Source organism: Pseudoalteromonas sp. PAR1, from assembly GCF_947311895.1.
Lineage (GTDB): Bacteria > Pseudomonadota > Gammaproteobacteria > Enterobacterales > Alteromonadaceae > Pseudoalteromonas > Pseudoalteromonas lipolytica_C.
Genome location: NZ_CAMZMY010000001.1, coordinates 57,672 through 173,014, shown reverse-complemented (window position 1 = coordinate 173,014; position 115,343 = coordinate 57,672). Strand labels below are relative to the sequence as shown.

General features: G+C 42.1%; 100 protein-coding genes, 1 tRNA gene and 1 pseudogene (2 of these 102 cut by a window edge). 60 read left to right on the top strand and 42 right to left on the bottom strand.

Annotation, left to right across the window (positions count from 1 at the left end; all coding sequences use genetic code 11):
• The 6 genes in view from QL229_RS00770 to rpoS are tightly spaced (at most 60 nt apart) and all read left to right on the top strand, a layout consistent with a single transcriptional unit that may run on beyond the window.
• On the top strand, positions 1–733 hold the 3' portion of the coding sequence (locus tag QL229_RS00770) for a tRNA pseudouridine(13) synthase TruD (RefSeq protein ID WP_135926016.1). Its footprint begins 296 nt before the window's first position; only the last 733 of its 1,029 coding nucleotides appear in the window; the start codon falls outside the window, past its left edge; the stop codon is at positions 731–733.
• On the top strand, positions 734–1,498 hold the full coding sequence (surE, locus tag QL229_RS00765) for a 5'/3'-nucleotidase SurE (RefSeq protein WP_199526305.1): 765 nt from the start codon (positions 734–736) through the stop codon (positions 1,496–1,498).
• The gene (locus QL229_RS00760) at positions 1,488–2,126 is read left to right on the top strand and encodes a protein-L-isoaspartate(D-aspartate) O-methyltransferase (RefSeq protein WP_135926014.1); all 639 of its coding nucleotides are present in this window, start codon (positions 1,488–1,490) and stop codon (positions 2,124–2,126) included. The genes surE and QL229_RS00760 overlap by 11 nt, the downstream gene beginning before the upstream one ends.
• 11 nt (positions 2,127–2,137) lie before the next feature.
• Positions 2,138–2,716, top strand: a complete 579-nt coding sequence (locus QL229_RS00755) for a YqaA family protein (RefSeq protein WP_281546403.1) — start codon at positions 2,138–2,140, stop codon at positions 2,714–2,716.
• A 41-nt stretch (positions 2,717–2,757) separates the two neighbouring features.
• Entirely contained in the window at positions 2,758–3,582 is an 825-nt protein-coding gene (locus tag QL229_RS00750) for a peptidoglycan DD-metalloendopeptidase family protein (protein WP_138558393.1), read from the top strand.
• 60 nt (positions 3,583–3,642) lie between these two features.
• Complete coding sequence (gene rpoS, locus QL229_RS00745; protein ID WP_281546402.1) at positions 3,643–4,626, top strand: RNA polymerase sigma factor RpoS; 984 nt, start codon at positions 3,643–3,645, stop codon at positions 4,624–4,626.
• Between the two features lie 95 nt (positions 4,627–4,721).
• Here the strand turns inward: rpoS and mutS are convergent, their stop codons facing one another.
• A complete protein-coding gene (mutS, locus tag QL229_RS00740) occupies positions 4,722–7,295 on the bottom strand; it encodes a DNA mismatch repair protein MutS (protein WP_135926010.1) in 2,574 nt (857 codons plus the stop codon).
• 21 nt (positions 7,296–7,316) lie between these two features.
• Between mutS and QL229_RS00735 the strand changes: the two genes are divergently transcribed.
• Together QL229_RS00735 and recA are read left to right on the top strand one after the other, a co-directional pair.
• Positions 7,317–7,814 (top strand): nicotinamide-nucleotide amidohydrolase family protein, encoded by a 498-nt coding sequence (locus QL229_RS00735; RefSeq protein ID WP_138558391.1) that lies wholly within the window; start codon positions 7,317–7,319, stop codon positions 7,812–7,814.
• Positions 7,815–7,872: 58 nt separating this feature from the next.
• The gene (gene recA / locus QL229_RS00730; protein ID WP_135926008.1) at positions 7,873–8,919 is read left to right on the top strand and encodes a recombinase RecA; all 1,047 of its coding nucleotides are present in this window, start codon (positions 7,873–7,875) and stop codon (positions 8,917–8,919) included.
• Positions 8,920–9,201: 282 nt separating this feature from the next.
• Here the strand turns inward: recA and QL229_RS00725 are convergent, their stop codons facing one another.
• Complete coding sequence (locus QL229_RS00725) at positions 9,202–11,325, bottom strand: TonB-dependent siderophore receptor (RefSeq protein WP_281546401.1); 2,124 nt, start codon at positions 11,323–11,325, stop codon at positions 9,202–9,204.
• Positions 11,326–11,506: 181 nt separating this feature from the next.
• On the bottom strand, positions 11,507–12,673 hold the full coding sequence (locus QL229_RS00720) for a DcaP family trimeric outer membrane transporter (protein ID WP_135926006.1): 1,167 nt from the start codon (positions 12,671–12,673) through the stop codon (positions 11,507–11,509).
• Positions 12,674–12,955: 282 nt separating this feature from the next.
• On the opposite strand from QL229_RS00720, the gene acs reads away from it, so the two are divergent.
• Both acs and QL229_RS00710 read left to right on the top strand, forming a co-directional pair.
• Positions 12,956–14,896, top strand: a complete 1,941-nt coding sequence (gene acs, locus QL229_RS00715; RefSeq protein ID WP_253038308.1) for an acetate--CoA ligase — start codon at positions 12,956–12,958, stop codon at positions 14,894–14,896.
• A 96-nt stretch (positions 14,897–14,992) separates the two neighbouring features.
• Entirely contained in the window at positions 14,993–15,643 is a 651-nt protein-coding gene (locus tag QL229_RS00710) for a response regulator transcription factor (RefSeq protein ID WP_135926004.1), read from the top strand.
• Between the two features lie 52 nt (positions 15,644–15,695).
• Here QL229_RS00710 and purU read toward each other — a convergent pair whose 3' ends face one another.
• Positions 15,696–16,526 carry a formyltetrahydrofolate deformylase gene (gene purU / locus QL229_RS00705; RefSeq protein WP_055021009.1) on the bottom strand — a complete coding sequence of 277 codons (831 nt, stop codon included), beginning with the start codon at positions 16,524–16,526 and terminating at the stop codon, positions 15,696–15,698.
• 339 nt (positions 16,527–16,865) lie between these two features.
• On the opposite strand from purU, the gene QL229_RS00700 reads away from it, so the two are divergent.
• Both QL229_RS00700 and QL229_RS00695 read left to right on the top strand, forming a co-directional pair.
• A complete protein-coding gene (locus tag QL229_RS00700) occupies positions 16,866–18,227 on the top strand; it encodes a hypothetical protein (protein WP_138558388.1) in 1,362 nt (453 codons plus the stop codon).
• A 105-nt stretch (positions 18,228–18,332) separates the two neighbouring features.
• The gene (locus QL229_RS00695) at positions 18,333–20,936 is read left to right on the top strand and encodes a DUF2339 domain-containing protein (RefSeq protein ID WP_281546400.1); all 2,604 of its coding nucleotides are present in this window, start codon (positions 18,333–18,335) and stop codon (positions 20,934–20,936) included.
• A gap of 19 nt (positions 20,937–20,955) precedes the next feature.
• On the opposite strand, the gene QL229_RS00690 is transcribed toward QL229_RS00695, so the two are convergent.
• On the bottom strand, positions 20,956–24,396 hold the full coding sequence (locus tag QL229_RS00690; protein WP_235383254.1) for a PAS-domain containing protein: 3,441 nt from the start codon (positions 24,394–24,396) through the stop codon (positions 20,956–20,958).
• A 386-nt stretch (positions 24,397–24,782) separates the two neighbouring features.
• On the opposite strand from QL229_RS00690, the gene QL229_RS00685 reads away from it, so the two are divergent.
• The 12 genes from QL229_RS00685 to QL229_RS00630 all read left to right on the top strand — a co-directional run bounded on the left by QL229_RS00685 (position 24,783) and on the right by QL229_RS00630 (position 38,335).
• Positions 24,783–25,046 carry a DUF4212 domain-containing protein gene (locus QL229_RS00685; protein ID WP_054551160.1) on the top strand — a complete coding sequence of 88 codons (264 nt, stop codon included), beginning with the start codon at positions 24,783–24,785 and terminating at the stop codon, positions 25,044–25,046.
• A 10-nt stretch (positions 25,047–25,056) separates the two neighbouring features.
• Entirely contained in the window at positions 25,057–26,781 is a 1,725-nt protein-coding gene (locus QL229_RS00680; RefSeq protein ID WP_235383255.1) for a sodium:solute symporter family protein, read from the top strand.
• A gap of 119 nt (positions 26,782–26,900) precedes the next feature.
• Positions 26,901–28,739, top strand: a complete 1,839-nt coding sequence (locus tag QL229_RS00675) for a DUF294 nucleotidyltransferase-like domain-containing protein (protein ID WP_281546399.1) — start codon at positions 26,901–26,903, stop codon at positions 28,737–28,739.
• A gap of 8 nt (positions 28,740–28,747) precedes the next feature.
• A complete protein-coding gene (locus tag QL229_RS00670; protein ID WP_235383257.1) occupies positions 28,748–29,371 on the top strand; it encodes a 3'-5' exonuclease in 624 nt (207 codons plus the stop codon).
• The gene (locus tag QL229_RS00665; protein WP_199526297.1) at positions 29,368–29,829 is read left to right on the top strand and encodes an isoprenylcysteine carboxylmethyltransferase family protein; all 462 of its coding nucleotides are present in this window, start codon (positions 29,368–29,370) and stop codon (positions 29,827–29,829) included. Before QL229_RS00670 ends, QL229_RS00665 begins: the two co-directional genes overlap by 4 nt.
• Positions 29,830–30,204: 375 nt before the next feature.
• Entirely contained in the window at positions 30,205–31,221 is a 1,017-nt protein-coding gene (epd, locus tag QL229_RS00660) for an erythrose-4-phosphate dehydrogenase (protein WP_235383258.1), read from the top strand.
• Positions 31,222–31,263: 42 nt separating this feature from the next.
• Positions 31,264–32,439, top strand: coding sequence for a phosphoglycerate kinase (locus QL229_RS00655; protein ID WP_199526296.1), 1,176 nt, complete (start codon positions 31,264–31,266; stop codon positions 32,437–32,439).
• A 198-nt stretch (positions 32,440–32,637) separates the two neighbouring features.
• Positions 32,638–33,702: a class II fructose-bisphosphate aldolase gene (fba, locus tag QL229_RS00650; protein ID WP_063703260.1), complete on the top strand. Its 1,065-nt coding sequence runs from the start codon at positions 32,638–32,640 to the stop codon at positions 33,700–33,702.
• 399 nt (positions 33,703–34,101) lie between these two features.
• Positions 34,102–35,052 (top strand): porin, encoded by a 951-nt coding sequence (locus QL229_RS00645; RefSeq protein WP_135925993.1) that lies wholly within the window; start codon positions 34,102–34,104, stop codon positions 35,050–35,052.
• A gap of 145 nt (positions 35,053–35,197) precedes the next feature.
• A complete protein-coding gene (gene phoB, locus QL229_RS00640; RefSeq protein ID WP_054551169.1) occupies positions 35,198–35,887 on the top strand; it encodes a phosphate regulon transcriptional regulator PhoB in 690 nt (229 codons plus the stop codon).
• Between the two features lie 56 nt (positions 35,888–35,943).
• Positions 35,944–37,275, top strand: coding sequence for a phosphate regulon sensor histidine kinase PhoR (phoR, locus tag QL229_RS00635; protein ID WP_135925992.1), 1,332 nt, complete (start codon positions 35,944–35,946; stop codon positions 37,273–37,275).
• A 91-nt stretch (positions 37,276–37,366) separates the two neighbouring features.
• On the top strand, positions 37,367–38,335 hold the full coding sequence (locus tag QL229_RS00630) for a phosphate ABC transporter substrate-binding protein PstS family protein (RefSeq protein ID WP_135925991.1): 969 nt from the start codon (positions 37,367–37,369) through the stop codon (positions 38,333–38,335).
• A gap of 52 nt (positions 38,336–38,387) precedes the next feature.
• Here QL229_RS00630 and mdoH read toward each other — a convergent pair whose 3' ends face one another.
• From mdoH to sfsA, 10 genes are all read right to left on the bottom strand, one after another.
• The gene (gene mdoH, locus QL229_RS00625; RefSeq protein WP_135925990.1) at positions 38,388–40,370 is read right to left on the bottom strand and encodes a glucans biosynthesis glucosyltransferase MdoH; all 1,983 of its coding nucleotides are present in this window, start codon (positions 40,368–40,370) and stop codon (positions 38,388–38,390) included.
• Positions 40,342–42,060, bottom strand: coding sequence for a glucan biosynthesis protein G (locus tag QL229_RS00620; RefSeq protein WP_235383260.1), 1,719 nt, complete (start codon positions 42,058–42,060; stop codon positions 40,342–40,344). Before QL229_RS00620 ends, mdoH begins: the two co-directional genes overlap by 29 nt.
• Before the next feature lie 341 nt (positions 42,061–42,401).
• Positions 42,402–42,641 (bottom strand): hypothetical protein, encoded by a 240-nt coding sequence (locus QL229_RS00615; RefSeq protein ID WP_062564854.1) that lies wholly within the window; start codon positions 42,639–42,641, stop codon positions 42,402–42,404.
• Positions 42,642–42,698: 57 nt separating this feature from the next.
• Entirely contained in the window at positions 42,699–43,550 is an 852-nt protein-coding gene (gene panC, locus QL229_RS00610; protein ID WP_135925988.1) for a pantoate--beta-alanine ligase, read from the bottom strand.
• Positions 43,551–44,345 (bottom strand): 3-methyl-2-oxobutanoate hydroxymethyltransferase, encoded by a 795-nt coding sequence (gene panB / locus QL229_RS00605; RefSeq protein WP_138558378.1) that lies wholly within the window; start codon positions 44,343–44,345, stop codon positions 43,551–43,553.
• Positions 44,346–44,374: 29 nt separating this feature from the next.
• Positions 44,375–44,863, bottom strand: a complete 489-nt coding sequence (folK, locus tag QL229_RS00600) for a 2-amino-4-hydroxy-6-hydroxymethyldihydropteridine diphosphokinase (RefSeq protein WP_135925986.1) — start codon at positions 44,861–44,863, stop codon at positions 44,375–44,377.
• 2 nt (positions 44,864–44,865) lie between these two features.
• A complete protein-coding gene (pcnB, locus tag QL229_RS00595; RefSeq protein WP_235383261.1) occupies positions 44,866–46,152 on the bottom strand; it encodes a polynucleotide adenylyltransferase PcnB in 1,287 nt (428 codons plus the stop codon).
• 292 nt (positions 46,153–46,444) lie between these two features.
• A complete protein-coding gene (gluQRS, locus tag QL229_RS00590) occupies positions 46,445–47,389 on the bottom strand; it encodes a tRNA glutamyl-Q(34) synthetase GluQRS (protein WP_235403586.1) in 945 nt (314 codons plus the stop codon).
• Positions 47,390–47,414: 25 nt separating this feature from the next.
• Entirely contained in the window at positions 47,415–47,858 is a 444-nt protein-coding gene (gene dksA, locus QL229_RS00585) for an RNA polymerase-binding protein DksA (RefSeq protein ID WP_135925983.1), read from the bottom strand.
• 240 nt (positions 47,859–48,098) lie between these two features.
• A complete protein-coding gene (gene sfsA / locus QL229_RS00580; RefSeq protein ID WP_235383263.1) occupies positions 48,099–48,818 on the bottom strand; it encodes a DNA/RNA nuclease SfsA in 720 nt (239 codons plus the stop codon).
• Between the two features lie 149 nt (positions 48,819–48,967).
• Between sfsA and pepB the strand changes: the two genes are divergently transcribed.
• Together pepB and QL229_RS00570 are read left to right on the top strand one after the other, a co-directional pair.
• Positions 48,968–50,263, top strand: coding sequence for an aminopeptidase PepB (gene pepB / locus QL229_RS00575; RefSeq protein WP_135925981.1), 1,296 nt, complete (start codon positions 48,968–48,970; stop codon positions 50,261–50,263).
• A gap of 202 nt (positions 50,264–50,465) precedes the next feature.
• Positions 50,466–51,032 (top strand): phosphoribosyltransferase family protein, encoded by a 567-nt coding sequence (locus QL229_RS00570; protein ID WP_138558375.1) that lies wholly within the window; start codon positions 50,466–50,468, stop codon positions 51,030–51,032.
• A gap of 27 nt (positions 51,033–51,059) precedes the next feature.
• Here QL229_RS00570 and QL229_RS00565 read toward each other — a convergent pair whose 3' ends face one another.
• A complete protein-coding gene (locus QL229_RS00565; protein WP_135925979.1) occupies positions 51,060–51,716 on the bottom strand; it encodes a Crp/Fnr family transcriptional regulator in 657 nt (218 codons plus the stop codon).
• 268 nt (positions 51,717–51,984) lie between these two features.
• Here QL229_RS00565 and QL229_RS00560 point away from each other — a divergent pair, with 268 nt between their 5' ends.
• Positions 51,985–52,221, top strand: coding sequence for a uroporphyrinogen decarboxylase (locus tag QL229_RS00560; protein ID WP_235383264.1), 237 nt, complete (start codon positions 51,985–51,987; stop codon positions 52,219–52,221).
• On the opposite strand, the gene QL229_RS00555 is transcribed toward QL229_RS00560, so the two are convergent.
• From QL229_RS00555 to QL229_RS00535, 5 genes are all read right to left on the bottom strand, one after another.
• A complete protein-coding gene (locus tag QL229_RS00555) occupies positions 52,218–53,858 on the bottom strand; it encodes an amidohydrolase (protein ID WP_199526291.1) in 1,641 nt (546 codons plus the stop codon). The two genes, QL229_RS00560 and QL229_RS00555, sit on opposite strands and share 4 nt — an antisense overlap.
• Before the next feature lie 92 nt (positions 53,859–53,950).
• Entirely contained in the window at positions 53,951–54,184 is a 234-nt protein-coding gene (locus tag QL229_RS00550; RefSeq protein ID WP_135925976.1) for an EF-hand domain-containing protein, read from the bottom strand.
• Positions 54,185–54,188: 4 nt separating this feature from the next.
• Positions 54,189–54,422, bottom strand: a complete 234-nt coding sequence (locus QL229_RS00545; RefSeq protein ID WP_138558372.1) for an EF-hand domain-containing protein — start codon at positions 54,420–54,422, stop codon at positions 54,189–54,191.
• A gap of 251 nt (positions 54,423–54,673) precedes the next feature.
• A complete protein-coding gene (locus tag QL229_RS00540) occupies positions 54,674–54,901 on the bottom strand; it encodes a hypothetical protein (protein ID WP_135925974.1) in 228 nt (75 codons plus the stop codon).
• A 9-nt stretch (positions 54,902–54,910) separates the two neighbouring features.
• A complete protein-coding gene (locus QL229_RS00535) occupies positions 54,911–55,090 on the bottom strand; it encodes an EF-hand domain-containing protein (protein WP_235383269.1) in 180 nt (59 codons plus the stop codon).
• Between the two features lie 359 nt (positions 55,091–55,449).
• Here QL229_RS00535 and QL229_RS00530 point away from each other — a divergent pair, with 359 nt between their 5' ends.
• The 4 genes from QL229_RS00530 to QL229_RS00515 are packed head-to-tail and all read left to right on the top strand — an operon-like array spanning position 55,450 to position 59,291.
• Positions 55,450–56,907, top strand: a complete 1,458-nt coding sequence (locus QL229_RS00530) for a HAMP domain-containing sensor histidine kinase (protein ID WP_235383265.1) — start codon at positions 55,450–55,452, stop codon at positions 56,905–56,907.
• Position 56,908: 1 nt separating this feature from the next.
• Positions 56,909–57,436, top strand: coding sequence for a hypothetical protein (locus QL229_RS00525; RefSeq protein WP_235383266.1), 528 nt, complete (start codon positions 56,909–56,911; stop codon positions 57,434–57,436).
• Positions 57,437–57,438: 2 nt separating this feature from the next.
• Positions 57,439–58,782, top strand: a complete 1,344-nt coding sequence (locus tag QL229_RS00520; protein ID WP_235383267.1) for a sigma 54-interacting transcriptional regulator — start codon at positions 57,439–57,441, stop codon at positions 58,780–58,782.
• Between the two features lie 8 nt (positions 58,783–58,790).
• Positions 58,791–59,291 carry a DUF1543 domain-containing protein gene (locus tag QL229_RS00515; protein WP_199526287.1) on the top strand — a complete coding sequence of 167 codons (501 nt, stop codon included), beginning with the start codon at positions 58,791–58,793 and terminating at the stop codon, positions 59,289–59,291.
• A gap of 1 nt (position 59,292) precedes the next feature.
• Here QL229_RS00515 and QL229_RS00510 read toward each other — a convergent pair whose 3' ends face one another.
• The 4 genes from QL229_RS00510 to pdsR all read right to left on the bottom strand — a co-directional run bounded on the left by QL229_RS00510 (position 59,293) and on the right by pdsR (position 62,651).
• A complete protein-coding gene (locus tag QL229_RS00510) occupies positions 59,293–59,502 on the bottom strand; it encodes a hypothetical protein (protein WP_054551195.1) in 210 nt (69 codons plus the stop codon).
• 50 nt (positions 59,503–59,552) lie between these two features.
• Entirely contained in the window at positions 59,553–59,723 is a 171-nt protein-coding gene (locus tag QL229_RS00505; protein WP_158685596.1) for a hypothetical protein, read from the bottom strand.
• A 112-nt stretch (positions 59,724–59,835) separates the two neighbouring features.
• On the bottom strand, positions 59,836–61,962 hold the full coding sequence (gene pdsS / locus QL229_RS00500) for a proteobacterial dedicated sortase system histidine kinase (RefSeq protein ID WP_281546398.1): 2,127 nt from the start codon (positions 61,960–61,962) through the stop codon (positions 59,836–59,838).
• Entirely contained in the window at positions 61,962–62,651 is a 690-nt protein-coding gene (gene pdsR / locus QL229_RS00495) for a proteobacterial dedicated sortase system response regulator (RefSeq protein WP_063527939.1), read from the bottom strand. The genes pdsS and pdsR overlap by 1 nt, the downstream gene beginning before the upstream one ends.
• 219 nt (positions 62,652–62,870) lie before the next feature.
• Between pdsR and pdsO the strand changes: the two genes are divergently transcribed.
• From pdsO to QL229_RS00480, 3 genes are read left to right on the top strand one after another with little or no spacing between them, the layout of a single operon-like run.
• Entirely contained in the window at positions 62,871–63,608 is a 738-nt protein-coding gene (gene pdsO, locus QL229_RS00490) for a sortase-associated OmpA-like protein PdsO (protein ID WP_063703305.1), read from the top strand.
• A gap of 26 nt (positions 63,609–63,634) precedes the next feature.
• Positions 63,635–65,635, top strand: coding sequence for a marine proteobacterial sortase target protein (locus QL229_RS00485; protein WP_281546397.1), 2,001 nt, complete (start codon positions 63,635–63,637; stop codon positions 65,633–65,635).
• On the top strand, positions 65,623–66,210 hold the full coding sequence (locus QL229_RS00480; protein WP_138558366.1) for a class GN sortase: 588 nt from the start codon (positions 65,623–65,625) through the stop codon (positions 66,208–66,210). The genes QL229_RS00485 and QL229_RS00480 overlap by 13 nt, the downstream gene beginning before the upstream one ends.
• Here QL229_RS00480 and QL229_RS00475 read toward each other — a convergent pair.
• A complete protein-coding gene (locus QL229_RS00475) occupies positions 66,117–67,064 on the bottom strand; it encodes a DMT family transporter (protein ID WP_138558365.1) in 948 nt (315 codons plus the stop codon). The two genes, QL229_RS00480 and QL229_RS00475, sit on opposite strands and share 94 nt — an antisense overlap.
• A 122-nt stretch (positions 67,065–67,186) precedes the next feature.
• Between QL229_RS00475 and proB the strand changes: the two genes are divergently transcribed.
• The 5 genes from proB (at position 67,187) to QL229_RS00450 (ending at position 72,563) form a co-directional block, all read left to right on the top strand.
• Positions 67,187–68,290: a glutamate 5-kinase gene (gene proB / locus QL229_RS00470; protein WP_281546396.1), complete on the top strand. Its 1,104-nt coding sequence runs from the start codon at positions 67,187–67,189 to the stop codon at positions 68,288–68,290.
• A 64-nt stretch (positions 68,291–68,354) separates the two neighbouring features.
• Entirely contained in the window at positions 68,355–69,326 is a 972-nt protein-coding gene (locus QL229_RS00465; RefSeq protein ID WP_281546395.1) for a GGDEF domain-containing protein, read from the top strand.
• 66 nt (positions 69,327–69,392) lie between these two features.
• Entirely contained in the window at positions 69,393–69,752 is a 360-nt protein-coding gene (locus tag QL229_RS00460; RefSeq protein ID WP_135925962.1) for a glutathione S-transferase N-terminal domain-containing protein, read from the top strand.
• 81 nt (positions 69,753–69,833) lie between these two features.
• Positions 69,834–71,318 (top strand): glutamate--tRNA ligase, encoded by a 1,485-nt coding sequence (gltX, locus tag QL229_RS00455; protein ID WP_138558364.1) that lies wholly within the window; start codon positions 69,834–69,836, stop codon positions 71,316–71,318.
• 402 nt (positions 71,319–71,720) lie between these two features.
• Positions 71,721–72,563, top strand: a complete 843-nt coding sequence (locus QL229_RS00450; protein ID WP_135925960.1) for a MipA/OmpV family protein — start codon at positions 71,721–71,723, stop codon at positions 72,561–72,563.
• On the opposite strand, the gene QL229_RS00445 is transcribed toward QL229_RS00450, so the two are convergent.
• The 4 genes and pseudogenes from QL229_RS00445 to QL229_RS00430 form a co-directional block, all read right to left on the bottom strand.
• Positions 72,547–73,737: an ATP-binding protein gene (locus tag QL229_RS00445; RefSeq protein WP_135925959.1), complete on the bottom strand. Its 1,191-nt coding sequence runs from the start codon at positions 73,735–73,737 to the stop codon at positions 72,547–72,549. The two genes, QL229_RS00450 and QL229_RS00445, sit on opposite strands and share 17 nt — an antisense overlap.
• Positions 73,737–74,102 carry a winged helix-turn-helix domain-containing protein gene (locus tag QL229_RS00440; RefSeq protein WP_281546431.1) on the bottom strand — a complete coding sequence of 122 codons (366 nt, stop codon included), beginning with the start codon at positions 74,100–74,102 and terminating at the stop codon, positions 73,737–73,739. The genes QL229_RS00445 and QL229_RS00440 overlap by 1 nt, the downstream gene beginning before the upstream one ends.
• Positions 74,097–74,357 (bottom strand): annotated as a pseudogene (locus QL229_RS00435) (response regulator); the annotation flags it as partial. The gene QL229_RS00440 and the pseudogene QL229_RS00435, both read right to left, overlap by 6 nt.
• 64 nt (positions 74,358–74,421) lie before the next feature.
• On the bottom strand, positions 74,422–74,823 hold the full coding sequence (locus QL229_RS00430; protein WP_135925957.1) for a DUF3019 domain-containing protein: 402 nt from the start codon (positions 74,821–74,823) through the stop codon (positions 74,422–74,424).
• A gap of 513 nt (positions 74,824–75,336) precedes the next feature.
• Here QL229_RS00430 and QL229_RS00425 point away from each other — a divergent pair.
• The 3 genes from QL229_RS00425 to QL229_RS00415 all read left to right on the top strand — a co-directional run bounded on the left by QL229_RS00425 (position 75,337) and on the right by QL229_RS00415 (position 78,385).
• A complete protein-coding gene (locus QL229_RS00425; protein ID WP_135925956.1) occupies positions 75,337–76,038 on the top strand; it encodes a DUF3581 domain-containing protein in 702 nt (233 codons plus the stop codon).
• Between the two features lie 94 nt (positions 76,039–76,132).
• The gene (locus QL229_RS00420; RefSeq protein ID WP_138558363.1) at positions 76,133–77,368 is read left to right on the top strand and encodes a DEAD/DEAH box helicase; all 1,236 of its coding nucleotides are present in this window, start codon (positions 76,133–76,135) and stop codon (positions 77,366–77,368) included.
• 48 nt (positions 77,369–77,416) lie between these two features.
• The gene (locus QL229_RS00415) at positions 77,417–78,385 is read left to right on the top strand and encodes a sensor domain-containing diguanylate cyclase (protein ID WP_138558362.1); all 969 of its coding nucleotides are present in this window, start codon (positions 77,417–77,419) and stop codon (positions 78,383–78,385) included.
• Here the strand turns inward: QL229_RS00415 and QL229_RS00410 are convergent.
• Positions 78,382–79,338: a hypothetical protein gene (locus tag QL229_RS00410; protein ID WP_138558361.1), complete on the bottom strand. Its 957-nt coding sequence runs from the start codon at positions 79,336–79,338 to the stop codon at positions 78,382–78,384. The two genes, QL229_RS00415 and QL229_RS00410, sit on opposite strands and share 4 nt — an antisense overlap.
• A gap of 247 nt (positions 79,339–79,585) precedes the next feature.
• Between QL229_RS00410 and QL229_RS00405 the strand changes: the two genes are divergently transcribed.
• Positions 79,586–82,471 carry a pitrilysin family protein gene (locus QL229_RS00405; protein ID WP_138558360.1) on the top strand — a complete coding sequence of 962 codons (2,886 nt, stop codon included), beginning with the start codon at positions 79,586–79,588 and terminating at the stop codon, positions 82,469–82,471.
• 3 nt (positions 82,472–82,474) lie between these two features.
• Here the strand turns inward: QL229_RS00405 and QL229_RS00400 are convergent, their stop codons facing one another.
• From QL229_RS00400 to QL229_RS00390, 3 genes are all read right to left on the bottom strand, one after another.
• The gene (locus tag QL229_RS00400) at positions 82,475–83,488 is read right to left on the bottom strand and encodes a sensor domain-containing diguanylate cyclase (RefSeq protein ID WP_235383280.1); all 1,014 of its coding nucleotides are present in this window, start codon (positions 83,486–83,488) and stop codon (positions 82,475–82,477) included.
• Positions 83,489–83,777: 289 nt separating this feature from the next.
• Positions 83,778–84,095 carry a helix-turn-helix transcriptional regulator gene (locus QL229_RS00395; RefSeq protein ID WP_135925951.1) on the bottom strand — a complete coding sequence of 106 codons (318 nt, stop codon included), beginning with the start codon at positions 84,093–84,095 and terminating at the stop codon, positions 83,778–83,780.
• A gap of 3 nt (positions 84,096–84,098) precedes the next feature.
• Positions 84,099–84,500 carry a hypothetical protein gene (locus tag QL229_RS00390; protein ID WP_235403601.1) on the bottom strand — a complete coding sequence of 134 codons (402 nt, stop codon included), beginning with the start codon at positions 84,498–84,500 and terminating at the stop codon, positions 84,099–84,101.
• A gap of 341 nt (positions 84,501–84,841) precedes the next feature.
• Here QL229_RS00390 and cysE point away from each other — a divergent pair, with 341 nt between their 5' ends.
• Both cysE and QL229_RS00380 read left to right on the top strand, forming a co-directional pair.
• Entirely contained in the window at positions 84,842–85,666 is an 825-nt protein-coding gene (gene cysE, locus QL229_RS00385) for a serine O-acetyltransferase (protein ID WP_135925949.1), read from the top strand.
• Positions 85,667–85,752: 86 nt separating this feature from the next.
• Positions 85,753–86,334, top strand: coding sequence for a hypothetical protein (locus QL229_RS00380; RefSeq protein ID WP_138558359.1), 582 nt, complete (start codon positions 85,753–85,755; stop codon positions 86,332–86,334).
• 2 nt (positions 86,335–86,336) lie between these two features.
• On the opposite strand, the gene xseA is transcribed toward QL229_RS00380, so the two are convergent.
• Positions 86,337–87,671, bottom strand: a complete 1,335-nt coding sequence (gene xseA / locus QL229_RS00375; protein ID WP_138558358.1) for an exodeoxyribonuclease VII large subunit — start codon at positions 87,669–87,671, stop codon at positions 86,337–86,339.
• A gap of 134 nt (positions 87,672–87,805) precedes the next feature.
• On the opposite strand from xseA, the gene guaB reads away from it, so the two are divergent.
• Complete coding sequence (gene guaB / locus QL229_RS00370) at positions 87,806–89,275, top strand: IMP dehydrogenase (RefSeq protein WP_135925946.1); 1,470 nt, start codon at positions 87,806–87,808, stop codon at positions 89,273–89,275.
• 100 nt (positions 89,276–89,375) lie between these two features.
• Positions 89,376–90,953: a glutamine-hydrolyzing GMP synthase gene (gene guaA, locus QL229_RS00365; RefSeq protein ID WP_135925945.1), complete on the top strand. Its 1,578-nt coding sequence runs from the start codon at positions 89,376–89,378 to the stop codon at positions 90,951–90,953.
• Between the two features lie 481 nt (positions 90,954–91,434).
• Here guaA and QL229_RS00360 read toward each other — a convergent pair whose 3' ends face one another.
• Positions 91,435–92,526 (bottom strand): NADH:flavin oxidoreductase/NADH oxidase, encoded by a 1,092-nt coding sequence (locus QL229_RS00360; RefSeq protein ID WP_138558357.1) that lies wholly within the window; start codon positions 92,524–92,526, stop codon positions 91,435–91,437.
• Positions 92,527–92,989: 463 nt separating this feature from the next.
• Between QL229_RS00360 and QL229_RS00355 the strand changes: the two genes are divergently transcribed.
• The 3 genes from QL229_RS00355 (at position 92,990) to rimI (ending at position 93,870) form a co-directional block, all read left to right on the top strand.
• Positions 92,990–93,066, top strand: a tRNA-Trp gene (locus QL229_RS00355).
• A gap of 68 nt (positions 93,067–93,134) precedes the next feature.
• A complete protein-coding gene (locus tag QL229_RS00350) occupies positions 93,135–93,437 on the top strand; it encodes a hypothetical protein (RefSeq protein ID WP_138558356.1) in 303 nt (100 codons plus the stop codon).
• A complete protein-coding gene (gene rimI / locus QL229_RS00345) occupies positions 93,424–93,870 on the top strand; it encodes a ribosomal protein S18-alanine N-acetyltransferase (protein WP_171040450.1) in 447 nt (148 codons plus the stop codon). The genes QL229_RS00350 and rimI overlap by 14 nt, the downstream gene beginning before the upstream one ends.
• On the opposite strand, the gene QL229_RS00340 is transcribed toward rimI, so the two are convergent.
• The gene (locus QL229_RS00340) at positions 93,871–96,525 is read right to left on the bottom strand and encodes a hybrid sensor histidine kinase/response regulator (RefSeq protein ID WP_281546394.1); all 2,655 of its coding nucleotides are present in this window, start codon (positions 96,523–96,525) and stop codon (positions 93,871–93,873) included.
• Positions 96,526–97,443: 918 nt separating this feature from the next.
• On the opposite strand from QL229_RS00340, the gene QL229_RS20515 reads away from it, so the two are divergent.
• Positions 97,444–97,638 carry a DNA-binding protein gene (locus tag QL229_RS20515; RefSeq protein WP_136249881.1) on the top strand — a complete coding sequence of 65 codons (195 nt, stop codon included), beginning with the start codon at positions 97,444–97,446 and terminating at the stop codon, positions 97,636–97,638.
• Positions 97,639–97,654: 16 nt separating this feature from the next.
• Here QL229_RS20515 and QL229_RS00335 read toward each other — a convergent pair whose 3' ends face one another.
• From QL229_RS00335 to QL229_RS00325, 3 genes are all read right to left on the bottom strand, one after another.
• Positions 97,655–98,896: an integrase family protein gene (locus QL229_RS00335; RefSeq protein ID WP_281546393.1), complete on the bottom strand. Its 1,242-nt coding sequence runs from the start codon at positions 98,894–98,896 to the stop codon at positions 97,655–97,657.
• Position 98,897: 1 nt separating this feature from the next.
• Complete coding sequence (locus QL229_RS00330; RefSeq protein ID WP_281546434.1) at positions 98,898–99,044, bottom strand: hypothetical protein; 147 nt, start codon at positions 99,042–99,044, stop codon at positions 98,898–98,900.
• 125 nt (positions 99,045–99,169) lie between these two features.
• On the bottom strand, positions 99,170–100,144 hold the full coding sequence (locus QL229_RS00325; RefSeq protein ID WP_008305551.1) for a ParM/StbA family protein: 975 nt from the start codon (positions 100,142–100,144) through the stop codon (positions 99,170–99,172).
• A gap of 464 nt (positions 100,145–100,608) precedes the next feature.
• Between QL229_RS00325 and mobI the strand changes: the two genes are divergently transcribed.
• Positions 100,609–101,052 carry a conjugative transfer protein MobI(A/C) gene (gene mobI / locus QL229_RS00320; protein ID WP_023584022.1) on the top strand — a complete coding sequence of 148 codons (444 nt, stop codon included), beginning with the start codon at positions 100,609–100,611 and terminating at the stop codon, positions 101,050–101,052.
• Between the two features lie 10 nt (positions 101,053–101,062).
• Here the strand turns inward: mobI and umuC are convergent, their stop codons facing one another.
• On the bottom strand, positions 101,063–102,331 hold the full coding sequence (umuC, locus tag QL229_RS00315; RefSeq protein ID WP_281546392.1) for a translesion error-prone DNA polymerase V subunit UmuC: 1,269 nt from the start codon (positions 102,329–102,331) through the stop codon (positions 101,063–101,065).
• A gap of 7 nt (positions 102,332–102,338) precedes the next feature.
• On the bottom strand, positions 102,339–102,788 hold the full coding sequence (gene umuD, locus QL229_RS00310) for a translesion error-prone DNA polymerase V autoproteolytic subunit (RefSeq protein WP_106651338.1): 450 nt from the start codon (positions 102,786–102,788) through the stop codon (positions 102,339–102,341).
• A gap of 635 nt (positions 102,789–103,423) precedes the next feature.
• Between umuD and QL229_RS00305 the strand changes: the two genes are divergently transcribed.
• The 8 genes from QL229_RS00305 to pglX form a co-directional block, all read left to right on the top strand.
• Positions 103,424–104,332 carry a 3'-5' exonuclease gene (locus QL229_RS00305; protein ID WP_281546391.1) on the top strand — a complete coding sequence of 303 codons (909 nt, stop codon included), beginning with the start codon at positions 103,424–103,426 and terminating at the stop codon, positions 104,330–104,332.
• Positions 104,333–104,405: 73 nt separating this feature from the next.
• Positions 104,406–104,720, top strand: a complete 315-nt coding sequence (locus QL229_RS00300) for a hypothetical protein (protein ID WP_281546390.1) — start codon at positions 104,406–104,408, stop codon at positions 104,718–104,720.
• Between the two features lie 68 nt (positions 104,721–104,788).
• Positions 104,789–105,715, top strand: coding sequence for a WYL domain-containing protein (locus QL229_RS00295; RefSeq protein WP_281546389.1), 927 nt, complete (start codon positions 104,789–104,791; stop codon positions 105,713–105,715).
• Between the two features lie 9 nt (positions 105,716–105,724).
• Complete coding sequence (locus QL229_RS00290; protein WP_001963840.1) at positions 105,725–106,324, top strand: DUF1819 family protein; 600 nt, start codon at positions 105,725–105,727, stop codon at positions 106,322–106,324.
• Complete coding sequence (locus QL229_RS00285; RefSeq protein ID WP_000645939.1) at positions 106,321–106,905, top strand: DUF1788 domain-containing protein; 585 nt, start codon at positions 106,321–106,323, stop codon at positions 106,903–106,905. The genes QL229_RS00290 and QL229_RS00285 overlap by 4 nt, the downstream gene beginning before the upstream one ends.
• Positions 106,906–106,923: 18 nt before the next feature.
• Positions 106,924–110,601: a BREX system P-loop protein BrxC gene (gene brxC, locus QL229_RS00280; RefSeq protein ID WP_281546388.1), complete on the top strand. Its 3,678-nt coding sequence runs from the start codon at positions 106,924–106,926 to the stop codon at positions 110,599–110,601.
• A 16-nt stretch (positions 110,602–110,617) separates the two neighbouring features.
• The gene (locus QL229_RS00275; protein ID WP_010129446.1) at positions 110,618–112,381 is read left to right on the top strand and encodes a DUF262 domain-containing protein; all 1,764 of its coding nucleotides are present in this window, start codon (positions 110,618–110,620) and stop codon (positions 112,379–112,381) included.
• A gap of 15 nt (positions 112,382–112,396) precedes the next feature.
• Positions 112,397–115,343, top strand: partial view of a BREX-1 system adenine-specific DNA-methyltransferase PglX gene (gene pglX / locus QL229_RS00270; RefSeq protein ID WP_281546387.1) — the 5' portion only. The gene runs 662 nt beyond the window's last position; the window shows 2,947 of its 3,609 coding nt (coding positions 1–2,947); its start codon is at positions 112,397–112,399; its stop codon lies off the right edge, out of view.

Sequence of the window (115,343 nt, the reverse complement as noted above, 5' to 3'; positions counted from 1 at the left end):
TGAACTGAATAACGAGCAGTTTTTTGTTATTTCGCAACAGCGCCACAATCGCAAACTCAGAACCGGCTGCCATAAAGGCAACCGCTTCACCATCACTTTACGTAATGTGACTGAACCACTGGATATTTTATGCCGTATTAACGCGGTGCGTGCCGGTGTGCCTAATTACTTTGGTGAACAACGCTTTGGTCATGGTGGGCACAACCTTGAAATGGCAAAACGCATGTTTGCCGGAGAGCGTATTCGCGACAAAAAATTACGAGGTTTAGTGATCTCTGCAGCGCGCTCTTATGTGTTTAATGAAATTGTGAGCTTGCGCGTTGCTGAACATGGCCTTGCGAAAACCATGCACCGCGAAGTATTTATGTTAAGTGGCAGCAATGCCTTTTTTGAAGATAACATTAGCGACGATAATATTGCCCGCTTAGCGTCTGGCGATATCGTGATGTCGGCCCCTATGGTTGGTAAAGGTGAAAAAGGCCTTACCGAGGCCGAAAAAACGTGGCTCGAACCTTATCAGTCTTGGATAGCTGGCCTTAGCGAACTTGGTCTTAAAAACGAGCGTAGAATGTTACGCTTGATCCCAGATTCATTAGCGGTTGAAACCCTAGACGAGACAACATTAAAGCTGAGCTTTGGGTTACCAAAAGGGTGTTTTGCCACAGCCTTGTTGCGTGAGCTGGTGGACTATCAAGATGCCAGCCCAAAAGAACAAAAACAAAAGGATGCGTAGATGAAAATTTTATTAAGTAATGATGATGGTGTAAATGCAAAAGGGATCGCAGTTTTATATCAAGCCCTGACCCAAATTGCTGATGTGACACTTGTTGCACCTGATCGTAATTGCAGTGGTGCAAGTAATTCATTGACCTTAATGAATCCACTGCGTGCAACAACCTTAGAAAATGGTTTTATTTCCATTAATGGCACGCCAACTGATTGTGTGCACCTTGGTGTCAATGAGTTAATGGATGAGCAGCCGGATCTTGTGGTTGCAGGCATTAATCATGGTGCCAACCTAGGTGATGATACTTTGTATTCAGGCACTGTTGCTGCTGCAACCGAGGGCCGCCATTTAGGGCTTCCGGCTATCGCCGTATCTTTGTGTTCTAAAGAAGGGGATCATTTTGAAACCGCCGCCGCTGTTGCTGTGAGTATCATTAAAGAATTAGCTTCGCACCCGTTACCAAAAGATCAAATTATCAATCTAAACGTACCTGACGTGCCACTTGTTGAATTAAAAGGCGTGAAAGTAACACGCTTAGGAGCACGCCATAAAGCCGAAACCATGACTAAACAGCAAGATCCATGGGGTCGCGATATATACTGGTATGGTACCTTGGGTGCTGAAAGTGATGCAGGGGAAGGCACTGATTTTTATGCCATTAATAATGGCTACGCATCAGTCACACCACTTAGTGTTGATATGACGGCTAAAGAAAGCCTACAAGCCGTTGATAGCTGGTTAGCAAATATGGAGATTAATGGTGCTGACTAATTATAATCGCAGTGCACTTGCATTAGCTGAATTATTAAAGCGCGAGGGTGTCGAAGACAGTGTCGTGCTAGAGGCAATTGCAACAACGCCTCGCCATATCTTTGTTGATGATGTTTTACAGCATAAAGCCTATCAAAATACCGCATTACCAATTGGTCAAGGGCAAACTATTTCGCAGCCTTACATTGTTGCACGTATGACAGAGTTACTTCGTTTAGCTGGGGTTCGCGATAAAGTGCTTGAGATAGGCACTGGGTCTGGCTACCAAACAGCGATTTTAGCTAAAACCTTCACCAAAGTGTGCTCAGTTGAGCGCATTAAAGCACTACAGTGGCAAGCGAAGCGCCGCTTACATAAGCTTGATTTATACAATGTCACCATGAAGCATGGCGATGGCTGGCAAGGATGGCAGTCACAAGCGCCCTTTGAGGGGATCATTGTCACTGCTGCGGCAGCAACAATGCCGCACGGATTACTTGAACAACTTGCTGATGGTGGCGTGATGATTGCACCCATTGGTGAGCAAGATCAGCAATTAATGATGGTTGTTAGAAATGGCGACACATTTACAGAACATAAAGTTGCACCAGTGAGATTTGTACCTTTGGTGCCTGGTGATATTGAATAGGACCTAATACTTTGAAGTTGTTTACTAAGTTATATGATATGGCGCTTGTATGGGCTAAACACCGACATGCTGAGCGTTATTTAGCAGGGATGAGTTTTGCTGAATCTGTTTTTTTTCCGGTGCCGCCTGATGTCATGCTAGCACCGATGTCGCTTGCACAGCCAGATAAAGCATGGCGCTTTGCCAGTTTTACCACCACTGCTTCTGTGGTTGGTGGTATTTTAGGTTATTTACTTGGCTTTTGGTTATTCGAACCAGTCGTTGAACCTCTTATTGCGCAAATGGGTTGGCAAGCTAAATTTGATACAGCCCTAAGCTGGTTTGAGAATTACGGTGTTTGGGTGGTTTTCTTAGCTGGATTTTCGCCTATCCCCTATAAGGTATTTACCATAGGCGCAGGTCTAATGCAGATGGCATTTTTGCCATTTTTACTTGCTTCTGCTGTTGGTCGTGGGGCACGTTTCTTTCTTGTTTCGGCACTAATGAAATGGGGTGGAGTTAAAATGGAGCAAAAATTACGTCAATATGTTGAAGCCCTTGGCTGGGGATTGGTTGTTTTAGTGGTGGTTGCGTACTTTTTACTACGATAAGCCATAAAACCATTAGTTAGTACGATAAGGAGCATTTTACGATGAGCAGGCAGATAACAGTCTATGTTACTTTGTTTACTAGTATTTTGCTCTTTGGCTGTACGTCTCGCGAAGCACCCGCTCCGGTCAGTAGTTTAGATAATCATGTAAAGCCGACGACGCGCAAAGTAAATATCACAGGCTCAAAATACACAGTGAAAAAGGGTGATACTTTATATTCAATTGCCTTTAGTTCTCAACGAGATTTTCGAACCCTCGCAAAAATAAACAATATTCCAGCACCTTACACTATCTTTCCCGGCCAACGTATCTTGATTACAAAGCAGGAACAAAAACACAAAAAGGCGAAAAAATATACGAATTCGAGTAAAAAGTCTACTTTTTCCACACAAAAAAATAACAAAAAATTAAAGAAAGAGCTTGATCAGCCAAAACAACGAGAGTATGTTCAGAAACAGGCCAACAAAATAATTAGTGACAAAAACGGTAATTCTAATTCTAAAGTTGTATGGAGCTGGCCGGCTAAGGGCAAGGTCACGCGACGCTTTTCTAATAAAGAAAACGGCTTTAAAGGGTTACAGATCACTAACAAAGAGGGGGCTTCTGTTTTAGCTGCTGCACACGGAACTGTGGTATACGCGGGTAACGCGTTGCGAGGTTACGGTAATTTAATTATTTTGAAACATAATGATGATTACCTAAGTGCTTACGCGCATAATTCAACGTTGCTTGTAAAGGAAAAACAGGAAGTAAAGGCAGGGCAGAAAATAGCAGAAATGGGCAGTTCAGACTCTTCGGTTACGGCTTTGAGATTTGAAATTCGTTATCGGGGTCAAGCAGTCAATCCTGCTAAGTATCTACCTTAGCCATTAGGGTATTGATAAAAGTGATTTAGCTCAATCACATATTTGCTCGGGAGGACGCTTATGGGTCACACAGCAAAACTAGAGAAAACAACTGACGCGATTGACGATAAATTTGATGACACGGTAGTCGAAGATGATGCTTCTGAACTATTAGAAGAAGTTGATAACGAAGAAGATATATTTGCAAAAGACGAAGTTGCTAAAAACTTAGATGCAACCCAGCTGTATTTAGGTGAAATTGGTTTTTCTCCACTATTAAGTGCAGAAGAAGAAGTATTTTTTGCTCGCAAAGCATTGAAAGGCTGTGAAGCCTCTCGCAAGCGAATGATTGAAAGTAATTTACGTCTAGTAGTGAAAATTGCCCGCCGTCATAACAATCGTGGCCTTGCACTACTTGACCTTATTGAAGAAGGTAATCTAGGCCTTATCCGAGCTGTTGAAAAATTTGACCCAGAACGTGGTTTTCGCTTTTCAACCTATGCAACATGGTGGATCCGTCAAACCATTGAACGCGCCATCATGAACCAAACACGTACAATTCGTTTACCAATTCACGTAGTTAAAGAACTAAATGTGTATTTAAGAACTGCACGTGAACTAACCCAGAAGTTAGACCACGAACCAACCGCAGAAGAAATTGCAGAGTGCTTAGATAAGCCGGTTGAAGACGTGACTAAAATGCTGCGTTTAAATGAAAAGATAACTTCAGTTGACACTCCTATTGGTGGTGAAAACGATAAAGCTCTGCTTGATATCATAGCCGATGAAAAAGGCTCTGGTCCTGAGGGAGAAGTACAAAATAACGACATTAACAAACACATTGTTGATTGGTTAGGTGAGTTAAACCCTAAACAACGCGAAGTACTCGCTCGACGTTTTGGTTTACTCGGTTATGAGCCATCAACTTTAGAAGATGTTGGTCGTGAAATTGGCTTAACACGTGAGCGTGTAAGACAAATTCAGGTGGAAGCACTACGTCGCTTAAAAGACATATTGCAACATGAAGGTTTAAGCACTGATAGCTTATTTGACCAATTCACCTGATATATAGCAAATTAGACAACAATACATAGGCTTTAGGGTCTAGAACACACAAAAAAGCTGACATTGCGTCAGCTTTTTTTATATCTATGTTATACCTACAGTAAATCTTTTAATTGATACAGTAGTTGGTGTGCTTGTCTTGGCGTTAGGCTGTCTGGATCAAGCTGTTTTAAGGTTAATTCAAGCTCAGACGGTTCATCATCAAAACTTAATGTTTGCTGTTGCTGCTCAATGGGGGCCGTGACAGGTTGGTGGTTTTCGAGCATTTTTAGCTTTTGTTTGGCTTGTTGGATCACCGCTTTTGGAACACCGGCCAAGGCAGCAACTTGTAGGCCAAAGCTTTTGCTTGCTGCGCCTTCAAGCACAGTATGCATAAAGGCAATGGTGTCGTTATGCTCAATGGCATCTAAATGCACATTTACCAACCCTGTTTTTTGTTCGGCCAGCTCTGTTAACTCAAAATAGTGAGTTGCAAATAAGGTTTTAGCGGCAATTTTTGAAGCTAAATAGTCAGCTGTTGCATAGGCTAGTGATAAACCATCATAGGTCGAAGTACCGCGACCAATTTCATCCATTAGCACCAGTGATTGTGCTGTGGCGTTATTTAAAATAGTTGCCGTTTCTGTCATCTCAACCATGAAAGTTGAACGCCCTGATGCTAAATCATCGCTTGCCCCAATACGTGTAAAGATACGGTCAATATTTCCGATTTCAGCACTATCTGCAGGCACATAAGAGCCAATGTGTGCCATTAGCACGATAAGTGCAGTTTGACGCATATAGGTTGATTTACCACCCATATTTGGACCTGTGATAATCAACATTTTACGGTCGTTATTAAGCTCCACTGGGTTGGCAATAAACGGGTCTTTCATTACCTGTTCAACCACCGGGTGGCGACCTTGTTTAATACTGATGTTATCGTTATCGCACAGTGTTGGCTTAGCATAATTAAGCGCTTGTGCTCGTTCTGCCAAATTGTTTAAAACATCTAAATCAGCCAGTACGGCAGCCATAGTTTGTAACTGTTCAATGTGCGGAGCAATAAATTCGAACAGTTGCTCGTAAAGCTGTTTTTCAAGCGCAAGTGCTTTTGATTGGCTACCAAGTACTTTATCTTCATGCTCTTTTAGCTCAGGGATAATATAACGCTCATTGTTTTTTAGCGTTTGGCGACGAATATAATCTGCAGGCACTAAATGAGAATTGGCGCGGCTTACTTCAATAAAAAAGCCATGCACTTTGTTGTAGCCAATTTTTAAAGTGCTAATGCCAGTGCGCTCTCGCTCACGCTCTTCAAGCTTTTCAAGAATATCGGTTGCACCTTGGCTTAGTGCACGCCATTCATCAAGCTCACTATTATAGCCCGGTGCAATAACGCCACCATCACGGATAAGTACTGGTGGGGTTTCGATTACAGCACGTTCGAGTAAATCTTGTAGTTCAGGTAACTGTTGCGACTGAGCAATGATTTGGCTAATACGTGGGTCATTAGCATCCATCAGTAATTCGTGTAGTGGTGCTAGTGCTTGCAGTGCACTACGCAGGCGCGTTAAATCACGTGGTCTTGCGGTACAAAGTGCTAAACGGGCGATGACACGTTCAATGTCACCAATTTGTTTTAACGACTCTTGCAGTTCACCACATAATTGCGCATCAATAATGGCGCTAATAGCGTTGAGTCGAGAGTTGAGCTCTGTTTTACTGCGCACCGGTGTATGAATACGGCGTTTTAATAAGCGAGAACCCATCGCTGTCGCCGTTTTATCAAGTACTTGCGCAAGGGTATTTTCATAACCACCCGATAAGTTAACGGTAAGTTCAAGATTTTTACGGGTGGCTGCATCTAAGATCACTGCATGTTCGTTTTGCTCAAGGGTAATGGCACGAATATGCGGCAGGGCAATGCGCTGCGTATCTTTTACGTATTGCATTAAACAGCCCGCAGCCACTAAAGCGGCATGTGCTTTGTCTACACCAAAACCAACCAGATCTTTAGTGCCAAATTGGTCGCACAGTAAATGCTGCGCAGTATCTAGATCGAATTCCCATTCAGGGCGACGACGTGCACCTTTAATGTGCTCAATTAAGTGCACATTCGCAAAGGTTTCACTATAAAGTAACTCTGCCGGTGCTAAACGCTGTAATGTTGAGCTAAATGCTTCATCAGTATTAACTTCTAATACATTGAATCGACCAGAGTTTATATCAAGATAGGCAACTCCATATAAGCCTTGCTTGTTTTGCCAAACACTGGTCAGAAGGTTGTCTTGGCGCTCTTGTAGTAACGCTTCGTCAGAAATTGTGCCAGGGGTAACAATACGCACAACTTTACGTTCCACAGGGCCTTTGCTGGTGGCGGGGTCGCCAATTTGCTCGCAAATAGCTACTGATTCACCCATTTGTACAAGGCGAGCTAGGTAGTTTTCAACGGCATGATAAGGCACACCTGCCATTGGTATTGGATCACCACCGGCTTTACCGCGATGAGTTTGAGAAATATCAAGAAGTTGCGCTGCACGTTTAGCGTCATCAAAGAAAAGTTCGTAAAAATCGCCCATACGATAAAACAATAGAATATCCCGATGCTCGGCTTTTATTTTTAGATACTGCTGCATCATAGGGGTTTGTTGTTTTATAGTGTGCGGTGCATAAAGATCAAACGACATGTATTTACCCAAAGGCTGAATATGGAATTACATCAAGAGATTAAAACACTTGCTGCGAAATTAGGAGCTATTTTAACGGATAAACGCTTATGGATCACTACCGCAGAATCATGCACTGGTGGTGGCGTTAGTTATGCGTTAACTGATACCCCCGGCAGTTCGAATTATATTGACCGTGCGTTTGTTACTTATAGCAATCAAGCAAAACAGCAATTAATAGGTGTTAGTGAGCAAACATTAAACAATTTTGGTGCTGTCAGTGAGCAAACCGTGCTTGAAATGGCATCGGGTGCTGCAAAAGCTGCAAACGCAGATATTGCAATTGCTATCTCAGGGATTGCAGGCCCCGGTGGTGGAACACTGGATAAACCTGTAGGGCTGGTATGGTTTTGTATTCATTTTGCCGGAAAAAACTACCCAAGCGAACAGGTTTTCTCAGGAGATAGAGCTGAAGTTAGACTGCAAGCTATTGTTTATTCATTAAAAACTGTAATTGAATTGATAAAATCAGAAAATTAGCTTGATACTGTGATTTCATACAGTATACTGTCTGCATTAGCCGGATTTGGAGAACAGAATGAACGATAACAAACAAAAAGCCTTAGATGCTGCTTTATCACAAATTGAGCGTCAATTTGGTAAAGGCTCAATTATGAAACTGGGCGACAACAAAGCCCTAGACATTGAAGCTATCTCAACAGGTTCACTAGGTATCGATATCGCATTAGGTATTGGTGGTTTACCTACGGGCCGTATTGTTGAAGTGTATGGTCCTGAATCATCAGGTAAAACAACGCTTACTTTACAAGTTATCGCTGAAGCTCAAAAGCAAGGTAAAACCTGTGCATTCGTAGATGCTGAGCACGCTCTGGATCCTGTATACGCTCAAAAACTGGGTGTAAACATTGACGAATTACTTGTTTCTCAACCAGATACTGGTGAGCAAGCATTAGAAATTTGTGACATGTTAGTTCGTTCAAGTGCTGTTGATGTTGTGATTGTCGACTCGGTAGCTGCTTTAACACCTAAAGCTGAAATCGAAGGCGACATGGGTGATTCACACATGGGCTTACAAGCTCGCTTAATGTCACAAGCACTACGTAAGCTTACAGGTAACATCAAGCGTTCAAATACGCTGTGTATTTTCATCAACCAAATCCGTATGAAAATTGGTGTTATGTTTGGTAACCCAGAAACAACAACCGGTGGTAACGCGCTTAAATTCTACGCTTCAGTACGTATTGATATTCGTCGTATTGGTTCAGTAAAAGAAGGCGACGAGGTTGTTGGTAACGAAACCCGCGTGAAAGTTGTTAAGAACAAGGTTGCGCCGCCGTTTAAACAAGCTGAATTTATCATCATGTATGGTGAAGGTATTTCTAAGCAAGGTGAGCTAATCGACTTAGGTGTTAAGCATAAGATTGTTGAAAAATCAGGTGCTTGGTACAGCTACAATGGCAATAAAGTTGGTCAAGGTAAGGCAAACTCAATTAAGTTCTTAAAAGATAACCCTGAGATCGCAGATGAGATCGAAGGTAAGTTACGTGAGATGCTATTACTACAGGCAACTGTACAACCAGAAGATGGTGAAGATGCAGGCCTAATAGCTGAAGACGAGCTATAAACACTACTAAAGAGTACAGTTAAGCGTGATTTGACCCGCACTTAACACAAAAAAGACCGCTACATTGTTAGCGGTTTTTTTATGGGTGCTTATATTTTATATCGCGTTTAATCACTAGATTGTTGGCGGTATTCTGTGGTTGCGTGTAGCTTTCAGCTGTCAGAACACGCGATAGTGACTGTAACTTTCCCTTTTCTAACTTTACTCTTGCAACTCTTTCATGAAAAAGCCGCAGATGATGCGGCTTTTCAGTACTTAAGCTTTAAACTTCTAGCTCAAAGCTTATAACTGCCAGTTGAAAGACACTGAGTAGTTACGTGGTGCGCCGTAATAGCCTTGTGCCCAGAACAGGCTATGAAGATATTTTTCATTAGTGACGTTGTTGATATTAAGGTTAACACTTACATTATCATTGATGTCATAAGTCGCCATTAGATTTAATAAGCCATAAGCATCTTGCGTTGTGGTAATGAGAGGGGCATTAGTATCAGCATCACGAATTTGTACACGCTTGGTGTCGTCTTGCCATTGATAATTTAAGCCAAAAGTTAAGCCATCAACTTCAGGTACTTTGTGTGTTACAGCAAGTTTGAATTGATTTTCTGGTGTGTAGTCTTTAACTAGGTCATCACCATCAATATTTAAATTACTGTAACTGAAACTCGCACTCAAGGTATCGTTAATTTGACCGCTTAATTCTACCTCAAAACCATCACTGTTTATGCCATCAGCACCATAATAACGTGTATCATCAGGAAGTGAACCTGGCACGGCAACAGCAAGACCTTCCTGTTTAGCATCAAAATAGGCAAGAGTAACAAATAAGTTATCATCAAGTAGCTGTGCTTTTACACCAATCTCGCTGCTTTTACCTGTGATTGGGTCTAAGTAATCGCCATTGATGTCACGTTCAGTTTGTGGCACAAAGGTTTCAGTGTAGCTTGCGTAAGTTGATAAGCTTTCGTTGATATCGTACACAGCACCGAAGTAAGGCACAGTTTGCTCACTGTCTTTATCTTTTGCTTTACCATATGACTCGCCCTCTGTTTCCCAGTTTACTTGGCTTACACCAGCTAAAATACTGAAAGCATCTGTGGCACGGATACGTGTTGAAATATACGCAGAACGTTGACGGCTGGTGATATCAGCACCTGTTAAACCATCAGTAAGTGTTGGCACTGGCGCAACACCATTCCACCCACCTAGCTCCGGCATTGCAGGGAAGCCATTACCAGTCGTGTAGTCATACAGTGATTTATCTTTGTAATCAATATCTGCTTGGTTTACGCCAAAAGATAGGTCATGTTCCATACCAAATAAATCAAATTTACCCGTTGCGTAAATATCTAAAATGTCGTGCTTATCTTTGTGGTCATATTCACTTGCGTAACCTGTTAAGCCAAGACCTGTTTCTCTGTCTGGGGTACCGTAAACATAGAAAAGTTCTGAGTCTTGCTCATTTTCTAAGTGTGCGTAGCTTGCTTTTAAGAACCAAGTATTGGTAATTGCTTGCTCAATTGATAAGAACAACTGCTCTGTTGTGTTATTCCAATATGACCAATCAGACGCTGTGCTAGTTGAGGTATCAAAGTTTGTTGCAGTACCATCGCTATAATAAAGCGGTAGCGCGCCCCAAAGTGGGCTGTCGGCATCTTTCTTTTGATTTACATAGTTAGCAGTTACAACTGTGCTATCAGTAAGCTGACCTTCGTAGGCTAGGTAATAAATTGTTTTATCTTGCTCGTAACGGTCAAGGTATGACTCTGTTTTGTGCTTGGTGAATACAGCACGCACTGCATGGTTTTCGTTGAGAGCAGTTGATGCATCAAGCTCTAGACGTTTGTTATCCCATGAACCATACGATACAGATGCATTTACTTGTGTTTGGTAAGTAGGGCGCTTTAGAACCATGTTGACGGTTGCAGATGGGTTACCAGCACCTGTCATTAAACCGTTGGCACCACGTACAATTTCAACACTATCAAAAATAGAGGTATCTAGAGTACCTTGTATTGAACCGTTATCTTGTGGCATACCCATGCCATTAACTTGGAAGTTGGTGATCTCAAAACCACGGGCTTTAAAATAAGTACGGTCAGTTTCGATTTGTTCAACAGTCACACCAGGAGTGCTTTCTAATACGGCATTTAGGTTATCGAGGGAGAAATCATCCATTAATGCACGTGAAACAACAGAGATTGACTGTGGTGTTTCTTTAATTGTTAGTCCTAACTTAGTTGCTGACTGTGCTTCTTCGGTGATGTAATTTTTATGATGCTGGCCATAAACAGCTATTTTTTCAATAGCTTGTTCTTCTTTTTGTTGTTCAGCTAAAGCGTGTCCACTAAGTAGTGCTGAGGTCACTAGGCTTAACTGCGATAAGCGCAAAAATTTTGTTGATGACATGCAAAGTTCCAATTAGTTCAATTAATAATGAAATTAACGCGTAATCTAAACTAAATGAGAACGATTTGCAATTAAGTTTTTGTAGGGCTTGAAATGTTTTTAAAAATGCAACGCAGGAGAATCCAAACGCTTGATAAAAAAAAAGCGGCCGAAGCCGCTTCAGGAAGTAAAACTTTTAACTTTAAAACACGTATTTTGCAGAAAATTGCAGACGATCCATATCGCCATCAGTACCACTTTCAAGCTCACGTTCTGCATGTTTGAATTCAACCCCAAAAGTCAATTTTTTAACTGGTGAATACAATAGGTTAGCGCTAAAGCTTTGGCTTGTCTTTGTTGGGTCTATAGACATAGCTAATAAGTCAGTATTGTTATCAGCAGAGAAGAATGAATACAGGAAGGTTGAGCGCCATTGGCTGCTCCAGTTTTGTTGATAAGCAATAAAGCCAGATGTTGAATCAATCGCATCAAGATCATCGCCATCAAGTACTGCACCATGAGCAACATTTAAACCAACATAGCGGCCTAAACCAGAACCTTGTGTAAGCATAAATTTAAGATTATTTTCACCAAAATTTACTTTACCTGATGCGCTGATACCAAACGATGATGTATCCGCATCAATGCCATTTTGTTTATAAGTAAGCTGGCGTGCCAGACCTGTTACAACAAGCTCACCCCAATCAGCCTTATGGGCATAACGTGCTGTAAAGTCAGGCATTGAGGCATCATCAGTCGCCACACGAGCACCACCTACAGTGACTGTGCTTTCAGGGTTTTCAACAGAGAATGACCAGTTACCTGTTGTGTAGCGAATTTGTGCTTGGCGAGCAAACACTGTACCTTCTGCTGGGCCAACAAAGTCTAAGGTTTCAGGAAGGGCGCCAACGTTTTGGAAGTTTGACCAAGCTTGACCAAATAACCATCCATCATAAGTTACAAATGCTTGGCGTATACGCGGTGCATATGAGTTTGTAACACGCTCATTTCCACCTGGTGCAGAAGCAAGGAAATCGATTTCTATTTTGGTTTTAATTGTTTTCCCATCATCTAATTTAGTTGCTGTGCCTAGGCTAAATCGAGACTGGCGAGCATGCATATCAAAGACAGCATCACTGTCGCTGTCTGCGCCCACGGGTGTTGTACTTGGGACATAGAAGTCACGGCCAATGCTGCCACCGGCTGGTACACCTGCAGAGTAATCACTCCACATCGCATCTAGTTTTACATAGCCACCATAAGAAACGTCGGTGTTACCAATGGTTGCAGCGTTAGCGGTACCTGCAAGTGCACATAAAACAGCCGAAGCTGTCAGTGTTTTTAATGCGGTTACTTTTGTTGTTGTCATAATGTGTATTCCTGTCGAAGCTACTTGTTGATTGCATTAATGTTGTTGTATCACTGTTGTTTAAGAAATGACTTCTCTCAATTATCTATTGGTCTATTAGACTAAGGTGGTAAGCGACTCAAAATCGCTTACCTGCGAACATTGAACTAGATTATAGAAGGCGATTTCGAAGTTTTTTGTGAAATGACAAGATATACAACTAAGGTCTAATACTTTCAGGGGCTTTGCTGAGTGATCCTTGAGGCAGGCCGAAGGCAAGTAATTAAAATGGAGACGACAACAATGTCAGAAAGTATCTATCCAGTACCAGCGCATATCAAGAATGCAGCATTAGTTGATAACGATAAATATAATACAATGTATAAGCAATCTATCGATGACCCTGAAGGATTTTGGCGAGAGCACGGTAAACGCCTTGATTGGTCAACTCCTTATAATAAAGTAAAAAACACCTCATTCGACAAAGGCCACATCAGCATCCGCTGGTATGAAGACGGCCAACTTAACGCTTCATATAACTGTATTGACCGCCACCTTGCTACTAAAGCAGATAAAACAGCCCTTATTTGGGAAGGTGACAACCCTGAACACAGCGAAAATATCAGCTACCAACAACTTCACGACGAAGTAGCAAAATTGGCAAATGGCCTTAAAAAGTTAGGCGTATCAAAAGGTGATCGCGTTGCTATTTACATGCCTATGACACCGCAAGCTATTTACGCTATGCAAGCATGTGCGCGTATTGGCGCGATTCATTCTGTGGTATTTGGTGGTTTCTCTCCATCAGCGATTGCTGACCGAATTAATGACTCAGGCGCTAAAGTGGTAATTACTTCAGACGAAGGTCGCCGTGCTGGCAACTGTGTACCACTTAAAGCAAATGTTGATGAAGCGGTATCACAAGACTCAGTAACTACGGTTGAACACGTTATTGTGCATCAGTTAACCGGTGGCGAAGTTGAGTGGAATAGCCACGATATTTGGTGGCATGAACTTGTCGCTGACCTACCTGCTGAGTGTGAACCAGAGCCAATGAATGCAGAAGATCCGCTTTTCATTCTTTATACCTCTGGCTCAACAGGTCAACCAAAAGGGGTGGTTCATACTACCGGTGGTTACCTCGTTTATGCATCAATGACACATGAATACGTGTTTGACCTAAAAGAAGACGATATCTTCTGGTGTAGCGCTGATGTGGGCTGGATCACAGGTCACAGCTATATTGCCTATGGGCCATTAGTAAACGGCTGTACGCAAGTGGTTTTTGAAGGTGTACCAACGTATCCAACGGCGGGTCGTATGGGTGAAGTGATTGATAAGCACAACGTGACTATCCTTTACACTGCACCAACAGCTATCCGTGCTTTAATGGCGAAAGGTGATGAGCCAACAGCTACCTCAACACGCAATAGTTTACGTATCATGGGTTCAGTGGGTGAGCCGATTAACCCTGAAGCGTGGGCTTGGTATTACGAGCACATTGGTAACGAAAACTGCCCAATTGTAGATACGTGGTGGCAAACAGAAACTGGTGGCATCATGATCACACCGTTACCAGGTGCGACAGATATGAAACCAGGCTCTGCAACTCGTCCTTTCTTTGGTATTGCACCGGCACTTTTTGATGCTGAAGGTAATACACTCGAAGGCGCGGTTGATGGCAACCTTGTTATTTTAGATAGCTGGCCGTCACAAGCTCGTACAGTTTATGGTGACCATGAACGCTTTGAACAAACTTATTTCTCAGCTTACCCTGGTGTGTATTTCACCGGTGATGGTTGTCGCCGTGATGAAGATGGTTACTACTGGATCACTGGCCGTGTGGACGATGTACTTAATGTATCAGGCCACCGCCTAGGTACGGCAGAAATTGAAAGTGCATTGGTTGCTCACGAAGCTGTAGCAGAAGCTGCTGTAGTTGGTTATCCGCATGACATTAAGGGTCAGGGCATTTATGTTTACATCACACCAAATGAGGGTGTTGTAGTGAGCGATGAACTAACAAAAGAAGTGCGTAACTGGGTTCGTAAAGAACTAAGCCCAATTGCTTCACCAGATATGATCCAATGGTCTCCGGGTCTACCGAAAACACGTTCTGGTAAGATCATGCGTCGAATTTTACGTAAAATTGCGGCAAATGAGCATCAACAGCTAGGTGATACATCAACTCTTGCCGATCCAAGTGTGGTAGATGAACTAATCGAAAACCGATTAAATCGTTAAAATCACGTTAAAAACTTGATTAGAAGTTGATTCTAAACGTAGTATATCGGCTGTCACTTAGAAATAGGTGTCAGCCGAATTTATTAGGAGTGAACCATGAGTCAGTTTTTAATAGCGGACGATCATCCGTTATTTCGTGAAGCGCTGAAAGGGGCATTAAGTGCTAAGTTCGCTGATTTAGAAGTGTTTGAATCGGAAAACTTTGAGACCACTTTACAGGTGTTAAACGAACAAGAAGATCTTGATATCTTACTACTAGACCTTCACATGCCAGGCAATGGCGATTTATACGGCCTTATTCGCATTCGCGAAGATTATCCTAGCTTACCAATTGCTGTTGTTTCTGGCAGCGAAGATATTAACGTTGTCTCTAAAGTAATGGCCTATGGTGCAATGGGATTCATTCCAAAATCATCATCGTCAGATGATATTGCCATGGCAATCAACCACATTCTTGAGGGTGATGTGTGGCTACCATCAGAATTAAAAGATAAAGTCTCTGATGTTGATGGCGAAGATAAAGAAATTGCCGCTCAAGTTGCATCGCTTACGCCACAGCAATATAAAGTTTTACAATACTTACACGAAGGCTTGTTAAACAAACAGATTGCTTACGAGTTACATATTTCTGAAGCGACAGTGAAAGCACACATTACTGCAATTTTTAGAAAGCTAGGTGTGTATAACCGTACTCAAGCGGTATTAATTGCCTCTAAATTACAACTAGAGCCTATTGAGTCGGCATAACAAAAGATAATAACAACAATAAAGAGGCCATACAGCCTCTTCATTTTATTGCTTAAGCGAACACCACGGTTCGATTTCCATTGATAAACAGTTTATGTTCAGACGCGAGTTGCAGCGCTTTGCAAAACACCGTTTTCTCAACATCTTTCCCCATTTTTGCCATCATCTCAGCGGTATCCGCATGGCTAACATGTGTCACATCTTGTAAAATAATCGGCCCTTCATCAAGCTCGTTATTAACAAAGTGAGCGGTCGCACCAATTATTTTTACACCGCGCTCAAATGCCTGATGGTAAGGCTTCGCACCAATAAAGGCAGGCAAAAACGAATGGTGAATATTAATAATCTTACCTTCAAAGCGCGCCACAAATTCAGGGCTTAAAATACGCATATATTTAGCAAGGCCGATAATGTCAGGCTGATAGCTGGCAATTAAATCACCCACTTGTTGATCATGCTCAGCACGGCTTAAACCTTCGTGCGATACTACATGAAACGGCACGCCAAAGCCTGCAGCCAGAGGAGCTAAGTCTGCATAGTTGGCAATCACAGCCAGTACTTCGATGTTTAATGCTTTTTCGAATTGCTTAAGTAATACACCACCTAAACAATGTGCTTCTTTGGTGGCAAGCAATACCACTTTGGTTTTTTCACTGCTATGCAGCGCAAGCTCTGCGCCATCAGGAAGTAGCTCAGCAAGGCTTGGTAAAAAATCATCTGAAATAACGCCGCTTAACTCTGTACGCATAAAAAAGCGTTTAGCGTCTTTATCTACAAATTCGTTATTACGTGTAATGTTTAAATTATGCTGATGACAAAGACCGGTGATCTTGGCAATTAGACCAACATCATCATCGCATTGTGTGGTTAAAATCGTGTTCATAGTCCTCATTCTAATCCCGTTTGTGTGAGCCTCATTATTTGCTAATTTTTTAGCGCTGCATAGCGCAAATTGAACTATCTAATAATTTATCTGACTTCATTGTCTAACCTTACAAAATGTAATCATTATTTACTTTTCGTGTAAAAGTAAGCTGCTTTCACTATAAATGTGATTTTCTGTCCATAATTATGATTAATGAGTGCCTTTCTATACCTTTTTCTACACTTTTTAACCTTAACGTAAGTAACTGTAAGTGAAGGTAATCGTTTGTAAAACATAGAATTTTATTGCTTTAGTTGAGTCAAAGTAGATTATTACAAACAATAAGGAATAAACTCCATGAAAAGTACTCTGCTTAAAACAATTGTTGCCACAAGTTTGCTTTCGTTGCTGGCTGCCTGTTCTAGTGACGACAGCAGCAATAGCAACAGCGGCTATGTGCAACTGTACAATGGCTCTTATAATAGCCCCTATACACGTTTATTTGTTGATGACACTGAACGTTCGGGCGCAGATTTTGGTGATGTATCAACCCGCCATAATTACAGCTCGGGTGAGTATGAGCTGAGTTTTCAGTATGTTGATGTCAACGATAGCTATATCACTATTGATGAAGAAACCATTAAAATTAAAGACGATCAAACCCAGTTGCTAGTAATGAATGGTGATTTTGCTGAGCCAACATTCACTGAGCTAAGTGTGCCATCTTCAAGCGATGAAGATGAGTTTAATGTTGGCTTTTTTAATATCGTCGGAGAAGACAATATTTACGATGTTTACATTGCCACTGATGACGGGTTATTTGATACCGCAGAGTTACTGATGACTTCGCAGTACCTGGTAGAGCCAGAACTATCTACGCTTGAGGAGGGTTATTACACTATTTATGTCACTGCCAGTGGTAGCACTGATGTGATTTTTGAATCACCAAAATTGTATTTTAATGATGAAGCAACTTACATGGCGATGATCCGCCCAAGTTATGCAACAGAAGAAGACGGCATTACCCTTGATGTAGTGACGGCAAGTAGCTCGGTGACTCAACTAAACCACCAAGACGCACAAGGCCAGTTGCGATTTATTAATACTATTGATGATTACACACAAACCCAATTTAAAGTAACCAGAGGAACAACGTCTACCAATACCGAAGTTGTAAGCAACGATAGTTACTCTGAATACATGAGTATGTCACCAAATAGTTACAGCGTAGCCATGTTAGATGAGGCTGGCGACAAGATTGTTGATAACTTCTTAATGACATTAGAGCGTGAGCAAAGTGCGGTTGGTCTATTCTACAATGACAAAGACTACGGCCCTCGTATGATGACCATTGAAGAAAACCTAACACCTAGCAGCTATAGCCACACAGTTACTGTGGTTAATTTAATTGATAACTATGCAGGGCAACAGATTGACGAAGTCGATGTGTATTTCACTCTCAATGGTGAAACCGTTGATGATACTAGTAATGTCGTTGAAGGTTTAGATCAATACGACCAAAAAGAGCAGGTGGTTGATAACGAAGTTTATACAACCTATGTGGTGTTTGAAGACAACGGCCAGCAGATTGTGCTATTGCAACAAAGCGACATGGATTTTACCGAAGAAGGTAACTATATCTTGGTGATTGAACATGATGAAACCACTGATTCAGGTTACAAAATGACCTTAGAGCGAACGGTGACTGAGCAGTCTTAATTGGCTTGAACGCAATATCGTTGTTTCTTTACTCTTGCTAAGTGTTTATTATATAAACAATTAAGGTTTTTGCTTTTTTGTTTAAAGCGTACACATGGAGTGAGTATGGACGACGGTATTGCGTTACTAGTATTACTAGCACTAGTTGTTGTAGGTGGCTCAATTGCTGGCATTATTGCCTTTTTTCAACTCTCTAGTTTGAAGCGTGAAGTAGCTGCTCTTCGAGTAGAACTTAACGCGACCTATATCCATAATCCACAAGCAACTATTGTAAATTCGTTTGATAATTTAAACGAAGCTCTGACCGACACTTCAAAACGAGAACCAAAGCCTGAAGCCATCAATAAGCCAACTGAGGCAATGGCTAAAAAGCCACAGCAAACGAAACCCAAGCCTGCAACTTTTAATCCGCTAGTTAGCCAACTAGTTACACAAATCAAAGCCAATTGGCTAACTTGGGTAGGAGCGGTTGCACTTGCCTTTGGTGGTATCTTTTTGGCCCGCTATTCACTTGAAGCCGGTTTATTATCCGAAACCATGCGACTCATACTTGGCGCTATTTTTGGCCTGAGTTTAATTGTTACAGCTGAGGTTTTACATCGTAAAGGTATTACCTTTGAAGGATTTAGCAACTATATTCCCGCGGCGCTGGCAAGTGGCGGCTTTATTAGTTTGTTTGCATTGACCTTGCTGGCCTACAGTCATTACGGCTTACTACAAGCCTTACCAGCATTTAGCATTTTAACCTTGGTTTCTTTGGCTGCAAGCTGGATGGCATTACGTTTTGGCCCCGTGCTGGCTGTAATTGGTATTATTGGCGCTTACAGTGTGCCTTTATGGGTAGATACTGGGAGTAATGACTTTATTGCACTCCTTACTTATGTTGCTTTTGTCAGTGTATCAGCTTCGCTAGTCGCACATTACGTAAAACGGCATTGGCTGTGGTATTTGTTATGGGCGGGGCATTTAGGCTGGTATTGCTTAGTTGCAATGAGTGCAACTAAAAACCTACACTGGTTTATTAACCTTTATGCGCTGTTTAGCATTGTATTGTTAATTGCGATTCCACGTTTAGGGCTAAGTATTAAACAAGTTGAATACCGCCCACACCGCTTTAAAACACTTCTGAAACAACTGCCCGACAACCCTCTGTTATTAGCAGTTGTCATGCCACTTTATCTTTTACTCATTAGCCATAATGATCTGCTTACTTGGCAGCTTAGTATGTTGTCGTTAGTGGCTTTACTGTTGTTTTTGGTATTAAAAAACAGTGCATGGGATCACTGGCTGATAATTGCTGTAGTGAGTGTGGTGTGTTTGCTAACAGGGCAATACAATACTGTTGATTACTCTGAGCAGCTTTTTGTTTTTAGACAAAATTACGGAGCAGGGCTGTTTTTTATTGCTTTGTTTGCTGGTTATGGTTTTTTGTTTGGTCGTAAATACCCTAAACGCTTTGGCTTTACCTTACTCGCTTCACTTTCAGGCTTTGTGATTATTAGTTGCTTATATGTCATCACTCCTGATCATGCCTTAATGACGGCATACCCGGTTTGGTGCTTTGTATTACTGGCACTGTCTTCTTGGTTATTTAAGTTATCAATTAATAGCACGAATCCAATGCAGGTATTTAGTTACTGGCTTGGCGGTAATGCCAATATTAGTTTGGCGTTAACCATGCTTCTTGAAGGGAGTAGCTTAACCTTGGCACTCGCTGCGCAAGTGTTGTTGATCAGTTTTTATGTCAATAAACATGCACTCAGTATTCCGACTTGGCCGCTAAAAGGTTTAGTTGGTGCTTTACTTGTTAGGTTAAGTTTTGCACCTTGGTCAGCTGATTACAGTGATGCGCTATTACTTGGTGTGCACTGGAGTTTAGTTGTTTACCCTGTGTCTGCTTGCTTATTTTACTTGGCAGCAAGACACTGGCAGCAGCAATCTGTTCGGGTGTGGCTAGAAGGTGCTACGCTTCATTGTATCGCTTTATTCATTACCACAGAGACGAGCTATCAGTTAGTGGGGCACTATCCTGATTTTGAGAACTTGTCTGTGTATGAGCATATTTTATTAACCTGTAACTGGGGCATATTGGGCTGTGTTTACCTGATGCGTTCACGTTTTACTGCGCAATTAGCTAAGCTCTATCAAGTGGCAGGTTTTGCGTTATTAGCATTAAGCGGATTGTTAGTTCTGAAAAGCTTTACCGCTGTAAATCCGTTTTTTGAGCCGATAAATATTGGCAGTTGGCCGATTATTAATTGGCTACTATTACTTTGGTTAGTTCCAGCCATAATTGCAATTTGGGCAAGCCAGCTGACAAAATCTCAGCGCTTTTTGCATAAGTTTTTTAGTGCATTTGCAGGTGTGATGAGTGTTTTATATATCAATGCGGAAATTCGCCACAACTGGCAAGGGGAGTATATAAATCTTGCTTTACCGACCTCAGATGCAGAGCTGTATAGCTACTCTTTAGTTTGGCTTATTATTGGTGCTTTGGTGGTCGTGGCGGGGCAGTTAAAAACTATTACGGTTTTACAAAAGCTAGGCCTTGGTTTATTAGCGCTGGTGGTGTTAAAAGTGTTTCTGATAGATATGGCAAACTTAACCGGATTATTACGTGCTATTTCGTTTATCGGCTTAGGCTTGTCGTTAGTTGCACTTAGTTGGTTGTTCCAAAAATTTAAGGCAAAGCCTACTGCTTTGCCTTAAATAAAGGGAATGCATGGTGTTAAGTGCTATGGTTAAGCAGGGCTTTGAGTTTAGCTGGCTTAACGGGTTTGCTAAGGTAATGAATTTGCTCAGCTTTGGTTTGTTGTTTTAGCGCTTCATCACGTACTGCTGTGATTAAAATTGCCGGTACTGGGCTTTGCCAAATTTCCCTTAACGTTTTAATTAGCGTAATACCATCGCAATCATGGCCAAGCTGATAATCCATTAAGATCACATCGGGTGCGCCGTGGTCTTTAGCATAGGCCATGACAGTTTCTACTTGATCAAAGAGCTGATAATTGGCTTGCCATTTTTGCAACAGACTTGCCATAGCATTTAAATTCTCCGGATCATCATCAACCGCAATAATGTTCATTGCACTGCGATTTTCAACGCCTTTTTTAGGCGTGTCTTTTTGCTGAATAAATTGGCTTTCACCATATGGTACTTCAATACTAAAGCGGCTACCTTTGCCGGGCGTTGAAGTGACATCCATACGTAGCGAAAGCAAGTCGACCATCCGTTTTACTACCCCTAAACCAAGTCCGACTCCTTTGTTATCGCCCGCTTCAATACGGTAGAAGTCATTAAATATTTTTGCTTGCTCCACTTCACTTATACCCGGGCCTGTGTCCCAAACTTCAATACGTAAATGGTGTTTGCGTTTGCGACACGCAATTAAAACTCGGCCGCTTTCGGTGTACTTAACCGCATTTGACACCAAGTTTTGAATAATTCGTCGCAAATAGGTGATATCGCTGTGTACGATTGTCCCTTTTGAACGCACTGTAAGCTTTAAGCCTTTTTCACTCGACATAATGGCGTATTCATTTTTTAGCGGTGCAAGTATGTCATCAATACTAAAATGACGTGGCGTTGGGGTCATTGCCCCTTGCTCGAGCTTGGCAATTTCTAACAGCGCCGACATCAAATGCACCGTTGAATCTAAGCTTGCACCCAGCTTTTCAAAGTTATTTAAGTTGTTGCTCGAAAGGGTTTTATCATCAATAGCTGCAAGGTATAGGCGCGCCGCATTCAGCGGTTGTAAAATATCGTGGCTAGCCAAGGCTAAAAATCGCGTTTTACTGTCATTAGCTTGTTCTGCCTCTTTTTTGGCTAAAGTAAGTGCTTGCTCAGTTTGTACTCGGCTATCGATTTGCGCTTGTAAATCTCTATTTATGGTGCGTATTTCTTGGGTACGCGCTTCGATGCGGTTTTCAAGATCCATGTTAACTTCTTCGAGGGCGTTTTGCGTTTCGATATGCACAGTAATATCAGAGAAGCTTGTCACAAAGCCGCCATCAGGTAATGGGTTACCTATCATTTCAAATACTTGGCCATTTCGGCGGTGGCGAATAAAGTGATGAGGTGTGCCGTTTTTAAGATGCTGTACACGCTTTTCTACATGACGTTCAACCTCACCCGGACCACATTCACCGCGCTCTGCGTTATAGCGGATCACTTCTTCAATAGGTTGGCCAACCTCCAGAAACTCATCAGGGTAGTTAAACATTTCGGCATAGCGTTTATTCCAAGCAACCAAATTTAGTTCTTTATCAACAACCGAAATACCATGACTGAGGTTCTCAAGGGATGTGAAAAGTAAATTTTGATTAAATTGCAGTGCTTGTGTGGTTTCATCAAAAAAGTTAACCACTTCTTCAAATGCCATGCGTTTACCAGAGGCAACCGTGTGGATCAGCGCTTGTGCTGAAGATGCGCCTAGCACACCGGTTAAGGCTCGCTCACAATAAGCGATAAACTCAGGGTCTGGATGTGCGTTGTTGTCATCTAAGTTATGTGACAACGCAAAGTGAGCCAGCACTTGTTGCGAGCGTTGAACGCCTAAAAAGGTTTGTAGCAGCACTTTAAAGTCGTAAACGGTGGCTTTAACGTTTTTATTTAAGCGTCTGGCGAATACAGCTTGCTCTTTAGGGTTAACAAAGGCTGCTGCCTGAATCTTATCAATTAAACGCTCATCTGCACCGAGCGAAAAACTAATATAACAGCCAATATTGGCAAACAAGGCGATTAGGGTGCCACGCGTAATAAGTGTTTGTTGCAGCTCCGTATTTAGGCTATTACCCGCATCTAAAATAGGTAACATTAAGAATAATACCCAACAAATGAAGCCTGCTAATAATCCGGCATAAACGCCATAAGCGTGGCCTTTTCGCCAGTATAAGCCGCCAACAATGGCTGGGAGTAATTGCGACACCAAAGAAAAGGCCACTAACCCCATACTTGCCAGTGCTTTACCATGACCAAACCATTGCTGGTAGAAATACGACAAAATCAAAATACCGGCAATGGTGAAGCGCCTCACTAATAAAATTTGTGATTTATAGCTGCTGGTAATGAGGTTACGTTTAAACTTACGGCGTAGCATTAACGGTAGTACCACATCATTTGAGATCATGGTGCTGAGGGTGAGTGTAGCCACTACAATCATTGCCGTGGCTGCTGATAGACCACCAATAAATACAAAAGTTGTTAAGAAGGCATTTTCATGGATCAGTGGTAGGGCTAATACAAAGCTGTCGGGCGAAAATCCACTGCCAATACCAGGGTGAATAGCGGCAGTTGCAATAGGGAAAATCATTGCCGCAGTTAGCAGTAAATACAACGGAAACGCCCAACGAGCAGTAAAAAGATGGCGTTTATCTTGGTTATCAACCACGGTGACATGGAACTGCCTTGGTAAACAGATAATCGCTGCTGCCGCCATCATTGATTGGCCGATAAAGTTGAAGCTAAAAAAGTCAAAATTATGCCAATGCTGCCAAACTGAACCTGTTAATTGCTCTGCTTGTACCTCACTGAGGTTAAACAAAGTGTATAGTGCAAGTCCTGCCACAGCGACTAAAGCTAATAACTTCACCATAGATTCAAAAGCGACAGCGAGCATCAGTCCAGAGCGATATTCGGTAACATCCACTTTGCGGGTACCAAAGAATATCGCAAACATTGCCATGATTAAGGTTGCAGATAACGCCAACATAGAGCCTGAAATACGGCTATCGTTTTGTAGTAATAAGAAACTACTACTGAGAGCTTTTAATTGCAGAGCAATGTAAGGAATCGTCGCTAATAAAGCGATAATTGTCACCATAATGGCGGTAGTTTGTCGTTTACCGTAGCGCGCTGAAATAAAGTCGGCAATCGTGGTGATATTTTGCTTTTTACTTACCAAAACTAATTTGCGCAAAAAACCTTGGCCAAAGAAAAATAGCAACGCAGGACCAATTAAAATCGGTAAGTAATTCCAACTGTTAGTAGCGGCTGTTCCGACTGAACCGTAGTAAGTCCAAGACGTACAGTAAATGCCTAATGAAAAAGAATAAACAAATGGATGGTGACTAATTCTTTTTGCAAGAGGAGTGGTTTTGTCCCCCCAATTTGCCAACCAAAACAACACGCCAATATAGGCGAGTGCAACAAATAAAAGCGCAGCTGTCATGTTTAAATTCAGTAATTATTGTAATAACACTACCTTACCAGAATTATGCGCGATTTCGATGGCTAGATTTTTTGCAATAAAAATTAATAAAAAGTAAGTTTTTGATAATAAATGGAAAGTTATGTTTTACGCACGGTTGTTAGACTAATGTCGCAGATCATTCGTTTTTACTATTTTCGCTATTTCGCAAATTTATCTTTATAGGTTAAGTTGTTGTTAATTATTGTTTTTTACCATTCATTAACAAATGATGTTTTACAGTTTACGTAAACGTAAACTGACTGTTACGACTATGGTCTCAATTCCATAAATCAGAACCCTTGCTAACTTAGTTAATGACAACTAATACCACTCATTACTTTTTTGTAATGCATAAGGGGATAAAAATGGCTTTTAAAGATGAAGAACAAGCAAAAGCTTATTGGGCGGAAAACCTCGCACTGCTATTTAAATTATTAGCAATTTGGTTTGTCGTTTCATTTGGTTTTGGCATTTTACTAGTAGACGTACTCAATGAGATACGTTTCTTTGGGTTTAAACTCGGCTTCTGGTTCTCCCAGCAAGGCGCTATTTACACCTTTGTAGCTTTGATTTTTGTTTACGTTTTCAAAATGAATACGTTAGATAAAAAATACGGCGTAGACGAATAGGAGCTAAGCAATGGATGTTCAAACACTCACGTTTATTATCGTCGGTTTAAGCTTTGCGCTTTATATCGGCATCGCAATCTGGGCCCGCGCGGGGTCAACAAATGAATTCTATGTTGCAGGTGGTGGTGTACCGCCGCTGGCAAATGGTATGGCAACCGCTGCTGACTGGATGAGTGCGGCATCGTTTATCTCAATGGCGGGTATTATCTCGTTTGCGGGTTATGACGGTGGTGTATATCTAATGGGTTGGACAGGTGGTTATGTACTACTTGCGTTATGTTTAGCACCTTACTTGCGTAAATTTGGTAAGTTCACAGTACCAGATTTTATCGGCGACCGTTATTACTCACAAACTGCACGCGTTGTTGCGATTTTATGTGCGATCTTTATCTGTTTCACATACATCGCAGGTCAAATGCGTGGTGTAGGTGTGGTTTTCTCTCGCTTCTTAGAAGTGGATATTGAGACCGGTGTTTACATTGGTATGGTGATTGTATTCTTCTACGCTGTACTTGGCGGTATGAAGGGGATTACTTACACGCAAGTAGCTCAGTACTGTGTACTTGTATTTGCTTACCTTGTTCCAGCAATCTTCATTTCAATGATGATGACAGGTCACTTCTTCCCACAAACCGGTTTTGGTGCAACGCTTAGCGATGGCTCAGGACAGTTTGTGCTTGATAAACTAGATGGGCTCAGTACTGAACTTGGCTTTGCGCAATACACCGAAGGCTCGAAGAGCATGATTGATGTATTCGCAATCACAGGTGCGTTAATGGTTGGTACTGCAGGTTTACCGCACGTAATCGTTCGTTTCTTCACTGTTCCTCGTGTTAAAGACACGCGTATCTCAGCTGCATGGACACTTGTTTTCATTGCAATCGTTTATACAACAGCACCTGCTGTAGCGTCATTCGCTCGTGTAAACATGATTGATACAATTAACGGTAAAGACGGTAGCGGTACAGAGTATGCAGAAGCACCAGCATGGGTTAAAAACTGGGAAAGAACAGGCCTAATCACCTTTAACGATAAAAATGGTGACGGCAAAATGTTCTACTCAGCAGGTAAGATTGATGATCCAAACAGCGCTAACGAAGTTAAAGTTGACCGCGACATCATGGTACTTGCTAACCCTGAGATTGCAGACTTACCAGCATGGGTTGTAGCATTGGTTGCAGCAGGGGGTATCGCAGCAGCGCTATCAACTACAGCAGGCTTACTATTGGTAATCTCGACCTCGGTTTCGCACGATTTATTAAAACGTACCTTAAAACCAGATATTAGTGATAAACAAGAGCTACTTGCTGCGCGCTTAGCAGCGATGATAGCGATTGTGATTTCAGCTTACTTTGGTATTAACCCGCCTGGATTCGTGGCCTCGGTTGTTGCCTTTGCCTTCGGCTTAGCAGCGGCGAGCTTCTTCCCAGCCATCATTATGGGTATCTTCTCTAAGAAGATGAATAAAGAAGGTGCGATTGCGGGTATGGTGACAGGTATTACATTCACAGCGGCTTATATTATTTACTTCAAGTTCGTAAGCCCTGAATTGAATACACCGGCACACTGGTTATTTGGTATCTCACCTGAAGGTATCGGTCTAGTTGGTATGATTGTTAACTTTGTAGTTGCAGCTATCGTACTTAAACTAACAGCTGAAACACCAGTTGAAATCCAAGAAATGGTTGAAGGTATCCGTAACCCTAAAGGTTCTAGCGCAGCACACGCGCACTAATAAAACCATTTTATGAGAACACACTCTTGAAGATCAAAAGCCCGACTTAAGTCGGGCTTTTTATTTATTTAAAACAGGGGTAGTGTAGATATTGTCTCTATTTTATTGCGAGAATGACCATGAATACCGAGCAACAGGAAGTCGCCCAATTTGTGATGCAACAAACGCCGTTTAATCAGCTAGATAGCGCTGCATGCGAGTATTTTGTTAATCATCTCGATATTATTTATCTGACCCGAGAGAATCAAAATCAGTGGTTAAGCTCTGATAATTTACGGTTATTTTTAATTCGCTCTGGCGACTACGACTTAGTCGACCCAAAAGGCGATGTGATCACTAAATTATCAGGTGGCGATTACTTTGGTTTTCCGTCACTGTTAACTGGCGAAGCGATTCAAAATAGCATTTCAGTGCAAAAGGAAGGCATTGTTTACATGCTAAACCAAGCGGCATTTGATTACTTACGCCGAGAGTACAAGGTGTTTGAGCAATACTTTGTTCGCGCCCATAAAAACCGTTTATTGTCGTCTCATTATAAAAGTCAAAACGACAGTTGGTCGGAGAAAAAAATTTGCGAATTGATGAATCGCAAAGCGGTCACTTTGGCGCCAGAGGCAAGTATTCGTCAAACCGCTAAAAAAATGAAACAGCATGGTGTTTCGTCGATTATGCTAACTGAGCATGATCGCCTCGTTGGGGTCGTGACCGACAGAGACTTACGCAATCGCGTATTGGCCGATGAGGTTGACCCTCAAGAGTCAGTAAGTAGCATCATGACCTGTAAGCCCAAGTTTATTTTTGAAAACAATCGCGTGTTTTCGGCATTGCACTTAATGCTTAAGCACAACATCCACCATTTACCTGTGCTTGATGAACATCACAAACCGCTTGGTATGCTCACCAGCACAGATTTGCTGCGTCAGCAAAAAAGCGATCCAGTGCAATTGATTGGACGAATTTATAAAGCGCATAGCGTGGTAGATTTAAAGCGTTATTCGCAAGAGATACCCGGCTTGTTAAAAGGCTTTTCAAACAATATTGATGACATCTCCTTGATTGGTAAATTATTAAGTGGCTTAACCGATGCACTGACTTCGCGGTTAATCCGTTTGTTCCAAGAAGATAATGGCGCGGCACCAACCAGCTTTAGTTTTATTTGTTTTGGTTCACAAGCAAGGGAAGAGCAAACATTGCATTCAGACCAAGATAATGGCTTGTTACTACCTGATGATTTAACGGACGAACAACAAGATTACTTTAAGCGTATGGGCGAATATGTCTGTGAGCATTTAATTGAGTGCGGCATAAAACGTTGTCCTGGCAATATCATGGCGAGCAATGCAGAATGTCGAATGGGCATTAACGCTTGGACTGAAAAGTTTCATAAGTGGATCACCTCACCGACACCAGAGGCGATGCTCAATTGTAAGATATTTTTTGACTTACGTTTTATAGAAGGTTCCACTACCTTATATGCACGCTTTTGTGAGCAGCTAAAACGCATTTCTAAGAATGACTTATTCTATGCGGCTATGGCGAGCGACATTAAAAATACCCCAGTGCCCATTGGTTTGTTCAATCAGTTCAAATTAGAAAAAGACGATAAACAGCATAAATACCTCGACTTAAAAAAACGCGGTGTGGTGATCATTAACGACATAGTGCGTTTATATTCCCTCAAAGCGGGTATTCAGCGCGCTAATACCCAAGAGCGCATAGACGCGTTAATGAAATTTTCGCTACTCAATAAAGATGACCTATATAACTTAAAAGACTGTTGGCGCTTTTTAACTCAACTGCGTTTAGGCACGCAAATTAACGAAGAGGGGCTGCCTAGCAACTGCATTAACCCAAATGCGTTGAATTCATTGGAGCGACATCAATTAAAAGAAGCATTTTATTTGGTTAAGCAGGCGCAGCAAGCCGCCGCATTTAAGTTTGCTCGCGGTAGTTTATAGGAGAGGGTATGGTTAAACGCTGGTTAAGTCGGTATTTAGCGCGAAAGCAACTTTTGGCAGCTGATGCCTATAAAGAGCGCTATGTAGTGATAGACATGGAGTTAACGGGCCTTGACCCTCGCCAGCACGAAATTGTTTCGGTGGCGTGGGTAATGATAGAAGATCAGTGCATCAAATTCAGTGGTGCGCAGCACTTAATAAATAAAGACGTGCAAAGCTTAGAGCAAAGCCCGATTTATCACGGTATCGCTAAACATGATATCGCTGCAGGTGAGAGCCTCGAAACCATTCTTGGCAAGCTGCATCAGCATTTTGGTGAGTGCATTCTAGTGTTTCATAACGCGGCACTAGATTGGGGGTTCTTAAAACAGGCGTGCAGAACGCTTGGTTTAGATGCAAAGGCGCGTTTAATTCTTGATACCTTCGTTATTGAAAAAAAACGCCTGCACCAGCAAGGCCACGAAATTGGCCACGATGATTTAACACTAAGCGAATGTCGCAAGCGCTACAACTTACCGCATTACAGCTCGCACCATGCCCTTACTGATGCGATGGCAACGGCCGAGTTATTCTTAGCACAGTGTCATCAAATTAGTCGTGGTAAGGCATTGAAAGTAGGAGAGCTTGTGTGAATCAGTTAGAATTAAAAGTGCCCCCAGTTGCGCTGGTTTTGATCATTGCGTTGATGATGTGGGGCACAGCAGAGTTGTTTACGAGTTTTAGCTTCTCGTTTTTTGCAGCATCTTTTGTAGCACTACTCATTGCATTTTCAGGTGTGGTGTTTGCTTTATTAGGTGTTTATCAATTTCGCAAGCAAGGCACGACCGTTGACCCTCGAATTCCAGAACAGTCAGCAAGTCTTGTTACCAGTGGTGTTTATCAATTTAGCCGTAACCCAATGTATGTAGGTATGTTATTAATGCTAGTTGGTTGGGGAATCTATCTTGGTAATATTGCGAGTTTTATTATGCTGCCGATATTTATTCTTTATATGAATCGATTTCAAATTATGCCAGAAGAAACGTTTATGGCAGAGAAGTTTGGATTAGCATACCAGCAATACAAAAAATCTGTTCGTCGCTGGCTATAAAGGATTAAAGAAAGAGACAGAGGTTGCTAACGCAGATTTATTTACCTTGCCCTCTTATAAAAACTTTTCAGGTCGATTACCAAAATTGTGCCATCTAGGGTTGTTAAAGTAGTTTTATTTACCTTGCCCTCTTATAAAAACTTCAAAGGTCGATTACCAAAACTGCGCCATCTAAAACATACTAAGCAATTTTTATTTTTGCAGACCTCTTATAAAAACTCTTCAGGTCGATTACCAAAATTGAGCCATCTAGGGTTGTTAAAGTAGTTTTATTTACCTTGCCCTCTTATAAAAATGTGTAAGGTCGATTACAATACCGCCATCTAAAAGGCAGCTGCCTTTATCTGCAAGCAAATAGAGTGGATTTTCTTCTTCATGGCAATCAAACTTGCAATTAATGGTTTTGGTCGAATCGGGCGCAATATCGTCCGTGCCCTGTATGAATCTGGGCTTGAAGATCAACTCAAAATTGTCGCTATTAACGAATTAGCCGACCCAAAGGGCATTGCCCATCTCCTTAAATACGATACATCTCATGGCCGCTTTTCATTCCCTGTTAATCTTGGCGAAGATACTTTAACGGTTGCTAACGACTCTATAGCCTTATTTGCAGAAGAAAACCCTGCAGAACTGCCTTGGCAAACACTAGATATTGATGTGGTTCTTGAATGTACTGGGGTGTATCACTCACGTGAACATGCAGAGCTACACTTAGCTGCGGGCGCAAAAAAAGTATTGTTTTCACAGCCAGCAGATGCTGATGTTGATGCCACAATTGTGTATGGTATTAACGATGATGAGCTAAAAGCAGAACATACGATTGTTTCAAATGGTTCATGTACCACAAACTGTATTGTGCCAGTGATTAAAGTGTTAGATGACGCATTTTCAATTGAATCTGGGGCCATTACGACGATTCATGCCTCGATGCATGATCAACAAGTGATTGATGCGTATCATCATGATTTGCGTCGTACTCGCGCCGCAAGCCAGTCTATTATTCCGGTAGATACAAAGCTTGCGCGTGGTATTGAGCGCATTTTGCCTAAGTTTCATAGTCGCTTTGAGGCCATTGCTGTTAGGGTACCAACTATCAATGTGACGGCGATGGATTTAAGTGTAACAGTGAATACCGATGTGAATTTAGCGACTGTCAATCAAGCACTTAAGTTAGCAGCAAAAGACCGTCTTGAAGGTATTTTAAGCTACACAGAAGAGCCATTGGTATCGGTAGATTTTAATCATGACCCACATTCTTGTATCATAGATGGCACTCAGACACGTGTTAGTCATAAACGACTGATAAAGTTGTTAGTGTGGTGCGATAATGAGTGGGGCTTTGCTAATCGTATGCTCGACACTGCGCGTGCGATGATGGCTGTAAGCCAATAATGTATAAATATAATATTAGTATCGTTAACTAAGGAGAAGTCCATGTCGGTCATTAAAATGGCAGATTTAGATTTAAACGGCAAACGCGTGTTAATTCGTGAAGATTTAAATGTGCCTGTAAAAGAAGGTAAAGTGACCTCTGATGCACGTATTCGTGCAGCATTACCAACTATTAAATTAGCGTTAGAAAAAGGCGCTAAAGTAATGGTGATGTCACACCTTGGCCGCCCTACGGAAGGGGAATATGATGAAGCGTTTTCACTCGCCCCTGTTGTTGATTATTTAAATAATGCTCTTGAGCAAACTGTTCGTCTTGAAAAAGATTACCTTGATGGTGTTGACGTAGCAGACAACGAAGTGGTTGTTTTTGAAAACGTGCGTTTTAACGTTGGCGAAAAGAAAAATGACGAAACACTGTCTAAAAAATTAGCTGCATTATGTGATGTTTACGTAATGGATGCATTTGGTACGGCTCACCGTGCACAAGCATCGACTCACGGTGTGGGCTTATTTGCTGATGTTGCATGTGCAGGTCCACTTCTTGCGGCCGAGCTAGACGCACTAGGTAAAGCGCTTGATAACCCCGCTCGTCCTTTAGTGGCTATCGTTGGTGGCTCTAAAGTATCGACTAAGTTAACTGTACTTGATTCGCTATCTAAAGTGGTTGATCAACTTGTAACGGGTGGTGGTATTGCTAATACCTTCATCGCGGCAGCAGGGCACCCAGTAGGTAAATCTTTATTTGAAGCTGATTTAATCGATGAAGCAAACAAATTAAGTGCAGCTGCAAAAGCGAATAATGGCGAAATTCCTGTACCAACAGATGTTGTTGTAGGTAATGAATTCTCTGAATCTGCAGTAGCGACACTAAAAGATGTGACTGAAGTAACAGATGAAGACATGATTTTTGATATTGGCCCTGATACAGCAAACCAATTAGCAAAAATTATTGCTAATGCGGGTACCGTTGTATGGAATGGTCCAGTAGGTGTATTTGAATTTGATCAATTCGGTAACGGCACACGTGCTATTGCAGATGCGATTGCTAACTCAAATGCATTCTCGATTGCTGGTGGCGGTGATACGCTTGCAGCGATTGATAAATACGGCATTGCCGATAAAGTTTCTTACATTTCAACCGGTGGCGGTGCTTTCCTTGAATTTTTAGAAGGGAAAAAACTACCAGCAGTTGCTATGCTTGAAGAACGTGCTAAGTAATTAGTGCGAAAGCTAGCGTAGTTGTTAAGTAATTACGCTGGTTTAGCTGTTTATAAAATACCTCTCACCCTCATTTTATTTACAGCTATTACGGTAGGCGACAGCTTCTCGCGATGCAGTGATGCATCAAAAAATAACTTATATCCGTTCAAACTAGATGGTAGGTAACTACTGTCGATACAATTTGGAGAATACCAAATGGCTTTAATCAGTATGCGACAACTTCTTGATCATGCAGCTGAAAATGGTTATGGCGTACCTGCGTTTAACGTTAATAACCAAGAGCAAATGCGTGCAATTATGGAAGCGGCTGACAAAACAAACAGCCCAGTAATTGTACAAGGTTCTGCAGGCGCTCGCGCCTATGCCGGTGCCCCTTTTATTCGTCATATGATTTTAGCTGCCGTTGAAGAATGGCCACATATCCCAGTTGTAATGCATCAAGACCACGGTACATCACCGGGTGTATGTCAGCGTTCAATCCAATTAGGCTTTTCATCAGTAATGATGGATGGCTCATTAATGTCTGATGGTAAAACCCCTTCAAGCTACGAATATAATGTTGATGTAACACGTCAAACAGTTGAAATGGCGCATGCTTGTGGTGTGTCTGTTGAAGGCGAGTTAGGTGTTTTAGGTTCACTTGAAACAGGTGAAGCAGGTGAAGAAGATGGCGTTGGTGCAGAAGGTAAACTGTCTACGGATCAAATGCTAACAGATCCAGAAGAAGCGGCTGACTTCGTCCGTAAAACGAAAGTGGATGCACTGGCTATCGCTTGTGGTACATCACATGGTGCGTACAAATTCACTCGTCCACCAACAGACGATATCTTAGCGATTGATCGCATCAAAGAGATCCATGCCCGTATTCCTAACACTCACTTAGTAATGCATGGTTCGTCTTCAGTGCCACAAGAGTGGTTAGAAGTGATCAATCAATACGGTGGTGAAATCCCTGAGACTTATGGTGTGCCAGTAGAGCAGATCATCGAAGGTATTAAGTATGGTGTTCGTAAAGTAAATATCGATACCGATCTTCGTTTAGCATCAACAGGTGCTATTCGTCGTCACTTAGCTTTAAACCCAGCTAACTTCGATCCACGTAAATACTTAGCAGAAGCAACGAAAGCAATGACTGAGATCTGTGTTGCTCGTTACGAAGCCTTTGGTACTGCGGGTCAAGCGGCTAAGATCAAGCCAATCTCTTTAGATGATATGCACCTTAAATACTTATCGGGTGAACTTGATCCACAAATCAAGTAATTGATAATAAGTTGAAAAAGCCGGCTTTTTGCCGGTTTTTTATTGCCTTGATCAAGACGGATCATCGGTTTACTTACTCATGCACCTCAGGATCAGTGTTTTACTAACCTTGGCTTTCACGGATCATTATTTTACTAGTTGTAGACTGATCAGGGGCTTTTCTTTGTTCACCTTTTAAACAATGGGCTGATCGCCCTAACATTAAATCAACAAGTTAACGTACTCTCTAAGTAAAAAACTGATCTGTGATTGATCAACTTAGTAAAAGCCTGATCCTGATCTGATTTAGTTGGTAGATCAGTGATCCGTGATTTTTATTTGAAATATCCTCTCCTTGCCTTGACCAAAAGCCCTTTATGTTCGATTTTTAAGTTACTGCTTAAATTAAGGATCGCTACCATGAAAAAACCTGCCATGATGTTGTCGAGCTTTGCTATGTGCTTTATTTCCTTTCATAGTGCTGCCGAAGCAGTAGATGTATATGGACGGGCTCATTTAGGGATTGCTAACAGCGACACTGGAAATGGCAGTGAAACTTCCATAGAGAGCTACAACTCACGAATGGGGATCAAAGGTAGTGGTGATATAAGTGATGGTTTAAAAGCCGTATATAAATTTGAATTTGCGGTTAATGCCGCTGATCAAGACAGCGATGGTAAAACTGAAGAGAATATTACCGCACGTAATCAATATGTAGGTTTACAAGGCAGTTATGGGCAAATTGTGATAGGCCGTCATGATACTGCGTTGAAGGTCGCACAAGGCAAAGTTGATTTAATGAATGACTTTAATGGTGATATTAAGGCTTTGTTTAATGGTGAAAACCGTCTTGGTGATGTGCTGCATTATAACTCACCAATAGTTGGTAATATGCAGTTTGTAGTGACCTATATTGCTGAAGATAACTCCAAACAAAATGATGAAACAGGTATTTCTGCAGCGATAACATATGGTGATAGCAAGCTTAAAAAAGCGCCTTATTTTGTAAGTGTTGCCCACGACAGTAAAGTAGCAGGTTACGATACAACACGGTTTACTGCGCAAGGTAAATTAGGTGAGCTAACCTTAGGCGGTATGTATCAACAAAGTGAAAAAGTATCGGGTTCAAACAAAGAAGATGGCTTTTTAGTCAGTGCCTCTTATAAAATTGATAAATATAAATTACTCGCACAATATCAAGACTCTGATGGTGACTTTGGCAAGCTCAAAGATTCAGGCAGTGGTACCTCAGTCGGTGTGGAGCGAAGCCTGTCAAAACAAGCACGTATGTATATGTGGTATACGCAATTTTCACTAGATAATAATTCTGATGAAGATCATTTAGCAGTCACTTTAAGGTATGATTTTTAGCCTGAAAAGGCTGTTTTTTCCTTAAAATTGCTTATTTTTACGCTGATTTTTTTGAAGTTTTTGAGTTACTCGTTAGACTTTCATAAAAATGTCATACTTAGTCATAATAATGAAACCAGTTCGCTAACGTAAGAGATAAATTGGAATGTCACGTAAAGTACTAGTCGTCGATGACGAAGCGCCTATCAGAGAGATGCTGGTTTTTGTTTTAGAACAAAATGGTTTTCAAGCAATTGAAGCAGAAGATTATGACTCTGCTATTGAAGCGATGGTTGAGCCATACCCAGATATGGTTTTATTAGATTGGATGTTACCTGGTGGTAGCGGAATCCAAATCGCTAAAAAGTTCAAGCAAAATGAATATACTCGTCAAATCCCTATCATAATGCTGACAGCGCGCGGTGAAGAAGAAGATAAAGTGCGCGGATTAGAAGTAGGTGCTGATGACTACGTAACAAAACCTTTCTCACCAAAAGAATTAATGGCGCGTATTAAAGCGGTTATTCGCCGTGTTTCACCTACTTCATTAGAAGAAGCTATTGAAGTTCATGGTTTACGCCTTGACCCAATTTCACACCGTGTAACATCAGAAGGTAGTGAATTAGATATGGGACCAACAGAATTTAGACTACTGCATTTTTTCATGACTCATCCTGAACGTGTTTACAGCCGTGAACAATTACTTGATCATGTATGGGGAACAAATGTATACGTAGAAGACCGTACTGTTGATGTGCATATTCGTCGTCTACGTAAAGCGATTGCACCATTGGGGCATGACCGTTTAGTGCAAACCGTTCGTGGTGCAGGCTATCGTTTTTCAAGTAAATTATAAGTGTCATAGGAATGACCTTAACAAGCTAATTTACATACTTAAGGTAAAGTGAGTGTATGTATCGAGTAGTGAATAAACAGGCGTTAGCAAAACGCCTGTTTATGTATTTCTTACCCTTGTTATTAGTTGGCGTACTTGTAGGTGCGCCTTTTTTGCTTTTATTTTTAGGCTCTTTTGCACTTCTAATTTGGCATTATCATCAATTATATCGCCTCAGCGATTGGCTCCTTAATCAACGTAGTTTTAACCCACCTGAAGGGGAGGGAGCGTGGGAGCAAGTCTTTGAAGGGATTTATCATTTACAACATCGTAACCGTAAAAAACGCAATGAACTGGCAGATTTAATACGCCGTTTTCGAGATGGTGCTGAAGCGGTACCTGATGCCGTTGTGGTACTACAAAAAGATCTCAGTATTATATGGTGTAACCAGCTAGCACTTAAAGTGTTAGGGCTACAATGGCCGACCGATCATGGGCAACGCTTAGATAATCTTATTCGCGATCCCAAATTTGCTAAGTATATGCACAAAGCCTGTTTCGATGAACCGCTCGAGCTTGATGGTGGCCACAGCTACGATCAAACTCTAGAGTTTCGTGTTATGCCTTATGCAAGTTCGCAGTTGATGATGGTAGTGCGTGATGTCACGCGCTTAAAGCAACTAGAACAAATGCGAAAAGATTTTGTGGCTAATGTGTCTCATGAGCTAAGAACACCGCTTACGGTGGTAACCGGTTACTTAGAAATGCTTGATTCAGAAAGCCTGCCACCTCCTGCAATGTGGCACAAAGCGCAAACGACTATGCTCGAGCAATGTAAGCGAATGGACAGCTTGGTTAATCAATTGCTGTCGCTGTCGCGGATTGAAGGGGCGCGTCGTCAAGATAACGACAAGCCTGTCAATGTACCGCAGCTGCTTACCTATATTCAAACTGAGGCACAGTCACTAAATCAAGATAAAGGTCATGAACTGATTTTTAACATTGATGCCAGCCTCGATATAAAAGGTGCTGAAGATGAATTGCGTAGTGCCTTTTCTAACCTTGTTTTTAATGCCATTCATTACACCAAGCCTGGCGGCAAAATCGTGGTTGATTGGCAGCGTAAAAATGACCAAGCTTTATTTAGTGTGACCGATAATGGCGATGGCATTGCCGCAGAGCACATAAACCGCTTAACGGAACGTTTTTATCGTGTAGACAAGGCTCGTAGCCGCACTACTGGTGGTTCTGGCTTAGGTTTAGCTATTACAAAACATGTACTTACACGTCATGACAGCCGTTTAGATATTCGCAGTCAATTAGGAAAGGGTTCAACTTTTTCGTTCGCATTTGGTAATGAAAAAATCGTATCGATAGTAGAAAAAATTGAAAAAACTGCAAAGTCATAAAAATGTCATTTTAGAGTAATCTAACTGTCATCTAGTGTCATTAGAGTAGACCGCAGTTAGGAAATGGGACGAACAAATCGGAGTAACCCCTATGAAATTCAAAAATCTCGTTGCCGCAATGGGTGTGGCTGTAACAACATTTGTATCAGCACAAGCAGCTGCAGTAGATAAAGATATGCCTGAGTACACAAAAACAAGTGGTATCTCTGGTAACTTCTCATCTGTAGGTTCTGACACGCTTGCAAACATGATGACGTTCTGGGCAGAAGAGTACAAACGCTTCTATCCAAACGTGAACATCCAAATTCAAGCAGCGGGTTCTTCAACGGCTCCACCTGCATTAACTGAAGGTACAGCAAACTTCGGCCCTATGAGCCGTCGTATGAAGTCAAAAGAAATTGAAGCATTCGAAAAACGTTACGGCTATAAGCCAACTGAAGTACGCGTTGCAATCGATGCACTTGCTGTATTCGTACACAAAGACAATCCAATCAAAGGTTTACGTATTGACCAAGTTGACGCGATTTTCTCTTCTACACGTAAATGTGGTGCTGAAGCAGAAGTTAACCGTTGGAGCGATGTTGGTCTAGAAGGCGATTGGGCTGCAAAAGATATTCAGCTTTACGGTCGTAACTCAGTATCGGGTACTTACGGTTACTTTAAGAAAAAAGCACTTTGTAAAGGTGACTTCCGTAATAACGTAAACGAACAGCCTGGTTCTGCATCTGTAGTACAGTCAATCTCTTCGTCAGTGAACGCGATTGGTTACTCAGGTATCGGTTATAAAACATCAGGTGTACGTACAGTACCACTTGCTAAGAAAGGCGATAACTTTGTTGATGCAACATTAGAAAACGTAGCAACAGGTAAATACCCACTATCTCGTTTCTTATATGTTTACGTGAACAAGCACCCTAACAAGCCTCTTGCACCAATTGATGCAGAGTTCTTAAAAATGGTGTTATCTGTAGATGGTCAAAAAATTGTTGAGAAAGATGGTTATGTGCCACTTTCAGGCAAAATGGCAATGGCTGAACTTAAAAAGCTAGGCCTTCTGTAACAACCATACAGACATAGCTAAGAAAACCGCTCATTGAGCGGTTTTTTTTCGTTTAGCTTTTGGCAAAGAGCTTGGCTTTAATACGTTGCTGAGCAATACGTACTTGCTTACGCTTTTTACCCGAAGGTGCCTTAAAGCTTTGAATTGGCATTACCGTAGGGTATTCATTCGGTAATGCAGGAACACTAAAGTCAGCATGTTCATCTTTTGGTAAACCAATTTCTTGTTGGTGTACACGAAGTGCCGCTAAAGTATCATCGTTTTCAACTTCACTTGGGCATAAAAATAAACCCATTTTACGCATTTTAACACCTAAGCCGATGCTACTTGAGTAGCGTACAATCGGTGCAGCCAAAATAAGACCCACTAAAATAGGTGATAACCACCAAAAGAAGGTTGGTGTGAAGTAGTAAGCGACGCCTCCCCAAATAATTGCGGTAATAGTCGAAAATAACGTATAACCAATCGCTTCTTTCCAAGGCACCATGCGGCCTTCACGAGGCTGTGCATCCCAACTGACTTTTTTACCCAAAAATACGCATACTACAAAATAGCTATGAAATACCATCATTAGCGGTGCAATCACAATCGCAAAAATGGTTTCGATGACTGAACCTGCAATAAGCTTCATGGTGCCGCCAAAGGCTTTGTTACGGTGTACCAAAGTTACAATAACACCCATTAATTTTGGCAGTAACAACAGCACGGCAGTAATAAATAATAACGAATCAATTAAATCTGTTTTGGCAATTTGCCAAGTAGGGAAAAGCTGATAAGCATGGTTAAAATACACGTCACTATTCAGCGCACGAGTCACCGCATCTAAGGTACTTAATGCCAGCATAGATAACCAAATTAACGATGAGATATAGGCTGTGGCACCAAATAAAAAGTGCATTTTACTCATTAGCTTAAGGCCAGATTTAGGCAATAAACCTAAATGCTGGATATTACCTTGCACCCAACGTCTATCACGAATCGCATAATCAAGAATATTACTTGGTACTTCTTCGTAACTACCTTCAACATCGCTCAGCAGTAACACATCCCAGCCACTACGATGAAGAAGTGAAGCTTCGACGAAGTCATGACTTAAAATCTCACCACCAAATGGGGCATTGCCTTTTAAAACTGGCAGACCGCAGCATTTAGTGAATGCCTCAACGCGAATAATGGCGTTGTGACCCCAGTAGTTTGCTTGGTTTGTTTGCCAAAAAGCAGAACCGGTTGCTAGCATCGGGCTATATAAAATTGAGGCAAACTGTAAAAAGCGACCAAAAAACGTGTCTTGGCGAACTGGAATTGGAATAGTTTGGATTAAGCCTGATTTTGGATTACTGATCATGCTAGCAGTAAGCTCGAGCATACACTGACCCGTCATAATGCTATCGGCATCAAGTACAATCATGTGATCGTATTGGCTACCCCAACGTTCACAAAAGTCGGTTAAGTTACCTACTTTACGGTGTTTATTGTCTTCACGGCGACGATAAAAGGTATGCTTTGCTAAATCACCTAAGCGTTTAGTGAGTGCATTCCATGCTTTAAGTTCATTACGAGCAATTTCAGGGTCTTGCGTATCACTAAGCAAGTAAAAGTCGTAATGTGGCATCTGCCCTGTTTTTGCCAGCGAGCGAAGGCTAACTTCAAAACCAGCTATCACACGTTCTGTATCTTCATTGTAGATAGGCATAACAATGGCTGTTTTAGTTTGGCTTAAGGCATGCTGATCAATCTCGATTGGTTTTTGACGTTTTAAGGTCAACGGGTCAATACGAAATAATTGCAGGATGAAGCCCATACAGCCACTACAAAAGGCTGTAACAATCCACGCGAAGGTGACTGTAAATAATGCCAGTAAAGCGTACTCAAGCGGTGTCATGCCGTTAGAATTTAAAATATCGAACATGATCCACACGCCATAGGCGGTAATGGTGAGCGCTAGGCTCGAAAAAAGCCAAGCGCGTGTTTTTTTGAACGGCATTGCTGTTGCTTCTAATGCTTTACTATTGGACGTCGTTTGGATACCAGACATAGCTCCATACCTCGCTGATTTCTTTGTCACGTAGTTTTAACGATAAGCGCATATCTACAGGCTTATCTCCCTCTGGCGCCACTTTAAAGGCTACGCGCCATCCTTGATTATTTGGTAACTGCTGCACAGTTTTATCGCTCACTTGACCTGATGACAGGGTTAAATCGGCCATCATGGCAAAATTAGCTGAAAGTTGATTGATGTTTTCACCACTAAAATCTACGGTAAATTGACGATGACTTTTCGGTGGCGGATTCTTCTCACCCGGAAGTGCAGCACTACCAATTCGGGTTCTTAACACACTCGCTTTATCTTGAGTTGCAAGCGTGGCATTGAAAGTTGAAAGCTTGTAACTAAAGCTTAAGTTGTCACCGGCTTTCATTGGCTGCTCTGGCACCCAATAGCTAACAATATTGTCGTTGGTTTCTGTATCTGTTGGGATCTCAACTAACTCAACGCGTCCTTTACCCCACGCACCAAGTGGCTCAATCCACATGCTCGGACGATTATGGTAATGTGCCTCGGTATCAAGGTAGTTATTAAAGTCACGGTCTCGTTGCGCTAAACCAAAGCCTTTTGGATTATCGTAGCTAAACGAAGTAACGCTTAATTTTTTTGGGTTATTCAGTGCACGCCAAACCCATTGACCTTGTTCTGATTGCATCAAGAGACCATCAGAGTCATGCACTTCTGGGCGGTAATCATCAAAAAACTTGGTACTGTTTTCACCGTGATAGAACATGCTTGTTAAAGGGGCAATCCCAAGTTTTTTAATGTCTTTACGAGCAAAGATCTGCATCTCGGTTTTTACTTCAGTATTGGTAGAAGGTGTTAATTCAAAGCGATAAGCACCTGATACTGATGGGCTGTCTAATAGGGCATAAAGCACGATAGTGGTATCTTCGGGTGCTGGTTTTACTAACCAAAACTCTTTAAACACTGGGAACTCTTCACCTGAATTCAAGGCAGTATCAATAGCAAGACCGCGGGCTGAAAGACCATATACTTGATGCGGGCCTACTAAACGAAAATAAGAAGCACCTTGGAATACTGCAACTTCGTCTTTGTACTCATTATTATTGAGTGGAAAATGCAAGCGGAAACCTGCATGACCAAGTTGTGTATTGGCAATTGCTTTACTGATCTCTTGTTCTAATGGTGCAGCGGTTGCATCGTAACGATAGTAATCTGTTTTAAATGGTAAACTCTTTACTTCAGCATTTTGCTCAACAGTATTAATAGCAACCGGTGAACGGTATAAAAAGCCTGGGTGGAATAACTGCACTTCATACAGGCTTTGATCTTTCCAAATTGCTTTATCAGTACGAAAACGGATTGCACGATAATCTTGATAGCCGATGCTTGTTAATGCTTCAAGCTCTAAATCTTTTGGTGCAACATACGGTTCAGATGCTAATTTCTTTGCGCGAGCCTTGATGACTTCAAATAGCTTTTCTTGAGGAATCGTGATCATTGCAGGCTTAAGCTCAACAGCAGTATTATCCTTTACTTGCTGTTTTTCATTTTCGGTAGCTTGAACCTTGACGGCTGTTTGTTCTGTTTCAGTCGCTTTTGGCTGGTCTGGGTCTTCAATAGCGTAACTAGTACCTGCACTCATGGCTAATAATACGCCCAAGAAGGTCTTCTTTTTGACAGCGCTGAAGAGCTTAGTTCGGGTTTCTGGTCTCATTCAATTTTCCTTTAGCCGTAAATCACGTTAATTCATTCATATCTCTTAGCAATTACTGAACCCATAATAAAAACTAATATTCTCAATGGCTTTGAGTTCGTACAGTAAATGCGAGTTGGTAAAAATTTGAAATTAGTGAGAAACAATTACACGGTTGCAGTTGTTTATTCGTCACCAATATGGAGAAGTTTAATGAACGAAAGCTTGCCCTAATATGAATAGCTTAAAGGACGAACAAAAATATGAACAAAATTACCATAGGCTTAATTGTGAAAGCGAAATTGTAATCGAGGAGGGGAGTGCAGGCACTGAAGGTGTTTTCAGTGCCTCGAAAAATCAGCTTATTTAACTTCACCTAATTTTTCTGCATTGGCTTTACATTGGTTGTAAGCTTCAATGCACTTGTTGCTACAGACTTTATGAACTAAGCCATCAGCCGTGCTTTGTTGTTCACAGCTTGCTTCGCATTGATAGTTTTGCTGAGCACATTGCTGCATTTCTGGATTGTCAATTTTGTTTGAGCAGGCAGACAGTAATGTCATAGCAAACAATGTTGCTGCAATTGCTGGTAGTTTTTTCATGCTTATCCCTAGTTTATGTCTATTCTTTGCAATCCATCTTACCCAGATTGTTGCTATTTAATCCAGCTCAACTTGTAAATTGTCAATTAAACGCACTGTACCTAAATAGGCGGCAGCTAAAATAACAAGTTGTTTATCAGCCGCGGTGGCTGGTTTTAGTGTTGAGCGCTCTGCAATCGAATAATAGTCAGGTTTTAGTCCTGCCATTTCGAGCTGAGTTTTTGCATCAGCCTCAAGTGTTGCGATGTCTGCGTTACCTTGTTTGAGTGCTGTTGCTGTATTATTTAGCGTGGCAAACAGCACTTTTGCGGTGTCTTTTTGCTCATCAGATAAATAGCCATTACGAGAGCTCATGGCAAGCCCAGATATTTCGCGACAAGTAGGTACGCCAATAATTTCAACTGGAATAGATAAATCGCGCGTCATGGTTTTAATGACTTGTAGCTGCTGAAAATCTTTTTCACCAAAACAAGCAAAGTCAGGTTGAACCAAATTGAATAACTTAGTAACAACCGTCGCAACACCTTTAAAGTGACCAGGACGTGAGCCACCACAGTAACCCATAGACACACCCGGTACATCGACAAAACTTTGTTCGCCTAAACCATTCGGATAAATAGTCTCAACAGAAGGGGTAAACACAATGTCAGTACCAAGATCTGCTAAACCTTGCTTGTCTTCGTTCAACGTACGTGGGTAGCTATCAAGGTCTTCATTGGCACCGAACTGCATCGGGTTTACAAAAATACTTACAACGACTTTATCAGCCAGTGTTTTGGCTTTTTCAACAAGTGAAAAGTGGCCTTGATGTAAATTGCCCATGGTTGGCACAAGCGCAATGCTCAGGCCTGCTTGACGCCATGCTTTTACTTGGCTGCGTAACGATTTGATTTCAGTGATTGATTGCATTTATTTAAACTCGTGTTCGGCACTTGGGAAAGCACCACTTTTTACATCTTCACAATACTTTTGCACTGCTGCTGGCATATTGCCTGTCTCTAATAAAAAGTTTTTTGAGAACTTAGGAATATAGCCTGCTGAAATGCCAACTAAGTCGTGCATTACTAAAATTTGTCCATCAGTTTGATTGCCAGCACCAATACCAATAGTTGGAATGCTTAGTTCATCAGTAATACGCTTAGCAAGCTCACTTGGTATGCATTCTAATACGATAAGTTGCGCGCCGGCTGCTTCAAGGGCTTTTGCATCACTGACCATTTTATCAGCTTGAGACTGCTCGCGGCCTTGAATTTTAAAGCCACCAAAAACATGGACAGATTGCGGCGTTAACCCCAAATGACCGCAAACTGGAATACCTTGTTGCGTCATAGCCTTGATGCTGTCGTGCAGCCACTCACCGCCTTCAAGCTTGATCATATTAGCGCCTGCACGCATTAGCTCTGCAGCATTTTTACACGCATCAGTTGGGTTGGCATAGGTCATAAATGGTAAGTCAGCAATCACAAACAATTCACGGCTACCGGCACGTACGCAGCGTGTGTGATAAGCAATCTCACTGTTGGTTACTGCTAATGTGTCATCACCACCTTGCAATACCATTCCTAAAGAGTCACCGACTAAAATCACCTCGACGCCATTATCATGAAACAATTTAGCAAAACTGGCATCGTAGGCTGTTAATGCGGTGATTTTTTGTTGTTCTTGTTTCATTTTATTGAGAGTTGAAACGGTGATTTTAGACATAATTTCCTCTAAGGCTTTGCCTTGGTTGATTACTGCTGAGGGAGTTGTTGTAAACCGTTTAAAGGCAACGTTTTTGTTATATCAGCAAGTGATTGATTGTTCGGTAAAATGAGTGATGGCGCGATTTCAAGTAGCGGATACACCACAAATTCTCGCTCTGTTAGGCCGTAATGAGGCACGGTTAGGCGAGGGGTGTCGATCACATCATTGGCGAACAATAAAATATCTATATCAAGGGTACGTGGACCCCAGCGTTCTTCTTTACGTACTCGACCATGTTCAAGTTCAATAGCTTGAGTTAAATCAAGTAGCTGTTCAGGTTGTAATGCTGTTTTAACACAGGCTACGGCATTTACATAGTCAGGTTGATCCTGTGGTCCCATAGGTTTACTTGCGTAATCGTGCGAGACACAGACAAACTCAACTTCCTTTAAGGCTTTTAACGCTTCAACGGCTGCATGAATTTGTTTACGTGGCGCATTTAAATTAGCGCCTAATCCTAAATAAACCGTGTTCATACTTAATCAGCTTTTTTCTTGCGAGGGCGGCGGCGACGCTTCGGCCCACCTTGATGGCCGAGGTTTTTAACCATTTCTTTTTGCCCGTTGATGTCTTGGCTTAGGTAGGTTGTCCACCAAGTTGCCAGCTCTTCGTGCTGCTCTTCACCAGCTTGAACTCGAAGTAGTAAGAAGTCATAAGCTGCTTTAAAACGTGGTTGTTGCGTTAGCCTGTAGGCGCGCTGACCACCTCGTTTATCAAGACGTTGCTGAATATGCCAAATATCACGAGCACCTAATGTAAAGCGTTTTGGTACTGCAACATGTTGCGCGTTCTCACTGAGTACTTTATTCATTGCTTGCGCAAATGCATCGTATTCTGACAGTTGGTCGCGCTGTTGTAGTTTCTTCGCAATATTAAGTAGTGGAAACCACAATATAGCGGCAAAAATAAAGGCCGGAGTGACTTTTTTATCGGCATTAATACGCTTATCTGTGTTTTTAAACATTTGCAGAATAAACGCATGCTCAATGCCATCTGGGTTAGCATCTAAGATTTTATCAAGCGCAGGAAAGAGCGCTTTGAATAACCCATATTGGCGGAGCATTAAATAGTTTTCTTCTGCTTTGCCGTTTAAGAACAGTTTAAGTGACTCTTCAAATAAACGCGCTGGCGGAATATGATCTAGTAAATTAGCAAGGCCTTTAATGGGTTTTTCTGTGGCAGGCGCTATGCTCATGCCCAACTTTGTTGCAAACCTAACCGCGCGTAACATACGCACAGGGTCTTCACGGTAACGGGTTTCTGGGTCGCCAATCAGCTCGATTTGCTTCGCTTTTATTGCGCTGATACCGTTAGCGTAATCATAAATGCAAAAGTCGTTAATCGAGTAGTACAGTGCATTTATTGAAAAGTCACGGCGTTCAGCATCTTCTTCAATACTGCCGTAGACATTATCGCGCAGGAGTTGCCCGTGTTCGCTTGATTGGCTTATTTGATTTTTACTTTCATCCGCTTCATGGTGACCACGCATGGTAGCAACTTCGATGATTTCGCGACCAAACACAATATGCGCTAGGCGAAAGCGACGGCCGATTAGTCGACAATTACGAAAGAGTTTTTTAATTTGCTCAGGCGTTGCATTAGTTACAACATCAAAATCTTTTGGTTGCTGGCCTAACAATATATCTCGAATACAACCACCTACTAGATAGGCATCAAACCCACCTTCTTTAAGGCGGTATAATACTTTGATTGCATTTGGGCTAAATTGTTTGCGTGAAATACCATGTTCACTGCGCTCGATCACCAAAGGTAACTCGCTCGTTTGTACAGCATTACTGGATGTCGTGGCATTTGGGCCAATAATCTGCCGACAAAATTGAAAAAGCTTGGAAATAATAATCTGTCTCCTACGACGCGGACTCTGCGACTCATCAAGTATAGCGCTTGTTTGTTACTTCGCCGATGAGAGATTGACTCGATAACGGAGTGTTTAATATGACGCTAAAGCAAGGTGTTGATGAATCGTACACTTTGGGTCGCTATCATATACCAGCGTGGCTGAAAAATTAAGTTACTCTACCTTTAAAATTGGCAATTTATTTTGTAATAGTAAGAAAGTCACAAAAAGCTGAGTTAGGATCCTCACTAACTTGGATTTCTAGGCTCTTAGGAACCAGTTCCATACGATAGGTTTTAATTGCCCACTCAAGCATTTGCTCAATGCTTAACGAGAGGATGGATGCCTCAGGCTGTAATCCTAAAAAGCGCAAGGCATCAAACAGTGCAGGTTTAGGATCTTTTTTAGAAATGGCCGGCGCATAATTTTGTTTTGACAATTTAAAACCCGGTTTTGCAACCGCAAGGGGTAAATGTGCATACTGCGGAGCCGGTTGATTAAGTTGCTTAAATAAGCTTAGCTGCCTAGCTGTGGGCTCAAGTAGATCCGCGCCGCGAACAACATGAGAAATACCTTGTGCAATATCATCAACAACCACAACCAGTTGATAGGCGAATAATCCATCACTGCGTTTAATTAGATAATCTTCTTGTGCAAGCTGGTTGTCTACATGGATCTCACCTTGAATTAAATCATCATAGTTGCTGGTAGCAAATTGCTGGGTTAAACGCAGCGCTGAATCAGCTAAAGAATGATTTTTATGTCGGCAATGACCTTGGTAAATGCCCCCGATAGCTTTAATTTCTTTACGGGTGCAATGGCATGCATAAACAAGGTTTTGAGAAATGAGTTCATCAACAATAGCTTGGTACTGTTCATGACGTTGGGTTTGGTAGATTACGCTTTCATCCCAGTGCAGGCCGTAAGCCTCTAGGGTGTGTAATATGTCGTCGCTAGCACCATTTACAACACGCGTTGTGTCGATATCTTCAATGCGTACTAACCATTTTCCTTGATTGGCTTTTGCATCAAGGAAGCTCCCCACAGCCGCTATAAGTGAACCAAAGTGCAATGGCCCCGAAGGGGATGGCGCAAAGCGGCCACGATATTCACGCTTTTGCGTATTAACGGCTGTGGTAGGCATGGGCTAATTAAGCAAATGGGTGTAATTAACCGCGTCCAGATTGTTTTTCTTTAATTTCCGCAAGCGTTTTACAGTCAACACATAAGTCTGCTGTAGGACGCGCTTCTAAGCGGCGGATACCAATTTCGATACCACATGATTCACAAAAACCAAAGTCATCTTCTTTGATTAGTTGAATCGTTTTTTCAATCTTTTTGATCAGTTTACGTTCACGGTCACGAGTACGAAGTTCTAATGAGAATTCTTCTTCTTGTGCTGCACGGTCTACTGGATCTGGAAAGTTAGCTGCCTCGTCTTGCATATGCGATTTAGTGCGGTCAACTTCGTTACGTAAATCATTACGCCAAGCTTCTAAAATTTTTTTGAAATGAGCACGTTGTGCTTCATTCATATACTCTTCACCTGGCTGTTCTTGGTATGGTTCCAACCCGGCCTGAGCCAATAACCCTAGTCTTTTTTGGTCTGGCATAACTTTCTCCTAAATCCTTAATATTTTGCCCAGCGTTAGCCGGCGGCTATAAATAGCAGAATCATTAGATTGAGGCAAATTTATTTTAGCTTAATTTATATGCCTCGACCCCTGATTGCATAAATTGCCATGAGTAGAGCCACTACTCATAATTTTAATAAATTTGCTAAGTTATATAGGCAAAAAAAAATAATACAACTTAAATCGTGTTTTTTATTGTCATTTTAGTAAAAGAGTTGGTTAGCTCAGAAAATCACATTTTTCTTGCAGTTTAATTTCTTCAGCAGAAATTTTTGCTTTGTAAGCAATGACTTCAACACCATTTTCTATTGCATCTGTTAAAAGCTGAGCGTATTTAGGATCGATATGTGCAGCCGCACTTACTTGGTTGATACCTTCATGTAAAACGGCAAAAAATAGCACTGCACGATACCCTTGCTGCGCCATCTCTATTAACTCTCGAAGATGTTTTTGGCCTCGCTCCGTTTTTGCATCCGGAAAATAACCTTGTCCAGATTCTGGTTCTGCTTGCGAAAGCAATGTCACTGATTTTACTTCTACGTAGCAGTGGGGTTTGTGTTCATCTGTTAATAAAAAATCGATACGACTATTTTCTTGGCCGTACTTTACTTCTGAGTTTAGGGTTTGATAGTCAGCAAGCTCTTTAATCACCCCATTTTGCACTGCCTCGTGGACAACTTGATTGGCAATAGCGGTATTGACACAGATAAGCTGATTAAACGTGTTTTCAGTTAATTGTAAAGAGTGGGGATACTTACGTTTAGTGTTGTCACTCGTTGAGTAATAAGCGTTAAAGCCGGGTTCTGCACAACCAGTCATTTTACCAGTGTTAGCGCAGTGAGCGGTAAACTCGTGACCACAAGGCGTTTTTAAATCAGCTAAGAAGCGCTTATAGCGCTTGAGTAAAGTGGCAGATTGTAATGGTGGCGTAAATTTCATGGCGTTATTGGATCGCTTTTAATTTTTGTATGTAATTCAATACATGGACTGAACCACGTCGATATTGGCTATTTATCGCAAGCAGTTGGGAACTGACGCGTGCTGTAGTAAACTCGAGCGACAATTTCTAGCGCAAAGAGTATTCTAACATGTCAGAAAAATTTTTAGTTCAACTTAGCGAGCACAGTGCTGCCGCACATTGGGGCGAAAAAGCCACTCTTTCTTTTACTGAACAAGGCGCAACTGTTCATTTAACTGAGCATGATACACTTAAAAGTGTTCAAAAAGCAGCACGCACGTTAGCTAATCAAGGTTTAAAAAACATCGCGTTAGTGGGTGACGTTTGGTGCACAGAAACACAGTGGGCCTTTTACCAAGGTTTCGTTTCACCAAAGAATTTAGATGCGATTGAATTTGTTGAGAACGCAAAAACAGACAGCAAAGAGCTAGCTTCATTAAAGCAAGCGGCTACATGGGCTCGCCAAATGATCAACGGCACAGCCGATGATATCTTCCCTGAAAGCCTAGCTGGTAAAGCGGCTGAGTTTATTCAGTCGTTAGCGCCTGAGCATGTAAGCTATCAAATCATCAAAGGCGATGCGTTGTTGGAGCAGCAATGGATTGGTATCCATGCAGTTGGTCGTGGTAGTGAGCGTCCGCCAGTTTTATTAGCACTAGATTATAATCCAACGGGTGATGAAAATGCGCCAGTTGCAGCAGCTTTAGTGGGCAAAGGTATTACGTTTGACTCAGGTGGTTATTCAATCAAACCAAGTGAAGGCATGCTAGGCATGAAGTGCGATATGGGTGGTGCTGCAACAGTAACAGCAGGCTTAGCGCTTGCTATCAGCCGTGGTATCAACAAGCGTATTAAATTGTTCTTATGTTGTGCAGAAAACCTTATTTCAGGTCATGCCTACAAACTTGGTGATATCTTAACTTACAAAAATGGCACCACAGTTGAAATCGTTAATACTGACGCTGAAGGCCGTTTAGTACTAGCTGATGGCTTAATGGCTGCGGGTGAGTCTGGCGCGCCATTAATTATTGATGCAGCAACGCTAACAGGCGCTGCACTTGTTGCTGTTGGTCAAGAGTACAACGCACTGTTTGGTCTTGATAAAGAGCTAGTACGTGACGTACAGGAATTTGCAGAGCAAGAAATGGAAGCGGCTTGGCCTCTACCTCTTGAAAAGTGGCATCAACAAAACTGCCCATCACCATATGCAGATACAGCAAATAGCCGTCCTCAAAAAGGGGGGGGCTTCGGTGGTGCTTCTAACGCGGCTGGTTTCTTATCACGCTTTGTGCCAAATGAAGGCAAAGGTTGGGTGCACATTGACCTTGCTGCAGCATTTAACATGGGTAGCACAAGCGAGTGGGCTGCAGGCGCTACAACACAAGGTATGCGTACCGTTGCAAGAACGTTACTAGAAAAAGCATAAGTAATTTCCTTGTAGCTAATTAAGCGCCTTAACTTTACCTAAAGTTAAGGCGCTTTTTTGATCTAAAGAGTAATTTTACAAACTGATACAAGCTTTTTTGAGTAAATTAGTATAAAATCCCGCCCCACATTTTCTCATCCTGTGGTTAGTTTTTATTAAATTAGCTACACTTGAATGATCATTCACACTGGGGTCTCTATTTATGTCAGATAAGTGCTATATCACAGCGCAGCAGCTTCTTGAAGATTCATTTCGTGTTGCGGCACAAGTTTATAAAGATGGTTTCCGTCCTGATTTCATCATTGGTATTTGGCGTGGTGGCGCACCAATCGGTATCGCAGTTCAAGAATATTACGATTACAAAGGCATTGAGACTGATCACATCGCGGTTCGTACTTCTTCGTATTACGGTATTAACCAACAATCAAAAGAAATCAAAGTTCACGGTTTGCATTACATCATTGAAAATGCCAATGCAGACAACTCATTATTAATCGTTGATGACGTGTTTGATTCTGGCCGCAGTATTTTTGCATTGAAAGAAAAGCTTTCTGAGCTAATGCGTTTGAACTTACCACGTGATATTCGCGTTGCATGTCCTTACTACAAGCCTAAGAACTCAAAGGTAGATATGGTACCTGATTATTACATTCATGAGTCTGATGAATGGCTAGTATTCCCGCATGAGCTGTCAGGATTAACACCGGATGAGATTATTGAAGGTAAGTCTGATTTAAAAAATATCCACGATATTTTGTTAGAAAAGTAATCCAAGTATTTCTTCGCAGTTATGCTGTCATAACTGCGAAAAACTCTCTACATAATCACTCAGTTTTTCAATATCAACAACTTGCAGGCCTTGATTACTGCGTTGTACTAAGCCTTTTTCAACAAGTTCTGTTACTACACGTCTATAAGCTCTTTCAGTTGTGGCAAAGCGCTCAGCTTCTGCATTAACCGTTGGATATGCACGCAGCAGAGTGGGATTGTTATTTTCTGCTCTCAGTAAACAATCTTTAGCTATGTTATAGCTAAGTGGTAAAAGTAATTTATCTAAATTTATTTTTTGATTTTCTTGGAATTTTGCAGCAATAGTTTGCGCTGTATATAAGCTCAGTTCAGGCTTTTCTAACAGTAGTGAACGCCAGTGCTTTAGTTCTATTAAGTTATAACTGACATCACTAAAGCAAGTTACTGTGTAAATACAGGGTAAGTTATTGAGCGCTTCAATTTCACCAATCAGGGTGTTGTTGCAATCAAGTTGACCTAATAAAAGGCGACGGCCATTACCCACATCATAGCTAAACGATACAGTGCCACTTCTCACTAAAACAAGTTTACTGAGTGGTTGATCTTGGTGAATAAGCACTTCTTTTTTAGCTTGCTGAAAACTACTGCCTGCAAATGTCAGTAGCTGGTCAACAAGGTAGCTTGAAAAATGATATTGAAACATTAACGCCGCTCTTCGGACAATTGTCCTATTTATTACATCTTAATGACGCTAGCATTAAGATTCAAAGAATTTATGCTAACTTACTAGTAAGGTGATACACGTTACTGATACCTTCATTTCCCGTGTAATGATTTTAAAGCTAAGATGATTTCTTAAGCTTTACAAGGTTTTTAGTAGGTTAGCTTTTTTATTTATTGTCAAAGTAGCACTGAGTGCGTCAAAAAAAATGACAAGCCCCAATGCTAACCTAAAGCCTAGGAGAGAACAATTGAGTTGGGAATATTTAGGCTATTTAGCATCTGCACTGTTAGTTGCTTCTTTGACGATGAGTGATGTGGTAAAGCTCCGCTGGTTCAACCTAGCAGGCTGTATTGCTTTTACCTTTTATGGTCTTGCAATTGGTGCCGTTCCGGTGGCCTTCACCAATGGCTTACTGGCATTTGTAAATATTTACCACATCATAAAGTTAAAGCGTCAGCAAAAAACTGACGCTAAAAACCCTTAATCCTCTTTTTTATATTTAAGCTCGCCTGCAATCCAAGTTTGAGTAACGCTAATATCGTGAATTTCTGATACAGGCACCTTGTAATAGTCTTTATCAATCATAATAAAGTCAGCCCATTTGCCTTGCTCTAAGCTACCAACTTTAAACTCTTGATGTGCGGCATAAGCACCACCTAAAGTAAAAGCACGCAGCGCTTCATCGCGAGATAATAATTCTTGAGGACGCCAGCCGCCTTCAGGCTGTTGATTGTGATCCATTCGTGTAATGGCTGAATATAAACCATCAAATGGGTCGGCAAGCTCTACAGGAAAATCAGAACCCGCTGCAATTACTGAACCTTGCGCTAAAAAGGTTTTCCAAGCGTAAGCCCCTTCAAGTTGTTTCTCAGTTAAACGCTGCTCAGCCATATGCATATCAGAGGTTGCATGAACGGGTTGCATTGATGGAATAATTTTTAGTGTCTTAAAGCGAGGAATGTCATCAGGGGCAACAATTTGTGCATGTTCAATGCGGTTACGCAGTAAAATGCCTCCTGATTTTTTAAACACATTTTCGTAAGCATCTAACACTACATGGTTGGCTTTATCACCAATGGCGTGGGTGTTCGCACTAAAGCCATGAGCAAAACTCAGGTTAAATAATTGTTCAAGTTTCTCTTGGGTTTCAAGCATTAAGCCATGATGATTTTTACGATCTGCATACTCTTCGATTAGAGCGGCACCCCGACTACCCAAGGCACCGTCAGCGTATACTTTGACACTGCGAATAGACAGCATGTCGTTCATATCTTTATAACGACCAGCTTTAAGCATGGCTTCTAGCTTAGGATCGGCGGCACTAAGCATGGCGACGATTCTAACTGGCAGGGTATTTTGCTCAGAACGCTGCTTATATACTTGCCATGTATCATAATCGATACCAGCATCATGGGTTGAGGTGATCCCCAAACTTAGTAAATGCTCACCAGCATTGTCTAATGCTGTATTAATGCTGGCATGGCTTACTTTTGGTACATGCTTTGTAATAAGCGTTTCGGCTTTATCAATAAATACGCCTGATGGCTCACCTGAAGTCAGTTTGATGATTTCTCCCCCAGCAGGTGAATCGGTGGCTGCAGATATCCCAGCTAATTCTATTGCTTTTGAGTTAACCCAGACCGCATGGCCGTCAACCCGAGAAAGTACCACGGGTTTATCTTTTACATATTTGTCTAAATCAGCAGCGGTTGGAAACTGTCCGCCGGGCCATTGTTCTTGGTTCCAGCCGCGGCCAATGATCCAGCCTTGTTTATCTTTAGCAAATTCAGCCAGCATTTTGCCAACCTCATCTGCTGAACGGGTATTTCTGACATCAAGTTGAGACAGATTATTACCTAAACCAATCACATGACCATGAGCATCGACTAAACCAGGTAAAAGAGTGGCTTGTTTGCCATCAATAGTGGTAGCGTCAGGGAAGCTTTTTTTAATTGAGTCATCGCCAGTTTTTACGACTTTACCGTCTTTAAAAACCAGTGCTGAAAAGTGTTGGGTTTCACCTTGGTAGGTTGGTGTATAACCATTTACATTGTAGATAACTGTGGTGTTGGCAAAACAACTCAGTGAAGCTGTTGCCAGTAGGCTGATGATAAGTTTCATAATCTTTTAATTATTTTTTTAATGTATGAAAACAGTATCAGAGTTGCAGTAAACTGCAACTCACAGAAGAAAATTTCGACTAAAAATAACGGCTATTTACTGGCATAAGCCTTGTATTCTGAGAGAGATAGCTTGTTATCTTTATTATTATCGTAATTACTAAACCGAGACCATAAAGCTGGATCTCGAGCAGATTCTGAGCGGCTCAAGAAGCCATCTTCATTACGGTCTAGTTGTTTAAATTTTTCACCAATACTATCTGCAGCGACACTGATTGTACTAAATACGCAACACATTGCGAGGCTGGCAAAGGTTAATTTTGACATTGCTTTAACTCTTATTTGTTAAGTAGTGTTTAAATTCAAGAAGCGATATTTGTTGATCTTTATTTTCATCCCACTGCGCCATATGCTTTTTTAAATGCGGTTGAGATGAAAGTTCTTCCAAAGATAAAAAGCCGTTTTTATCTTTATCTAGGTGATCAAAGCGCTGTTTTACATCCAATGCTAAGCTGTTGAAGCTTATAGTAATTAAGGTACATGAAGCAAGCCAGAAAATTCTCATAATTACTCTCCTTTATTAGGGCGCGCTGCCCTTCGGGTTCTTCCTAGGGGCGATTAACTCTTTGTTGCTCGATTTTTACTTAGCCCACTAGGTTACAAATCTCGCGCCACGATTGAATCGTCCCCAGAGTGAACAAATTTTAATCCACAAAGGTCAACACGCTTTGGTAAAAGTGCTTGCCATAATTTAAGTCCCAAAATTTAAATCCGTTTACACATTCCCTCTGGGATTATGGCAAGCACTTTAAGCCGTTAAGGTTTGAATTTCTCAAACTCTTGTTCAGACAGAACTTGATCGCCGTTTTCATCCAGATCGGCAAATTGCTTAAGTAAGTTATCGTGTTTGGTTGCTTCTGTTAATGAAATTTCGCCATCGGCATTGGTATCAAATTTCGCAAAACGCACATCCATTTGCGATGCTAAAACGGTGGCACTGATAACTAAAAACATCAACGAGAATGCTGCAAAAAGTTGTTTCATCACACACTCCTAATTAATAAATGATTTAAACTCTGCAAATGAAATTTGACCATCTTGATTGCTATCAATTTGAGTGAAGTTTCCATGTAATAAAGCGTCTTCAGATGCTTCAGCATCACTCAAAAAACCATTGCTATCTTTATCTAATTCATTGAATGTATCTTTTAAATCAAATGCATTACTGCTCATTGAAATTACACTCAACAGCACGGCTAGTGTGTAGGTCCTCGTTTTCATTTGCTGTCCTAATAAACTTATTTGTAAGTGCTAATACAATAACAGTGCCAACTTTTATTCTTCTTTTTTATCAATGATTTATGTTATTTTGCTGTTATTGGGTACGAAATAGTTACAGAGTAATGTGTCTTTTTTGCAACGTAATTATTGGTTTTTATTTTTTTATCTTAATTTTCAATTGGTTGTGTTGTTGCAAAATAGCAACGTTGCGCCTGATTTAGGCAGTAAGTTGTCTTTTTTCAGTTCGGATTCAGCGAGTGTCTAAGTTCATTCACGAATAATGAATGCCAGCGTTTCTTATGAGGGTAAGTATGCAAAGTAGCATAGTAATTAAGTGCAAACAGTGTTTAAGCTGGCGACCAAGCCTAATTGGTCAGTTTGTATGTAGTATTTTACTTTCCTTATTACCATTGTGTTTAGTGGTGATTTTGTTTTTAAACGCACTGAATAAACAGCTGGCTGTTACGCAAGAAATTGTGGGTGATAATGATGAAATCACTAAGGTATTTAACAATTTAAAGCAAGACTTAAATAGCCTTGAAAGAGCAACGCGGCAAAATTGGGTACTCAAGAGTGAATCTTTAGATACATTAATTGAAAATAAGTGGAGTTCATCAATTCAGCGTATTGATGAACTGATCTTTTTAAGTCCTACGGCTGATTATATTTTGCAGTGGCGTCAATTAGCTGAGGTACTGCAATTTGCACAGCAGCATCTTTTATTTGAACAAAAGCAAGATGGTGAGTTATTTGCCCCCGCAAGTAAGTTAATTAGTGAGCAAACCAATTGGCTTAGAGAGCAAAACGAATTACGTATAACTAAAAACCAGCAGCAATTAAAAGCATTGCAAACATCTTTTATTAACTGGTTAGTAGCACTTATTCCTTTGACTCTACTCGTAGGCGGAGGGTTTTTATGGCGGATCAGTGGTCGTCTACGAGAGCTAACGAGCGTGATTGATAAGCTAGGTCAAGGCCATTGGCAGCAAAAAATAAATGTCCGAGGCTCGTCTGAGTTAGTTGAACTTGGCAACAAACTTGAATGGGTTCAAGCGCAGCTACATATGCTTGAGCAGCAAAAAGATACATTTTTACGTCATGTAACTCATGAGTTAAAGACCCCACTTGCTTCAATGGTTGAAGGAACTGATCTATTAACAGATGAAATTGTTGGCCCTATTAATGATGAACAAAAAGCAGTCCTTGAGCTAATCACCCAAAGCATGGTGCGACTTAGAGCAATGATAGAAAGTTTACTTAGTTATAATGCGATTCGTACTAGTAAAGAGACAGTGACTGAGCTTAGTTTTGCCGCCATAAAAGATAAGATTGAGCGTCACTTTGAACATCGTCTAGTTGCACGTGAACAATCACTGTTATGGGTTGATGAGCTGCCTAAAAAAGCACTTTATATTTCAATTGAGTTACTAGAAATGATCTTGATCCAACTCACTTCTAATGCAATCAAGTTTTCGCCTGAACAAGGCTGTGTCACGATTAAAGCGAATTTCAAACATGGCAAACTTATTATCAGTGTTATTGATCAAGGACATGGAATTGATGATTCCGAAAAGGCCGCGGTATTTGGTGCGTTTTATCAAGGCAAAAATGCAAAACAGCAGAGCGAGATGGGCAGTGGCTTAGGTCTCACAATTGTTAAAGAAACCGTAGAGCAATTAAATGGCAAACTCTCTATTACAGATAACGAACCTCAAGGGTGTGTTTTTACCGCCGAATTACCAATTCAATTAACCCAAGGAGTTAACTGACATGGGCTTAGCACATAAAGCCAGTTTTATCCTCATTGCATGCTCGATGCTTATCACGGGCTGTACATTAACGCAAAAGAAGCCCGTAGCAGAGGTGAAGACAGAAAATAATCAGGTCGCATCGCAAGGAAAACCTAATCCTAAACCGCGCCCGAAAAGCGAGCCAAACTACCCGCCAGCAAGTACTGTGATTGCTTGGCATGCAGCACAGTGTGGTGGTTATAAAGCTAGTACGTCAAAGCTAAATTTTGTCGGTGAGAATGAATTGAAAAGCCTTTTTAAATCAATGTGTTTGTTAAGTGCTACAGAACCTGAAAAAGCACTTGCTCAACTTGAAAAAAGCGATCACGCCTATTACTGGCCTGACGATATAAAGCAGTATCTTTGGTTGCAAAAGCAACATTTACAGCAAAGCTTAGCAGCAAAACAAGCAAAGCAAGCGCTAAGTGATGAAATGGAAAAAACCTTGTCGTCGCTTGCGACTATCGAACAACAACTTCTGCTACGTGAAGAAACCAAGGAGCAGTAATCATGAGTGAAGAAACAAAACCACGGGTTTTATTAGTTGATGATGATGCCAGCTTATTAAAATTACTGGCTATTCGGATTGAATCTAAAGGCTATCAGGTAAGCACAGTCGAAAGTGGTATTGAGGCGTTACAAGCGTTAAAAAATCAAACCTATGATGCGGTGATCACCGACTTAAGAATGGATGAAATGGACGGCATGGCTTTGCACCGTCAGCTACAAAGTCGTTATCCTTCAATGCCGGTGATTATGATGACAGCACATGGTTCGATACCTGATGCAGTTGAGGCAACTAAACAAGGTATATTTGCGTTTATTACCAAGCCTGTAGATAAAGATGAGCTGTTCGACAGCCTTGCTAAAGCTATCGAAATTCATGGTGTACACGGTGATGAAACACCGACACAAACTAATATTGTCACCCGTAGCGGGGCGATGTTGCATTTACTTGAACAAGTTAGATTGCTTGGTCCAACGCAAGTGAATGTGTTGATCTCTGGTGCCAGCGGCACAGGTAAAGAGTTGCTTGCACAAGCAATACATCAACACAGCCATGTTAGTGACGGGCCATTTGTGGCAATTAACTGCGGCGCTGTGCCGGGGGAGCTTTTAGAGTCGGAATTATTTGGGCATAAAAAAGGCGCGTTTACAGGTGCAGTAAAAGACCATCAAGGTTTGTTTCAACAAGCACAAGGTGGTACCCTTTTTCTAGACGAAATTGGTGATATGCCGCTAAATTTACAAGTAAAACTGCTGAGGGTTTTACAAGAGAAAACCATTCGTCCTGTGGGCTTTCAAGAAGAGATCCCAATTGATGTGCGAGTGGTGTCGGCGACCCATAAGAACCTCCCTGAGGCAATCAATAATCAGCAGTTCCGTGAAGATTTATATTACCGATTAAACGTGGTGAACTTAAAACTGCCTCCGCTTTGTGAACGCCGAGAAGATATTAGTTTGCTAGCACAGCATTTTGCAGGTCTTATTGCTAAACGTATGGGGCAAGAGCAAAAGCAGTTTGCCAACGATGCGATGCATGCACTGGTTCGCTATGACTGGCCGGGTAATATTCGTCAATTACAGAATGTGATTGAGCAGGTAGTAGCTCTTACACCGGGTAAAGTGATTGCAGCTCAGTTGGTAGAGAGTGCATTAAACAGTAATATTAGTATTGCTGAACCGCTTTCGTTAAATGATGCAAAAAAAGAATTTGAGCGAGATTATTTAATTAATACGCTAAAGATGTCAGCAGGTAATGTTGCCGAAGCCGCAAAACTTGCGAAACGTAATCGCTCAGATTTTTATAAATTAATTAAAAAGCACAACATTAATGTTGAAAGCTTAATATAAGGAAAAACATGGCGCTTTTTTTAGTCTATCTGGGCGGTCGTATTCAAGGTTGCCACATTGAAATGCACGACGTTCGATTTGTCGTAGGCGATAACATTGAACAAACCTATTCAAAACTTAAAGCACAATGGGTGGGTGATAAAAGCAATGTGCACATGGATAGCTATATGCAAATTCAGCATATTGATGGCTATCAGGTCGAAGTGGTTGATACCCAGCATCACCAAGCTGAAAAACTATACTTTGTAAATTTAGGTGCTTACCGAGCAGATAGCCTTGCTGAACAACATGATTTTGCATTGTACGTTGCGCGTAGCAGTGAAGAAGCAAAGCAACGCGCTAAAGAGTCTTTATTGGCTGGAATGACTCATCTTCATAAAGATGATTTACACGATGTAGACGATTGTTTTGCGATTGATTTGTTAGATAGCAACTTATCAATCAAATTAACGCCAAGCGGGCAAGCACAAGCAATGAAGCCCGATTGGTTTGGCTATCACGTGCTTTAAGCTATTCTTGGTTATCGTTTTTACTGGCAACTTTAAAGGCGATAATCACCAACCCAAATAAGGCAAATGGCAGTGCAGCGAGTAAATACTCAACGGTATGGCTGTCTTGGTAGTTAGGCTGGAGTAGGAAGTGACCTGCAACACAAAGTAAAATAGCCACGAACAAAACGGGCAGTAAAATCAGTTCTTTTTTAGGTGAGTGTTTTTTCATTACAAGGCGTTATATTCCAAAGGTGCGCCATTGTAATGAGCTACCCTTAGCTAGGTCAAATAAGTTGCTTTGTAGTTTGCTTTATATTGCGCTGTATCAACTTTTTTGGTGTCAGCTTTTACAGGCTGCTTTTTTGGAGCCGCTGGTTTATCGGTTGTTTCATTATAGCTAAATAGCCCCATAATGAACTCAATCTCTTCACGTTGTAATCCAGATCGCATGATGCCCTCCAAAAATAATTTGCCTTTTGTATTACAAATGTTACGTCCTGTAATCTGAATTATCGGTGAATATCGCGCCACTAAACTGTAATCATATGTAACGCAAATGTGCTTATTTAATAGGCAGTTCCACAGTAAACACAACACCTGTGCCATCATCTAAATTTTCTGCTAATACTTTACCGTGATGGTAATCGCAAATAAGCCTTACAATATAAAGACCTAAACCCAAGTGGGGCTGCTGCTGATGTTGCTGACTTCTCACTGAGACCATTGAGTCGAAAATATGTTCAACTAATCCATCAGGTAATAGAGGACCTTGGTTGCTAATTGTTAGTACTGCGTGTTGATCTTGCTTGGTTAAACTCACGGAAATTGTGCTTTGCGGGGTTTTAAACTCAAGTGCATTGTTGATGAGCTTATCGAGTAATTGCGCAATAAATTCTGGTGCGCCGCTGACATTTAACGGCTCTTTATCAAGCGACAAGGTAAATAGACTTTCACCATAGGTTATTTGATAGCCCTGCATGCAGCCGGTGATCACCTTGGTCAGGTCAAACTCTTCTGCCTCGGCATTTTGAATACTTTGTTCAAGGCGCGTTGCTTCACTCATGGTGGTAATAATTTTACCTAACCGCTCAACCCCTTCACTGGCACGGTCGAGGTATTTTTGACTCAGTTCAGATTGCGGCTGCATTTGTAGGTTTTCAAGCGATGACCGCACAACAGCAACTGGTGTACGAAGTTCATGGGAGAGTCGCGATGACATATTTTCTAAGTAATCAGTATAACCACTTAAGCGACTAACAATGTTAGCAAAACTGCGAGAAAGGTCGCCAATTTCGTCATTCGAATCGGCATAAGTAATTTTGCCGGTGATCCGCCCTTGAGCATCAATAGCTTGCTCGGCATTGTCACGTAAGCGGCGAATACGGCTAGAAATTCTAGAAGCAAAAAAGAACAGTGTCACAGTGCCAACAAGCATCACCGCTAAAATGACATTAAAGAGCTTCTCTAACGATTTATTACGTAGGGTGCGCACACCGTTGGTGGTTTCTTCTGCGATTACTGCACCAATGACTTTATCTTGGATCCAAATAGGGTAGGCCGCCGATAAAATAACGGCTTTGTTATCTGGAGTTAAGCGCCATGATGATGCAGGTTTCCCATTTAAAGCACTGGCTATGTGAGTACCTTGCATCGCTGCGACATCATGTAAGGTATCAATAAACTCATTTTCTGGGCGAGTTAAAATTTTATAGTAAAGTGGGTGTAAGTAATCTTGCTCAAAGCGTTGCCACCAGGTTGTTGCGGGCTCCTCTTTTAGGCCGTCTGCCCACACGCCATCGGCATGATGAATTGAGCCTGATTGCGCAAGTACACGATGATGGTTATCGACGACCCAAATTCGACTACCACTGTGGCCCATGCCTTTCAAAATACGGTTAATTTCTGGCGAAGGCACCAAAACAGAGCCGATATCATTGGGATTTTGCAGGTTTGAAGTCGACATAAGCTGAGGCTCAACCTTGTCTTCATCCCAGTCTTCAATAGCAAAACCGAGCTTATTACCTAACATAGAAAGCGGAAAACGCAGCTCTATGTTGTAACCCGTGTCGGTGCTTTTAAAGTAGCCTTGGATTTTCGTGACCGGCTCTTGTGTTTTGGCATCAAAAGCATTGACCCAGCCATCTTGACGGGCGGCCACCACATAACTTTTAAACTCACCTTCAGGTGTTTTTAACATGATCTGTAAGTGATCATTACGGGTAAAGCTGAGCACATTTTTAGCACGATACACCAGTGAGCTATCAGTGACTTTAAATGCCGCATAAAGGTAGTTTTCGTATTTGCCTACCATGTGATCAAAACTTAGATCACTTGGTTGATGATCATTACTTAACCCCTGTAAGTAGCGCTTGTCGTAATGCCAAAATAAGCTTTGATAAGGCTGCCACTCCGACAATTTACCATCAAGTTGAATCGGGTTATTTAGGTTATAGGCGTATAAATCTCGACCTTTTACAACTTGATCTAAAAAGTTGGTTTGCGAGTCAAACAAAGCAGGGCGTTCATGTAATGCGGTAGCGAGTGCACGAGTGGTGCCCACTAAGGTTTTTTCTTGCCCTTGTCTTAAGAACTTTTCCATTTCCCAAACATACTCATAGCCAAGCCAAGGCAATAAAAATAAAAAGCAGGATAAGAAAATAAACTTTGTTCTAAGCCCCAAACGCAGCATTAAGCTTGCTCCCAGCGATAACCCATACCGTAAACGGTATCAATGCAGTCAAATGCATCATCTAAAGCAATAAACTTTTTACGAATGCGTTTTACATGCGAGGTAATGGTGCTGTCATCAACATAAATTTTCGCATCACTCATTAATTCGTTGCGGCTTTTAACATGGCCTGGACGCTGCGCAAGTGAATGCACCATCCAAAACTCTGTCACGGTTAAATCAACCAGTTGCTCTTGCCAAAACACCTGCATGCGCTGGGTATCTAACTTTAATGGGCCGCGATGCAAAAGAGCGGTTTGATCGGCGGGTTGATCGAAGGCATCAAGGCGTCTAAACAAGGCACCAATGCGAGCAGCAAGATGCGCCATACTGATGTCTTTGGTTAAGTAATCGTCGGCTCCCATGCGCAGACCGCATACGGTATCAATTTCGCTATCGCGGGCGGTTAAAAATATAATCGGTAAGGTTTTAGAAAGACTGCGTAATGTTTGGCAAAGTAAAAAACCACCATCCACTTCATGGCCAAGGCCAATATCAACAATGGCTAAATCTGGTAAAGATTGACTAAATGCCAGTTCAGCACTGGCTCTGTCAGCAAAGCCTACAACCTGATAGCCCTGAGCACTGAGCATTTCTGTGTAGTTTTCGCGGATTGCTGTTTCATCTTCAACGATTGCTATTTTCTTCATTGTTAATACTTACTTAAATTCTTTCTATAGCGAACTATACCTAATTTTTTGCCTTGCGTACTGGCAAAAACGCGATTGCCATTTTTCTGCCACAATTGCTCAGCAGTTTGCCTTTTTTGATCCCCTTTATTGCCATTTCGACTTGTTTTAATAGCTCCATACCAAGTTCGCAACACCAACCAATGTTGCCAAGCAATTAAGTAGAAAAAGGATTAAACCATGAAAAAATTAATTATTGCCGCTGTTATCACATCTGCTGTATCTGTAGCCCCTTTTGCAGACGCTGCGAGTCAAACTAAACAAGAAACACCAAAAGAAACAGCTATTGGCTTAGGTGCAGGTGCCCTTGTTGGCGGCATAGTCGGCGGCCCAGTGGGTGCATTTATTGGCGCGTTTGCTGGTGGCTTAATTGGCGAAAAAGAAGCGGCAGACAACACTATTGATGAACAAGCCCACGCATTAGTTGTAATGAAAGAGCAAACCGCTGATTACCAACAAGTGATTGCTGATAACGCAGCCCTAAGTGAGCAGCTTGAACTATTAGCTGACGAAAAAGAGCAGTTACTACAAGCCCAATTGAACACCTTATTGGCGATGACGGTACAGTTTAAAACCGGCTCTAGCGAAATAGCCCCACACTTTGCTAATCAACTCGACAAGGTCGCGCAGTTACTGATTGCCCAGCCAAATCTGGCTATCGACTTAAATGGCTTTGCAGATCAGCGTGGTGATGAGTTGGCTAATTTAATGCTTTCAAAACAACGTGTAAATGCAGTGCAAAGCTACTTAATTAAACAAGGCGTACCTCATACCCGCTTAACCGCAACTGCCTTTGGTGAGCAGCAAAGTGTTGCCGATTCAAATAACTACGAAGACAACGTGTTTGATCGCCGCGTAACCTTAACGACACGCCCTGTGTCACAAAGCAGCTTACGCACAGCGCAAAGTAACCACTAATTCATCTGTCGATGGAGTGACATATTATGTTGAGTAACCGTACCAAAAGGCTCCTTTTTGGGAGCCTTTTTATCCTCTTATTAGGTTATGCAGTTAACCCTGCATTTGCAGCCAATGCCAGTGCCGAACTGCGATTTTATGATGATTCAAATAGCCAAGTGTCTTCGGGTTTATTAGTGAAAAACGATGTCACTATGACGCTCACTGGGCTTATTAATCATGTTGTTGTTAAACAACGTTATCAAAACCCGCACCCGTTTGCAGTAAATGCCCGTTATGTGTTTCCGTTACCTGATGAAAGTGCTGTTCATGCCATGCAAATGCAAATAGGTGAGCGCATTATCACCGGTAACATTGCCCTTAAACAGCAGGCTGAACAGCAATTTGAGCAAGCTCAAAAACAGGGTAAACGCGCCGCTTTAGTTCGTCAGCAACGTGCGAATATTTTCTCTACTGATGTGGCAAACCTTGGAGCAGGGGAAGAGATTGAAATTACCTTGCAATACCAAGAGATAATCGGTTTTCGAGATGGTGTGTTTTCACTGCGTTTTCCAACCACTATTACGCCGCGCTACGAACCTTTAACGGCAGAACTACAGCAAAAAGCGAATCTAGAAACAAAAGGCACTGAACAACAGAACGACGCAACAGCTAACACAGCTCAAGTGGCATCAGCGTGGCTAAAGCCTGTTTTTCATCGTACACAAAGCCAAGAGTCTGATGCGAGCCTAAACCTTGCAATTGCGATGGATATTGGCCTTGAACTCAGTGATATCAGCGCTAATTTAGTGGGTCTGCAAATTGATAATCCAAGTTTTGGTCGGTACCAGTTATCACTTAATCGTGATGTTCCAATGGATAGAGACTTTGAGCTTACATTTAAACCCCTTGATAAAGCCCACTCACAGGCTGCATTTTTTACCGAAACAGTAGCAGGGCAAGAATATGGTTTACTAATGTTAGTACCGCCAAGCGATCACTTTACCTCGCAAGCTCGTCTGCCTCGCGAAATGGTATTTGTTGTTGATACCTCCGGCTCAATGCATGGCCAATCAATGGAGCAGGCCAAACAAGCCTTGTTTTATGCTTTATCGTTATTAGATGAAAATGACAGTTTTAACATCATAGGCTTTGATAACGAAGTGTCGGTATTAAGTGATACGCCAATGATTGCCAATGACTTTAACATTCGCCGTGCAGAGCGCTTCATTTATGGCTTACAAGCCGATGGCGGCACCGAAATAGCAAAAGCACTGACTCAGGTACTTGATGGTAAACAGCATGATGGCTTTGTACGCCAAGTGGTGTTTTTAACCGATGGCAGTGTGGGTAACGAAACGCAGCTATTTAAACAAATTCAAACAGATTTAGGTGACAGCCGACTCTTTACCGTCGGTATTGGTAGCGCGCCTAATAGCTTTTTTATGACCAGAGCTGCAGATATTGGCCGTGGTACATTCACTTTTATTAGTAGCACCAGCCAAGTACAGCCAAAAATGCAGCTACTTTTTGATAAGCTGGCGCATCCAGCAGTTACTGAGCTTGCTCTTGAAGGCGACAAAGCAGCCCTTGAGTATTGGCCATCGCCATTACCTGACTTGTATTTTTCAGAGCCGGTTTTGGTTGCCGTGAAGCTTGATGGCAGTCAGCACTTAACATTAAAGGGGCAGACAAACACAGGACCAATGACGATTAATTTAGCAACTGCCAATGCTGCACACGGCGAAGGTATCGCTAGACTCTGGGCCAGACAAAAAATTAAATCGCTGCTGCTTTATAACGAAAAACAGGCGGTACGCGCAGAAGTCGAAGCACTGGCACTTCAGCATCATTTACTTAGCCCTTTTACAGCCTTTATTGCAGTTGATAACTACGCGGGTAATGAGGTTGCAGAGCGTTCAATGCAAGTGCGAAACAAACTTCCTAACGGCATGACGCTACCGCAAACCGACGGACAAAGCCGAGTGTTTATGCTACTTGGGTTGCTGCTGCTTACATTCTCATGGTTATGGCAATGGCGGCGCTAAAAAAAGCGCTGCCAGTTTGCAGCGCCTTACTTGGCATCGCATTGTTTGTTAATGGCGGATATATGCAGGCGAAAGCGTGGCTGGCACAGGCTCTGATTGAGTCTGCTTGGCAGCAAGCTTTGCAAAGTCCTAATGAGCAAGTAAGGCCTTGGTTTTACGCCGATGGTTATGTCACTGCACATATAAATTGGCCAAGTCAGCAGCAAGAGGTGACTGTACTTGCTGGTGCATCGGGGCGAAACCTCGCGTTTGCCCCCGGGCATTTTTTGCCAAGCGGTGAACTTGGCAGCTCAAAAGGGGTGTTAATAGCTGGCCATAACGACACCCACTTTGCATTTTTAAAACATGTCGCAGTGGGTGAGCAGTTCAGTATGCAGTTGCAAAATGGCCAGATTGAGCACTATCAAGTTCGTAGCATTGATATTATTCATCAAAGCGAACAGGGCTTCTTAGCACAATCAGGCCTTTATTTATTAACCTGTTACCCTTTTGACTCGTTAGCTTCAGGGACAGAGTTTAGGCTATTGGTGTCGGCTGATAAATTATCGTCGTCTACGTCAACTTTCAGCTCTTGATGACGTTGACTAACAATAACACCGGCGAATACCACTGCAATACTCACCCATTGCCATAGTGTGAGTACTTCGCCAAGTAAAATAGCTGACAAAATTAACGCAAAAATTGGAATGAGGTTTGAATAAGCAGCAGCAGTTAATACCGACACCTTACTAATGGCGTAGTTGTACATGCCATAGCCGCCTAAAGTGACACATGAGCCTAAATATAAAATGCTCAATAGGGCACTTAAATCGTGCTGATTTTCGCTGGGTAGTTCGATGAAAAATAAAAAAGGCGCAAAGAACAAACTACCACTAAACCCTTGAATTGCAATTAAAGTAAGTGGTGAATAGCGGGTCACTAAGTGCTTTACACTGACGGTATAAAAGGCGGCGCACACCATCGCCATCAATTCTAAAAAGTTACCGAGCAGTGGGTTAGGGGCTTGCTCTGTGCTTGGTGATAATAGCGTTAATAAAATACTGCCACCAATACACAAGGTAAAACCAACGACGATGGCTTTACTGATGTACTCTTTTAATATTAAGAACGCCAAAATAGCGACGATAATTGGTAAACAAGAGACAATTACCCCAGCTTGCGATGCCGAAGTATATTCAAGAGCATGCCCTTCAAATAAATAATAAAAACAAGGCTCAGCCAGTGACATACCAATTAAATACTTCCAGTCACCTTGTTTGAACTTAAAGCGGATCACATAGCGCCATAAACATAAGCTAATCAATAATGTGGTTAGCATTCTTAAAAAAATGACTAATACGGGATCATAAACATTGATTGCATGCTTTAAAGCAATGTATGAGCTACCCCATAAAAAGGTCGCAATAATTAAGCATAAACTGGCTGGCATAGGTGTCGCTATTGAGTAAAAAAACGAGAGCGCGATCCTAGCATGAATTTTTTTAACTTGTTCAAAAACTGTTAGCTGGTATATATAAATTCTCTATTTTAATTACAGAATATAAGAATCAAATGCAAAGGCCACACGTCGTTGTTGTAAAGCTGGGCACAAGCGTGCTGACAGGCGGTACCGACAAATTAGATAAAGCACACATGGTTGAACTTGTTCGCCAATGTTGCGAGTTAAAAAAGCAGGGTTATCAGGTTGTTTTAGTATCAAGTGGCGCGGTTGCCGCAGGTCGCGAGCAACTTATTACTTCCTGTGGTCGTTCTTTGATTGAAAAACAAATGCTTGCCGCTATCGGCCAAGGGCAGCTTATTCATATTTGGCAGAGCTTGTTTGCTTTGTATGGAGTGAATGTTGGGCAAATGCTCTTGACCCGCGCCGATGTAGAAGACCGTGAACGTTACTTAAATGCCCGCGATACCTTAAATGCGCTACTCGCTCATAATGTGGTACCAATTATTAACGAGAACGACGCCGTGGCCACCGCCGAAATTAAAGTCGGCGATAACGATAACTTATCTGCTTTAGTCGCAATTTTAGCAAATGCAGAAAAGCTGTTACTGCTAACTGACCAAGAAGGTTTATTTACCGGTGATCCGCGCTCTGATGTGAATGCCACACTCATCAATGAAGTGACGCATATTAATGATGAACTCAGAGAGCTCGCTGGTGGCAGTGGCACAACCCTAGGTACCGGAGGTATGGCAACCAAACTGCAAGCGGCCGATATTGCACGTCGCGCCGGTGTTGAAGTCATTATTGCCAAAGGCGCTGGCAAAAATGTGATTTTAAATTGCATGGCCGATAAGCTCCCAGGTACACGATTTTTAAAACTCACCGCACCAAAAGATGGCCGTAAAAAGTGGCTTCTTGCTGGGCCTAAAAGTAGCGGACAATTAGTGATTGATGATGGCGCAAGCGCCGCGCTTAAAGAACGTGGCGCAAGCCTTTTGGCTAAAGGCGTAAAAACAGTGCGAGGGCAATTTGAACGTGGTGATGTGATTGAAGTAGTGACGAGTCAAGGCCAGTGTATTGCTAAAGGTCTCGTTAATTTTAATCATCAAGAAATTGATCAAATTAAAGGTTGCCATTCATCGCAAATCACCCAGTTGCTTGCGTTTGCGCCGAGCAGTGAAGTTATTCACAGAGATGATATGATTTTGTTATAGTTTTTTAGTATTTCTGATAAAGTTAACTAAACTAAAGTTATATATAGTTTTGGGGACTTTATAGATGGCGTCTAACGCTTGCGGACATGACTGGTTTGTAGAAATTACGCAACAAGAAGAAGAGGCTGGACTTGACGAGGCGCTTATAAAATCTGTGAGCGAATTGGAAGAGTTTTCGCGCTATGCAATCTATATTAACAAAGTCTTCAAACCCGGTTTCCCAGCCCGTCTACTAAATAAAGACTCGTTGATAGAAGAGCTTACTGAGTCTGAAGTTAATGAACTTATTGATAAGGTTAGCCGTAACAAAATTCGTATAAGTCGAAACTATGGCTTTATTTCGACTTACATACCTGTTTATTACATGGGTAATGTGGTTGGCGTGCTTGTTGTTGAGTCAGAAAAAGAGTTGTCAGAGAGATGTAGTATGTTGGCAATTTATATGCTCAACATTTATGCCAACCAACTAGCGCTGCTTTATAAATCACAATTGGATCCCCTCACTGAGTTACTTAACAGGCAAACTTTTGATAAAAAAGTCATCGATATCGCATCAACTACTGTAAAAGGACAAAGCGAATTAGATCCCCATCATCGCCAATGGTATCTTGCTATTGTTGACATTGACCACTTTAAAAAAGTGAATGACAACTATGGCCATGTTATCGGTGACGAAGTGATTTTGTTAGTCGCTCAACTGTTAAAAAATAACTTTCGTATTGAAGATTACGTGTTTCGTTACGGTGGTGAAGAGTTTGCAGTGCTATTTCAAGCAAGCGACGAGTTAGATGCACGTAATGCGCTCAATCGTTTTCGCGGATGTGTTGCCGAATACCCGTTCCCGCAAGTGGGTAACTTAACCGTGAGTAGCGGTTTTATGCCGATTTATGAGTTTGAAATGGTTGCCAGTCTTGTGCAAAAAGCCGATCAAGCCTTGTATCACTCAAAAAACAAAGGCAGAAATTGTGTTACAGCCTATTCTGAATTAGATATCCCAGATTCTCAATGCAGTGATGACTCAATAGAGCTGTTTTAGCCTGTTGCAGCGTCTCTTGCTGTGTTAAAATTGGCCACTATTTTTAGAACCCTATGAGAAGGTGAGATGAAGTTTGTTCGTTGGTTGTTAGGCCGCATCATTTTGTTTTTTGATTTTGTATTCACGCCACGTAGTAAAAAGCGTCCGGCTGCTGAGCAAGCGGCGCTTGATTCAGTGACATCACAATTTAAGTTATATCAATTTAAGGCCTGCCCATTTTGTGTGAAAGTTCGTCGTGCAATTAAGCGTCAAGGTCTTTCAGTTGAAACTCGTGATGCCAAAAGTAACGAGCAATTTCGCCAAGAGCTTTTAGAGCAGGGCGGAAAAATCAAAGTGCCTTGTTTACGTATTGAAGAAAACGGCCAAGTAACTTGGTTGTATGAATCAAACGATATCATTGCTTATTTAGATAAAGTCGCTGCATAAAGCGGCTTTACACTTCGATTATAGCCCGTGCTGTGCTAGCATTTGGGCAAATTTTTTAATTGTCTTTTGAGAGATATAACCATGACAATTCGCACCCGTGTTGCTCCGTCACCGACAGGTGATCCGCACCTAGGTACAGCATACATCGCATTATTTAACTACTGTTTTGCTAAGCAGCAAGGCGGTGAGTTTGTGTTACGTATTGAAGATACAGACCAAGTTCGTAGTACGCCAGAATCAGAGCAAGCTATTATGGATAGCTTGAAATGGTTAGGCTTAAACTGGGATCACGGTCCCGATGTTGGCGGTGAGTTTGGTCCATACCGTCAGTCTGAGCGTAGCGATTTATATAAGAAATTCGCGCATCAACTCGTTGAACAAGGTAAAGCGTTTTATTGTTTTGCTACGAGCGAAGAACTAGATCAAATGCGTGAAGAGCAAATGGCCGAAGGTCTGCGCCCTAAATACGATGGTCGTGGTTTAAACCTTTCTGAAGATGAAATTAAAGCAAACCTTGAAGCGGGTAAGCCATACGTAATTCGTATGAAGATCCCAAGCGAAGGCACGTTTAAGTTTAACGACTACCTACGTGGCGACATTGAGATCCCATGGGAAAATGTAGACATGCAAGTGCTACTTAAGGCCGATGGTTTCCCAACTTACTTCCTTGCCAACGTTGTTGATGATCACCACATGCAAATTAGCCACATTTTCCGTGGTGAAGAGTGGATCAACTCAGCGCCTAAGCTATTAAAATTATATGAAGACTTTGGTTGGGAAGCGCCAGTACTTGGTCACTTACCGCTTCTTCGTAACCCAGATAAGTCAAAATTATCGAAGCGTAAAAACCCAACTTCAATCAACTACTATAAAGAAATGGGTTACCTACCAGAGGCACTATTAAACTATTTAGGCCGTATGGGTTGGTCAATGCCAGATGAGCGTGAAAAGTTCACTTTAGATGAGATGATTGAGCACTTCGATATGAAACGTGTGTCGCTTGGCGGCCCTATTTTCGACATCGATAAGCTTAGCTGGTTAAACGGTATGTGGATCCGTGAAAACTTATCTGATGCAGAACTAATGCAACGTTTTGTTGATTGGAAATTTAATACTGAGCTATTCGCCAAAGTATTGCCAGAAGCAAAAACGCGTATTAATACGCTTTCTGACATGGTTGACCTTGCCGGTCACTTCGTGGGTGGTATTCCAAGCTATGATCCTGCGCTATTAACAGCGGGTAAAGCTGATGAAGATGTAATCCGTCAAGCATTACAGTTCTTCATCTGGCAATTAGAAGGTTTACGCAGTTGGGAAAAACCAGCGATTTTTGCTATCGCAAAAGAAGTTGCAACTTTCCATGAGTTGAAGATTAAAGACTTCCTTGAGCCAATTTTCGTGGCTATTACAGGTAAGACATCTTCAACATCAGTACTTGATGCAATGGAAATTTTAGGTTCAGACCTTTCACGTGCTCGTTTACGTGTAGCATTAGCACTTATTGGTGTGTCTAAAAAGCAAGCGAAAAACATCGAACGTGCCTATCGCGATTATCCGCAAGCTTAATCGTAATATAACTTTCAAAAACCGAGCTTTATGCTCGGTTTTTTTATGTTTGATTGACAGGTTAGATGGTTTTTAAGCAAGCTGAGTTAAATGTAATACCTTTTACAAAACAGGTTTGGAAGTTAGCTCTCATATTTGGCTACTGAAATAACCAAAATCAATAACTAAAAACTGAAAACCAATGTAGCAAAATGTACATACTATTTTATATTTCATTCAATATGTTAGATTTAATTGATAGGGGATCATAAGCTATTTTTAACAGTGTAGACTGGAAAATAATTATACAAAAATGTAGGCAAACGATATGATCGCACCTGTAAGCGTTAAGAGTAGGCTATTGTTAGTATTATATAGTTGCCATAACTGTTTTTAATTATGGTATCGAGGTGAATCAAGTTAATGAATAAATTGTTTGGCTTAGTATGTTGTTTAACTGCATCAACTGCGTTTGCGCAGGTTGATGATAAACAGCCGCAATTAATTAAAAAGTCGACAATTCATGCCAGCATTACTCTGGGCTATGGGGGAATCGAAAACCCTGTTCTTGATGCTGATGATATTACTTCACCAATTTTACCTAGCTTTGCTTACTATGGTGATAATTGGTATTTCGACGATTTTTCTATTGGTTACAGCTTACTCGAAACAGAGAGTTTTTACGTTGATTTACTTGGCCGATTTAACGATGATGGCTTTTTCTTTGAATTAGATGGCATAGATAAGCTCTATGCTGTGGGTGTGATAAGATCAAACAGTGGCCGACCTACCATTCCTACCGCTTCACCTATAAATTTAACGCCAATTAAACGTGATCTATCATACATGGCGGGCTTATCATCTGCATTGAATGTATATGATAATATCTGGCTTAGCGCAGCATATGTGCATGATGTAACCGCTGTGCATAATGGCTACGAAATTTTGTTTAATGGTTATCAGGCATTTGAGCTGCTTTCAGGAGTCGCAGGTGTTGAAATGGGCCTTACTTATAAAAATGAAGAGCTTATTGATTACTACTACACAGTTGCACCTACAGAAAGTAAAACCCGTGTATTTGATTATGACTTACAAAGTGCCATCAATTATTACGTAAAAATTAGCTACGAATACCCAATTAACGATAGTCTAAGTTTAGATTTCAAATTAAAGCACACTTGGCTTGATAGTAACTTAGCTAATTCAACAATGATCCATAAAAATGGCTATTTTTCAGGTTTTACTGGGATTACTTACCACTTTTAGGCCAGCGAATAGTGATCCTCGCCCCGCCAGTTTCTGAGCTATTAGCTAAGCTAATTTTACCGCCATGCCAGCTAGCGATACGATGGACTATATAAAGTCCTAATCCATAACCACTGGCCAGCTTATCACCTTCACCTTGTTTAAAAGGCTCTATTAAGGCATCGGCATTTATTGGTAAGCCGGGGCCATCATCTGTAATGCTTATAGAGTAATGGGCTGCTTGTTCTTCACTACTTATTTGAATAGTGTTTTTTGCGTATTTTGTGGCGTTGATCAGTAAATTTTGCACTGCAATAGCCATAAAGCTCGCTTCACAATATGCAGTATCTATTTTTAACTTTGCAATAAATTGGAGCTCTTTATACAAATCGAACTTAGCAATTTCACAATTGATTAGCTTAGTTAAATCAACTTTATCTTGATTAAATACACTTTGTTGATGCTCTAAGCGAGCAAACGATAAATACTGCTCCAAACGCAGTTCAATCTCATCGATATCGCGTTCTATTTGGCTACTTTGCTCTGGTTCTACGTCAGCAATGGATAAAGCAAACCGCATACGTGTAAGGGGAGTGCGAATTTCATGCGAAATAATACGTGATAAATCATTATGAAGCTGAACGAATTTGTTAATGCGTTCAGACATGTGAGTAAAGGTACTAGCAAGCGGTGCAATCGACGAGTTAGGCTTAATATCAAGCTCGATCCGCTGCGGTTTTTTACTGAATTGGTACGCTGCGCGCTGTAACGAGCTTAAATCACGAAACACGGGGCGAATAAACACTAGGATCATAGCGCCGAGTAATAGGTAAAAAGCAAAGAACGCAAACCAGTCTGTTTTGGTCTGCGAAATCAAAGTGATCGGGCCTACTTTTTGAATAGTTCCATTGCTGCCTTTGAGATACACAAACTGTTGATTATTTTCGACCACACTAATAATGCCATCGTTTTCGAAAGTAGTTTGTAAAGAACTTGGTAACACTAACTCATTTTGGTTTAAGGTGCTGATCCGTGAATCTTTATGTTCGGCGATTTGTGTAAGCTCATGGACGCTGAGTTGTATACTCGGCTCATGCTCAGAAAAAAATTCATTATACAGCTGCCCAAACGCAAGAACTAAAGCGATTAGACTCACTGTGATGATTAAATATAATTTAAAAAACTGCTGCTTCATTAATGCGAGATATCCAAGCTGTAACCTTTACCTCTTACTGATTTTATATCAAGCGACTCTTTATGCTCGCTAATCGTTTCTTTTAGTTTCTTTCTTAAGCGGCTGATTTTAAGGTCAATAGCACGGTCTAACCCGTCGTATTCACGACCAATGACATGTTTAAATAAAACTTCACGGGAAACAGGTTGCGGACTGTTTTTAGCCAAATAAGCAATGATCTCGAATTCACTATCGTTTAGGTTGAGTGCTTTACCTTTAAAAAAGATATCTCTTTTCTTTGAGTCAATCCGAAGTAGGTCATACTCATTTGAAAAGCTATCTTGGCCGATGGTATGAGCTATGATTGTTTTTATTTTTGCCAGCAATAGCTCAGGTTTAATAGGCTTGACAAGATAGTCGTAGGCTCCGAGATCTAAGCCTTTAATTTGTGATTGCACAGAATCCAGTGCCGTTAGAAAAATGACAGGGCAACTGTACTTTTCTTTCAACTGAGAAATTAACTCAAAGCCATTGCCATCCGGTAGCATAACATCACATATGATGAGTGAAGGCATGAAGGTGATGTCGCTGTTGCGATAGGCCTCAGCAGTATTAAACACATCTATGGTGTAGCCATGTTTTAGAAAAACTTTTGAATTAAACTTGCTAGTTTCACATCATCTTCAATTAAAAAAATATGCTGCATTATAAACTCCAGCCAAAACGCCGTTTTATGCGGTAATCTTTAGCTTCGTAATTTGCTATTGAAAGTAGTTGTTTTTTTACAATTTGATTGCTCAATGGGTTTACTAATTTAATAGTCAGTGGGTGCTTTGTTTTAATATTAAGCTGTTCAACAATTAGGCCATTTTGTGTGTAGCACTGGGTGTACTGAGGGCGTTGAGTTACTTCTAAACATAACTCATCAAAAGGGGCTATGCGAAAATGAACTTGTATTTTGAATTCACATGCTTTTTGTTTTGCTTCAGTGACACAAACGGTGGGAGATACTTTAAAAAAAGGCTGATTAGAAAACTCTTCACTCAAACACAGCGACGAAAAAAAGAAACACAAAAGCAGCAATGCCAAATATAATCGTTTGATCATTTACGCACATCTCTGATTTTTAATAGTCTTTTTTTCAAAGTAACATTAACCGTCGAACGTTGATGTAACCAACTAGCACTCATTTGAGTACTTATCTTTGCCGCTTATTATAATTATTATTTATACAACCTAAATGGTGATTACACGATAAAAAACACAATTATCATACCTTATTTATTCTTTGAGCTACAAATAGCGGGATCAACCTCTTTAGATGTATTCAGCTTGTCAGATTGAGTCATTTATTTTGATTCATTAGTGTGTTGTTTTATCAAGAGAAGTGAATGTTTATCTAGTTTAAGTTAATAGTTTTTCACTACAGGCTTGTGAGGGGAAGTCTTTATTATTCGCATGGATTTGTTAATCACTTGCTACAAATTGATACAATGTTGCAGTGCTAAAATTTGCTTTATTGTTTTCAGTAACTTTGCTTAATTTTAACAGATTCGACCTCTCTTTATTTTTTTTCTGGTAGTATAGGCAGGTTATAAGTAGTTTAAGCAGTGAACAAATATGTTAAGTCCTTATTATCAGCAACATGCTGATTATGTTTCAATCTCACGTGAGCAAGGCTGTCGTTTCGCCAAGTTAGTGGCTGATGATTTCAATCCATTACACGATAAAGACGCTAAAAAGTTTTGTGTACCGGGCGATTTACTTTTTTCGCTGGTTTTAAACCGTTATGGCATAAGTGAAAAAATGGAATTCACATTTGCTGGTATGGTTGATGAAAATTCAAAGCTCACTTTCCCTGAAGGTGCTGATGAGTTTGCCATTACTGATGGCGAAAAAGTCATGCTAAAAGTGAAACGAGAAGGGGCTGTTAGCCAGTGCCCTGAGTTAACAAATAGCTTAATTAAAAATTATGTTGAGTTTTCTGGCACCACTTTCCCGCATGTGATCATTCCACTAATGGGTAAGCAAGACGTGATGATTAACCCCGCGCGCCCAATGGTGATTTACGAGTCAATGCTAATCAACCTTGACCGCCTAGATATCAGCTCACCTGAACTGCAGTTTGCTGAGCCTGATTTTGAATTTACAGGTAAGCGCGGCAAAATTACGCTTCGCTTCAACTTGTTAGAAAATGGCGAGAAAGTAGGTTCAGGTGAAAAGCACATGCTTGTTTCTGGCATTCGTGACTATTGCCAAGCAACCGTTGATGATTTAATTAGTTTTTACAATCAGCGCAAAGAATCATTAAAACCAGTGTGATTTTTTCGGTTGATAGAAAAGGCGCTAATTGCGCCTTTTTTGTTTATTGTGTTAAGCGTACAATAGCGCTTTTATAGTAAACGTACCTCATATCATGTCAGCAGCGACCTTTTCAGAGTTAAATCTTGCACCAGCGCTTTTAGAAGCATTGCAAGCCGAAAATTATCACACCCCAACGGCTATTCAAGCGCAAACTATTCCTCTTATTTTGGCTAGTGCTGATGTAATGGGCAGCGCACAAACGGGTACTGGTAAAACAGCAGCATTTGTTTTGCCTTTATTAGATAAGCTATTGTCCTTAGAAGCGCTACCAAGTGCCGTCAAAGTGCTTATTCTTACGCCAACCCGCGAACTTGCCCAGCAAGTTTTTGCAAGCGTAGAGCGCTACGCTGCGCACACTGATATCAAAGCCGCGCTTGCTTATGGCGGAGCTAGTATTGGTCCGCAAATTAAAGCCATTAAAGGGGCGCAGGTTGTAGTTGCAACGCCGGGACGCTTACTTGATCACCTGATCAAAGGCAGTATTAAACTCTCAAGTATTAGCACCTTGGTATTTGATGAAGCTGATCGCATGCTTGATATGGGTTTTATTGATGAGATTAAACGCATCTTGCGTCATGTGCCAAAAGAGCGCCAAACCTTACTTTTTTCAGCCACATTTGATGACAGTGTTTTTAAACTCAGTAAGCAGTTATTGAATGATCCTAAATTAGTTGAAGTGAATAAGCGTAACTCAGCCGCTGTTGAAATTGAGCAGCTAGTTTATGCCGTTGATGAAGATCGTAAGCGAGAGTTAGTTTCTCATATGATTGGCATGAAAAATTGGCAGCAAGTACTGATCTTCACTCGCACTAAACAAACTGCTGATTTGCTCGCTAAAGAAATGTGTAAAGATGGCTTAAAAACAGAGTCTATCCATGGCGATAAAAGCCAAGGAGCGCGTGATAAAGCACTACAAAACTTTAAATCAGGTGCAACAAGGGTGCTGGTAGCCACGGATGTTGCGGCGCGTGGTCTTGACATTGCTTCACTAAAGTATGTGATTAACTATGAGTTGCCTTATGTAGCTGAGGATTACGTACATCGCATTGGTCGCACAGGGCGTGCAGGCGAAAAAGGCGTTGCGATGTCATTAGTTAGCATAGATGAGCAGTGGTTACTGGACGAGATAGATATATTGCTCGACACAAGGCTCACGCCGCAGTGGTTACCAGGTTATGAGCCGGACTTAACAAAAGAGCCAAAACAGGTTCGTAAAAATACGAATAAAGCACGACGTTCCCGCGATAAAAAACGCATTTTAGGGCAAAAAAGTAGGAGACGTTCCTAAATTTGGCATATATTTATACTATCCTCTGGCTAAAGATGAGAGTTTAGTATGTTAGAAGAGAATAAATGGACGTTTCGCCGCGCAGATAAGCAATTCTCCTTAGCAAAGTGGCAGAAAACAATAGATCTCATGACTGAGCTGTTTTCTGCACCCGCGGGCTTTATAGTCCACAAAACTGATAATGTTTATCGCATTATCGTCTCCAGTGAGCAGCAAGAAAACCCCTATGAGGCGGGGGCCGAGTTAAGTGCTGACGATAATATTTTCTGTAAAAAAGTACTGCGTGATATGGCACCGCTGTATGTTGATCATGCTAGTCAAGACCAGCAATGGGATGACTGCCCGCTAGTAAAAGATGGCTTTGAGTCTTATCTTGGGGTGCCTATTAGCTGGCCAAGTGGCGATCCGTTTGGTACTTTTTGCGTAATGGATTTTAAACAAACCCATTATCAACAGAGCTTTTTAGAATTGATAGAACAGCTTCGCGATATGGTCGAAGATGACCTTGCGCTTTTAGACAACTTCACACAGATGCGTGAAATTGCCATGCTTGATTCACTCACTAATATTTATAACCGCCGTGCAATAGACCTACTTTGCCAACATAAATTGAATATATCGAAGCGTCTTGGTTTTGATATTAGTTGTTTATTTATCGATATAAATAGCTTTAAACCGCTCAATGACACTTACGGTCACGAAGTTGGTGACTTAGCTTTGATTTGTTTAGCCGACACCATGAAAGAGTGCCTACGAGAAACCGATATTATCGGCCGCTTAGGGGGCGATGAGTTTATTGCCTTATTGCAAATCCAGCCCGGTGATTGCATCGATAGTATAGCTGATAAGCTTAATACCGCTTTTCAGATAAATTTAGAAAAGCGGGGCATTCCTGTCACAAGTTTAAGTATTGGCTCAGGGGTAATAGCTCAGCCAAAAGAAAACTTTGCTGAGCTATTAAAGCGGGCAGATGAAGATATGTATGAGAAAAAGCAAGCCTCGAAGGCGGCACGCTAAGCTATTTGCTTCTCAGCTAGGTTTAATTCCATGATTGCTTTTAGTAAACGGTAAAGATTGATTGATGCATCAATTTCTTCTTTACGGTTAGTTAAGCTCTCAATATTTAAACCTAGCGGTACATCTAAATGTGCGCAGCTTTGTAAAATTAAGTCGAGATTTTCACGGCAGATGCGCACTGATTCGCTTAAAGTATTTGCAGCATCGAGCATACGGTACTTAGTTGCCTCAGGTACAGAAATACCCAACCATTCCATAAACTCTAAAGTTTTTTCACCACCACAAGGGGTAAACGTTAAAATAATGCGTTTTGGTATTGAGCCTTGTGCTTTACAGCTACGAGCATAACTGGTGATCAAGTCGATTGTCGCTTGGGCATTATAGACGGCTTGCGAAATAAAAAATTGACAGCCTTGCTGTGTTTTTTTAAGTAGTCTTTCATGTTCATTTCGCTTGCTCGCATGGCGCTCAGCAATCGTAACACCACCTAAAAATACATCACTATCTTGCTCTGCTAAGGTTTTGTATGCATCAGGTAGGCTTAATTTGATATCACCATCAGATGATGGACTACCGACTAGCACTAAGTTTTTTAACTCAAACTCATTACGAGTTTCGTTTAGCCATTCGGTAAATTCAGCTTCGCCACGCTGGGCAACACTTTTATAGGTGATAACATCTTGCTGAGATAAGTTACGTAATAACTTAGAATACTCACGCGGGTCGACAGTCTCTTTGAATGGGAAAGGGCGCGGAATCGCTGTACGGCTGCTTTCATCTTGAATGTCATAAATGATTACACCATCGTATTCAATTTCGTGTAAACGACCAAGAAGCTTCTGCGCAATAGTTTCTAATGTGGCTTTATCTGTGCCTGATTTTGGTGGTGTAGTACCAATTAGGTAGACGCCTTGATTGGTGTCTTCAATTTTCTCTTGTAGTGATAAAGCCATAATCCTCATTCCAGCTCGTGCTCATGTCTATGACAAACAATATAGCAGCCATTTAGACGTCTAGATAGATTTTTTTCATGAAAGTTTTTCAATGACTATGAATTTTACTCATATTGAAAGCCGAGCGTTTCGCTAAATTGACACACCTGTTTACATAAATTATTGCACTGGCTCTCATATTTTCTGGCACTTTGATGCATAATCAATCAGCAATGATCATGAAAAAAATAACTAACAAGGGAACATTATGAAATTTAGATTACTAGCAACCAGTGTTGCTGTAACGCTAGCACTAAGTGGCTGCGCGAGTAATTCACAGTCAACTATGGTTAAAGAAGTCGAAATTGAGCAGCTAGCAAGCCAAGACGATAGTCGTGTATTCAGCCAAGACTACCTTTTAGAAGAGCTTGATAATGGCCTTCGCGTGATGGTGGTAAAAACCGATTACCCAGATGTAGTTTCACTGCAAATTCCGGTATCGGTAGGTTCACGTAACGAAGTTGAAGCAGGTAAAACCGGTTTTGCACACTTCTTTGAGCATATGATGTTTAAAGGCTCTGAAAAATTCCCGCAAGATGTGTATTCAGATATTTTAAAGAATTCAGGTGTTGATAATCGCGCGTACACGACCAACGATTACACTAACTATCACTTAAACTTTTCAAAAGAGCACTTAGACAAAGTACTCGAAATCGAAGCCGATATTTTCCAAAACCTCACATACAGTGAAGAACAGTTCCGCACTGAAGCGCTTACTGTTAAAGGTGAGTATCTAAAGAATAATGCCAGCCCAATTCGCAAGTTACTTTCTGCTGTTCGTAACGAAGCATTCGAAAAGCACACGTATAAGCATACCACGATGGGCTTTTTTGAAGACATTGAAGCTATGCCTGATCAAATGGCATATGGTAAAGAGTTTTTCGCTAAATTTTATAAACCAGAGTATGTATCTTTAGTCATTGTTGGTGATGTTGATCCACAAGAAACCATGGCAATGGTGAAAAAGCATTGGGGTAACTGGAAAAAGGGCGATTACCAAGCAGAAATTCCTGTTGAGCCAAAACAACAAGCTGCAAAATATGTACATGAAAAAAATGATGGTTTACCAGGTCACTGGTTGCTTGTGTCTTACAAAGGCACGGCATGGGATCCAACCCAAAAAGACCGTGCAGCCCTTGATTTAATCTCGCAGCTTTATTTCTCTAACAACTCGGCACTTTATCAAGAGCTTGTTGTTGATAAACAAATTGCTAGCCAAATGTTTACCTATAACCCAGATACTAAAGATCCGGGTTTATTACATGTGTTTGTAAAAGTCGAAAACGAAGCGGACCTTGCTAAAGCCCGTGATGCGATTAACCGTACTTATGCACAAGCACGTACTGAGTTAGTTGATGCACAAAAGTTAGCGGATTTAAAATCAAACCTTAAATACAGCTTTATTAATGGTCTTGATTCATCGCAGTCAATTGCGTCAACGCTTGCAAGCTACATGCATTTTGAGCGCGACCCTGAGGTTATTAACCAACTGTACGCAACTGCTGATAGCATCACTCCTGAAGATATCAAAGCGGTAGCAAACAAGTATTTTGTTGATTCAAGCCGCACTACTGTGACAATGTCGGCGCTTGATAAAGTGGCTGGTTTTGAACAAGAGGTTGATTTAAACGCGCTGGTTGCAAGTATTGAACAAGCCCCAACAGAACGTCACTTTAAAGTACTTGATAAAACAAATAGCTCACCTTTAGTTGATGTTAACTGGTTATTTAATACCGGTGCAGCGGCTGATCCACAAGGTAAAAAAGGTTTAGCTGCACTCACTGCTGCGATGATAGCGCAAGGTGGCTCAGAAACTATGAGCTATAAAGATATTCAAAAAGCCTTATACCCATTGGCGGGAAGCTTTGGCTATCAAATCGATAAAGAAATGATTTCAATACGTGGCCGTGTGCACAAAGACAATGCAGCGAAGTGGTATGCACTTGTTAGCGACCAGTTGTTAAACCCTGGCTTTAGAGAAGATGATTTCAAGCGTCTGAAAAAAGAGCTTATCGATAGCATTAAAGCAGGCCTTAAAGCATCAAATGACGAAGAGTTAGGTAAAGAAGTGCTTTATCATCAGCTTTATAAAGGTCACCCATACGAAAGCTATAACTATGGTGATTTATCAGACCTTGAAGCGTTGACACTTGACGATGTGAAAGCGTTTTATGCTAAGCAGTTTACTCAATCAAAATTAACGGTTGGTTTAATTGGTGCTATTCCAAGTGAAGTTAAATCAGCAATGATGAAAGATTTAACATCGCTTCCACAAGGTAAAGAAAGCCGCTTAATGATCCCAGATGCACCAGCGCTAAAAGGTCATCATGCGACTATTGTTGAAAAATCAGCGCAATCTACCGCTGTATCATTTGGTTTCCCAATCGATACTATTCGTAGCAGCGATGACTGGACAGCGCTTTGGTTAGTTCGCTCTTACTTTGGCGAACACCGCAGCTCAAACAGCTTCTTGTATCAGCGCATTCGTCAAACACGTGGTATGAACTATGGTGACTACGCGTATATTGAGTACTTCCCGCGTGGTATGTTCCAAACAAAACCTGATGCTAATTTAGGTCGTTCAGAGCAAATTTTCCAAGTATGGTTACGTCCGCTTCGTTCTAACAACGATGCGCACTTTGCAACGCGTACAGCGTTATTTGAGCTTGATAAGCTAATTAAAAATGGCATCAGCAAAGAAGATTTTGAAGCGACTCGTAACTTCTTAATTAACTTTGTGCCACAAATGGTTGCAAGCCAAGATCGCCAATTAGGCTATGCGCTTGATAGTGAGTTCTACAACACTGAGAGCTTTGTTGACTATGTGCGCGGCAAGCTTGAAAAGCTAACCCTTGATGATGTTAACCGTGTTATTCGCGATAACCTGCAAACTGAGAATATTCACTATGTGTTTATTACCGGTGATGGCAAAGACATGCAAAAACGCCTAGCCTCAGAGCAAACATCACCTATGGTGTATAACGCTGAAAAACCAGCAGAGCTTGTTGCTGAAGACAAACTGATTGCTGACTATAAACTTGCGATACCTGCAAAAAATATCAGCGTACTTGATGTTGAAAAGGTATTCCAATAACCGCTATTCAATGCCCCTAGTTAGGGGCATTTTGCTCACAATGTCAGTTTGTGTTTGTGCAACAACTAGCTTGTTTCGACCTGTTTCTTTTGCTTGATAAAGGGCTTTGTCAGCCATGTCAATTAACGTGGTCGCATTGTCTAAAAAACCAGGCACTAAAGTTGCTAAACCAATACTTACGGTTAGTTGTTGATTATGCAACTCTTCAATATGTAGCTCGGTTAATTGCGTCATAAACCGAGAGAGTAGTTGATAGGCCTGCTCGCTATGTGTGTTACCCAAAACTAATACAAATTCTTCTCCCCCGTATCTTGCACATAAATCACTGGGTCTGCGGGCAAATTGTGTAAGCAAGTTTGCTAGACTTTTTAAGCAAATATCGCCGACTAAATGGCCAAAGTTATCATTAAGCAACTTGAAATGGTCAAGATCAATCATGGCTATAGAAATGGGCTGTTTTAAACGTAAACAGCGACTCCATTCTTGTTCAAAGAAATTGTCGAAATGGCGACGATTCGCAAGTTGAGTAAGGCCGTCAATGTGCGCGAGCATTTTTAATTGCTGTTCTGCTCGCATTCTTTCAGTAATGTTTAAGTGACTAATAACGACATAGCGCTGTGATTGATATTCTAGTGGTACTGCACGCATCAAAAACCAGCGGCTTTCAGTATCACTGTGGCAAGGGTATTCTAAATAGTATTCTTGCTGTTGACTGTTGATGACTTTTTGTAGGCCTGCGAGTGCTTTTATACCAAATTCATCACCTTGTTTTGCAGCTGATTCACAAATTGCTAAATAGTTTTGTTGGCGCCACTGCACGTCACAACTGCAATTATTATCTTGGCCAAAAGTCTGCCAACTGCGATTAACAAAGATGATATCACCTAGTTCATTGATAACTACGATATGCTCAGAGATGCTATCGAGTATTAATTTTAAGAATTCTTTTGACTCAACCACATTATTACCCAGCCAATACCACTTATGTAAGATTAGCAACAAATGATAAGTTTTCACTGTTATGGTCGTAAAAAATAATCCTAAATAGCTAGCTTTTCTGTGCTGCTGCTTTTTAAGAATATATGGATACGTCTGATAATAGCGAGGAAGGTGGCAAAACGTATTTTAGAAAATTACGTCGTTTTGGGATGCAGCTTCGTGTCAGAATCAAGCCCGAGGCTCAACTCTGACAGAGAACTTATTAAAATAAAGAGGCAATTTTCACGGCAATGCCGCACAATATTGCTACTTTCATGAAGGCTATAAGTGTTGCATAGCCACGTTGTTCCTTGGTCATTGGCTGCTCCTAAAAAATAACTAATACCGTCGCCATACCAAGAGCAAAACTAATAAACGAAGAAGCCGCTACGATTGCAGCGAGATTTTGCTTACTCACTGCGTGTGTTGCGCTTTGTTCAGATACATCGTCATCGAGTTTAATTAGCTCACCTTGGCGTACTTCAAATACTGCGCATAGGCTCATGGTGGTTTCTTTTGATGCCGCACCTTCTTTTTCAACTCGCTGAATGGTACGTAGGCTTACATCACAGGCATCGGCCAATTGCTGCTGCGTCCAATCGAATTTAAGTCTAAGCGTCTTGATTGTATTGGGATTCAGCTGCATCAGTTACTTCCCAAGAAACGGTTCAATGAAAGTAACGACTGCGTAACCAAATATTGCACCACCAATAAAACAGCCTAAGGTAACCATAGCCACTTGTTTTGGGTTATCAGTAAGCGCGGTTTGTGTGCTTTGTTTTACTAATTTACCAGCTTTGTAAAACGAACATTCAAGCTTGCCTGTGAGTATGTTTTGCATCTCAAAATCGACAGCATAAGCAGTATCTTGGTAGTTAAAGTCGTGATGACTTTTAAAGCCGAAGCTGCGCTTTTCACTAACCAATTCGTCGTTTACATATATTTGTTCTTTACCGCTCATGATGTGACCAAAGCATGCGATTTGGTTATCACCATCTTGAAAGTAAAATTTATAACCTAGTTTATGTGAGTTTAGTACGTCGTTTTTCATCATCGTTTCCTTGTTAAGTTGATGATGTAAATTTAATGATTATTTTTGTTTTTTACGCCGTCAGCGATATGCCAGTGCCTATTTTGGCATATGACAGGTAAGATGTCATATCTGTTTTGTTATTGAAATATAAGAAGTTTAATTTAACTGTTGGCTTCAGCTCTGAGTTTGCTTCTGTCATATGAGATAGCCTTAAAACTCCCTTAAAATGAGCAAAAAGTGGTTTTGCTACTCTGGTTATTAGATATAACCAGAACAAATAAACAACGGGTTAGTACATCTTGCTACAAATCCGTTAAACTTAAGCCTTAGCAGTTAGGTACAACCAGAAAGGCAATATTATGCGTCATGAAATTTGGCAAAAGCTCCGTGAAGAAGCAAACGAAGTCGTTTCCCGTGAACCGCTTTTAGCAAGTCACGTTTATTCGTGTGTGTTAAATCATGAATGTTTAGGTTCAGCGCTGAGTTTTATTGTTGCTAATAAACTCGCTGATGCGGTGGTTTCGGCGTTTACTATTCGTGAATTATTCGACCAAGCCTTTGTTAAATGTGACTTAATGCTAACGCATGTTGCTCATGACATAAAAGCAGTTAAAGATCGCGACCCTGCAGCCGATAGTTACTTAACTGTCATTCTTAATCTAAAAGGCTTCCATGCAATTCAGGCTCATCGACTCGCAAACTGCTTATGGCAACAAAACCGAAAAGAGCTTGCTCGCTTCATTCAAAGTAGAACCTCAGAGGTTTTTGGCGTTGATATCCATCCTGCTTGTAAAGTTGGCCATGGTATTATGTTTGACCATGCAACTGGGATTGTAATTGGTGAAACAGCGGTTATCGAAGATAACGTATCGATTCTTCAATCAGTAACCTTAGGTGGTACAGGTAACGAGCAAGGTGATCGCCACCCTAAAATTCGTGCCGGCGTATTAATTGGCGCGGGTGCAAAAGTACTGGGTAACATCGAAGTAGGTGAGGGGGCGCGTATTGGTGCCAATTCTGTGGTGCTGAGTGCGGTTCCAGCACACACTACGGTTGTTGGTGTACCAGCTAAAGTTGTGGGTAAACCAAGCTGCCCTTGCCCAGCAGAAAGCATGAACCAAAACTTTTTAGATGATGGTACGACTACCGCTAGTAATGCATCGCACACCAGTGCTATGTTGTAGTTTTACACCAATAAAGTGCAATGGAATTGTCTAAATTATCTTTTGGATTAGCTGTTATAGCGTCATTTATTTGTGGCGCTGTAACCATGTCATTTTTTCAACCTGACCCACAGCATCAGCCGCAAACTTATCAGCAAGAATTTGTTGAAATGCAAACAATGGAAGCCCCTGAGCAGCAAGCCACTGCTGTAGCGCCTGTTATTAAAAAACAAGTCGCTGAAGTTAATTCAGTAGCTGTTAGCGAAAGCGAGCTTGAGCAACAAGTCGCAGAGCTGAAGTTACAAGTCGAAAACCAACAAGCGGTGATTGCCAGTTACCGTTCAAGTGCGATACCTCCGCAGCAAATCAACTCACATCTAGAGGATCTTTATACTTTATTAGAAGAGCAATCTCGAGATGAGGCGTGGGCTTACCAAATTGAAACAGCCATGAGCGACTTTTTAATTATGGCAGACTTACCCGTGCAGCCAGAATTGAGTATCTCTAGATGCAAAAGCTCAGTTTGTCAGTTTAAACTGCTGCAACCAGAGGGGGTTGATGAGTTGCCAAGCCATTATTGGCGTAACATGACCGATAAAATGGTGGAGCAAAGCTGGTGGAAGCAATTTAAATTTACTTCCACCACCTCAAGTGACGATAGCCTAACCATTATTGCAAGCACGGAGTAATTTTATACAACTTTTGATTGCAGTTGACCATCGGCAAGTTCAGTAGTTATAAGCTCACCAGAACTTACATCGTTAACCGATTTCACCACCCCACCTTGTTGGTTTTTAGTAATGCTGTAACCACGCGCCAACACACTGAGCGGGCTCACAGAATCTAAACGACTCGCCTGTAATGAAAGCTTGTTTCGAGAACCTGAAAGCTGTTGTTGCATTGCCTGTGTAAGCCTAGCATGTAATTGCGCCAGCTGATGCTCGCTCTTAGCTAACTGCTTTTCAGGAGAACGTTGCATTAAGCGTGGTGTTAAGTTAGCAAGTACTCGCTCATATCGCTGAATTTTACTATTCATCGCGCCGTGTAAGGCTAAACTTAGCTCATCTAATTTTTGCGCTTGTTGATTGAGTTGATTACGCGGATGACAAAGCTGTAAGCGGTGCTCAAATTGCGTTGCGGTACTGCGTTTTACTGCCAATGAATGTTTAAAGGCATGATTTAAGTGTCTAACTAACTGCTTAACTTTGTTGTGCAGCTCTTCGCTGTTTGGGCTAACAAGCTCCGCAGCAGCTGAAGGAGTGGCTGCGCGAATATCGGCGACATAATCACTAATCGTGGTATCGACCTCGTGACCAACGGCGCTAACGATGGGTAAGTGACTTGCAAAAATGGCACGAGCCAATTGCTCATGGTTAAAGCACCACAAATCTTCGAGTGAGCCACCACCGCGACCTAATATAAGAACATCTACTTCGTTACGCTGGTTGGCGATGTTTATTTTTTCTATTAGTTGGCTATGGGCATCTGCACCTTGCACCATTGCTGGGTAAATCACGACTTCAAGCTGCGGAGCGCGGCGTTTTAATACAGTAAGAATATCGCGAATAGCAGCCCCTGTGGCAGAGGTGATCACCCCAACACGATTTATATTGGTTGGTAATGGCTTTTTGTGGGCTGAGCTAAATAGACCTTCTGCAGCTAAGCGCATTTTAAGGGCGTCAAATTCTTGTTTTAATAAGCCTTCACCGGCAGGGGCCATGTGTTCAACAATCAGCTGATAATCACCGCGGGGCTCATACAATGACACGCGAGCGCGAACGGTCACTTGTGCACCATTGCTCGGGCGGAACGTTTGACCGCGATTATTGCCACGCCACATCGCTGCTTTTACTTGTGCTCGGTCGTCTTTTAATGTGAAGTACCAATGTCCTGAGGCTGGGGCAATAAAGTTAGAAATTTCGCCGTTTAATACCAGCGACGAAAAGCCTTGCTCTAAAACATGACGAATTTCTTTATTTAGTCGCGAGACTGTATAAACAGGCTGTGTTGATTGCGTGAAAGCCATTAAAAACCCCAGTAAAAAAATCTGTGTGTACTTTAACACAAATAAATGAATAATTTTATTTACTCGTGCCAACAACGCTGATAAAATTTGGCCGCAATTCCTTATACTCAGATCCACATGTGAGAAGTTGCACTATGCTAAGAATCGCTAAAGAAGCTCTTACCTTTGACGACGTACTTTTAGTACCAGGTCATTCTACTGTTTTGCCACACACGGCAAATATTTCAACTCGTTTAACGCGTGGTATCAATCTTAACTTGCCGCTAGTTTCAGCATCTATGGATACTGTTACAGAAGCTCGCTTAGCGATTGCTTTAGCGCAAGAAGGCGGGTTAGGTTTCATCCACAAAAACATGACAATTGAAGAGCAAGCTAAAAACGTACGCAAAGTAAAAACGTACGAAGCAGGTATTGTTTCTTTCCCTGTTACTGTGACTGCGGATCTTACAATTGCTGATGCTATCGCGCTTTCAGAAGAAAAAGGTTTTTCAGGTTTCCCTGTAACCGATGCTGACAATAACCTTGTAGGTATTGTTACAAGCCGTGATATGCGTTTTGAAACTAAGCTTGAACAGCCAGTTTCTACAGTAATGACGAAAAAAGAATCGTTAGTTACTGTAAAAGAAGGTGCAGACCGTGATGAGATTTTAGGTCTAATGCACGAGCACCGTATCGAAAAAATTCTTGTTGTTGATGATGCATTTAAATTAAAAGGCATGATCACTGTAAAAGATTATCAAAAAGCACAAGACAAGCCGCACGCATGTAAAGACGATCAAGGTCGTCTTCGTGTAGGTGCCGCTGTTGGTGTTGGTCCTGGTACTGACGAGCGTATCGCAGCCCTTGTTGAAGCAGGTGTTGACGTATTACTTATCGATACATCACATGGCCACTCACAAGGTGTAATCGACCGTGTTGCTCAAACACGTCAAACATACCCAGATTTACAAATCGTAGCAGGTAACGTTGCAACAGCTGAAGGTGCGATTGCTCTTGCTGATGCAGGTGTTGACGCTGTTAAGGTAGGTATTGGCCCTGGTTCTATTTGTACTACTCGTATCGTAACAGGTTGTGGTGTACCACAAATTACGGCTATTTCTGACGCAGTTGAAGGCTTAAAAGGCCGCGATATTCCTGTTATCGCTGACGGTGGTATTCGTTTCTCTGGTGACATCGTAAAAGCACTTGTTGCCGGTGCATCATGTGTAATGGTGGGGTCAATGTTAGCGGGTACTGAAGAAGCACCGGGTGAAGTTGAGCTATACCAAGGTCGTTACTACAAGTCTTACCGTGGTATGGGTAGCCTTGGCGCTATGAACCAAAAAGAAGGTTCATCAGACCGTTACTTCCAAAAATCGAACGAAGCAGACAAGCTTGTTCCTGAAGGTATCGAAGGCCGTGTTGCTTATAAAGGTCCTATCGCGACAATCATTCACCAACAGGTGGGCGGTCTTCGCAGCGCAATGGGCTTAACGGGCTGTGCAACAATTGAAGAGTTAAATACTAAACCTCAATTTGTTCGCGTTACTTCAGCTGGTATGGGTGAGTCACACGTTCACGACGTGCAAATTACCAAAGAAGCGCCAAACTACCGCTTAGGTTAATTACCTTAAGGTATTGAAATTACATGGGCTAGCATTTGCTAGCCCTAATTTATTGATCATCTCCCTTTGGGGGAGCAGTTCCTGACTAACGAGATACTCCATGAGCAAAGACATTCACGATTCACGAATTCTCATTTTAGATTTTGGTTCGCAATACACACAGTTAATCGCACGTCGTATACGTGAGATTGGTGTTTACTGTGAGCTATGGGCATGGGATGTAACTGAAGAGCAAATCCGCGAATTTAATCCACAAGGTATTATTTTGTCGGGTGGCCCTGAGTCTACAACACTTGAAAACAGCCCACGTGCTCCTGAGTATGTATTTAACGCAGGCGTTCCAGTACTTGGTATCTGTTACGGTATGCAAACAATGGCAACGCAACTGGGTGGTAGCGTACACAGCTCTGATAAGAAAGAGTTTGGTTATGCGCAAGTTGAGAAAGTAGGTAACTGTGCGTTATTCGATGCTATCGAAGACCACATTACTGACGGCGGTGCTGGCGTACTAGACGTTTGGATGAGCCACGGCGATAAAGTAATGGAAATTCCAGATACTTTCAAAACTACTGCTAAAACATCAACATGTCCACATGCTGCAATGTCTTGGGAAGAAAAGCGTTTCTACGGCGTACAGTTCCACCCAGAAGTAACTCACACTCATCAAGGTCAACGTTTACTTGAGCGTTTTGCAATTGATATCTGTGGCTGTGAAAAGCTATGGACACCAGCTAAAATTATCGATGATGCTATCGAGCGTATTAAAGAAACTGTGGGTGACGACGAAGTTATCTTAGGCTTATCAGGTGGTGTTGATTCATCTGTTGTAGCTATGCTTATTCACCGTGCAATCGGCGACAAGTTAACGTGTGTATTCGTTGATAACGGTCTACTTCGTTTAAACGAAGGTCAGCAAGTTATGGACATGTTTGGCAACAAGTTTGGCCTAAACATTGTTAAAGTAGATGCTGAAGATCAATTCTTAGCAGACTTAGCTGGTAAGTCAGACCCAGAAGATAAGCGTAAAGCGATTGGTCATACTTTCATTAAAGTATTTGACGAGCAAGCTAAAAAGCTGAAAAGCGCTAAATGGTTAGGTCAAGGTACTATCTACCCAGACGTAATCGAATCTGCTGCATCAGCAACAGGCAAAGCACACGTAATCAAATCTCACCACAACGTAGGTGGTTTACCAGACGACATGGAAATGGGTCTTGTAGAGCCATTACGTGAGCTATTCAAAGATGAAGTACGTAAAATTGGCCTTGAGCTTGGTCTACCTTACGACATGCTTTACCGTCACCCATTCCCGGGTCCTGGTTTAGGTGTTCGTGTACTTGGTGAAATCAAGAAAGAGTACTGTGACTTACTACGTCGCGCAGATGCTATCTTTATCGAAGAGCTACACAAAGCTGAGCTTTACCACAAAGTAAGCCAAGCATTCACTGTATTCTTACCAGTTAAATCGGTAGGTGTAATGGGTGATGCGCGTAAATACGACTGGGTTGTATCACTACGTTGTGTTGAAACTATCGACTTTATGACGGCACGTTGGTCACACTTACCTTATGAGTTCTTAGGTGTGGTTTCTAACCGTATCATCAACGAAATCGATGGTATCTCACGTGTTGTTTACGATATTTCAGGTAAACCACCGGCAACAATCGAATGGGAATAGGGCTAGCTAAAAAGAGCTAATAAAGCCTTAAGCCAATAAAAAATGCCAGTCAGTTTTACTGACTGGCATTTTTTATAGGGATAATAACTGTTGGTTTTCAGAAATCAGCATATCCAGAAATCGACAACAGCTCTAACTCTGCATAAGCGTGCCAAATCTGAGTAAATAGCCAACCAAAGAGGCTGAACACAGCACACATTTGTGCTGATAAGAGTTTGTGATTAAGAGACAAGGTCTTCCTGTTAACACTGTTGTTAGCCATGAAGCTTAAACTCTCGTGACAAATGTGACGGTTAATGACTAAGCAGCAATAGCTTTGAGTCTTTGATTACACAGAATATGTAGCACAGTACGAGTTTTTTTGCTGAGCTTCAGATACTTCATAACAGTTTCCATCTTGGTACAAAGAAAATGGAGAAGTATCGATAGCCCACCGTTTAAATTTTGTGCGCGTTGTAGTCAGTCTGTTAAATATTTAAGGTTAAACAAGCGTGCCTTTCGAGCCATGTGGTTCAGAACGCAAATATTGAGGCGGAGCCTGAACCTGAGCACCTAGCGCAACGGCAGCTTGCCAAGGCCAATGCGGATTAAAAAGCACAGAGCGACCTAATGCAACCAAATCGGCATCCCCTTGTTTCAGCGCTTCTTCAGCCTGCTGTGGCTCGGTGATTAAGCCTACACCTATTACCGGTATTGTAAGTTGTTGGCGAATGGCACTAGCAAACGGAAGCTGATACCCTGGTTTTACATCAATGGATTGCTGCGGCGAAAGCCCACCACTGGAAACATGCAGATAGTCACAACCCAGCTGTTCCAGTTGCTGACCAAACACAATCGATTGCTCAACATCCCAACCGTCATCAACCCAGTCAGTTGCCGAGAGACGAACTCCAATCGGAACTGAAGAAGGGATGGCTTTACGCACAGCTTCAAATACTTCAAGTGGAAAGCGCAGGCGATTTTCCAGCGAACCTCCATATTGGTCCTGCCTTTGGTTACTTAGTGGAGAAAGAAATTGGTGGAGTAGGTAACCATGCGCCGCATGGATTTCTATTAGATCAATTCCTACACGTACTGCACGAATTGCGCTGTCAACAAACGCCTGTTTAATACGCGCAAGACCCGCTAAGTCGAGTGACTCTGGCGTTTCGTCTTGCTCATTGAAGCCCAACGCAGAAGGAGCAACCGTTTGCCAGCCACCTTCATCCATCGTCAATTTATGACCTCCCTGCCATGGCACATGACAAGAAGCCTTTCGCCCGGCATGACCAAGCTGAATACCTATACGAATGGGAGACCAAGCGCGAACATCAGACAAAATACTGTCTAATGCGGCTTCTGTCGCGTCATCCCACAGTCCTAAATCTCCCGCAGAAATACGGCCAATAGGTTCAACAGCTGTGGCCTCCAAAATTAGCAATCCAGCGCCAGACGTTGCCAGCGAACCATAGTGCATGCGGTGCCAGGAGCTAGCCTGTCCAGATTCGGCGGAGTATTGACACATTGGTGCGATAACTATGTGGTTTGTAAGATTGAGCTCTCCGATCTTCGCGGCACTAAATAATTGGCTCATTTTAACCTCTCAATGTTGTTTTCAGCAGAATGCCATAGGATGGCCTCACCCCCAATTTTTCTGAGCAAAGTAGGGGAGGCTGAATCCCTCCTGCTGGTACCTATTTTTTGTATTTGCTTATTCAGTTGTTATTTCTGAAAAGCATGAATATGAAATGTGATTACTGTGTCTATTAATCATAAGGTTAAAGTGGTCATCACATGTTCCTTTTTCAAGGGCGGTCACTGTTGATACTCAATAAATTGCGAATAAGTAACATTGGCTTTAATTTTAGTTAATTAATGGCTTCCTATTTTCTCATGCCTTGTGCATTTCAATATTCAAAGCGACGAGTCGCAAAAAATCAAAACGGCGAATTAGCTTGCTAATTCGCCGTTTTGTTTATTTAAGAAGCAGTTAAACTAAAAACTGTGTTTTTTTACTTTACCTTTGAAAAAAGCTCTATATAATTCGTCGTCATTGCAGGGGCGTAGTTCCAATTGGTAGAACAGCGGTCTCCAAAACCGACGGTTGGGAGTTCGAATCTCTCCGCCCCTGCCATTTCTTCCTGCTTTACTTTAATCGCAAATCTTCCTATATTACTTGCTCTTAATCATGATTGAGTTGTTATGAATCCAAGTTACGCTGCGATATTCTCTGTACAATCACTCGAGTTAAAACAACATTATCGAACTGTGCCTGAAACTCAGGATGAACAAGTCACTGTAACAGCACACGCACCTTTAGTACTTCCACTGCAGCTACATCAAGATCTTGAAAAAGCGTTTGCTCCAATAGTGATCACACAGGTAGTAAAAGCTGAGAATATTAGCTGGCAGGATGGCTGTTTAGCCTTGCCGAGTGAGAAGCTCACAGCTGAGCAGAAAAAACAACTTTGGTCTTTAATTGGTGAACAACTTGATAAGCTTTAAACCTGTAGATGCAACCTATATTAGCCAGTTAATGGCTATTGAAAATGCCTGTCATAGTCATCCGTGGACAGAAAAGACCATGCTGTCGTGTTTAGCTGGTCGCTATTTTAACCTTGCAGCCTTTAGTGATGATGAAATGCTTGGCTTTTACATCGGTGAACAAGCAGGGCCTGACTTTACTCTAATGGATATTTGTGTAGCGCCAGCGTATCAAGGGCAGGGTATTGCAAAACAATTATTAAATGCATTTATTGAGCATGGTGAGCAATACCAAGCAGAGAACTTATTTTTAGAAGTGCGAGAATCAAACAAACCTGCAATTGGTTTGTACGAGAGTGCAGGCTTTAGCTCAATGTCAGTGCGTAAAAATTACTACCCAACTGCGACAGGTAATGAAGATGCTATTTTGATGGGGCTAACTTTAAGGCTTTAGTTAAGCGGCCTCTTTTAGAGCACTAATGAGTGCTTCATAACAGTCTGCAACTTGTGCCATTTGGTTCGTGCTCAATGCCGTTTCTAGTTGACCTGCCGTTTTGTGGATTTTTTCAAAACTAAAACACCCCGCACTGCCTTTCAGGCTGTGCGCCAATGAGCGGAGTGCTTCCCACTCTTTAGCACGATATAACTGCACGACTTGAGATAAGTAATCAGGTAGTTTTGAACGGTAGTTGTCGTTAATTTGTTGGAACTTCTCACTTTTTAGTAAGTTTTCCCACTTGTTTTGACTGTCTTTTTCAATATTCAAGTAGCTAACTAGTACTTTCTCGAGAGCGTGTTTATCGATTGGTTTAGCCAGCGCCTCATCGCAACCAGCTTCTAAATAAGTATCAACGTCATTTTTCATAACGTTTGCTGTTAAGGCTATGATAGGGCCATCGTATGCAGCATGACGGAGCATTTGCGTTGCTTCTAATCCACCCATTACTGGCATTTGCATATCCATGATAATCAACTGATAGTCATTAACCAGAGCCATTTCTACGGCTTCAGCGCCGTTTTTCGCAATGTCAGGCTCGAGCCCCCAAGTTTGTAGCAATAGTTTTATCAATAATTGATTATCTGGATTATCCTCAGCCACTAAAATATGAGCATCAAAACTATTTTCTGCGAAGGATAATTGTGTATCTGAACCCGGAGACAGTTGTTCATAGTTGTGAATAAACGCATTACGTTGTAATTGTTCAGGGTTTAAATGACAGGCCACTTGCACGGTAAAGCTACTACCTTTACCTAGCTCGCTGACAAGCTTTACATCACCCCCTAATAGCTGGGCCAAGTTCTTTGAAATACATAAACCTAGGCCCGTTCCACCAAATCGGCGAGTTGTTGTGGCATCGGCTTGTTCGAACGGTTTAAATACTCGTTCTACTTCACGCTCAGACATACCAATTCCGGTATCTTCAATGACAAATTCTAATAGCTGTCGCTCATCGTTATAGTGAATATCAAGCGAGATAAAGCCTTGCTCAGTAAATTTAACTGCATTGCTAGCAATGTTTATTAATATTTGTTTTAAGCGTGTGGTATCAATGTTAATGCTTTGAGGAATTGGTAAGTTGTAATTAATATTAAACTGCAGTTGCTTTTGATTCGCTAATGGGCGAATGATTGAATCAATATCATGAATTAATTGAACAACCGAGCAAGGGCTTCGTTCGACGGCCAGTTTTTCTGCTTCAATTTTAGATAAATCGAGAATGTTATTTATGAGCTCTAAAAGGTGTTTAGAGTTTCGCAAAATTGTACTTAAATGCTGCTCATCATTCACCGCATCTTTGTTGTGTAGCAGTTGCTCAGTAAAACCCATGATTGCGGTAAGTGGGGTGCGAATTTCATGGCTCATATTTGCTAAAAAGCGGCTCTTTAATTGGTTTGCTTGCTCAGCTTGGGCAATAGCCACTTCAAGTTTGTTATTCATAGCTTCAAGCGCTTTAGTTCGGCTTTCTACTTTTTCTTCAAGGTGGTGTTTGTACTCTTCGAGTTCATCTTGGTAGTCACGAATTTGATTTACCATGTGATTAAAATCGTTAAATAAGACACCTACTTCATCGTTAGTATGCGCAGGTAAATAAACCGATAAGTCACCATCACCTACTCGGTGACTCGCAGCACCTAATAATTCGACAGGGGTTAACAGTAAATTACGAACAACGATATAAATTAAAATTGGTAACGAGATCACTGAAATAATTACAATCAGTGCAGTTATTAAGCTAATTGCTTTACCTGACTGATAGAGTAAATCTTTGGGAGTTGTTGAAACCAAATAGTCGCCGTCCGTCATTTGCACAGCGTAGATAATTCGCTCTTCTTTATCGATACTTGATAATTCAATATCGGCCAGTTTTCCGTAATCAGCTAATCTCTTTATTTGCTCGAGCTCATATTCACTTAAGTAGTTGCCGCGCAGGTCATAATCAGAGCTAAATAAAATTTGCCCTTTAGTCGTTAAGAATAAATTTAGGGTGTTATTAAATGGGGCTTCTAAAATACTGGCGTTTAAAATAGATGGCTCAACATGTACCACAATAAAGCCAAGCTGCTGAGGCTGTTTTAGGTAGTAATCAATGTTATAAATTGGATGCACAAAATAGAGGCTGGTCGAACCGTCTTCTTTGGGGATCATAAATTGCTGTTGACGCAGGTTTGATTTGAGTACTTGTTTGAAAAACGGGTAGCTCTTTGGCGCTGGAGTCAATTGGCTTGAATAAAAAGCATCACTTCTGCCGTCTGGGGCAACATAATTAATACTAATTATATCTGGGTAAGCTTCTGAATAACTGGCAAATACATTCATTAGTTCGCCAAGTCGCTCGATATATTGATTTTTAGAGCCCGGCTCTCGAGACAAAAAGTCGGCAAGTACAGGAGACGTTGATAATAAACGCGTAATAGAATGAAACGAGTCGATGTAGTTGAAGATCTTCTGTTGTTGTTGTTCAACAAAGCGACTCACAATCAGCTCAGCTTGTTTTTTTGTTGAATTGGTCACATTGGTTAACGTAAAGCCACCTAAAAACAACAAAGGTAAAATCACTAATGGGGTGATATACCATAATAATCGAATACTGAGCTTACTGGTTTTCATGACCTAAATTAATATCCTCCGTGCAATTTATCCATAGTATGCGTTACAACTTGATTACACAAGCTTAGCAAAAAAGTGAACAACGAAAATCCCTAACCCAAGGTGAATAATTACTTACAATCGCTGCTTTTTTGGCTAAGACAAACAAGGTATAATACTCGGCAATTCTATTTTATTTTTACAGTGCGCACCGAGCTTTATAATTTATAAGGCAGTTAAGTGCGCTTTGTTATGACTAAAAGCAGCTTACATGTCTAATTTAACTACCGAAATTAATAAACGACGCACCTTTGCGATCATCTCGCACCCTGATGCCGCCCAGCCTTTCAACGCTTAAAATTATCTTTCATTGCACACCACAATCACATCTCTACGTACTGAATTTAAAGGCTTTTTGTCTTTTTCTCGTTTCTTTGCTTTTCAATGATGTTCAAGCGTAACCTCGGAAAGTGTGTACAAACTTGAGTACAAATTCCGTTTTAGAGGCCTTTGGTGAAAATTCCATGACACAAATCTGGCTGTAGGCCTTGTGGTTATTGGGTTTGATGAAGAAAGTACCTCCTGCTTTTGGTACTTTGGTTTCGACATTACTAAAACGGAATAAATGCGATCATCTCTAGTTTTTTGTTTATAAGTTTATGAATTTAAAGGGTTCGTCATTGTAGTTTTTGGTGTGTCATCGTTGCGAGTGTACAAACAGTGTGTACAAATTTTTCTCGTTAGGCGTGTTGATTGCTATTCATGACACAAACCGCCTTGTAGCCCTTGTTATTCATAGGTTTGAGCTGAAAAGTACCTAATAGCAACATTTGTGTTTTGATAAGGCTGATCTTCTGAACAAATCATGCATCTTTCTGACCATCAACAATTGATGAATCAGGCGATGATAGCTTTACATTGATTTTCAGGAGAAAGCAGATGACAGCAGTAGCGCACCAATTAACCCCTTTTCTAACATCTTACGAAGTTATGGCTCGTTACCACATTAGCTATACGACGCTCTGGCGAAGAATAAAAGATGGCAGCTTGCCGCAACCTCGTATCAACCGAAATACACGAAACAAGCTGTGGCACATTGAAGATTTGGAGGAGTATGAGAAGAAAGAGGACTGAGCCTCTTTCTTTTATTTTATTGTCCGAAACGCCAGTTGAATGGAAAGCCTGTCGGCTCGATGATGGTCTCTAGCTGTTGATACCAAACGTCGTAAGCATGACGCATTTCATCCAGGTACTGATATTGGTTGTAGATAGCATCCAATCCTTTTTTGCTGTGGCCAATCATCAACTCGGCAACTTCTTGCGTCGTGATGGCCGACATACGCGTTCGCATCGTTCTGCGAAGATCATGCATAGACCAATGTTCCATCTCAATACTAAGCGACCTGCGAGCCCAGATTTTCACATTGTTAGGAATAGTGGTATCAAAGCCATTTGTGGCAAGCTCATCTTGTCCGTTCGCGGGAAACAGGTAAGTTGATTTACTCATCTGCATCGCCAGTTCAATCAGCTCTATAGCAGGTTTAATCAATGGCCGCATGATTGGCGCTCCAATTTTCTCACCTTGTTTGCGGATCTCTATAGGCACTGTCCACATTGCAGATTGCAAGTCAAAGTGATGCTTTTCAGCTTGAATGAGTTCTCCCTTGCGACCGCCCAATAGCAGAAGCAATTTAATGTAGATGCGGTTCTTCTCAGTAATTTTTGACTCGTGCAAATAGCGCCAAAGTATCCTGATCTCGTTATCGTTTAGCACCCGAGTTCGTTTACCTTTCTTACCACCGACTTTCTTTGCTGTGATCCCTGCGGCAGCGTTAATTTCCAAAATTTGTTCATCAATCAGCCAGTCATAGAACTTATGCAGTACAGACACTAGGCGCTCTGTGTTTGAAGGGGACGACTCCGAAACCTCACGAAGACAGTTTCGCAAGGACAATTCATTGATGTCAGTTAATGGGTACTTGCCAAGTCGGGGCAGCAAATATATTTCACTGCTGCGTTTTTGGTAGTGCCACGTTTTCTCCTTTAGCCCTTGCTTACCGGCAGAGTCTATCCAGTCTCGAAAAATCGATTCGAAGCTTTGGTTGGCAGAATACTTGGCCCGTTCCTGCTGAAGGTAGAGCTTGGGATTTCTGCCCTGATCAAGTACTGCCCTTAACCTATCCAGCTCATTCCTGGCTTCAGCAAGCTTCATTAGTGGGTAAGTACCTATGTCTACCCGCTGTTGCTTGCCATCGAAACGATAACGAAACTGAAAAACAATTTTGCCCTTGGGCGATACCCGAGCACTTAGCCCGTCTCGGTCGGCTTTTACTACGGTTTCTTTTGCTTCTTTATTTAACCTGGCATCGAGCCAGCTAACTGATAACGCCATGTTATAAGCCCAGCCCTAGTTTTGATTTTAAAGATTGTTTACGTGATTCTGCTTTGGGTTCTGGCGCTGTACTCATAGAAGTCACTTCACCATCTGGTGCATGGGCATCCACCGGTGCAGATGTCGTGGATAGATTGGGTTGGCTCATTTGAATTAACCCAAAGGTGGCCAGCATCCGCAGACGCTCAGCACGTTCCCGTGGTGGCGTCTTTTCCAATTCTTTGAGTAGTTCTGGGTGGCTCCCTGGGGGAATGTTGACGACAACTCTCATGATCATGCCCCATAAAACCAGAAGCCTCGGACGTTCGCCAAAACAGACTGCTCAGGCACGATGATCTTGCTTCGTGAAAAAATCTCCTTGGCCGCTTCCTTATAAGCCAAAGCTCCACCTCCGGCGATCAATACCAAATCCGCATTGATGCTTTCGTCACGCATAGATTGGCGCATGGCTGTAAGAGCAACAGGCGCAACCTTTTTCATGGCAGCATTCAGGTAAGGTGAAATATCGACTTTTTCTCCAAATAGCAGGACCTGCAAGTCGCCTGTTCTCATGGCTTTTTCAAGTCGATCCATTCCTACTTTGGCACCGTGATCTTCTGAAATCAGCTTATCAATGGTTTCCAGTAGCACGGACATTGCCTGAAGGCTGGTTCCTGAAGAGCTGTAGCGAATTTCTCCGGCTTCAAGGGCAACCCAATCAACAGAAAAGAAGCCGGGGTCTATGACGACGACGCGACCTTCTTCAATCAAGCCCAAATCTCCACCTGTTTGAACCAGATCCATATAGGCACCGGCAGGCTGCGGCAGCACTTTGACATCATGAACGGTGATGCTGCGCTTAGGCGTCACTTGATGGACACCTTTTAAACGCTTCACAAGGTCAGACTTACGTTGTGGTTCATGAAACTGGGAAACCGGTAATCCAGTGACAACCAAATCGATGGACTCAGTTTCAGCCATTAACAAGGCGGCATGAAAAAGCGCCTTATAGGTTTTTGTGGTCGGATATTCCGGGTGAAGCTCTCGTTCCCAGCCTTGAAGGCGTCCAGCAGGCACACCAGCGGCCCAACGCTCATTATCGACAGACACATACAAACAAGTTTCATCATCGCCTCCACCGATACGCTCCGGCATACGATCCGCAGGACCGGCGCCCGCAGGCAGAATAATAGTTTTCGGTTCACTGCCTGATTGGCCAATTGCCAGCTTCAGGTTTGAGTAACCGATATCTACGCCTAGTACAAACATACTTATCTCCTGTGCACTCAAAGTGCTCTAACGGTTTTCAATCAACCGCACTGGTCACGCTTGGGAATGTCCAAGTGCTCTAGCGGTTCACTCAAATGTCATTATCAGGATTCGGTGCACTGGCGGTGGGCAGAAAGGTGACAAATCCTTTCATCTATCTGCCTATTGCATTTTCGCAAAAGTATGAGAATAGGCTCTGTTTGGCGGCGGATGACTGAGCTAAAAAAATCGAGACGCCAAACGTCGTTTGCATTCTGGCCTGAACTCGCCAAACGGTTTGTATCTTCATGACGATACGTCTTTTTAGGCGTTTTTAAGTGAAATCGGGCTGTATCCCTTGTCAGGTATGGGATTGCGCGAGTTGATTTATATCGAGACGCCAAACAGTGATTGTTACGGCAGTTTTACGTTTGGCGTTTCGAGCCAAAAGCCAAACGGATAGTGGTTTTGGCTTTTGGGGTTAATTGGATGGGGAAATTGGTTTGGTAGAAATCGTCAATGAACAATGGAAAGCAGAGGTATCAGATTTACTTCAGCAAGAAACGGACAGGCTAAAAGCGCTGGCACGAGCTGAAGTTGATGACTTTTGGGTTACCCATTACAAGGTTCGAGAGAATGAGCCCTTTAAAGACTGGGGCCTGCTTGGTGTCCGTATCAGAGACTTTAAGTATGGCTTTGGCATAGAGTGGTACATCAACAGCTTTCACGGTCAACGAGGCAAGCGCGTGGTCTTTAGCAAGGGACTGCGTATTTCAAAGACGAAGCTGAGATACTCATTTTTGGACTGCCAAGGTCTAGCCAAAGAATGGGAGTTAGCGCTGGCCATGGAGAAAGAAGAATTCTTCAGTGATGTTCGACGCCAGGTTGATAAGCTCAACATGCTACGTCGCAGAGTCAATGCCTATTGAGTTAACTGCGCTACTTCACTCGCGGCAACTGGTCCCAGCGTGTTGTGTAGGCGGGAGACAAATGCTCTCGCTTCATCGACCAATCTTTCTTCGTACCTTGTCCAGCAAAGAAAACCTTTCCGGCACCGCTTTGATTAATGGTGTCCAATACAGACATTAACTGTTGGCTATTGGAGCGGGTCGATACGTCATCGAATAGTCCTGGTTGAAACATGCCAGGATCGTAAAAGTCAGACAGCATGACACCCGCTTTGGCATAACGAAAACCATCCTTCCATATCCGCTTGAGTAAGTGACTGGCCAGCTCTATAAAATCCCGCGTGTCGCAACTGGGTATCAACAACTCGCCCGATGCGGAGTTGCTGTATTGCGGCTCGTTGTCCTTAAAGGGGCTGGTACGTATAAACACGGTCAGCACTTTGGCTTGCTGCTGTTCTTTGCGTAGTTTCTCAGTGGCGCGGGTTGCGTATTCACATACGGCCTCACGTAACAATTCAAATTGCGTTACTTTTGCGCCAAATGAACGGCTACAGACGATTTGCTTCTTGGTTGGCGGGATCTCTTCAAGTTCAATGCACGACTCACCATTGAGCTCTCTGACGGTTCTTTCTAAAACCACCGAAAACTGGTCTCTGATGGCTCTAGGAGAGGCATTGGCTAGGTCTAAGGCTGTGGTGATACCCAACGCATTTAAACGCTTAGAAAGCCGTCTACCAACGCCCCAAACATCATCAACCGGGACTAATGCGAGCAATCGACGTTGCCGATCTGGATTGGTCAGGTCTACAACGCCCTGAGTGGCTGGATACTTTTTGGCGGCATGGTTTGCCAGTTTGGCGAGTGTTTTTGTCGGTGCAATGCCTACACAGACGGTGATCCCAATCCAGTGGCCTATGCGCTCTCGCAATTGTTGTCCGAACTCGACAAGAGATATGGCAGACTCAATACCGGTTAAGTCCAAAAACGCTTCGTCAATGGAGTAAACCTCTACTCGTGGTGCCATCTCCTCCAAAGTGCGCATCACTCGACTGCTTAAATCCGCATACAGCGCATAGTTAGACGAGAATGCCAGAATGCCATGGCGCTGCATTTCAGCTTTGATCTGAAAGACGGGTACGCCCATTTTAATACCGAGTAACTTAGCTTCACGTGATCGTGCAACCACGCAGCCGTCGTTATTGGACAGCACCACAACCGGCGTATCTTTTAAATCAGGACGAAACAGCTTCTCACAACTGGCGTAAAAGTTGTTGCAGTCCACCAAGGCAAATACAGGCATGGGATAGTCACGACTTACGGCGCATGTTTCGCACCACATTGGTGACCACACCAAATATCTCCAACTCTGTTCCTTCAGGAATATGGATGGGCTCATACGCCGGGTTTCTTGGGATCAGCTTGACGCACGGCCTTAGTTGAAGCTCCTTTACCGTGAGTTCACCATGGATACCCGCGATGACAATGTCACCGTGTTCGGCTTGGACAGAGCGATCAACCACCAAAATATCATCTGGGTGAATCCCGGCATCAATCATTGAATCACCTTCAACACGCACAAAGAACGTTGCAGCCGGTCGCTTGATGCACAGCTCGTTGAGGTCGAGCGTTTGCTCAACATAATCCTGCGCTGGTGAGGGAAAACCAGCAGAAACACGTTCCATAAACAATGGAATACGAAGGCGCTTGGCTTTGATGAAGGCAAGTGCGCCGCTACGGCCTATCAGCGAGACACTCATGACGAACCTCGAAAAATCACAATTAATACTGTTTGTATATACAGTATCTAATGCTATGCTGATTTCTACAAGTAAAATTGTAGGTAAAACTGTAGTCGTTCGAGTAAGACGCTGTGTTGTCGGTGATTTTTTTGTGTTGAAAAACTAGATGTGGGTTTGCTCGCCCTCGTCAAAGCCTGCAAGGCTTGGACAATACTGCTTCTGCCTACTGCTCTTGTTTCTGTTACTGATCCTGTTACTGCTACTGGTTGACGCATGGGTCAAGTAACCGTCAGACAAGGCTTGTTGAACCCTTTGCAAAGGGTTTAAAAACAGTTAGTAAAATTCTGCTTCGTATTGAATTTACTGGCTTAAAGCGAAGTTAGGAGCACCATTAAAATGCTCAGTCGAACTCAGTTCAAGCCTTTTGCAACCGTTTGAAAAGGGGTTGGCTAAGCCATACGTAAAGGGTATCGGTAAGGGTTACCTAAACGGTTTAGCTAAGGCTTTCTGAAAGGCTTAGCCAAAGCCTTCATACATGGGTTCACCCAGTAGAAAGATTAAAAAAACGCTTAGGTATCCAAGGTGCATTTAGAAAAACCTGTGGCACAGTGAAATCACCTAAAGCGAACAATAGAAGTGAAGAGGAACCATCAATGACAAGAGCCCCTGCGCCATTTCCGCTAGATCGCCTCGCGGATATCCCAGAAAGACCAGAAGATTTTAGATTGCTGGAGCGCATTCCATTAACGCGTGAGCCGCAGACTTGGCCACTTGAACTTTCTCCTATGGTCGGTGATGAACAGCCAATGGTGCTGCTCGATACAGAGACAACCGGACTGTCTTCCGATGATGAGTCCATTATTGAGCTTGGTATGGTTAAGGTGCTTTACAGCCCCTCTGCTCAGCGGATTGTGTCGATTGTTGATGTGATCAGCCTGTATGAAGATCCCGGCAAGCCAATCCCCGAGCTGATTACCGAGTTAACCGGTATTACCGATGATATGGTTCAAGGCCAGCGCATTGATGATGCACTGGTAGAGAGTTGGTTATCCGATGATCCGCTGGTGGTCGCACACAATGCTCAATTTGATCGTCCTTTCTTCGAAAAGCGGTTTGCCGCACTAGGCCATCTATCTTGGGCCTGTTCAGCCAGTGGAATAGATTGGAAGGCGCTGGGTTTTGAAAGTCGAAAGCTTGAGTACCTGCTGCTTCGCTTAGGTTGGTTCTATGAAGGACACCGAGCTGCAACCGATTGTTTGGCGATGGCCTGGTTGTTTCATTTGTTGCCCGAGTCCGTTGCAAACTTGTTGTCTGAAGCAGGCAGGCGAACTGTGTTAGTTCGTGCGTTTGGTGCGCCGTTTGACGTAAAGGACTATTTAAAAGAGCGTGGTTACCGCTGGCATGACGGTGTTAAAGGTGCCAACAAACATTGGTGGCGCGAAATCAGCGAAGACGAGTTGCCGCAGGAACAAACTTACCTGGATGATTTGTATCATCGTGGCTCAGAACATGCCCACTATGACTACAAAGATGCCCGCAATCGATTTAAAGCTTTGTCATAGCCCCTTGCATATTTGAAAACCTCTGGAAAATGGAAAGTGAACTCATGGTTTAACCAATAAGAGGAATCTTTCCATGTACCAAGACACCTACATTGAATACTGGGGCGAAATCTTCGTCTCTGCCCGCATCATTGAATTTGGCATCACGTTCGAGCGCTTTCTTAAAGATCCATGGAAGCACTTGATTTCCTGTGGCCAAGAGTCTGCCCCAGACGCGATTGCTGAAGGGATGCTGCCATTGCTACCAGCCCAGGCAGAAGTTGCTAGGCGTGTTCGAGAGAATGAATTGCGTCAGTTGGCATTCCAGCGTGAGCTTCTATCAAGGCCAGAAAAGAAACATTCGAACAATGTCAAGCCAATTTTTATAGCCAACAAGACGACTTGTTGATACTATGAGACCTAATGAAAAAAAGTAGGTTGCTTGATGGCATTCAATCGATGGCTTCCTAGTTTTAAATGATTAGGGCTTGTCCCAGATGGATTGAGAGGCTGACAGTGCAAGACAACACTGGACTTGAAGAGCTTAGCCAAGCACAGAGAGAACGACTCGCTCATATTGATTTCACTTTGTTATTTAAAGGTGAAGCTGGGCGTAGTTATTTAACCGAGCGCTTTAGCGTAGCGCCGTCTGTGGCAACACAAGATTTTGCGCGGTACAAAGAGTTGGCTCCTAACAACGTTATGTATGACGAAAAGCGCAGAGTGCACTTGAAGACGAGCGCATTCCGGCCGTTGTTTGATTATGACGTTGTTCGAACTCTTGCGACGATAAGCCAAGGGTTCGGTGATGGCTTTCTAGGCAAGGTCAGGCCACCTATGGCCTGTGAAGCACCATTTCATCTCAATAAGCCGAAATTGGAAGTGGTAGCGGCTATTAGTGAAGCCATACATAAGCGCGCTGTGATTAATATTGAGTACACCTCATTGTCGAGTGGTCATGGGAGCAGGCAAATAGTTCCTCATACCTTGATTGACAATGGCTTGAGATGGCATGTCCGAGCATTCGATAGAAAGCATAGAGAATTTAGGGATTTTGTTTTAACCAGAATAAGTGAAGTTGAGTTGTTAGAGGATGAGGTTAACGACGAAGTTGAGACTCTTCAGTGGGATAAGCAATGGAACCGAATCGTTGAACTAGAGCTGATACCTCATCCAAAACTAGCACATCCAGAAGCTGTATCGATGGACTACGCAATGGAAAACAATAGGTTGCGTGTAGAGATAAGAGCTGCGTTCGCTGGATATTTACTGCGTTTATGGAATATCGATTGTTCAAAGAATAGTAAGAGCAATGGGCGAGAGTTCCATTTAGCACTTAAAAATCCAGAAGCACTATACGGCGTTGACAATGCTGCACTCGCTCCTGGATATAGCGAATCGTGAGATGAATTTATGAATATAAAAGAATATTTAGGCGATCTTATCGGAGGCAGTTTATTGATAACTGAATCTAGAATAATCGCAGAATCGCTACTGAAAAAACTCCCAGAAGATGAGTGGAAGTCGCTGATCGTTGAGCAAAATGTTCTTCAGAAAAAATCCGGTCAGACGGCTATTCGTTATGCCAGAACAATCCGTTGGCGTGTTGAAGGCCTGGGTGATGAGTTTATGACTGATCTTTTAGCCGCGAGTGAACGTGCCTATGTCCAAATGCTGATGATGTCATTACTCATTCATTCTCCGGTTGTCGCTGATTTTATGCGACTTACCTTAGCCGAAGCTCGTCGCACCTATAAACCCTCTTTAACCGCTGATGCATGGTCTGAGTTTTATGACACGAGAGTGCGGGCATATGCCGAGCTTGGCGGTTTTTCTGACTCAACTGTCAAAAAAATGGGTAACAACGCAATTAAGGCACTGGTTGATAGTGGCTACCTGAGTGATAGCAGGACAAAGAAAATACAACCTGTTTACCTAATGCCAGAAGTTAAAGACTGGTTAGTTCGTCTGGGCAGGGAAGATTTGATTGAGGTAATGGAGTGCACAATATGAAGGCTCTTCAGACCAGGCTTGATCTGATATTGGAACGAATTGAAAGCCCTAAGTTTTTGAAAAACGATGGCTTGGGCAATGAAATTGGATTTTGGGTATTTGACTATCCAGCCAAGTATGAACTGCTTGTACGAGAGCACCTTAAGCACGTTGACGAAAAACTCAACAAGCGTGGTTACCGCTTTGTCCATCTCAATATTTTTGAAGTCTTGATAGATATGCTTGAGGAGCGAGGCCTTTTCGACCGAGCTTGCCAGCGTGAATTGCAAGTCGGTGTTGACGGCCTTCGAAAAACACTAGCCGGGCCTCTGAGCCAAGAGAAAGTGGCAAGGTATATCGCGGACAAATATAAGCCATCAGAACTTGAGTTTGTGTTGCTGTCAGGCTTAGGCAGTGCGTGGCCTCTTGTCCGAGGACATGAGTTACTTAGTGCTCTGCAAGACGTTATGGGTAGCACGCCATTAGTGCTTTTCTATCCGGGTGAATATAGCGGAAGGGATTTGCATCCTTTCGGCATGATCGAATCTAAAAACTACTATCGCGCCTTCAAGCTTGTGCCTGAAGACGGTAAAAAAAATTAAGAGCAGGGAGCCTCCCGAATGAAAATTGAACAGATTTTTTCCAAGAAGTTGACGCGTGATATTAACGGCGTTGTTAAAGCGGAACAGAAAGACAATGACAGTGTGTATGTCGAACTTGATGAGTATGTTGTAACCCGAGAGCTAGATCGACATTTTCGCGCTTTCTTTGAGGCTTACGTTCCATCTGTGACGCAAAGTGGTGCATCAATGTCAGGTAAAATTGGTGTGTGGATCTCTGGCTTCTTTGGTTCGGGTAAGTCTCACTTCCTGAAAATTTTGTCTTACCTCCTCGAAAATAAATCTGTCGAAAAGGATGGCCAAGGCCGCCAAGCATTTGAGTTTTTTAAAGACAAAATCAACGATGCCATGCTGTTGGCCGATATCCAAAACGCTGTTACCAAAGATACAGACGTTATTCTTTTTAACATCGATTCACGAGCCAATACGGATGACCGAGAAAATGCCATTCTTAAGGTCTTCCTCAAAGTCTTTAATGAGCGTGTAGGATACTGCGCTGATTTTCCTCATATTGCGCACTTAGAACGCGAGCTTGATAAGCGTAATCAATACATGTCTTTCAAGGACAAATTTGCTGAGTTGACTCAATCAACCTGGGAAAAGGAGCGTGACGCCTATGACTTCTATCGAGACGAACTTTCAGAAGCACTCGCTCATGCCAGTGAGCAATCATTAGAGTCTGCCAAAGCGTGGGTTGAGCAGGTTGAAAACAATTTCCCGCTAGATATCCGAAACTTCTGTAAGTGGGTAAATGAATACTTAGATCGAACTGGGGATCGTAACCTTCTTTTCTTAGTCGATGAGGTCGGTCAGTTTATCGGTAAGAACACACAAATGATGTTGAAGCTTCAGACCATTACTGAAGATCTTGGCACATATTGTGGTGGCAGAGCTTGGGTCGTTGTTACCTCTCAGGCAGACATTGATGCTGCCATTGGTGGTATGGATAAGCGCGATGGCGAGGACTTCTCTAAAATTCAAGGGCGTTTTAGTACCCGCTTACAGCTGTCGAGCTCGAATACCTCGGAAGTTATTCAAAAGCGTTTGTTGTCCAAAACGGAAGAAGCTCGTACACACCTCATCGATGTCTTTGCTGAAAAGGGCGACATTCTTCGTAATCAGCTGACATTTGATAAAACGACAACCGCGTCTCTAAAGGGCTACACCGACGCTCCGTCTTTCGTGGACAACTATCCGTTTGTGCCTTACCACTACACGCTGGTTCAAAAAGTGTTTGAGTCAATTCGAACCAAAGGCGCGACGGGTAAGCACTTAGCCATGGGTGAGCGTTCATTACTTGATGCTTTCCAATCAGCTGCAAAACAGATGAAGGACTCTGGCCTTGATGTCTTAATCCCGTTTTACAGTTTCTATGCACCGATTGAAAGCTTTTTGGAGCCAGCTGTTAAGCGAACGATTGACCAAGCCTGTGAGTTGGATTCCTTAACAGAATTCGATGGCAAGATTCTAAAAACTCTTTTCTTGATCCGTTATGTGGACGTTGTCAAAAGCACACTAGACAACCTTGTGACGCTGTCAATTGATCGAATCGATGCAGATAAAATTGCGCTGCGTAAACAAATTGAAGAGAGCTTGAATCGTCTTGAACGCCAATTGCTGATTGCGCGTAATGGTGATGAGTTTATCTTCCTGACCAACGAAGAAAAAGAGATCGAAAACGAGATCCGCCACACTGACGTTGAAATGTCAGAGGTCTCTAACAAGCTTTCAGCAATCGTATTTGACGGTATTTTGAAAGGTAATCGTGCCTATCGTTACCCGATTAATAAGCAAGACTTTGCGGTGAGCCGTTTTTGCAATGGTCATCCAAAAGATGGCACCACGCTGGAAGACCTAGTCATTAAAGTCATTTCACCTTTGGATTCGCACTTTGAAAATTACTCCCACGATCAAGCGTGCATCAATCATACGCTTGAGGCTGACGGGTGCGTGCTCGTCAAGCTGGGCGAACATAAGCGTCTTTGGGATGACCTGACAACCTTTATAAAAACTGACCGATTCTTAAAACAAAATTCAGGACAGCGACCAGAGCAAGAACACCTTCTCCGCGAAAAGCAGATGGAAAATATTGAGCGTGAAAAGCGCTTAAGAACGGATTTTGAAGCTTTGTTTGCAGAGGCTGACGTTTACGCTATCGGCACAAAACTACCGAAGAAATCAGCAACGCCAAGTGCCATCGTCGAAGAAGCATACAAATACGTTATCGAAAACACATTCGCTAAATTGAACATGCTCAAGGCGACACCTGGTGAAGTTTTGCGTGAGCTACAGGCCGTACTTGTTGCTGATGATATTGCTCAGATTGGACTGGATCTTCAAGCGGATGAATGTAACCCAGAAGCTACGCGTGAGGTTGAGCAGTACGTAACGCTAAAAGTCGAGCGTAATGAGCCTGTTTACTTACGTGACATCGTTGCCCGCTTCGGCAAGCGCCCATATGGCTGGCCAGACAATGAAATCTTATTGCTCACTGCAAGGCTGGGCTTGGCTGGAAAGGTATCTTTTAGTACCCAAGGCACAGATCTGGCGTTGAAAAAAGCTTACGAGCCGTTTACCAGTGTGCGTAAACGCGGCGAGATCCGTGTACATAAGATCAGGCAACATGACGAGCGCCAAATTAAAAAGGCTGCTGGTCTTGTTAAAGAGATCTTTTCAAAAACCTTTACCGGCTCTGGTGAAAAGGAGCTCTACGAATTAGTGCGCGATGAATTACTGGCTTGGAATGAAGAGCTTAAATCATTCAGAACCAAGTCACAGACAGGCCATTTCCCAGGTAAATCTCAAATTGACGATGGTCTTGCATTGGTCGCGGGTATTCTTGAGCAAACTTCAAGCTTCGCCCTTATCGCCCGATTCTTAGAAGACGCTGATGCCCTTGAAGAGTTTGCTGAGGACTTTGAAGATCTTGATGACTTCTACAATAGCCAATTTCAAACTTGGCAAGCCCTTGCTGGCGCATTGAACGAGAAGTTTAAGGCCAATAGACCTGCGTTAGAAAAAGACAGTGAAGCATTAAAAGCGCTCACTGAATTAGAACGCATTTACAATATGCCCTCACCGTATGAGCAGCTGCGCCACATTAATCCGCTTATCGAGCAGGTGGCAAAAGTTAACTCAACATTGGTTGAAGAAAAACGCACTCATGCCTTAGAGCGTGTTGATCTGCGCGTCGGACGTGTAAAAGAAGCGCTAGCTGAAGCTCATGCACCGTCTGAACTACAGAACCAAGCACTGCGCCCGTTACAAATGTGCAGACAGCGCATTGAAGCGACCTCTTCAATACCACAAATTATCAGTGAGCAAACTGAAGCGGAAGGTTACGAGGACGAAGCTTATGAGTTGCTGAATGGCTTTATCGAAGATCAACGCAAAAAAGCTGAAGCTGAGCAAAGACGTCGTGAACTCGAACAGAAGAAACGCGAAGAGGAAGCAGCAAAAGCCGGTAAGGCAGCTCCAGCACCTGAGCCAGCCCCTGAACCAGTGCAGCCACAGCCGGTTGCAAAACGTACCGTAACGATTAACCCAACCGATGCCATGGCTAAGTCAGTAACAACCGGATTCATTGAAAGTGAAGCCGAAGTTGATGCCTATCTTGCCGCTTTAAGAGAGCAGCTAATTGCTGCGGTCAAAGCTGGCGACCGAGTAAGAATTAAGTAAGAGGCAACGGATAGCTATGTATCAAGCGGGTGGAACAATAAGATCATTACTCGACAAGGTTGCTGAGCAGGAATACCTGTTACCGGCCATCCAGCGAGAGTTTGTATGGCGACCAGAACAGATCTGTCGTCTATTTGATAGCCTGTTGCAAGGTTACCCGTTTGGGACCTTTCTATTCTGGAAGATAAAACCAGAGAACCGGGATAGCTATCAGTTTTATCAGTTCATGCAGCATTACCATGAGCGAGATAACTACCATTGTGAAAATGTCACTCAGTTACCGGAACGTGAGTTCATTGCCGTCCTAGATGGACAGCAGCGGATTACTGCTTTGAACATCGGCCTACGCGGCTCATTTGCGTGGAAGCTGACAGGTAAATGGTGGAGCAATGATGACGCCTTCCCTGTGCGCAGGCTTCATTTAAATCTGTTAAGCCAGCCCGACTTAGAAACTGGGTCGATGTATGACTTTGAGTTCCTAACCGACGATAAAGCCTCGTTGGATGCATCTGAACAATACTGGTTCCGTGTAGGCCGGATCATGGAAGAGGAAGAAGATGCACTTATCGATGAAGTTGCTGATGATGCTAGGTTGAGCTCGGAGCAACGCAAAGAGGCTCGCTCAACTCTTCGTCACTTGTATCGAACCATCCATGACAAAGACAAGATTTCGTTTTATGAAGAAAGTGATCAGAGCCTTGAACGTGTTCTGAATATCTTTATCCGCATGAATAGCGGCGGTACTACCTTGTCCTACTCAGACTTACTACTTTCAATAGCAGTAGCGCAGTGGAGCTCGTTAGATGCCCGTGAAGAAATTCATGCATTAGTGGATGAGATGAACCGTGTTGGTGATGGATTCAACGTATCAAAAGATCTCGTTTTAAAAGCAGGCTTAATGCTCTCTGACATCGGTAGCGTGGGCTTTAAGGTTGAGAACTTTAACAAGGAAAACATGGCGATTCTCGAAAAGAACTGGACGCCAATTCGTGATGCGTTATTGCTCTCAATGCAGTTGCTGGCAAGTTTTGGTTTTAATGCACAAAACCTCAGAGCAACAAGTGCCATCCTCCCGTTGGCCTATTACCTGCACCACCGAAAGTTAACCGCAAGCTACCTTTCTAGGGTTGAATATGCGGTCGATAGAGAATGCATCAGAAACTGGCTCATTAGGTCGTTGTTGAAAGCGTCAGGCATCTGGGGAAGTGGTTTGGATACCCTGCTTACTATGCTTCGCTCAGACATTAAACAATCGGGTGATACGGGTTTCCCGCTAGCGAAAATTGAAGCGACCATGCAACAGCGTGGTAAATCGTTGCGCTTTGACCCAGAGGAAATTAGTGAACTAGCGCAGTTGGATTATGGTAATCCGCGTACCTTTGCCTTGTTGACTTTGTTGTTCCCAGGATTCGATTTTTCACGACACTTTCATGTGGACCACATTTACCCCAAAGGGTTGTTTACGCGTAACAAGCTTGCAAAAGTTGGTGTCCCAGCTGAACAGCTAGATGAACTCATCGAGGCATCTAACAAGCTGCCAAACCTTCAACTGTTGGAAGGGACAATCAACAACCAGAAGCGGCAAAAAATGCCCCATGAATGGTATGCGCAGCAGTGGCCTGATGTGAATGCAAGACAAGCACATCTGCAATCGCAAGCCATAACATCATTACCTGAACAACTAAACCAGTTTATGGACTTTTACCGCGAGCGTCAGGAAACACTGCTTGCCCGCATTAGAACTGCATTACAACCCGCAAGCAGCGTAGAGACAGAATAAGAGGCGCAATATCATATGAATACGAACAACATTAAAAAATACGCACCAAAAGCGCGCCGCGAATTTATGGATGCGGTTGCTAAACGATTAAACACCTTTGGTATCACCGCGAATAAAAAAGGCGAGCTACAAATTGCAGAAGCGAATCTACAAGGTTCTGTGCTTCAAATCGTAGGTAACAGTTTTGACGGTAAGCTTGCTGAGCCAAGAAAACGCATAGTGGCCAGAAGCCAGAAGCTGGGGTATGCACAACTTATTGAACAAGTAGCTTATACCTGGTTCAACCGTCTGTGTGCTATTCGCTACATGGAAATCCATGACTATCTAGGTCACGGTTTTCGTATTTTGTCTCATCCAGACAATCCTAAAGGATTTGAAATTATCGACCATGCGCAAGATGCTGCGGATGAACTCGGGTTAGATAGAGCTCGCATGATCGAACTCAAGCTTGCGGGCAACAAAGACGAAGAGCTTTATCGTGAACTGCTGTTGGGCCAGTGCCATAAGCTTCATGAAGCGATGCCTTTTTTATTCGACGCTTTGGACGATGAAACTGAGCTTCTTCTACCAGACAATCTAACACGTACCGACTCAATACTGCGTGGATTGGTAGACAGCATTCCTGAAGAGGACTGGCAACAAGTCGAAGTGATTGGTTGGCTTTACCAGTTTTACATTTCTGAAAAGAAAGATCAGGTAATGGGTAAGGTGGTCAAGAGTGAAGATATTCCTGCCGCCACCCAGCTATTTACACCCAACTGGATTGTGAAGTACCTGGTACAAAACTCAGTCGGTCGTCAATGGCTGCAAACCTATCCAGATTCTGCCATTAAAACGCAGATGGAATATTACATTGAGCCTGCTGAACAATCTGACGAAGTTAACCAACAGCTAAAAGCTATTACGCCTGAATCTATTGAACCTGAAACCATCAAAGTACTTGACCCAGCTTGTGGCTCTGGCCACATACTGATTGAAGCCTACAACGTGCTTAAAGCCATCTATGAAGAACGAGGTTTCCGCTCTCGTGACATTCCAAAGATGATCCTGGAGAACAACCTCTACGGCTTAGACATAGATGATCGTGCAGCACAGCTATCTGGATTTGCGTTGATGATGATGGCTAGAGATGACGATAAGCGTATTTTTACCCGTAATGTGCGACTCAATGTACTGTCATTGCAGGAAAGTAACCATATTGACCTGCCGACCTTGTGGAAAGCACTCAATCTGTCGGGAAGTTGGCAAAGCGGCACATCACAAGGACTGTTCTCTGACGAAGAGCAAGATTTAAGCTCGTTCAATGCAGACAACCGCTACCAACTGCTGAAGCGAACATTGGCAAGATTTACTCAGGCCAAAACCTTTGGTTCTTTGATTGATGTAGCAAGCGATGAGCATGAGCAGCTAAAAGAGCTACTGAATACGCTTGTAGAGCTTCAAGAGTCAGGTGACTCAATGCAAAAGCCTGCGGCGAAGCAATTGACTGAATTTGTTCATCAGGCTTTGGTTTTATCAATTCGTTACGATGCTGTAATTGCGAATCCTCCCTATATGGGAGCCCAATCAATGAACACTGAATTGAAAAAGTTTGCACAGAGTAAATTCCCTCTATCAAAGTCGGATATGTTCTCCTTATTTATGGAACGATCTTTTGATTTGATAAAAAGTGAAGGTTCAAATGCTCAAGTAAATATGCATTCATGGATGTTTATATCAAGTTATGAGGGCTTGCGTGAGTCAGTTTTAAGCAAAAGGACAATAAGATCACTTATTCACTTGGGGCCAAGAGCATTCTCTCAAATATCTGGTGAGGTAGTTCAAACATGTGCGTGGATTATTTCCAATACAAATATTCCAGGCTACTTGACTAAATTCCATAGATTGGTTGATGGAGTGGAGGAAAGTAAGAGGCTCTCTCTTCTTGCTAGCGAAAATGTTTACGAAAATATAAAGCAGGATGAGTTTTTTAGACTTCCAATGTCGCCCATAGCTTACTGGGTGAATGAATCAACACTTTCGATGTTTGGCCATCATACGATAGGAGATGACTTTGAAGTAAAAGCCGGAATTAGCACTGGTAAAAATGATAGCTGTATATTTTACTGGTGGGAGGTTTATAAAAGTAAAATCGGAGAGTCAAAGTCCGATAGCTACTATTTACTTCACAACAAAGGTGGCGAGCTTAGAAAGTGGTACGGAAACATCGACTCTATTTTAAAGTATGGACCTAAGAATATTTCTAGGATGGAAGCATATTCAGGCTTTAGACATGATGGTAAAGACTACTATGGTAGAGAAATGATCGGGTGGAGCAAAATAAGCTCTACAAGGTCTTCGTTTAGATATTATCCAGTCGGCATGAGTTTTGATTCAGCTGGCTTGGCGCTATTTAACCAATCTACTGATAGTTTGCTAGATGTTTTAGCTTGGCTAAATTCAGATATTTGTGCCGATATTATTCCAATGTTAAACCCAACGCTGAATGTAACGCCTAAAATCATTAAGTCACTACCATTTAAAGAATTAAAACCCACTTCCAGAGTGGTTGTTGATGAGCTTGTTAGAATTCATAAAAAAGACTGGGATTCGCATGAGTGTTCTTTTGATTTCGAATTTAATCACCTTATTCAACAGAATGGTTTGAAGGTTTGTGACGCAACGGATAGATTAGTTGAAGTTGCTTCAAGTTTGGTTGATAAGATTTTGAAGCTTGAGGAAGAAAATAACCGAAATGTGCGGGAAGCATATCTCGGTGATTATTCTAATTACAGCGAGGATACTTCACATGTAACTTTAAACTGTAATATGAGTTATAAGTATGGGGATGTAGAAGATTCAAAGAGTCGATATGTGTCCGATATTGTTGTCGAGCTTTTTAGCTATTCAATTGGCTGTATGATGGGGAGGTTTTCATTAGTCAAACCTGGTTTTATGCTGGGAAATGAAATCTATGAACTCA

Bases quoted from the DNA above. Each gene is read 5' to 3' on its own strand.
- QL229_RS00555 (WP_199526291.1), bottom strand. From the start codon at position 53,858: ATGAAACTTATCATCAGCCTACTGGCAACAGCTTCACTGAGTTGTTTT.
- QL229_RS00275 (WP_010129446.1), top strand. From the start codon at position 110,618: ATGTATCAAGCGGGTGGAACAATAAGATCATTACTCGACAAGGTTGCT.
- proB (WP_281546396.1), top strand. From the start codon at position 67,187: ATGCAAAGGCCACACGTCGTTGTTGTAAAGCTGGGCACAAGCGTGCTG.
- fba (WP_063703260.1), top strand. From the start codon at position 32,638: ATGGCTTTAATCAGTATGCGACAACTTCTTGATCATGCAGCTGAAAAT.
- QL229_RS00685 (WP_054551160.1), top strand. From the start codon at position 24,783: ATGGCTTTTAAAGATGAAGAACAAGCAAAAGCTTATTGGGCGGAAAAC.
- QL229_RS00695 (WP_281546400.1), top strand. From the start codon at position 18,333: ATGGACGACGGTATTGCGTTACTAGTATTACTAGCACTAGTTGTTGTA.
- QL229_RS00710 (WP_135926004.1), top strand. From the start codon at position 14,993: ATGAGTCAGTTTTTAATAGCGGACGATCATCCGTTATTTCGTGAAGCG.
- QL229_RS00725 (WP_281546401.1), bottom strand. From the start codon at position 11,325: ATGTCATCAACAAAATTTTTGCGCTTATCGCAGTTAAGCCTAGTGACC.
- QL229_RS00525 (WP_235383266.1), top strand. From the start codon at position 56,909: ATGGGCTTAGCACATAAAGCCAGTTTTATCCTCATTGCATGCTCGATG.
- gltX (WP_138558364.1), top strand. From the start codon at position 69,834: ATGACAATTCGCACCCGTGTTGCTCCGTCACCGACAGGTGATCCGCAC.
- QL229_RS00460 (WP_135925962.1), top strand. From the start codon at position 69,393: ATGAAGTTTGTTCGTTGGTTGTTAGGCCGCATCATTTTGTTTTTTGAT.
- QL229_RS00465 (WP_281546395.1), top strand. From the start codon at position 68,355: ATGGCGTCTAACGCTTGCGGACATGACTGGTTTGTAGAAATTACGCAA.
- QL229_RS00735 (WP_138558391.1), top strand. From the start codon at position 7,317: ATGGAATTACATCAAGAGATTAAAACACTTGCTGCGAAATTAGGAGCT.
- xseA (WP_138558358.1), bottom strand. From the start codon at position 87,671: ATGGCTTTCACGCAATCAACACAGCCTGTTTATACAGTCTCGCGACTA.
- QL229_RS00420 (WP_138558363.1), top strand. From the start codon at position 76,133: ATGTCAGCAGCGACCTTTTCAGAGTTAAATCTTGCACCAGCGCTTTTA.
- recA (WP_135926008.1), top strand. From the start codon at position 7,873: ATGAACGATAACAAACAAAAAGCCTTAGATGCTGCTTTATCACAAATT.
- QL229_RS00565 (WP_135925979.1), bottom strand. From the start codon at position 51,716: ATGTTTCAATATCATTTTTCAAGCTACCTTGTTGACCAGCTACTGACA.
- pdsR (WP_063527939.1), bottom strand. From the start codon at position 62,651: ATGAAGAAAATAGCAATCGTTGAAGATGAAACAGCAATCCGCGAAAAC.
- umuC (WP_281546392.1), bottom strand. From the start codon at position 102,331: ATGCCTGTATTTGCCTTGGTGGACTGCAACAACTTTTACGCCAGTTGT.
- QL229_RS00510 (WP_054551195.1), bottom strand. From the start codon at position 59,502: ATGAAAAAACACTCACCTAAAAAAGAACTGATTTTACTGCCCGTTTTG.
- mdoH (WP_135925990.1), bottom strand. From the start codon at position 40,370: ATGTCTGGTATCCAAACGACGTCCAATAGTAAAGCATTAGAAGCAACA.
- QL229_RS00285 (WP_000645939.1), top strand. From the start codon at position 106,321: ATGAAGGCTCTTCAGACCAGGCTTGATCTGATATTGGAACGAATTGAA.
- folK (WP_135925986.1), bottom strand. From the start codon at position 44,863: ATGAACACGGTTTATTTAGGATTAGGCGCTAATTTAAATGCGCCACGT.
- phoB (WP_054551169.1), top strand. From the start codon at position 35,198: ATGTCACGTAAAGTACTAGTCGTCGATGACGAAGCGCCTATCAGAGAG.
- QL229_RS20515 (WP_136249881.1), top strand. From the start codon at position 97,444: ATGACAGCAGTAGCGCACCAATTAACCCCTTTTCTAACATCTTACGAA.
- QL229_RS00330 (WP_281546434.1), bottom strand. From the start codon at position 99,044: ATGAGCCAACCCAATCTATCCACGACATCTGCACCGGTGGATGCCCAT.
- QL229_RS00700 (WP_138558388.1), top strand. From the start codon at position 16,866: ATGAAAAGTACTCTGCTTAAAACAATTGTTGCCACAAGTTTGCTTTCG.
- QL229_RS00520 (WP_235383267.1), top strand. From the start codon at position 57,439: ATGAGTGAAGAAACAAAACCACGGGTTTTATTAGTTGATGATGATGCC.
- QL229_RS00480 (WP_138558366.1), top strand. From the start codon at position 65,623: ATGGCGGCGCTAAAAAAAGCGCTGCCAGTTTGCAGCGCCTTACTTGGC.
- QL229_RS00325 (WP_008305551.1), bottom strand. From the start codon at position 100,144: ATGTTTGTACTAGGCGTAGATATCGGTTACTCAAACCTGAAGCTGGCA.
- QL229_RS00430 (WP_135925957.1), bottom strand. From the start codon at position 74,823: ATGATCAAACGATTATATTTGGCATTGCTGCTTTTGTGTTTCTTTTTT.
- QL229_RS00645 (WP_135925993.1), top strand. From the start codon at position 34,102: ATGAAAAAACCTGCCATGATGTTGTCGAGCTTTGCTATGTGCTTTATT.
- phoR (WP_135925992.1), top strand. From the start codon at position 35,944: ATGTATCGAGTAGTGAATAAACAGGCGTTAGCAAAACGCCTGTTTATG.
- QL229_RS00390 (WP_235403601.1), bottom strand. From the start codon at position 84,500: ATGAAAAACGACGTACTAAACTCACATAAACTAGGTTATAAATTTTAC.
- QL229_RS00545 (WP_138558372.1), bottom strand. From the start codon at position 54,422: ATGAGAATTTTCTGGCTTGCTTCATGTACCTTAATTACTATAAGCTTC.
- QL229_RS00515 (WP_199526287.1), top strand. From the start codon at position 58,791: ATGGCGCTTTTTTTAGTCTATCTGGGCGGTCGTATTCAAGGTTGCCAC.
- QL229_RS00690 (WP_235383254.1), bottom strand. From the start codon at position 24,396: ATGACAGCTGCGCTTTTATTTGTTGCACTCGCCTATATTGGCGTGTTG.
- purU (WP_055021009.1), bottom strand. From the start codon at position 16,526: ATGAACACGATTTTAACCACACAATGCGATGATGATGTTGGTCTAATT.
- QL229_RS00655 (WP_199526296.1), top strand. From the start codon at position 31,264: ATGTCGGTCATTAAAATGGCAGATTTAGATTTAAACGGCAAACGCGTG.
- QL229_RS00615 (WP_062564854.1), bottom strand. From the start codon at position 42,641: ATGAAAAAACTACCAGCAATTGCAGCAACATTGTTTGCTATGACATTA.
- QL229_RS00620 (WP_235383260.1), bottom strand. From the start codon at position 42,060: ATGAGACCAGAAACCCGAACTAAGCTCTTCAGCGCTGTCAAAAAGAAG.
- QL229_RS00630 (WP_135925991.1), top strand. From the start codon at position 37,367: ATGAAATTCAAAAATCTCGTTGCCGCAATGGGTGTGGCTGTAACAACA.
- QL229_RS00425 (WP_135925956.1), top strand. From the start codon at position 75,337: ATGTTAAGTCCTTATTATCAGCAACATGCTGATTATGTTTCAATCTCA.
- acs (WP_253038308.1), top strand. From the start codon at position 12,956: ATGTCAGAAAGTATCTATCCAGTACCAGCGCATATCAAGAATGCAGCA.
- pdsO (WP_063703305.1), top strand. From the start codon at position 62,871: ATGAAAAAATTAATTATTGCCGCTGTTATCACATCTGCTGTATCTGTA.
- QL229_RS00550 (WP_135925976.1), bottom strand. From the start codon at position 54,184: ATGTCAAAATTAACCTTTGCCAGCCTCGCAATGTGTTGCGTATTTAGT.
- epd (WP_235383258.1), top strand. From the start codon at position 30,205: ATGGCAATCAAACTTGCAATTAATGGTTTTGGTCGAATCGGGCGCAAT.
- QL229_RS00475 (WP_138558365.1), bottom strand. From the start codon at position 67,064: ATGCCAGCCAGTTTATGCTTAATTATTGCGACCTTTTTATGGGGTAGC.
- guaA (WP_135925945.1), top strand. From the start codon at position 89,376: ATGAGCAAAGACATTCACGATTCACGAATTCTCATTTTAGATTTTGGT.
- panB (WP_138558378.1), bottom strand. From the start codon at position 44,345: ATGTCTAAAATCACCGTTTCAACTCTCAATAAAATGAAACAAGAACAA.
- QL229_RS00675 (WP_281546399.1), top strand. From the start codon at position 26,901: ATGAATACCGAGCAACAGGAAGTCGCCCAATTTGTGATGCAACAAACG.
- QL229_RS00530 (WP_235383265.1), top strand. From the start codon at position 55,450: ATGCAAAGTAGCATAGTAATTAAGTGCAAACAGTGTTTAAGCTGGCGA.
- dksA (WP_135925983.1), bottom strand. From the start codon at position 47,858: ATGCCAGACCAAAAAAGACTAGGGTTATTGGCTCAGGCCGGGTTGGAA.
- QL229_RS00720 (WP_135926006.1), bottom strand. From the start codon at position 12,673: ATGACAACAACAAAAGTAACCGCATTAAAAACACTGACAGCTTCGGCT.
- surE (WP_199526305.1), top strand. From the start codon at position 734: ATGAAAATTTTATTAAGTAATGATGATGGTGTAAATGCAAAAGGGATC.
- QL229_RS00405 (WP_138558360.1), top strand. From the start codon at position 79,586: ATGAAATTTAGATTACTAGCAACCAGTGTTGCTGTAACGCTAGCACTA.
- QL229_RS00445 (WP_135925959.1), bottom strand. From the start codon at position 73,737: ATGAAGCAGCAGTTTTTTAAATTATATTTAATCATCACAGTGAGTCTA.
- QL229_RS00380 (WP_138558359.1), top strand. From the start codon at position 85,753: ATGTCATTTTTTCAACCTGACCCACAGCATCAGCCGCAAACTTATCAG.
- QL229_RS00340 (WP_281546394.1), bottom strand. From the start codon at position 96,525: ATGAAAACCAGTAAGCTCAGTATTCGATTATTATGGTATATCACCCCA.
- QL229_RS00295 (WP_281546389.1), top strand. From the start codon at position 104,789: ATGATTAGGGCTTGTCCCAGATGGATTGAGAGGCTGACAGTGCAAGAC.
- QL229_RS00305 (WP_281546391.1), top strand. From the start codon at position 103,424: ATGACAAGAGCCCCTGCGCCATTTCCGCTAGATCGCCTCGCGGATATC.
- guaB (WP_135925946.1), top strand. From the start codon at position 87,806: ATGCTAAGAATCGCTAAAGAAGCTCTTACCTTTGACGACGTACTTTTA.
- QL229_RS00290 (WP_001963840.1), top strand. From the start codon at position 105,725: ATGAATATAAAAGAATATTTAGGCGATCTTATCGGAGGCAGTTTATTG.
- QL229_RS00485 (WP_281546397.1), top strand. From the start codon at position 63,635: ATGTTGAGTAACCGTACCAAAAGGCTCCTTTTTGGGAGCCTTTTTATC.
- pepB (WP_135925981.1), top strand. From the start codon at position 48,968: ATGTCAGAAAAATTTTTAGTTCAACTTAGCGAGCACAGTGCTGCCGCA.
- panC (WP_135925988.1), bottom strand. From the start codon at position 43,550: ATGCAATCAATCACTGAAATCAAATCGTTACGCAGCCAAGTAAAAGCA.
- brxC (WP_281546388.1), top strand. From the start codon at position 106,924: ATGAAAATTGAACAGATTTTTTCCAAGAAGTTGACGCGTGATATTAAC.
- QL229_RS00670 (WP_235383257.1), top strand. From the start codon at position 28,748: ATGGTTAAACGCTGGTTAAGTCGGTATTTAGCGCGAAAGCAACTTTTG.
- QL229_RS00540 (WP_135925974.1), bottom strand. From the start codon at position 54,901: ATGAAACAACTTTTTGCAGCATTCTCGTTGATGTTTTTAGTTATCAGT.
- sfsA (WP_235383263.1), bottom strand. From the start codon at position 48,818: ATGAAATTTACGCCACCATTACAATCTGCCACTTTACTCAAGCGCTAT.
- QL229_RS00335 (WP_281546393.1), bottom strand. From the start codon at position 98,896: ATGGCGTTATCAGTTAGCTGGCTCGATGCCAGGTTAAATAAAGAAGCA.
- gluQRS (WP_235403586.1), bottom strand. From the start codon at position 47,389: ATGCCTACCACAGCCGTTAATACGCAAAAGCGTGAATATCGTGGCCGC.
- QL229_RS00360 (WP_138558357.1), bottom strand. From the start codon at position 92,526: ATGAGCCAATTATTTAGTGCCGCGAAGATCGGAGAGCTCAATCTTACA.
- QL229_RS00750 (WP_138558393.1), top strand. From the start codon at position 2,758: ATGAGCAGGCAGATAACAGTCTATGTTACTTTGTTTACTAGTATTTTG.
- QL229_RS00410 (WP_138558361.1), bottom strand. From the start codon at position 79,338: ATGGCTTTATCACTACAAGAGAAAATTGAAGACACCAATCAAGGCGTC.
- QL229_RS00300 (WP_281546390.1), top strand. From the start codon at position 104,406: ATGTACCAAGACACCTACATTGAATACTGGGGCGAAATCTTCGTCTCT.
- QL229_RS00450 (WP_135925960.1), top strand. From the start codon at position 71,721: ATGAATAAATTGTTTGGCTTAGTATGTTGTTTAACTGCATCAACTGCG.
- QL229_RS00535 (WP_235383269.1), bottom strand. From the start codon at position 55,090: ATGAGCAGTAATGCATTTGATTTAAAAGATACATTCAATGAATTAGAT.
- QL229_RS00680 (WP_235383255.1), top strand. From the start codon at position 25,057: ATGGATGTTCAAACACTCACGTTTATTATCGTCGGTTTAAGCTTTGCG.
- QL229_RS00570 (WP_138558375.1), top strand. From the start codon at position 50,466: ATGTCAGATAAGTGCTATATCACAGCGCAGCAGCTTCTTGAAGATTCA.
- QL229_RS00505 (WP_158685596.1), bottom strand. From the start codon at position 59,723: ATGCGATCTGGATTACAACGTGAAGAGATTGAGTTCATTATGGGGCTA.
- QL229_RS00350 (WP_138558356.1), top strand. From the start codon at position 93,135: ATGAATCCAAGTTACGCTGCGATATTCTCTGTACAATCACTCGAGTTA.
- umuD (WP_106651338.1), bottom strand. From the start codon at position 102,788: ATGAGTGTCTCGCTGATAGGCCGTAGCGGCGCACTTGCCTTCATCAAA.
- pdsS (WP_281546398.1), bottom strand. From the start codon at position 61,962: ATGCTGCGTTTGGGGCTTAGAACAAAGTTTATTTTCTTATCCTGCTTT.
- QL229_RS00395 (WP_135925951.1), bottom strand. From the start codon at position 84,095: ATGCAGCTGAATCCCAATACAATCAAGACGCTTAGACTTAAATTCGAT.
- QL229_RS00415 (WP_138558362.1), top strand. From the start codon at position 77,417: ATGTTAGAAGAGAATAAATGGACGTTTCGCCGCGCAGATAAGCAATTC.
- mutS (WP_135926010.1), bottom strand. From the start codon at position 7,295: ATGTCGTTTGATCTTTATGCACCGCACACTATAAAACAACAAACCCCT.
- rpoS (WP_281546402.1), top strand. From the start codon at position 3,643: ATGGGTCACACAGCAAAACTAGAGAAAACAACTGACGCGATTGACGAT.
- cysE (WP_135925949.1), top strand. From the start codon at position 84,842: ATGCGTCATGAAATTTGGCAAAAGCTCCGTGAAGAAGCAAACGAAGTC.